This window comes from Veillonellales bacterium (genome assembly GCA_039680175.1).
Classification (GTDB): Bacteria; Bacillota; Negativicutes; order JAAYSF01; family JAAYSF01; genus JBDKTO01.
Window position 1 is genome coordinate 1 of sequence record JBDKTO010000089.1, and the last position, 100,352, is coordinate 100,352.

The window sequence follows — 100,352 nt, forward strand, 5'->3', positions numbered from 1 at the left end:
TCTACCGTCATTTTAGTATGATAAGATGCTATACATGTTTTTATTGTCATATTTACCTCGATATGGCAATGTAACACAATCTTATTGTGTTACATCATTGCAGTTATTGTGCATTTTAGCGTAAAAATGATTAATTAATTAACTTTAATTTGGTTAAACTAGCTATTATTTCCATGGATAAATAACCTTAATTAAGTTACTTTTACATGAAATTACAAAATTCTTTTAAAGCAAGGAGGAACGTGACTTATTTAAGCGTATTTTATACTATAAAGATAGAAAATTTTATAGTAACACAATAAGATTGTGTTACTATCCCCCGAGGAAGGATTCTATTTCCGTTATTAAAAAATAGTCGCGTTTATCGTTTACCTGGTGTATTGACATCATGATTAAGCATTATGTTGATAAAATAAATCAAGTGCAATAAAAGTATGCCTAAATGTTCACCTGGTAAACATGTAGGCATACTTTTATTGCACTTGGCTAAGAGCATTATTAATGTGAGCACAATGTTCCGAATTTAGACAGAAGAATCGTCGCCACGTCTGCTCAATAATGGATTACATTGGCAGCAAGTTGTATTTGTTTTACCACTTCAGCGCCGGCTTCGGATACAAAAAAATTATAGGTCGATGCCGGAACCAGCGATTTTATTGCCTCAATCTGGCCATCACGGATATATTGTCGTACCCTGGAAGCACTTATTGGTGTATCGCCAAACTGCTTGCGCGGCAGCACAATGCAAGTCATTTTTGATTTTTCCAGCTCTCTTTGCATAATTGTATTATAGATATTTGTCACGCGGCTGAAAGGCTCGTCTCCCACATAGCGTTTTGTAATACCCAAGGCAGGAGCAATCTTATTTTTAAATATTTCAATATCCAGCTTTGCGTGGGCTTCTATTACCGAATCCGCATCTTTGATGAAATAGGAGGGAAAAGTGGCGTGGGAAATTATATAATTTCCGGTTTCATGCAGCACTACATTTTTCAAGTGGGCTGCTCCCTTTTTCACCAGTTCATACCGGACCTGAAACGGCACGAGGGAGACATCTTCGGACACGACGAACACATGCAGAACATCGTTCTCGGCGGCGGCTGTTTCCAGTAAATATTGATGTCCCAGGGTAAATGGATTGGCATTGATGACTACGGCTGCAACGGAATGACCCGGCACGTTCTCCTGAGCTAAGCTGCGGAGATACTGCTTAAATCCGCTAGCCCTATTTTCCATAAACACGACCATGCCTTCCACTTTGGCGATCTCATAAAAACCAATATCGGCAAAAAATTTAGCTTTATCACATTTTGTATATAGAAAAACTCTTGTATTGCCATTTTGGTACTGAACATTTAACAGGTGGGTCATAACTTTATTCAGCAGGCCCTCCCCCTGATACCGCGAATCCACCGCCAAACAGCGTAATGTATTCTTAAAAAATGAGCCGGTCGCTACTAATTGATCACCATCAAATATCCCCATAGTATATTCTAAATTTTCGTCCTTTTGTATCCCTTCCTGCAGCAAAAGGTCATTCACTTGCTGCAGACGTCTTTTGTCACTCTTATAGATGCGGGATTCTTCATATTCGCCATATTCACTCAAAACGGTATACCCCCTGTATTTTTATTTTCTCAGAGCGCTCTCATCAATCCCGAAATATTCATCGCACATTGCCTGAATTTTATTTTTCATCGCTTCAATACTATGAGCTCTTGACCGTGCACAGGCAAATGCCGGTTGGTCACAAAGAAAACAGCGGCGCTCATTTCTCTGCATAGCCTGCCGGCTGCATTGCTTTCCGGTTTTATCGATAATATCAAAGTCATATAATCTTCCCAGCGGGTGGTTTTCCTCAATATCCAATGTTATCTGCTTAGTCGCTGCCGCAGTTGCTGCCAGTGTGCCGAAAAACTCGGGACCGCTGTCTTTATACTGCACTTCTTCAAATAACAGCACCTGTTTTCGTTTGCCCAATTCGGATCGCAAGGCTTGTAAGCCTTCATCAAAAATTCGCTTAATGAGGTAATTAAATTTGATTTCTCCGGGAATATTTAATTTGAACGATATTAATGTTGTTTTATATTGCTGCAATAACCTTTTCTGCAATGCCGCCCGCTCATCTCTGGCTTTTAAAATATCGTCTAACGTTTGGCATGTTCCCTGATCGATTGCCTTCATTAGTTCGCCTCCCCGTCTGACTGCGATTTCTCTATCTAGCTATATCATAGCATCTAACACCCCCAGATAGCAAAATACACAAAATAGATTGCCGCTGGGAACAGTCTACTTTGTGTATCTGCACGGATTATCTGAGACGATCAGATAGCCGGTTATCCTTATTCTTCTTCTTTAATTTTTCTGACTACGTCAATGATTGTTCCGTCCCGATATTCAATCAAGGCGACGACTTTGTCTTCGAACTCGATTTTTTCCGGCACGCCCACCAAGGAATAGGCTTCGTTTTTCAGATCTTCGATTGTCCGGACAGGAAGTTTCGCTTTTGTCAAAGATTCCAATAAATCCGGCCGCCTTGGATTTACCGCAATGCCTACTTCGGTAACGACAACATCAATACTTTCGCCGGGAGTCGTAACGCTGGTTACGCTTTCCCGAATCGTCGGAATTCTGCCCCGCAATAACGGCGCAACAATGATGGAACATTTTGCTCCCGCCGCGGTATCTACATGTCCACCCGGCGCTCCGCGCAAAATACCGTCGGAACCGACAACGACATTGACATTAAAATTGGTATCGACTTCAAGCGCGCCAAGGATAACAAAATCAAGCTTATTGACAAATGCTCCTTTATTAAACGGATTTGCATACTGAGAAGTAGAGATCTCAAAATGACGCGGATTGGAATTAACCGATTCAATGGAAGTCGTGTCAAAATCCTGAGCATCCACAATAGTTCGAATCAGGCCGTCATTTAAAAGATCGATCATCGGTTTGGTGATGCCGCCAATCGCAAAGCCCATCTTGATATTTTTTTCCTGCATATAAGGTTTCAAAAACCGGGTAACTGCCAATGAGGGACCGCCGCCGCCGGTTTGGAATGAAAATCCATCTTTAAAATATGGCGTGTTTACCAGTACTTTGGTAGCGGTTTCCGCAATGATCAATTCCCGCGGATCTTCCGTAAACCTTAATAAAGCATTGGCTATTTTTTTCGGATCGCCAATTTCATCGACAACAACGACATAATCAACGTCTACTTGTTCAATACTGGGGGGAAAATTCGGATAGTCTACTAAGCAATCGGTAATTACCACCACTTTATCGGCGTATTTGGCGTCTACCATTGAGTAAGAAAGAACTCCGCAGTTTGCTTTTCCGCCTTTGCCCCGTGCGTTTCCGCAGGCATCGGAGGAGGGAGCGCCAATGAACGCAACATCAATATGAATATCGCCTGATTCAATAGCACGCACTCTTCCGCCATGGGAACGAATGAGCGCTGCTTTTTTTAAGCGTCCTTTTGAGATTGTCTCGCCGATCCGGCCCCTGACGCCGCTGGTGGAAATGCCGGTAATCACTCCATTTTCAATATACTTGACAATCGGATTGTGCGCATCTCCCAGCGAGCTGGCGCATATCGTAATATCTTTAATACCCAGGGAAGCTATCGTTTCTACAACCATATTGACAATATAGTCTCCATCGCGGAAGTGATGATGAAAAGAAATCGTCATTCCATCTTCTAAACCGCATTTTTGAATAGCCTCTTTCAATGTCGGTACCACTTTATCTTGAGCAGGATCAATATATGTCCTGACTGTAGGGCTGGCTTTTTTATATTCTTTGCCAGTACGATAATACTGACCCTGAAATGCTTCGACGCCATTGACTAGATATTCGTCGGGTATATCCCTGCCCACTTTATTAATCATTATAAGTCCCCCTCGTAAATGCCGGACGCCTTTGCCAGTGTTATTGTCCGTTTTGCTCCTTCAAGCATTGCCACATCCACCATTTGTCCGTCCACAGTAAATACGCCTATACCATCCTCTGAATTTGCTTTTAAAGCGCGGATATATTTTTCCGCTTTTTCAATTTCCTCTGGCGTTGGTGCGAAAACTTGATGCACAATGGGGATTTGTTTCGGACTGATAATAGATTTCCCATCAAAGCCCATTTGTTTAATCAGCTTTACTTCTTTTGTAAAGCCTTCCATATTATCAAGATCCGTATATACCGTATCAAAACACATAATTCCCGCTGCTCTGGCAGCAATAACCAGCTGGGCTCTAGCCCCGAGCATTTCAATTCCTTCCGCTGAACGCGTTGTATGCATCGTCCGCATATAGTCGCCTGCTCCAATGGCAATTCCCATCAGCCGTTCACTGCATTTGGCTATGTTATAGGCGTTGATTACACCCAGTGGAGTTTCCACCGCCGCCATCATCAATGTTTTCCCTACTGGAACATTAAATTCTTTTTCTGCCTTTTCAATCTCTTTTTCCACCACCAGGATATCTTCCGGCGTTTCCGTCTTCGGTAAGCGCAGCGTATCCGCTCCCGCGGCAACCGCGGCTCTGACATCTTCTTTGGCATGAGGAGTATCCCAGCCATTAATACGAACCACACGTTCTATCCCTCGGTAATCAATCGTCTTCAATGCATTATACAGGGATATTCTGGCAGAATCCTTTTGATTTTCCGCCACGGCGTCCTCTAAATCAAATATAATGGAATCGGGTTTATATACATAAGCATCTTTTATTAAGCTGGCTCGCTGTGCATTCAGAAACATCATCGTGCGGCGTAATCTGTTTTTCATTACATTTTCCTCCCCCACGGCAAATTTTCAACAATCTCCGCGGCACGAAAAACGGCACATTCCACTCTCGCTTTAATAGTACAGTCCAGCGCTCCCTTATCGACAACACTGATTTTGGCATTTTCAACGTCTAATCGCTTCAGGGTTTCTAAAACCACGGTTTTGATTTGCTTGCCGTACTGTCCCATCACATTGCTGCTGAGAGTCAGTTCAATACCGTTACTGCCGGGTTCGATTGCAATTTGCGCATCACTTGATTCCAAAGTTCCCGCGATTGCGCTTTTTTTTAGTATCATTTTGTACTCCACCTTCTTTTTTTATGATGTTTAAATGCTAACCCCGTCAAGATTGAACAAGGCTGACACTTTTTTAATACGCTTTAAACAAACTATACATATCACCAAAACCCTAGTATTTTCCACCAGATGCTGCCAATTCCCACCCAAATGACCAAATGAGTAATGGATGTCAGAAAACCTAATTTCCACCAGGTTCCCTGATCAACATAGCCAGCGCCAAAATACAAAGGTGCCGGTCCGGTACTATAATGAGTCAATCCGGCGCACAGACTGGAAAGATAGCCGAGCGACAGAGCCGCCAAAAGACTTGGAACACCCGCCGTAACCGCGACTGCGATGAAGGCGGCATACATGGCGCTTACATGAGCCGACAAGCTGGCAAAGCCGTAATGGGAATACATGTAAGCAACAAGTAAAATGGCCAGAGCATAAAATCCGCTGATCCCGCTAATCTCGGTGCTCACTCCCGTGGCAAACCAGGCGATAAAACCGACCTTAACCAAAGACCCCGCCAATCCGAGTACGATGCTGGCCCAAACGAAAGTATCCCAGGCCGTTTTTTCTGTGGCTACATCATTCCAGTCCAATACCTCCGTAATCAGCAGAACACAAATGGCCGCTAAGGCGATAATCACCGTATCAAGTCCAGTGTACTGGGATGTTGACCAAAAAACAAGCGATAAAATAAAGACAACCAGCATGACCTTTTCCGCAAAGGAGGGTGACCCCATTTTTCTAAGTTCTTCTGATGCCATCACACGAGCCTCCGGCGTTTGCTTCAATTCCGGCGGGTATACGGCATACAGAATGAGAGGAATCACGATTAGGGACAACAGAGCCGGTACAATAGCGCCCATGAGCCAAGTGCCCCAGGATATTTTCACATTCAAGGTCGTACTTGCCAATTCGGCAACCATTGGATTAGCTGCCATCGCTGTCATAAAAGTCGCGGAAGTAACGGCATTGCATTGAAAAACGGACTGGATCAAAAAGGCACCGATCTTGCGCGATGTTTCTCCCGGCTCTGATTTAAAGGTTGAACAGAGACTCCTAACGATAGGAAAAAGTACACTGCCGGCTCGCGCCGTGTTAGACGGGACGGCAGGCGCCATGATCAAATCACTTAATGACAGAGCATACGCCAGTTTTATTGTTTTGTCACCGAAAGCTTTTGTAAGTAAAAAGGCGATGCGCCGGCCCAGCCCGGTTTTAATAAAGCCGCGGGCATAAATAAAGGCCGATACGATTAACCATGTATTGGAGTTACTGAAATACCCCAAAGCCTCCTTAGCCGAAACAATGTTAGTCAAAACAACTGCCACAAAACTGATGAGCGCGATCGCACCGGTGCTCATCGGCTGAGCAACAAAAGCAATGATCGTGCCTAGGAAAATAGCGAACAGATGCCAAGCCTGCGGCTTAAGTCCAATGGGAGTCGGCACAAACCATACGGCCAAAACAATGCCGACAATCAACAAGGAATAAAACCGCCGATGACTCATTCCCAAGATATCCTTCTTTTTTACTGTACTGATATCGGACATATCTACATTCTCCCCTCCAAAATTTTCTCCCCAATGTCTCCAGTGATCACTGATTAACGAAGCGCGAATATATGTTGCGGTATTTTAGGAAGTACTCCAATAAGAACATAAAAGTAAAACGTATTTGAAATATTAAATAATTTTTGTATATTCAGCATTGTTTCGTTCTTATTATTGTTATATCATGAAGAGGTAAATAGGTCTAATACTATAATATATATATATTGTATATGATTTATCCTATAGTAATGGATGAAATTGAATAGGAGGGAACGGCCTTGGATTTTCGCCAATTGCATTATATGCTTAAAGTAGCCGAAGAAAAAAGTTTTTCTAAGGCGGCAAAAAAATTGTATATATCTCAGCCGTCTCTCAGTCAATACATCTCCAATGTTGAACAACAGCTGGGCGTTCGTTTATTTGACAGAACAACGAATCCCCTTACGCTGACTTATGCAGGAGAATTATACGAAGAGACAGCCAAAAATATATTGTATTTAAAAGATCAATTATTATCGCAAATGGACGATATCGCCAATCTCCAGCGCGGCCATATTACGATCGGAATTTCTCCTTTTCGCAGCACCTACTTTTTACCGACCATTCTCCCGTTATTTAAAAAAAACTACCCCGGTATTGACGTCAGCCTTGCAGAGGGCACCATGGCCGAGCTGCTAGAGCTGGCAATCAACGGGGCTACTGATTTTTCGATCATGACCTTGCCGATTCCCGGAGAGTTGATGTCATATGATCCGATTATGACCGAAGAAATATTCGTCGCACTTCCGCCCAATCACTATTTGTGTCAGCAGCTGCCGCACACGCATGGCAGCTCTTCCGCAAGGCCCAAATTGAATCTTGGGATGCTGCGGGATGAGCCCTTTATTATCTTAAAGCAAGGCCAGCGAATGAATCAAGTTGCTCTGGAGTTGTGTAAAAGAGCTTGCTTCAAGCCAAAAATTATTCTTGAAACAAAAAACATTGAAGCGGCACATGCTTTGGTTGCAGCGGGAATGGGAATTACTTTTATACCGGATACACTGGTTGGTTTCGGCAATATGACCGAACGGCCTGTTTATTTTTCTCTGGAAGATCTTCAGCCTACGCGGACAATTGTCATTGCCTATCGAAAGGGCAGATATCTTTCCAAAGCAGCCAGAAAATTTATTGCAATGACAAAAGCCGTCATGACGCCGACACGTTGACGACTCTTTTGTCTTTTTGCCGACCGGTTTCATTGATGACAAAGGCTGCCACTCTCTCGGCCCCCGCTTCAACAACCTGCGGAATCCGATATGATGCAAGTAAGATTGTAAAACAAAAAGCACCTTGTCGGTAACAAGATGCTTTTTGTACGAGCATTACTTATTATTTTGTTGCTGCCACATTGGGCCAAAACCAGGGCCACCGCGCATCATTCCGGGGCCCTTATTCATCATACCGGGACCGGGAAAACCTTGGTCAATCCGTTCCTTCATCCAGGCGATACGCTGGTCAGCCTGCTCTTGGGTCAGGTTGCCGAATTCGACTTGTTTTTGAATGACTTGCTTTTTGACTTCAAACATTTGTTTTCTGAGGTCGGTCATTTGATTAAAGAGGGGAGCCAGCTCCTGCTTTTGCTCATCGGTTAGATTCGCCTGGTTGCAGGCGAAGGAGGGCACGTTAGTCGGAGTTGCGGCAAACACCATGGAAGCGGCAAAGGCGAGCACCAATAAACCGACAACCGCGACGAGAAGAGATTTTTTCATATGGTATACCTCCTTATATTGATTAATCAGTTGGATTTTCCCAACTGATTTTAGTTTAATCAATAACTAAGGCGAAAGTATGGAGAAAGTGTAACAAAAGTGTGAATTCGTTATTTATTCTATCTTCGGAATAGCTTTTGCCATTATACTATGGGAAAACGAATCGTCACAATGGTACCTTGACCGATCTGGCTGGTGACTGTCACCGCAGCTTGATGCAGGTCTATAATTTGCTTGGCGATAGCTAATCCCAGACCGGTGCCGCTGTCGTCCCGGCAATGAGATTTATTCACTTTATAAAAACGCTCCCAGATGTAGGGCAAATCTTCGGATGGAATCCCGACACCGGTGTCGGCAACTTGCACCGATACGGTGTCACCATCAATAAAGGTCGTGATAGTGACTTTTCCGCCGGATGGTGTGTATTTTATGGCATTATCCAAGAGAATTAATAGAAGCTGGATAATCCGATCGCCATTAGCCTGAATAGCAGGAAGTGGCCCTTTGGTATTGGCCAATAGATGAATTCCTTTCTGTTCTGCTTGTTGTTTGAGTATATGCACTACGCTGTCGGCTACCGCCTCCAATGGTATCTTTTCTTTGTCGGCGGTGACCTTAGCCGACTGTAGCCGACTGAGATCCAGCAAATCATTAATCAGTCGTTCCATTCGCACCGCTTCGTCACGCATTAGGCAATAGTATTTTTTTATTTGCGTGGTTTCGTTAATCGTTCCGTCCAGCAGTGCCTCGTTATAACCCCGGATAATGGTCAGCGGCGTCCTGAGTTCATGGGATACATTGGCCACGAAATCGCGACGCAGTTTTTCCATTTTATTCAGTTCGACAATATAGATTGACAAATCCCGGGCAAGTGAATTGAGCGCCAGCCCAAGACGGCCTACTTCGTCGCTGGTTTCTACTTTGACTAAAGTATTATAATCACCATGCGCCATGGCACCAGCCGTTTCCTGCATGGATTTAAGCGGGCGCACAATGTTGCAAGTGAGATAATTGACTACCAAGAGCGCTAACAGGACGGCCAGGAGACCCGCTCCGCCGATATAATAGTAAAGGTGCTGCAGAAAGGCGTCAATGCCAGCTATCGGCGCATGCAGCAACACCGCCCCTCCCACCTGACCGTTTGCCAAAGTGACGGGGACGGCTACGACTAGCATCTTTTCACCGTAATACGGGTTGTTGAAAGTCTTGGTCCATACCTTGCCGTCAAATACCGGGTCCAGTTCCTTGATAATAGAGTACATACCGCCCTGGATCTGAGATCCCATACCCGGGTGTCCGGAACTGCCCGGTCCGAATCTGCCGTTCATCGGCCAGCCAGGACCCCTACCCATGCCGGACATATTAATCACGTGGCGGGAGGCGTCCAGTACCCATATTCGTGCGCCTAAGTAGCTGTCAGCGTTAGTCAGAAAAGTATCCAGGCCGGTCAAACTGCCAGTTTCGTCATAAAAATTTTTTAGGTTGTCGGCCAGCTCCGTCCCCTTGGCAATAAGTTCTTGTTGCTTGGCCGCTAATGTTTGTTCTTTGATGAGGGCCGATACCCCTAGTAGGACGCCACCTAATAGGACGGTAATCACCAGCATAAAGCTGAATAATAGTTTAAGTTGCAAGGAATGTTTCATGATCGTACCTCGAAACGGTATCCTACACCCCATACCGTTTGAATATTCCAAGGTGAAGTATCTTTTATTCCCAGCTTTTGCCGGAGGCGTTTAATATGGCTGTCCACCGTGCGGGTTTCACCGCAGTAGGTGTATCCCCATACTTTTTCCAGCAACATTTCTCGAGAGAAAGTTCGCTTGGGATGAGAAGCTAGACACCATAACAGTTCCATTTCCTTCGATGTTAGTGGAATAGTTTGACCAAAGGTAGTAATGGTATGTTCATTAATATTGATTTCCAGGTTGGTAAAGCGTAAAATATCGGCTTTGATAAATTCGGTGTCAGGTACTCGTCGCAGCACGGCATTAACCCGGGCTACTACCTCACGGGGGTTAAAGGGTTTAGTTATATAATCATCCGCCCCTAACTCCAGTCCCATAATCCGATCATCATCTTCAGCACGGGCTGTCAGCATGATGATCGGCACACGGGAAAACTTCCTGATTTGTCGGCAAACTTCGATACCATCCAGTATCGGCATCATAATATCCAAAATAACCATATTAGGTTTTGTCTGCTCCGCTTTACGAATGGCATCCGCACCGTCCGCCGCTTCCACAATAGTAAAACCTTCTTTGACAAAATACATAGCTAATATTTCTCGGATTTGTATATCATCATCGACAATTAATATCGTCTGTTCCCGTACCATAATGCCTCCTTGATAGCGATTATTATCCTCATTATACTGGGAAACAGGCATAAAAAGTATGCATCAAATGTAACAAAAGTGTGAAATCTATTTCTTCATACGCTGTGCGGATTGATTTATATTAAAAAGCCTGAGAGTTAATCTCAGACTTTTTATATTAATTCATATTTATTGTATATACTTGCATAATTTCATTATGCCTAAACTCACACACGTTTATATATCCAAATTTCTTACTTTTTGAGCATTATCTTCAATAAATTTCCGGCGAGGTTCCACTTTATCTCCCATGAGAACGGAAAATATTTCATCAGCATCCATGGCATCATCCATGGAGACCTGAAGAATCGTACGCCCTTCCGGGTTCATGGTTGTTTCCCATAGCTGTTCCGGATTCATTTCCCCCAAGCCTTTGTAACGCTGTACCGCAATATTCTCCCGACCAATTCGATTGAGCAGCTCGTCCATCTCCGCATCACTGTAGAGATACCATTGCTCCCGGCCTTTTTTAATCAAATACAGCGGCGGCTGGGCGATATAAACCCGGCCTTTTTCCAACAGAGGCTGCATATAGCGGTAAAAGAAAGTCAGCAGTAAAGTACGAATATGAGCGCCGTCGACATCTGCATCGGTCATAATGATAATTTTGCCATAACGGCTTTTTTCTATGTCAAATTCTTCCGCAATTCCGCTGCCAAAAGCGGTAATCATAGCCCTGATTTCTGCGTTATTCAGTATTTTATCCAAACGAGCCTTTTCTACATTAAGAATTTTTCCTCTTAGGGGCAGAATAGCCTGGAACCGCCGATCCCTGCCCTGTTTGGCCGAACCGCCGGCGGAATCACCCTCTACCAGATAAATTTCCGTCTGCATCGGGTCTTTAATCGAGCAGTCGGCCAGCTTCCCCGGCAATGAACTGATTTCCAGAGCACTTTTCCGACGGGTCAGTTCCCGGGCCTTGCGGGCTGCTTCCCGGGCTCTTGAGGCCATAATGGTTTTTTCAATAATTTTTTTGGTAACAGCCGGGTTTTCATCAAAAAATTCATTTAAACCATCGGAAACAATGCTGTCGACAATGCCCCTGACTTCACTGTTGCCCAGTTTGGTTTTTGTTTGGCCTTCAAACTGGGGTTCCTGTATTTTTAAGCTCATGACACCGGCTAATCCTTCCCGGATATCTTCGCCGCTTAAATTCTCATCGCCTTCCTTCAGCATGTTCAGCTTACGGGCAAAATCGTTTACCGACCTGGTCAGGCCAGTCTTAAACCCGCTGAGATGAGTACCGCCTTCCTGAGTATTAATATTATTGACAAAAGTATATAAATTTTCCACATAACTGTCGTTATACTGCAGGGCAATTTCCACCATGGTTGTATCTTTGAAGCCTGTCAAATAAATCGGTTCAGGATGAATCACGTCTTTATTTTTATTCATATGCTGAACGAAAGAAACGATACCGCCTTCGTAATGATACATTTCCGTAACATTGGTCCGCTCGTCCGTCAGAGTAATATTCAATCCTTTATTTAAAAACGACAACTCCCGCAGCCTGTGTTTTAAGGTATCAAAACTATATACCGTTTCTTCAAAAATCTCCGGGTCAGGTTTAAAGGTAACCTTTGTACCGGTGGAATCGGTAGTGCCGATCACCGACAAAGGTTTTACCGTGTTGCCCCGCTCAAAGGTAATAGAATACAGTTTACCATCCCGTTGAACTTCTACTTCCATATAGGTGCTTAACGCATTAACAACCGACACGCCTACCCCATGCAAACCGCCGGAAACTTTATAGCCTTCTCCGCCGAATTTACCGCCGGCATGGAGAATGGTTAAGACGACTTCTACCGCCGGTTTTCCGGTTTCATGCATATCCACCGGAATACCCCGACCATTGTCCATAACGATAATGCTGTTGTCCTGACGGATGATGACATCCACTTTATTGCAATAACCGGCCAATGCCTCATCAATGCTATTGTCAACTACTTCATAGACCAAATGATGCAAACCTCTGGCCGAGGTACTGCCAATATACATTCCCGGTCGTTTGCGTACCGCTTCCAATCCTTCCAAAACCTGAATCTGTCCGGCACCATAATGGCCGTTCACCGTAATATCTTCATTGCTATCCATTTTTACCCCCCAATATTTCTATCGTCTTCCTCTTCTGTTTCATGCTCTAAAAAACAGCCGGCTCGTTTTTTTAATGTAAGGGAAGATATGGCTGATAAATAAACCATGTTATCCGTGATAATAAAACTTTTCGGCTCCTCGGCCGAAACATTTATCACCTTTTTTTTATCCCGCATATTTTGAATGAAATTTTTATTGATGACGGAGCGCACCGACTTTAAATCATTAATGGAAATGATATTCGCTAAAGGAATAACGATATCAGCTCCCAGGTGTAAAAACATGTTTTTTCCTCCTGAACTTTTCCAGAGTTGTCGTTACCATTTCCGCGGTAACAGCTTCCGGTTTCAACCCTGTGGTTAGCATCACCAGTGTTAAAATTTGCAGCTTGTCTTCCCTTTCTTTATGGATATCCCGCAATAAAGCTGTCAGCAGCATTTCTTTTCCTAAAGAATATTCCTGGGGGCTGCACTTCATATATTGACCTAGCTCCTGATAGGTAAGCCAAGGCACTTCCGTTAATAAATGGGAAACCTTAATAATCACCTGTTCTTTCCGTTCCCGCTGACACACGGCGCAGTACTGTTCTTCCGGTGGGCAAAGAGCGGCGCAATGTATGCATGGATGCCACTGTCGCTGCTGCTTTGCTTTCTTTAGCTTCAGATCTTTTTTTACAATCTGAAATATTTTTTTTCGCAGCTGTTCATCCTGCATTTTCTCGACAAGACTATAAGCAGCGCTGACCTCTGTTTCTTCCAGTCTCAACGAACGAAGCTGCTGCTGAATTGACGGCTCCGGCTCATTAGGTTCTTGATTCTGGCTATTTTTTAAATATCCTGCTTGAAAGCGGATATCTTCAATGAGTTTCTCGCCAATAAAGTGATTAATTTTACTTAAAATTTCTGCCTTCATCATGGAAAGATGATGACCCCAAACCGGACTGGAAACAGCAATCAGCAATACTCCCCGCTGCACCATCACCGGAGCGGCATGGGTCGAAATTTTTTCGCCCACTATCTCCTGCCAATGCTGAATCGCCGATTCGGCATTGTATTTTTTTTGCAGCCCAAGCTTTTTAATCGTCAGCGGCAATATATCCCGCAGACTATACACAATGACCACTCCTGTCGGATTCGGTTACCTTGCCTTGCAGCACTTGATAATAACGGCCTGTTTGTTTTTCCGGAAAATATTTTGTCTCAGTGGCCGTAATAAAAGTCTGCACCCGTTCCCGGATAAAGGAAAGCAAGTGCTCGCGCCGCATAGAATCCAATTCGCTCATTACATCATCCAGCAGTAAAACCGGATATTCACCGGTTTCGGATTTTATAAATTCCAATTCAGCCAGTTTGAGCGCCAGAACACCTGTCCGCTGCTGCCCCTGAGAGCCGAAATTGCGCAAATTGATACCGTTCACTGTCAACTGCAGATCATCCCGGTGGGGTCCGACACCGGTACTGCCGCGAAAGATATCATGCTCCCGCAATATGGGCAGTTGATGACAATACCAGGCTATCATATCATCAGCCGGTGACTGATCCACCCCCTGTACAAGATAGGTAACAGCCAAATTCTCCTGGTGATTGGTGATCTTTCGATGCATCAAATTGGCCAGCATCGATAGCTTTTTCACTGCCAGCCGGCGTTTGTCAACGATCCATCCGGCTGCCGCCGCAAACTGTTCGTCCCATGTATCCAGGAGTTCCGGCTTGGCTTTATGTTCCCGGATTTTCTTCAATAAATGATTACGCTGAGAAAGAATTCGATTGTACTGCAGCAATTGATGATAATAGGCCGGGCTTGCCTGAGAAATTTCAGTATCAAGAAATTTTCGCCGCCCTGCCGGTATTCCTTTAATTAACAGCAAATCCTCCGGCGAAAATAGCACAGCATTAAAAGCGCCAATCAAATCCCGGGATTTTACCGGGTGACTATTCAATAGTATTTCCTTATTCTGGTTTTGTATTAGTTTAAAAGCTAAATGATTCGCGATATCCAAGCGGGAAAATTCAATTTGTATTCCACCAGCTGCCTGATTCCAGCGAATCAGCTCTCCTTCCAGATTCGTGCGGTGAGAGCGGCCCATAGCGCCAAAATAGATGGCTTCCAGAATATTAGTCTTTCCCTGGGCATTCGGGCCGATAAATATATTAATATGATGATTAAAATTTAATGTTAGATCTATGTAATTGCGGTAATTATGCAATACCAGTTTTTTTACCTGCATAGAAATACCTTTAAACGGCTTTTACTTTCCATATTCCCACCCCTTTGATTTCCACCACGTCATCAGGATGAATTTTTTTTCGGCGTTCTTTGACAAGTGTTCCGTTTAACCGGATAAGACTGTCTGCCAGCATGATTTTAACCTGTCCGCCGGTCTCGGCAATACCGGCCCACTTTAACAATTGATCCAATTGAATCGTTGGCGTGGTAATTTCTATTTTCTCCATGCAACAAACTCCTTTACTTAGTTGGTCCGCACCGGAGTAATGATATAAATATAATCCTCATCTTCCGATGATTGAATACTCGCCGCACTTAAGGAAGTATTCAGTGAAAAAATCAGTTGTTCGGCAGCGATATTTTTCAGAATATCGGTAATATATTTGGCGTTAAAGGCAATTTTCAGCTCATTTCCTTCGATTTGCGCCGCCACTGTTTCACAGGCTTTACCGACTTCAGGGTTATTAGAGGTAATAATGACAGAATTTTCTTTAAAGTACAGACGAATAATATTATAATCACCGTCACGGGCTAATAAAGAAGCTCTTTCTACTGCATCAAGAAAATCATGGGTATTTAATTTAACAGTTGTGGCGAAATTAGGCGGGATGACTTTAGTATAGTCAGGAAACTGACCTTCAATTAATCTGGAGATCATGTATACATTATCAAAAGCAAAAGCGACCTGATTTCTCAGCCAGTGGATTTGAACGTCCAGAGGAACCTCGGAAACCATTACTCTTGCCAGCTCATTCATAATTTTAGCCGGAATAATCATTTTCACGCTGGCTGAATTGTTTTCAATAATATCTTTTTTGAGAGCCAAACGGTGGGTATTGGTAGCTACCATTATAATATTTTCCTGATTAATTTCCAATAAACCGCCGGTGAAAATAGGTCTTGATTCATCAGCGGCACAGGCAAAGACGGTTTTTTTAATCAGTTCCTTCAATACATTGTCTTTGACTGTTACGACTTGCTCACTTGTTTGTTTTTGCAAAACCGGGAATTCTTCGGCTGGCATGCTTAAAAGATTAAATTGAGCGGCGTTTGCAGTTATTTTAATGGTTCTGTCTTCTGTAGAGGACGAGATGTTAATTGTATCCCCGGGAAGACGACGAACCATTTCTTGAAAATATTTTCCAGATAATACAACATTTCCCGGTTCTTCGACGATTGCGTCAATGGTACAGCTCATGCCTATTTCATAATCAGTGGCTTGTAATTCCAGTGAGTTATCAGCTGCAGCCAGATAAATACCAGTTAAAATAGGTAATTGTGTTTTTGTTGATACTGCTTTTTGAACAGTTTGAACAGCGGTATTCAGCTGTTCTTTTTTGCAGGTGATTTTCATGTTGTAACCTCCAATTTGGATTTACATTGTTCAGGGATATGAATTTTTGTATATTATTACGGTTTAGGACATAATCTATAAAAATAGTCGTAATAGTAGTAGGCGCTGTGAATATGTGAATAAGCGGAAGAAGTAAAGGAGCGAAGGTTAATTGCAATGTGTATAACTTGTGTATAATGCTAACTGTAGTTATCCACATATTCACAAGAAAAACCAGTTATCAAGTTATGAACAAAGTATCTACAGGGATGTTCCGGGGATATAAACAGAGTTATACACTTTCAATTTTTTTTATGAGTTCGTTAATAGTGTTATTTAATTTATTGTCTTCTTTTCGTTCCCGGCTGATTTTATCATGGGCGTGGATAACGGTAGTGTGGTCCCGGCCGCCAAACATTTCTCCAATTCGCGGCAAGGAAGTGTCAGTCAGCTCACGGCACAAATACATGGCGATTTGCCGGGGAAAAGCCACATTGCGGGTGCGTTTTTTCGCTAATAATTCATCAATCTTTATTTTAAAGTGTGAGCCAACTATTTCCTGAATAAGTTCCATGGTGATTTGTTTTGGCCGGCCATTGGGGAAAATATCTTTGAGGGCTTCGGTTGCCAAATCAATATCAATGCTTTGTTTCGTTAAGGAAGCATAAGCCATGACCCGGATCAAGGCGCCTTCCAGTTCACGAATATTATTATCAATCCGGCTGGCGATAAACACCATAACATCGTTGGGGACATTTAAGTTTTCAAGCATAGCTTTTTTTCGTAAAATCGCAATTCTGGTTTCTAGATCAGGTGGTTGAATGTCGGTAATTAAGCCCCATTCAAACCGGGAACGCAGCCGGTCTTCCAGAGTTTGAATTTCCCGGGGAGGACGGTCGCTGGAAATAATGATTTGTTTATTGGCTTCATGCAAGGTGTTAAAGGTGTGGAAAAATTCTTCCTGGGTATGTTCTTTTTTTGATAAAAATTGAATATCGTCGACCAATAAAACATCAATATTACGATATTTTTGCCGAAAACTTTCCGGATTGCCATCGCGAATAGAGTTGATCAGTTCATTGGTAAATTTTTCGCTGGAAATATATAAAACTTTAATTTTAGGATGATTTTGTAATATTCGATGACCAATGGCGTGCATGAGATGGGTTTTTCCCAGACCTACGCCGCCGTAAATAAAAAAGGGATTGTATACCTGAGCCGGCGCTTCGGCAACGGCCAGGGAAGCAGCATGGGCAAAGCGGTTGGAATTACCAATGACAAAGGTTTCAAAGACATATTTCGGATTTAATACCGCCATTGGTTCATCTGTTGACAGTGTTGCTGCTCCCATTGTTTGAGCTTGTTGGGTTTCATTTTCCCAGAGAGGCTGGGAAATCGGCAGCGGGGCCGGTTGATCGGCAGTCGGAGAATTTTTTGCCGGCTGGGTGGTATCGGTCAATTCGGGAGCTATTTTAGTTGTTTTGCTGGGAGTGGTCTCATCGGTTAAATTCATATTTGTAATTTTTAATTGGATTGGCCGTTTAATAATTTGTCTTGCCGTATCGGTAATAAGGTCAAAGTAGCGGTTTTCTATCCATTCTTTCATGATTTGTTTTGGTGTGCCGATTTCTAAAACCGTTTCGGATAAGGATAAAATAACAGTTGGTTTAATCCAGGTATCAAATACCAATTTTGATAATTCTTGCTCTAAATCCCGTAGTATTTGTTCCCATAGGGCCGCTAATTGCAGGTTTTCCATATATTCAGTCCTTTCGTTAGGAAAATATCAACAAAATGTAATAACAAGTGACATAAGTTATACACATTATTATCCACAACCTGTGTATAACTATATAAAATAGGAATAAATTAACGAAAAAAAAATACAATAGCGAATTACGTATGGTTTCAGCTTTGTATTTTCTAAAGTCGTAAAGTTATTCACTGCTGTGGATAAAACTGTATATAACTTCAAAAGAATGTGAGTAACCAAATGTTTTATGTAGATAAATTCGCAATTGTGGAAAGAATGTGGATATCTTTCATGTTTTATATTAGCAAAACATGGCCAAGTTATCAACAGTTTTTTAGTAAGAATGAAGCAGGCAAAAAAAATAGCTTTGGATATCGGTAAAGGATCGGCGTTATTTCCTTGACACTGGCAATTGACTAGTCTATAATTTTTAATAGTTAAGATTGTAATATTTTAACCTGGGTGTTTCCGCGTTTTGATGAGGGAGGTGTATTATAAATGAAACGTACTTATCAACCTAACACTTTATGGAAGAAAAGAACACATGGCTTTCGTGAGCGTATGAAAACTAAAGGGGGCCGTCTTGTACTGAAAAAGAGACGTGCTAGAGGCCGTAAAAAGTTATCCGCATAATAGGCCGCCCATCAGTGGCCTATTTTTTGCATAAACGGAAAATAGTTTGACTTTTCGGTTTGTGTAGCGGCAGGATGATGTATATATGAAATATAAGTTATTAAAACAAAATGTATTGCGTAACAATAAACACTTTCAGGCAGTATACCGGACAGGAAAATCTTATGCGAACCGAATGATGGTGGTATATGTTTTACCTCAGGCTGGCAGTGGACGGCGAATTGGTTTTACCGCCGGCAAGCGTTTGGGAAAAGCGGTTGTCCGCAATCGGGTAAAACGCCTGATGCGCGAGGTTTACCGGCTGAATCAGGCTCGTCTCACGAATGAGGGGGTTGATTTAGTGCTGGTAGGCCGTCAGGCCATGGTGAAAGCTGATTTACCGGCGGTAACCAGGGCTTTTTTGGATTTATGCGGTAAAGCTCGAATTTTATTAAAAAAGTAGGTATGGCTGTGAAACAGATGCTTATTTTGCTCATCAAATTTTATCGGATATTTATTTCTCCTTTAAAGCCGCCTACTTGCCGCTTTATTCCGACTTGTTCGGAATATGCAATATTGGCTATCGAAAAATATGGGGTTTTGCGGGGAGGAATATTGGCTGTAAAGCGGATTTTGAAGTGCCACCCCTTTCATCCTGGCGGATATGACCCTATTTGAATAAATAATATATTGTTGTAATTAAGGATGTGAGATTTTGGTCGATTATGGTATCGGTATACTTCAGGATATTTTGACCTTCTTTTATCATTTGACGGAAATAGTTGGTTTGGCGAATTATGGTTTGGCAATTGTTTTAATGACGATTGTAATCAAGATGGCTTTATACCCGTTAACGGCAAAACAAGTTCGATCGATGAAAGGTTTGCAGATTCTGCAGCCGAAAATGAAGGAACTGCAGGAAAAATATAAAGACAAACCGGAAAAATTGAAAAAAGAAATGGCTGTTTTATATCAGGAGGCAGGTGTGAACCCTTTGGCCGGGTGCTTGCCTCTATTGGTACAGATGCCGATTCTGATTGGAATTTTTTATGCCATTCGTGATTTTAGTTATGTAAACATTCCTACTTTTTTGTGGGTAAAGGATTTGTCGCAAGCAGATCCGACCTATATTCTTCCCGTGTTATCGGCCGCGTCAACTTATTGGATGCAGAAACAGACTTCTACTGAGATGACGCAGCAAAATAAAATGATGCTGATTTTTATGCCGTTGTTTATCGGTTACATCAGTACGACTTTCCCTGCAGGTTTGGTTGTATATTGGGTGATGAGCAATATTATTCAGATTGCTCAACAGTGGTGGATGTACCGTGAACCGGCTGTGAATAAAGGGGAGGCTAATTGATACCATGACTTCTGTGGAAATGACCGGTAAAACCATCGAAGAGGCGGTAGAACTAGCTCTGACAGAGCTTGGCGTTGGAGCGGATCGTGTTGACTATGAAGTTGTAGAGGAGCCTAATAAAGGGTTATTCGGCTTTATCGGCTGTAAGCCGGCTAAAGTCAGAGTAACGGTGAAGCCAATAGATTCGGTCGCTGTCGCCAGCGAGTTTTTACAGCAGATTTTTGAACAGATGAAGTTAACGGTAAAGATTGAAATCAGTAAGGATTCGGATGGGGTTAAATTTGATTTAAGCGGTGCTGATTTAGGAATCTTGATTGGCAAACACGGTCAGACTCTGGATGCGCTGCAATATTTAACGAATTTAGCGGCCAATCGGGATTCGGAGGAAAGAGTCCGCATTGTTTTGGATGTGGAAGATTACCGCAAACGTCGAACGGAAACGTTAAACCGGTTGGCGTACCGGCTGGCGGAAAAAGTAAAACGGTATGGCGATAAGATTGTGCTTGAGCCGATGAGTCCCCATGAACGGAAGATTATTCATATGGCGCTGCAGGATGACCATCGGGTTATGACCTATAGCGAAGGGGACGAGCCGTATCGTAAAGTAGTGATTGCTTTAAAGCGATAAATTCGCTTGTAACGGATTTGTGTAGTTTTGTTTATTTTGGCGTATGCTAAAACCCAGTAATAATATTTATTATTACTGGGTTTTGCCGCAGTTTCGGGCAGTCATTTGATTGTTACAGAACAGGAAGTGAATCAGGTGTTTGAGGAAGATACTATCAGTGCGATAGCTACGGCACCGGGAGAGGGCGGAATTGGCATTGTCCGGGTAAGCGGCCCTCAGGCGTTAGTTGTCGCCGACAGATTGTTTCGCGGGGTTAAAGGGAAGAAAGTGCAAGATATTGGATCGTACCAAGCGGCTTATGGACATATTGTTGATCCTCAGTCGGAAGCGTTCATTGATGAGGTGCTGCTTTTGGTGATGCGTTCTCCCCGGTCCTATACCCGGGAGGACGTGGTGGAAATACATTGCCATGGCGGGTCCGTACCCTTAAAAAATATTTTAAGGTTGACGCTGCTGACCGGTGCCCGACTGGCCGATCCGGGTGAGTTTACCAAGCGGGCTTTTTTAAATGGACGTCTTGATTTGACGCAGGCGGAAGCTGTTATGGATGTCATCCGGGCGAAAACGGATTCTTCGCTGCGTATGGCTATGGGTCAATTGTCAGGCCGGTTATCCGCTGCGATTCACCGATTGCGCCATGAGATTTTAGGCATGGTTGCCCATTTGGAAGCAGCGATTGATTTTCCGGAGGAAGATATTGAGGAATTGACGGCTGCTGAGACTGCCCGACAGGCAGCTGCTGTTTTAACCGATCTGGAGCGGTTGCTGGCAACCGCACAGACAGGCCGTATTTTGCGAGACGGTTTGGAAACGGTGATTATTGGCAAACCGAATGTGGGAAAATCCAGTTTGTTAAATGCATTGCTGGGGGAAGAGCGGGCCATTGTTACTGATGTTCCGGGAACGACCCGGGATGTAATTGAAGAATATGTGAATATCCGCGGTGTACCCCTTAAGATCGTCGATACGGCTGGAATCAGGGAAACGGCTGATGTAGTAGAACAGCTGGGTGTGAAACGGGCCCGGCAGTTTGTTGCCAAAGCGGATCTGGTTTTGCTGCTCCTGGATGCGTCTCAGGCGTTATCAGTAGAAGATAAGGAGATATTAACTTTATTAAAGGGACGTCAGGCGGTGGTGCTGATTAATAAAAGTGATCTGCCTCAGGTTCTTGACTTGGCAACTGTTTCCGCTTTGGTGCCAAATCAGCAAATACTGTGGATTTCTGTTACGGCAGGCACGGGGCTGGATCAGCTGGAGCAGTGTATTGTGGATATGGTTTATGGGGGCCGGCTGCAGCAGGGAGAAGGAGGGTTTGTGAATAATCTGCGTCAGGCTGATTTACTGAGTCAGGCGCGGCAACATTTGCAGGATGTCCTAGCAGCGATTGATGCTGGTATGCCGCCGGACTGCATTGTTATTGATTTACGCGATGCCTGGGACAAGCTGGGGGAGATCACCGGCGATACTGTAGGCGAAGATATGATTCAGCAGATTTTTACCCGGTTTTGTATTGGTAAGTAGGGAGATGAATGGTTGTGTTTGTAGTAGGAACCTATGATGTGATTGTAATCGGCGCCGGCCATGCAGGCTGTGAGGCGGCTTTGGCTGCAGCCCGGCTGGGCTGTAAGACACTGCTGACAACATTAAATATGGATAATATCGCCATGATGCCTTGTAATCCGGCTGTCGGCGGACCGGCGAAGGGCCATTTGGTAAGAGAAATCGACGCCTTGGGCGGCGAGATGGGAATCAATACCGATAAAACGTGTCTGCAAATGCGAATGCTCAATACGGCAAAGGGTCCTGCGGTTCATTCCCTGCGGGCTCAGGCGGATAAAAAGGTCTATCAGGCTGCTATGAAAGAAACGGTGGAACGGCAGGATAATCTGGCGGTAAAGCAGCTGCTGGTAGACAATATTTTAGTGGAAAATGGTGCGGTAACCGGCATTCAGATTGAAACCGGGGAAGTATATCGCAGCCAGTGTGTAATTTTGGCTACTGGAACATATTTAGGGGGCAAGATCATTATCGGCGAAGTGGCTTATACCGGCGGGCCCAATGGACAGCGGGCCGCATCAAAGCTTACTTCTTCGCTGCAGCAATTGGGCATCCGGCTGATGCGGTTTAAGACAGGAACGCCGGCCCGGGTTGACCGGCGTTCCCTGGATTTCGCCAGGATGATTATTCAACCGGGCGATGAGGAGATTCATAATTTTTCTTTTATGAGTGATATCGCGACTCGGGCTCAGGTCCCCTGCTGGCTGACATATACCAATGAAAAAACGCATGAAATTATTCGGGCAAATTTGCACCGGGCACCCATGTACACCGGGGTGATTGAAGGAGTGGGACCGAGGTATTGTCCCTCCATTGAGTCGAAAATTGTCCGCTTTGCCGAAAAAACGGCTCATCAGTTGTTCCTGGAGCCGGAAGGATTGCATACTCAGGAGATGTATGTCCAGGGAATGTCCACCAGTCTGCCCATTGATGTTCAGTATGAATTTCTGCGGACAATTGCCGGATTGGAAAATGTGCAGATTATGCGTCCTGGCTATGCGATTGAATACGACTGCATTGATCCTACCCAGCTTTTCCCTTCCTTGGAATTCAAGCAGATTTCCGGCTTATTTTCCGCCGGTCAGTCTAATGGGACTTCCGGTTATGAGGAAGCGGCGGCTCAGGGGATTATTGCCGGCATTAATGCGGCTTTGACGGTATTGGGCCGGGAGCCGTTTGTCTTGTCCCGTTCCGATGCATACATTGGCGTTCTGATTGATGATTTGGTCACAAAAGGAACGAATGAGCCTTATCGGATCATGACATCCCGGGCGGAATACCGGCTGATTTTGCGGCAGGATAATGCGGATCTGCGGCTGACGGAAAAGGGATGGCAGTTGGGACTGGTATCGGCGGAACGCTATCGGCGATTTACCGCCAAGCGGGAAGCCATTGAAAAGGTGCTGGCTGGATTAAGAAATACACCGGTTCTTCCCAGCGGGGAAGTTCAGGAAAAACTGGCATCTCTGGGATCAACGGAATTACGGACAGGCAGTACGCTGTATGATCTTCTGCGCCGGACGGAACTGAATTATAGTAAGTTAAAGGAACAATTTTCATTGCCTGATATACCGCCCTTTGTTCGGGAGCAGGTGGAAATTGCTATAAAATACGAGGGATATATTAAAAAGCAATTTGAGCAGGTGGAACGGGCGGCAAAATTGGAGATGAAACAGCTTCCCGCTGCTATGGATTATAGCCGGATCACCGGCTTGGGCTTGGAGGCGCGGGAGAAGCTGGCAAAGATTCGTCCTTTATCGGTAGGTCAGGCTGCCCGTATTTCCGGCGTATCACCGGCGGATATTGCCATTTTAATGGTGCATTTGGAGCAGCAGCGGCGCAGGGGGGAAGATGGATGAATTTTGCGGCAGAAATGAAGCAGGCGGCAATTCAATACGGTATGGTTCTCACGGCGGCTCAGCAGCAAGCTTTTGCCTCCTATTTTGAGCTGCTGGTGGAATGGAATGGGAAAATGAATTTGACAGCCATTACAGCACCCAAGGAAGTTGCGGTTAAACATATGATTGATTCTTTGTCTTGTTATCACGAAAAATATTTTCCAACTGACTGTAAGGTGATTGATGTGGGGACAGGAGCCGGATTTCCCGGTCTGCCTCTTAAAATTTTTCGTCCGGACATTACATTGACTTTATTGGATTCCCTCAATAAACGGCTGCTATTTTTACAGGCAGTTGTGGATCGTTTGCAGCTGTCTCAGGTTCGACTGCTTCATAGCCGGGCTGAAGATGCCGCCAGGGAAAAATTTCTGCGAGAACAATATCAGATTGCGGTTTCCCGGGCTGTTGCCAGATTGAACGTTCTTTGCGAGTTATGTCTGCCTTTTGTGGCGCCGGGCGGTTATTTTATTGCTTTAAAGGGTGCCCGTTTTCGGGAAGAAGTGGCGGAGGCGAAGGGGGCAATAGCCTTATTGGGCGGTGAGGTCGCAGACGTTTATCCTGTCAAGCTGCCGGAGACGGAGGATGTTCGCGCCGTTATTTATATTAAAAAACAACGAAATTCACCGCTACAGTATCCTCGAAAAGCGGGAATTCCCGAAAAAAAACCATTATAATTTCCATTTATTGGAGGAATTTATCGATTCGATGCCGAACATTTATAATATAAAAATTTGTGTAACCATTATTTTTTGCCAAGTGCTATGCGTCATAAACCGGAAAGGCGCCAGCGGTTTTGCTTATAAATTTTGCGCCAGATTACCGGGTATGGTATAGTTATGTGTGCAGGTGAATTTTTTGATTGTGATTTTGGGTTAAGGCGGTGTTCGGATGAAGAATATAGCCAGATTATTAGGCTTTGGCGAGGAGAAGGTCGAGAAACTTCATTTGCCGGAAACGGAGGCTGTTGCTGCTGGTATTGGTGAGACTGCGGCAGATGCAGCTGTTGAGGAGGCTATGGCTGACAGCGAGATACAGTATATAGTCATTGATTCTATTGTGCCAAATCCTTTTCAGCCTCGCAAGACTTTTAATGAGGAATCCCTGCAGGAATTGTCGTTATCCATTCAACAGTATGGTGTGATTCAGCCGCTGCTGGTACGGCAAACGACGGCAGGCTTTGAACTGGTTGCCGGTGAACGGCGGCTGCGGGCATCGAAGCTGGCCGGATTAAATGAAGTTCCTGTAATTGTAAAAGAACTAACTGATAAAGAAATGGCCGAACTAGCTATGATTGAAAATTTGCAGCGGGAAGATCTCCATTACCTGGAGGAAGCGGAAGGATTTCAGAAGTTAATTGCGAATTTTGGTTTTACTCAGGAAGAATTGGCTCATCGGGTTGGCAAAAATCAATCCACTATCGCCAATAAGCTGCGGCTGTTAAAATTGGCGCCGCAGGTTCGGGACATCCTTGCGGCTGAAAATCTGACTGAGCGCCATGCCCGTTCGCTGTTGAAACTTGAGGATACAAAGCTTCAGCTGGAGGTTTTACATACGGTTCGGGAAAAAGGACTCAATGTCCGGGAGACAGAGGGATTGATTGAGGATATTGTTACGAATATTTCCCGGGAAATCGAAAAGGAAAATACTCCGCGGCAAAATGTGGTTAAGGTTATTAAAGATGTACGAATTTTTTTAAATAGTATTAATAAAGTAGTGGCGGAAATGAAAAAAGCAGGATTGAGGATAAAAGTCAGGCAGGAACAAGATGATCAATTTATTACGCTTACGATGAAGATTCCCAAACGAAAGTAGCTAATGTTTGTATTTTCTGATTGAAAAAATGGGGTTGACTGGTTTTAAAGAGCAAGCAGAAGAAAACATAGTTGTAAAATGGCTGATAGTAAAAGGGGCTGCCCTTTGTCTCTTGAGACGAAGGGCAGCCCTTTTCCAGTGCAAAATCACCTGGTTGAGCAGGCAATAATACTGCAAAAAGCTCGCAAGGTGCTATACTGAGCTATGAGCTATGAGCTATGAGCTATGAGCTATGACTCGCTTTCCATCAAGATCTTAGCTTTCGTAATGGCTTCAATCCCATTAGCGGCATAGGCGTTAGCACCGGCCTGAGCGGCGTATTCAGCAGTTAGTACGGCCCCGCCTACCAAAATACGGGCTTTGCAGCCGCTTGTTTTTAGTTGATTAATGGTGATGTCAATTTGCGGCATAGTGGTGGTCATTAAAGCGCAGAGACCGATAATGTCTGCCTGACAGCGGGTTGCTGCCTTTACGATGTTTTCCGGTGTGACATCTTTGCCCAAGTCAATGACTTCAAAGCCGCTGTTTTCCAACAGAGCGGCTACGATGTTTTTTCCTAAGTCATGAATATCTCCTTTTACTGTGGCCAACACAACTTTACCGGCGGTAGCGTTTTTTTGCGCTGGTAAAATTTCTTTAATAGTTTGGAAAGCGGCTCGCATGGTTTCGGCAGACAGCAGGACTTGGGGAAGGTAGCAGCGGCCGGCGCCAAAGGCTTGACCGATTTCATTCATCGCGGCGGTCAGACCTTTTTGGGTGATGTCGTTGGCGGGATAACCCTGTTTTAATGCTTGTTTTATTAAAGGAATGACGGCTGCCTTTTCGCCTTGTATGACAGTTTCCCGGATTTCGGCTAGAATATCTTTGTTCGTTCTTTTTTTCCCTGTGCTCGGCTGGAGAGGGGCGCCGGCGGCAGCAAAGGATAAACTGTAATTCCGGCCATTGATATCATAGCCTAAGAGAACGGCTGCAGCGGATAGCACATCCTGCATTAGCTGGTTATAGGGATTGAGGATAGGGGCATCCAGACCGGAAGCCAGTGCCATGGCGCAAAAAGTGCTGTTAATAATTTCCCGGCGGGGGAGGCCATAGGAGATATTGCTTAATCCCATTGTCGCCGGATAACCGAAATATTTCCGGTAAAGTTTTAAAGTCTCCAGTGTTTCGGCTGCGGCTGTATTGTCGGCGGCTACGGTCAGCACTAGGGCATCCAGGATAAAATCCTGGGGCCGCAAACCGGCTGACAGGGCAGCATGGATAATCTGCCGCATGACAGCAACCCGTTCACCTGCCGTGGCGGGGATGCCGCTTGGGGAGACAGGCAGGCATAATATGGCGGCGCCATATTTTTTTGCCAGCGGCAGAAAGTTGGTCAATCGCTCCGGTTCAGCACTGACTGAGTTGATGAGCGCCCGGCCGGGATAGGCTCTTAAGCCTGCTTCCAGGGCTGCCGGATCGCTTGTATCAATGGAGAGTGGTGCATCCACCAGCATGGATAATTCCTCGATAGCCTGTTTCATGGCGGCCGCCTGGTCAATTCCCGGCACACCCATGTTTACATCCAGGATCGAGGCACCGGCTTTTATTTGTGCCAGGGCTTCTTTTTTTACGGCAATAAGCTGCCGGGATTGAATGTCGGCGGACAAAGCTTTTCGTCCGGTGGGATTGATGCGTTCACCGATGATGGTCTTGGGCAGTCCGGGACCGATGGATACTGTTTTGCTGCGGCTGGTTAGAGCAGTATGCTTTGTGAGGGTGATGGGTTGCTGTGGCCGTGATATTGTTCCGTTCAGAGCGTGATGCATTGCGTTGATATGCTGCGGTGTTGTGCCGCAGCAGCCGCCAATATAGCTTGCGCCGGCATTTGCCAGTTTAGGTGCCCAGACGGCCAGATCGGCGGGGGTCATGGGGAATTCGGTTTGGCCGTTAATGAGCCGTGGCATTCCGGCATTTGGCTGAACACTAATCGGGCGGTGGCAGGATTGGGTCAGAGTCGAAACAATAGGCAGCAGCTGAGCCGGGCCTAAAGAGCAATTGGCGCCGATAATGTCTGCTCCCATTGCTTCCAGGATGATAGCTGCGGTTTCGGGATCGGTTCCGGTTACAGTTCGGCCATCCTCGCCAAAGGATAATTGGCAAATTACCGGAGTATCGGATATGGATTTTGCTGCCAGCAGAGCAGCACGCATTTCTTGAATATCAATGATGGTTTCAATAATAATAAAATCAACACCGGCTTTGGTCAGTGCGGTAATTTGTTCTGTGTAGACTTCGACCGCCAGATCAAAGGCTAAATCACCAAGGGGAGATATAAACCGGCCGGTTGGTCCGACGGAACCGGCTATCTTTGTATTTCTTCCGGCAGCAGCACGGGCTGCTTTTACTCCGGCGGCAGTAAGCAGCGGGACTTTGTTGGCAAGTCCGTAGTGGTTTAATTTGATCCGGTTGGCACCGAAGGTATTTGTTTCAATAATGTCGGCGCCATTTTCAATATATTGCCGGTGGATATTGGTTACGGCGGCGGGGTTGTCAATATTCAGGGTTTCCGGGCAGGCTCCCGGCTGCAGGCCGGCTTGCTGCAGCATTGTGCCCATGGCACCGTCAAAAATTGTAATCATCGTTCTGTGAACTCCTTTCGGGCGAAACAATTAGTTTTATTGCAGTTGCTGCAGTTGTTATCGCTAGTATAGCAAGATAATAGGTGAGTCTCATCTGCCGGTTTTAGGCCGATGATTGCTGTAACGGATTTACGGGGCAGCAGCATGCAGCGTTCGGTTGTAGTAATGCCTATTGTTTGTTGTTGGGCCAGTGATAAGATATAAGGCTGAACGGTAATATTCCAATCGCCATAACCGGGACTAAAGCGGCGCAGTGTCGTAAGTCCCTGACCGGCTGCTTGCCGAGTAATAAGTTTGTTTAATTGGTCGGCGGCACTTTCTACGGCTACAGTGCCTGCGGCATCAAGCAAGAGACCGGCGGTATATTCTCCGTTGCTGAAATTTTGTGTAACTTGTTGTTCCAGCGCCGGACCGATAGTAACCGCCAGAATAGCAACGGCGGTAGCCGATGCCAGGTGGGAACAGATACTGGCTCCCGTTAATTTTAAAGGGGAATCCGCCAGGATCATTCCGGTTGCGGCATCATAATCGTAATTTTGCCAGCAGCCTTTTGGTTGTGACAGAATATGACCTTGATTGCAGGCTTCCGACAATAATGATTCAGGGAAATAATTGGGTTTTTTTGTCAATCCAGCATAGCGCAGCAGTTCCGCTCTGTTGATTCCCGTCAGCCGGGCGTTAAATATTGCCATGGTTACTCCTCCGTTACTATAGGTAAGCAAATTATAGCATTATTTCGTTCTGATGTTAATGATATCTTAAATTGGCAGGAATATTAAAAACGGGTGTGGAATGTTTAGTTTTAGTTATGTAGGAATACGAGGTGGAACTTTTGGTAAAAGTAATTGCAATTGCCAATCAAAAAGGTGGTGTAGGTAAAACAACCACAGCGGTAAATCTAAGTTCATGTCTGGCGGAACTAGGGAAAAAGGTATTGCTGGTCGATATCGATCCTCAGGGGAACTCGACCAGCGGTTTTGGCATTGATAAAGCGAAAATCAAGCGGTGCGTCTATGATACTCTGGTCAATGATGTTCCGGCAGAGTCGGTTAAACTGACTACCGCTATTGATCAGCTTGAGTTATTGCCGGCAACGATTCAACTGGCTGGTGCCGAAATTGAATTGGTGTCGATTATGTCCCGGGAGACCAAGTTAAAGCGGGCATTGGATAAAATCAAATATAATTATGATTTTGTCATCATTGACTGTCCGCCGTCTTTAGGGCTGCTGACGATTAACTCGTTAACAGCGGCAAATTCCGTATTGGTTCCCATTCAATGTGAATTTTATGCTCTGGAAGGATTGTCTCAACTCATGAAAACGGTATCGTTGGTGCAAAGAAACCTAAATCCGGCCCTTACTTTGGAAGGGGTTGTACTGACAATGTTTGATGCCAGGACGAATCTTTCCATTCAAGTGGTGGATGAGGTAAAAAATCATTTCCGTCATAAGGTATATCAAACCATTATTCCCCGTAATGTACGGTTAAGTGAAGCTCCCAGTCACGGACAGCCGGTAATAAAATACGATCCAAAATCGAAGGGGGCGGAAGTATATTTTGATTTAGCGAGAGAGGTGATTGGTGATGAATAAACAGGCACGAGGCCTGGGGAGAGGACTGGAAGCCTTATTTTCCACCGCGGCTGCGGCAGAAGAGGATCAGGATCAGGTCAGCGGAATCTCTGTTCAGGAAATCGTCCCCAATCAGTTTCAACCACGGCGTGTGTTTGATGAAGAAGCCTTGGCTGAGCTAACCCAATCAATTCAACAATACGGCGTTTTGCAGCCAATCGTGGTTCGCCGGACACTAAAAGGTTATGAACTGGTTGCCGGAGAAAGACGCTGGCGGGCCTCTCAGAAGGCAGGGTTGTCGGTTATTCCGGCTGTTGTTCGTGAATATACCGATTCTGAGATGACGGAGATTGCCCTGATTGAAAATTTACAACGGGAAGACTTGAATCCCCTCGAAGAAGCGGCGGCTTATAAAATGCTGATGGAAAAATTCGGTCTTACTCAGGAGGAAGTCGCCCGTAAAATTGGTCGCAGTCGCTCCTTAATTGCCAATACCCTTCGGCTGTTGAAACTGCATCCTGTTGTACAAGAATATGTTTCACGTGGAACATTATCCATGGGGCAGGTGCGGCCGCTGTTGGCCCTGGGAAACCCGGAACTTCAGCTTGAAGCGGCAGAAATGATTATAGAGGAAGATTTATCGTCACGGGATGCGGAAGAATTAGTAAAACGTATCGGTAAAACGAAACGAAAGCCTAGAACAGAGATTGTTGAAAAAGACAGAGAAATTTTTGTAGTGGAAGCTGAAGATCGGTTAAAGCTGATATTAGGGACTCAGGTAAAAATTAAACCGGGGAAATTGAAGAGTAAAATTGAAATTGAATTTTATTCTGCCGATGATTTGGATCGAATCATTGAAGTTCTTTCCGCTCAACAGACTGCTGTTGCGACCCGGCCGCGGGGACCGATGGTTGTCTGAAAAAGTTTCACGTGAAACATTGCTGGTTGAACCGAGGTGAAATTTTATGCGCTGGGAAAAAGATTTGTTAGGCCGGCGCCAAGTACCGGACGATGTCTACTATGGGATTCATACCTTACGGGCCGTAGAAAATTTTCCCTTATCAGGGCAGAGGGTGAATCCTCGTTTGATTGCCGCCATAGCTCTCATCAAGAAAACTGCGGCAGAAGTGAACCGGGATTTAGGCTATTTGCCGGAAAATGTTGCTAACGCCATTATTCAGGCTGCGGATGAAATAGCAGCCGGAAAGTGGTCGGAGCAATTTGTAACCGATGCGCTGCAGGGCGGTGCCGGTACATCAACCAATATGAATGTAAATGAAGTCGTAGCCAATCGGGCTATTGAAATTCTAGGCGGCAAGCGGGGAGAGTATGAATTGGTGCATCCACTGAATCATGTCAATTTGCACCAATCGACAAATGATGTTTATCCCACTGCCTTGCGGTTGGCCGCTATTTGGCTGCTGGAACCGCTAAACAGCGGCTGTGCGGCGCTGCAGCAGGCACTGCAGGATAAAGAAGCGGAATTTTCCGGAATTATTAAGGTCGGGCGAACCGAAATGCAGGATGCGGTGCCGATTACGCTGGGGCAGGAATTCAGTGCTTATGCCGGGTGCATTGGCCGGGATCGCTGGCGGCTGTATAAAGTGGAGGAGCGTCTCAGACAGGTGAATCTGGGAGGAACTGCGGTAGGAACAGGTTTAAATGCTCCGAAAAAATATATCTATATGGTCAATGACCGGCTGCGCAATTATGCCAAGGTGGGATTGGCCCGGGCGGAAAACATGATTGATGTCACGCAAAATACCGACGTATTTGTCGAGGTATCCGGTTTGTTAAAAGCACTGGCAGTCAATCTGGCTAAAATTGCCAATGATTTGCGGCTTTTGTCCTCCGGGCCCCGGGCCGGGTTTGGCGAGATACGCTTACCGGAGCGCCAGGCGGGTTCGTCGATTATGCCGGGAAAAGTGAATCCTATTATTCCTGAGGCAGTAAATCAGGCCTCATTCCAGATTATGGCTTCTGATTTGGCAATAACCCTGGCGGCCCAGGCCGGACAATTGGAACTGAATGCATTTTTGCCATTGATTGCCCATCATTTGCTGGGAAGTTTAGAATTACTAGTGAATAGTATAGACATGTTTACTAAGTATTGCATAAAGGATATTGGGGCGCAGTCGGAGCAATGCCGGCTATCACTGGAAAATAGCTTGGTTGCGGTTACGGCACTAACGCCTCATATTGGCTATGATGCAGCTACGCAGATTGCCCGGGATGCTGTTGTTAGCGGCAAGACGGTTCGTCAGGTCGTCGAAGCTAAAAGAATTTTAACGCCTCAGCAATTGGACGGAATATTAGATCCGCAAAATATGACTCGGCCGGGGAAATAGCCGCGGAGGAATGATAGCCGTAAGGAGGGATAAAGGATGCAAGATACACCGAAAGGCGGCAGATTGCATATTGCAATTTTTGGCCGGCGAAACGCCGGAAAGTCCAGCCTGATAAATGCTTTGACCAGTCAGGATATAGCTTTAGTATCCGACGTACCGGGGACAACAACCGATCCGGTATACAAGGCGATGGAAATACTGCCCGTCGGTCCGGTGATGATCATTGATACTGCCGGCATTGATGATGTGGGTGAACTGGGAACGCTGCGGATTGAGCGAACGATGCAGGTATTGCATAAGGCAGACGAGGCGCTTCTGGTTATTGATCCGGCAGCCGGTATTACTTCTTATGAGAGAAAGTTGATTGCCGATATTCGCCACCGGAACGTACCTCTTATTGGCCTTGTCAATAAAAGTGATATTGTGTCAATTAACGAGGAAACAGTAAGAAAATGGCAGCAAGCGACCGGACTGGACTTGTTATTGGTGAGTGCTAAAACGAAACAGGGAATAGAGGAAGTTAAGCAGCAGATTATTGCTAAAGCGCCGGACAATTGGGATGGTCCGCCGATTATCGGTGATCTGATCAATGCCGGTGATACGGTGGTGCTGGTCGTACCGATTGATCTGGCAGCGCCGAAAGGGCGGCTGATATTGCCTCAGGTTCAGACGATCCGTGATGTTCTGGACCATGATGCTTACAGTATTGTAGTAAAAGAACGGGAGCTGAAGGAAGCCCTGGATCAGTTAAGGCAGCTGCCGAAACTGGTTGTTACCGACTCTCAGGAATTTTTAAAAGTGGCAGCCGATACACCGCCAGAGGTACAGCTTACTTCTTTTTCCATTCTGTTTGCCCGTCATAAAGGCGATCTGGAAACACTGGTGGCCGGGGCCAGGGCCATTGATAGCTTGAAACCGGGAGATCGGGTGCTGATTGCCGAGGGCTGTACTCATCATCGTCAGGCAGACGACATCGGACAAGTAAAGATTCCCCGGTGGCTGCGGCAAATGGTGGGAGGAGAACTGGAGTTTGAATGGGTGTCGGGAGGAACATTTCCGCCGGACTTGCAGCAATACCAACTAATTGTTCATTGCGGCGCTTGCATGCTGAACCGCCGGGAAATGCTATACCGGTTATCCCAGGCCCGACTGATGAAAGTGCCGATTGTAAATTACGGGGTATTAATTGCTTATGTCCATGGCATCTTGCATCGGGCTTTAATGCCGTTTCCTTTGGCGCAGATGATTTTGGAAGAGTGATGGATAATGGAGAAGAAAGCGGGATTTCCGGAAGGGATGATATAGGATGAAGGGGACATTGGTTAATGTGGTAACGATATTAGTGGGATCCTCCGCCGGACTGCTGCTGAAAAGTGGAATTCCTTCAAAATATCAGGATATTCTTATGCAGGGCATGGCGCTTTCGGTTGGTTTAATTGGTTTACAAATGGCATTAAAGACACAAAATATACTGATTGTCATTATAAGTATGGGTTTGGGCGCCGTTATCGGCGAAGCGCTGAATATTGACCGGTGGCTCAACCGGCTGGGGGAATGCCTGACAAGTCGGCTGGGGGGAAGGTATGGTGATGTGGGGCAGGGGTTTATTACTGCTACTTTGGTGTTTTGTATCGGCGCAATGGCTATTGTTGGCTCGATACAGGACGGATTAACCGGTGATGCCGGCACACTTTATGCCAAATCCATAATTGACGGAATTGCAGCGGCAGTATTTGCTTCCGGTATGGGAATCGGAGTAGCTTTTTCCAGCTTATCCGTTCTGGTGTATCAGGGGGGGATTACTTTATTGGCCGGAGCGCTGGGGCCGGTTCTAAGTGATAGGGCTATTGTTGAGATGACAGCAGTCGGCGGGCTGCTGATTGTTGCCATCAGCTTGCTAATGTTAAAGATTCATACCATCAAAGTTGCTAATTTATTGCCGGCTATTCCGCTGGCAGCCGTAATCGCCATTTTTTGGCCGGCATGATAAGGAAAATGCTGGAGAGAGAAAGGTAGGATACCATGAATTATTTGGTTCAATTCTCAGCTTTAGTTATGGCCAACTTGCAGTATGTGTTATTGGCAATGACGGCTATGATTTTTTTGGCACTTATTATTTTTATTCATATTAATATTAAGCTGTCCCGAATGAATCGCCGCTATCGCAAAATGATGCAGGGCATGGAAGGAGCGAATTTGGAGCGATTGTTAACAGATCATATTGAAGAAGTTCGACAGGCTATGGTCAAAATTGATTCGGCGGCGGCGGCATATAATGCTATCGTAAAAACGCTGCAGCATTGTGTGCAAAAAATGGGAATTGTTCGCTTTAATGCTTTTGAAGATACCGGCAGCGATTTAAGTTATGCGATTGCCTTACTGGATTCGGCTGACAACGGGATCGTTTTGTCCAGCATTTTTGGCAGAAATGAGTCCCGATCTTACGCCAAGCCCGTCATCAACGGTCAGTCTTCTTATTTTTTGACGGAAGAAGAAAAGCAGGCACTACAGCAGGCAATGGGAAAAAAATCTTTTTCTTAGCAGGAATTTTAGCAAGGGGGGCCGAATAAAGAAATAGATTAACATTTTTTCCCAAAGGAGGGATCGTTATTGGTATCAAAATTGCAAAGGCCGGATCGAAGAGAATATACGCTAATAATTGTTCCGCACCGAGGGCAGGCTGTACGCAGTATTCGAATTCCAATTCGAATGGTTAAAATTGGGTTAGCGGCTTTATGTGCGGTGCTTTTTATTGTGGCAGGAACATTTGTAAATTATCAGCACACTGTCAGTGCGGCAAATTCCGAGAAGGCCGAACTGGAACGATTGCGGCAGGTTAATGACGATCAGGGGCAGCAACTGGAGGAGCTGGGACAAGCCACGGCAGCCCTCCAGCAGGATATGAATCGGCTGGATGCCCTGGATAATGAAATCAGGCGGCTCGTAAACAGTGACGAAGCCAGCGGGGCTTCCCGGGGCGGGATTGTGCGGTCGAACAGCGGACTGTACCACGGCCAGGGCGGGCCGATGGTAACGCCGAGCGTGCAGGATCTTACCAAGCTGGTTCGGGAATTGCAGCAGGGAGTGCAGGCTCGCGAGGCGAGTCTTACTTCATTGCGGGATGCAGTGGCGGCACAACAGGTTCGTTTGGCGGCGACGCCTTCGATTTGGCCGGCAGGAGGGGATGTAACTTCCCGGTTCGGTTGGCGGAGTTCGCCCTGGGGCAGGGGCAGTGACTGGCATCCGGGCATTGATATTGCCAACAGTGCAGGTACGCCGATCGTTGCAACGGCAGACGGGATTGTGACAGAAAGCGGTTGGAATAGCGGCGGCTACGGCAATATGGTTCAAATTGATCATGGTAACGGCATTGTTACTATTTATGGACATACTTCGCAAGTGTTGGTCAGTCGGGGGATGCAAGTAAAAAAAGGGGAAGTAATCGCCTATATGGGCAGCACTGGGCTGAGCACCGGTTCTCATGTTCACTATGAAGTGCGGGTGAACGGCACGGCGGTGAATCCAGCCAGCTTTCTGTAGCTGTTGTTCTAATGACGAGATTTATCGGAAAGGCGTGGAAGGTATGTTTGGTAGAAAGCAGGATGCGGGTTTTAGCGAGAATGTAGCAACGATAATCGGCAGGGAGACTGAGTTCAAAGGCACGCTTACAGCTAAAGGATCCATTCGGGTTGAGGGGCAGCTGGAAGGGGAAGTGGTATCTTCCGGTCATTTGGTTATTGGCGAAACAGGTATGGTGAAAGCAAATATCCAGGCTCAAGCGGCTATTTTTGCCGGAACGGTTATCGGCAATGTAACAGCATCAGGGCAATTGGAGCTTTTGCCGACCGCTAAATTATACGGGGATATTACCGTGGGTTCGTTGGTAATTGGCGAAGGGGCGTTGTTTAAAGGCGCTTGCGTAATGCGTCAGGAAAATCAGCAACAGGCCGACTAGCTTATTTTTGTTCGCGTAAAATGGATACATTCCTCCGGTTTTGGCAATGATAAGGCCGGAGGTGTAATATATGCAAGGAATTATCGCAGTGGAAAGAAATCTGAGCAAATTGATGGAGGCCTTGGAAACGGAAGGCTATGATGTTGTGGATTTGGATCACGTAAACATGGATACGGTGGATGCTGTTATTGTCAGCGGGGCTGATATCAATCTGATGAACATGCAGGATATCCATACGAACGTGCCGGTTATTCATGCGGCAGGGAAGTCGTCAGATGAAATACTGGAAGAACTTGAGCGGCTGTAATAAACAAAGCCAGGACTCGACGGCAGAGTCCTGGCTTTGTTTATTCCTTATCGTGTACAAGCCATGAGCTAACAAATTCCTCAGGAACGTAATCCGAAGCAAAGGCCATGGGCAATGGTATCTGCCATTTTGATGACAAGACTTAAGCGGGTGCTTTGCAGCACCAGGTGTTCCATAAAACCGCCGACATTGACAATTCCGGTGATATAAGCATTGCCCACCGGCGGCAGATTCTTATTTACAGCGGCCCCCGGCTTTACCGGGCCGCGGCCTAAGGAAACGCAGCCGATGTTTTCCAATTTTCCCAGGCAGGCATCAACGGCTAAAATAAAGGGCTGCACAGGAGAAGAGCGGATCTCTTCCAGGGCATGGGATAAATTTGTGGCATGTACCGGTTGATCCAGGGTCCCATAGACTTTAAAGTCTACATTTAAAGTCTGCAGTTTGCTGCCGGTTAAAGGGCCTAAGGCATCGCCGGTAGAGCGGTCAGTGCCAATGCACAGTACGATGATGTCCTGACCGGCTGCTGCCGCTTCCTGTGACAGCGTTCGTACATGGAAAGCAATGTCATACAGGGTATGGGGCCGGTCAATATTGAATTTTAATTCAGGCAGAGACTTGGGGAAGGAAAGTAAATTATTCAGCATACAGCGCTCCTAATGATTACATAGTATTAACAGTATGGATGAATTGGGATAATTTTATTCAATTATATTGGAATAAATTACATAATTAGGGAATAAAAGCAGCGGAAATGTATGTATACCGAAAAACAATTCAAAACATAAATCAGCTTGATCCACAAGATTTTATCAGTCAGCCTGCCATTACAGTAGCGGAATTACGGGATAGGCTTAACACTTCCCGCAAAGGGGCACTGCCGCTTTTAGGGGCCTTATATTGCATAAATATGCGGGACGGGCTGGAGGGTTTTACCGCTAAAGCCAAAAGATACGGGATTTTTCAGAATAAATTTTATTTTAATATTCATATTGACAGCATAAGTTTTCGTTTTTATAATAAGAGTTGGTTACAGTAATGTATAATTACAATAGACAAACGTTTTAGTAAAAAGCAGTACCAATTGATTGTAGTGGTTGAGGCAAGATAAGGAGAGTGCCTAGGGTTCCGCGCTCATTTGCTAGCGGACTGGACCAAGCGGCACAAGTGCAGTGTGGCACGCACTACACCGTGGGTATAAAAGACCCTGCGGAAGGTCCTGGAATCTGTTTCCGGTTCTTCCACAGAGTCTTTTGTTTTCTTTTTCACATGATTACATTCTAGAAAAAATGAAGAGGTGGAAAGTATGTGCAGAATTGGTGCGATTAAAAGCAAGGTGCCTTTTCACCCGTCAAAGGCGCTGTATCTCATGCTGCCGCAGCAGGAGGGACATGATAATTCCGGATTTGCTATGACGATGCAGGATTTGGCGGGAAGATTTACTCCCTATAAAGACAAACCGCTGCTGTCTCTGGCCTGTACGCAAAAAGGAGCGAAATTGGTCGAGGATTACATGGAGACAAACAATTTCCTGCCGGTACATGAATGGATACCCAAAGTGAAGCAGCAGCCGGGGCTGGACATTAAGGCAATGCCTTATTATATCTTTCGCAATTATGATTATCCTGAGCATTACGGTAATGCAACCAAGGCCGCAAAAGAAGAACTGCTGCTGAATACAAGATTGGCGCTTAGGGCGATCCTGGGAAAAAACGAGGAAGGATATGCATATTCTTTCTGGCCGGATGTTCTTACACTCAAGGAAATTGGTGATCCCAGGGATATTGCAACCTACTTTCACCTTTGGGATGACAACGGCGATATGATGGCCAGGAATATAGTCGTACAATGCCGCCAGAATACCAATTATGACATTGTCCGCTATGCCGCCCATCCGTTCTTTTTACAGGGATATACGCTATGCGCCAATGGAGAAAACACTTTTTACACGAAAAACAAGGAATATCAAAAATCGCTGCACCGGGGTTATATCGGCTTTGAATCCGATTCCCAGAACTTTCTTTATACCTTACATTACGTACTCCATGAATTAAAATGGCCGATTAAATATTACAAGCACATTATTACACCGCTTCCGTTTGAGGAAATCAAGAGTCGTCCCGATTGTGCCGAGCTGACAGCGATTCGTCAGTCCCTGGGTCACTTGGAGATTAACGGACCTAATACGATTATCGCGATGCTGCCTGACGGCAACATCATGACTTGCTGCGATTCGAAAAAATTGCGGCCGGTGGTAGTGGGCGGCGATGACACTACGATGGCCATTTCCTCTGAGGTTTGTGGTATTAATACGATATTGCCGGATCGCAGCCGAGAAAATGATATCTATCCCAATGAACGGGAAATAGTCGTTATTAACGACAGATTGGAGGTAGAGCGATGGAAACAGTAAAAATGCAGGATATGACGGTGACCGATTTACCGTGGAAGATAGAGTATCAGCCTGACCGATGTACCATGTGCGGAAGTTGTGTGGCTGCCTGCAGTTTTGATGCCATAGAGGCGGCGATGGAACGCCGTTCCATTACCGTTTCTACCGGCTACCAGCCGTCGCCTACCCAAAAGCATATGGCGACACCGGTCATCAAGCAAAAAAGCCGTCTGGGAAATGTTTGCGTCGGCTGCGGCATGTGTGAAAAAGTTTGTCCCAATAAGGCGATCCGGCCGGTTCGCAATACGGATTCACGCTATAATTTACTGGCCCGAAACGGCGGCAATACAATTAAACGGGGCGGACGGACGAATCTAAATGCCGACCGTACCCTGGACCGCATCATTGTCGGCCGGATATCCCAAATGACCGACCCTTCCTTGGATTCGGTTCGTCACACCTTTGATATTTTGGCTCCCTTTGGCCGGGTTCTGCCGCCGAATGAGCTGCCTTTCGCCAGCGATGGACACAGCTTAAAGCTAACCCATGCCACGCCCCCGGTTAAGTGGATTTATCCGGTGATTTTCAGCGATATGTCTATCGGCGCTTTATCCACCAGAGCCTGGGAGGCCATTGCTTTAGCCACCGCTTATTTGAACGAAAAGCATAATTTGCCGATTCGCATGTGTTCCGGCGAGGGCGGTATGCCGGTAAAACTGCTGGAATCCGAACAACTTAAGTATATGATTATCCAAATTGCTTCCGGCCATTTCGGTTGGAACCGGATTATCAAGGCCATGCCCCGCATGAAGGTGGATCCGGCCGGAATATTAATCAAGATCGGCCAGGGCGCTAAACCGGGTGACGGCGGACTGCTGCCGGCAGCCAAGGTAGCTGAGCATGTCCAGGCTATCCGGGGTGTTCCTAAGGCCGATTTAATGTCACCGCCGAATCACCAGGGGTTATATTCTATTGAAGAATCGGTGCAAAAAATGTTTATGTCTATGAATGCCGCTTTTAAATTCCGGGTGCCCGTAGCGATTAAATGCGCCGCATCAGCTACTTCGGTTTCGGTATATAATAATTTACTCCGTGATCCTTATAAAATTTGCGGCGGCTTTTTCATTGACGGTATTCAGGGCGGTACGGGAGCAGCCAATGAAATATCCCTTGACCATACAGGTCATCCTGTGGTTTCCAAGGCCAGGGAATGCTATTTGGCCGCAGTCAAGCAGGGTCGTCAGGGGCAAATTCCGCTGTGGGCCGGCGGCGGTATCGGTATGACCGGCAATGCGGCGGCAGATGCTTTTAAAATTATCTGCCTGGGTGCCAACGGGGTGTTCATTGGCAAACTGCTAATTCAGCTTTGCGGCTGTATCGGCAACGAACATGGCCGGTGCAATTCCTGTTCTACCGGCAAATGTCCGACCGGTATTTGTACTCAGGATCCACGGCTGGTGAAACGGCTGGATGTAGATAAAGCGGCACAGAATATTGTGGAATACATGCTGGCGCTGGATAGTGAAATGCGCAAGCTGATGGCGCCTATCGGCAATAGTTCGCTGCCGGTTGGCCGTTCGGATGCCTTGGTTACCACAGATAAAGCAATCGCCGACAAACTGGGTATCCAGTATGTATGCTAAGGGGGAATGGGCAAATGTTTACGATAAGCACCATTGACGGTAATAACCGGATGTCGACCCAGGACCTGCTGCAGGCGATCAACAACGCTCTGGCGGCTGGGGAGACCGAATTTCGCATCGAGGGTTCAGGACAGCATGATATTGGCGGCCCTCTGTGGCATCCTGAAGGTAAAAATTTGAAGTTTTATGTAACCAATCCCGGTCAGCGGGTCGGTTCCATGTGCTTGGAAAATACGGAAATCATTGTCGAGGGTTCAGCTCCTGCCGATGTAGGCTGGCTGAATGCAGGCGGTAAAATCGTCGTCAAGGGGGATGGCGGTGATACCACAGCCCACTGTGCTGCCGCTGGGACGATTTATGTCGGCGGCCGGGCCGGGACCCGGTCCGGTTCGCTGATGAAGCATGATCCTTTGTATGATCCGCCTGAATTCTGGGTTTTGAAGAACTGCGGCAGTTTTTCCTTTGAATTTATGTCCGGCGGTATTGCGGTAGTCTGCGGCTATGATTGCGAGGATTTTGAGTCGGTATTGGGTGACCGGTCTTGTGTCGGGATGGTCGGCGGAACGCTGTATTATCGGGGTGAGGCCAGTGGAATCTCAAAAAAGGATGCAAAAATTCTTTCTTTAGACGAAGCTGATATTGCGTATATTGAAAGTCATATGGATGATTTTCTGGAATCCATTGAACAGCCTGAATTGCGGCAGGAACTGACACAATGGAGTGAGTGGCATAAAGTTGTGCCCCTTACTTATGAAGAGCGGCCGAAGAAAGCCAATACCGATATTTTATCTTTCCGTACGGAAAAGTGGGTACCGGGAGGAATTTTCAGCGATGTAGTCAAAGATGATCTGGGAGTAATCGGCCTAGTTGCTTCCGGCAAATACCGACAGCGTGTTCCCGTATGGGAAAACGCTAAATATGCGGCGCCGTGTGAATTTAACTGTCCGGCGGGTATTCCCTCCCAGCAGCGGTTCAATCTGCTGCGGGAAGGAAAGATCGGGGAAGCCTACCGCCTTGTTTTAGAATATACTCCCTTTCCCGGTTCCGTATGCGGTGCCGTCTGCCCAAACCTATGCATGGAAGAATGTTCCCGTAAAAGCATGGATGAACCGGCTCAGATCGGTCTGTTAGGACGATATTCCGATGCTATTGTCCTGCCGGCGCCAACGGCGCGGACGGATAAAAAAATTGCAGTGATTGGCGGCGGGGCTGCCGGCCTAACGGCGGCGTGGGAACTGAGCCGCAAAGGACACCAAGTTACGGTTTATGAAGCAAATGATAAAATGGGCGGTAAGATGGAGCAGGTTATTCCCCGTTCCCGGCTGCCTCAGGCTACCCTGCGCAAGGAATTGCAGCGGATTGAAAATATGGGAGTTACTTTTAAACCCGGCACAAAGGTGGATGGAACCATGTTCCGGGAACTCCGGGAGAGTTATGATGCCGTGGTAGTAGCTGCCGGCAGCCATACTTCCCGGGTTATCAACTGGCCGGGCCACCAGCGGCTTGTTAAAGGTTTGGAATTCCTTAAAGCGGTGAACCGGGGCGAAAAACCATCGGTGGGGAAACGGGTAGTAGTCATCGGCTGCGGCAACTCCGGCATGGATGTGGCAGTCGGTGCCTACCAAATGGGGGCGGAGCAGGTTACCTGTATTGATGTGCAGAAACCCGCCGCATTTCCCAAGGAGATTGCCCATGTGGAAGAAATGGGCGGCAAGCTTTTATGGCCGGTTATGACCACGGAAGTTACGGCTGAAGGGGTGGTGACCCAAAGCGGAGAAATCATTCCGGCCGACACGGTCATTATCAGCATTGGCGAAATGCCGGATTTGGCTTTTCTGCCGGCGGATGTTGTCTTGCAGCGAGGCTGTCTCGTTCCCGATTCGGATTATCGTATTGCCGAAGGTGTGTACACCGCCGGCGACACCGTTAAGCCCGGCCGGCTGGTAGATGCCATTGCTGCCGGACGCAAAGCAGCGCTGGCCATTCATGCCGACTTGACAGGAGAAGCTTGTCAACAGCAAGGCAAAGCTAAAATAGCAGCCGAACGGCTGAGTACGGCCTATTTTAAGAAATGTCACAACTGTGATGTTCCCAAAGCCCGGGAGGATTACAACCGCTGTATCAGCTGCGGTACCTGCCGCGATTGTCATATGTGCTATAAATCCTGTCCGGAAAACGCTATCTCCCGTCAGATTAAAGCCGACGGAAGTTTCGAGTATGTTTCCGATCCGGAGAAGTGCATTGGCTGCGGCATTTGCGCCGGCATCTGCCCCTGCGGCATTTGGACGATGGTTCCCAATGGGGAACCAATAGCTGTGGGATGACATAACTGGAAAAGTCCTCTTGTGTAAAGTATTGACAGAAAGCCTGTTGTTTCCGATAATAGGCTATAGATAAGACAAATTCAGCTGAAATACAGTCTCAATGAAGAGGGGCTGTCGCATTATAGAAAGATTCCACTATATATTGTGGTTGTATTTAAACAAAAATCACAATATGCGGTAGAAAAAATCTTAGTGCGATAGCCTCCTTTTCTTGATGAAAAATTTATAAAGATTTACACTAAAATCAGGGTATGCTAATATAATGAAATAAGGAACAAGGGACGGGTAAAACCCGGCAGCGGGTAGGCAGTATCTGCGGGATTTTTTGTGCTCGCAGGTGTTTTTTGCGTGATGCGCCTAACGGGGGGAACGTTTGTGAAAGGGGTGTAGCCTTGAATCAGGCTAATAACATAGTAAAGCAGCGCACCGCACGCCTATCTGTTATGTCCAACACACTGTTGGTGCTTGCCAAGCTGGCGGTAGGAATGTATACGGGAGCTGTCAGTATTATTTCCGAAGCCGCTCACTCGGCAGTTGATCTGATTGCGGCGTTGGTTGCTTTTTATGCGGTAAAAAAATCCGGTCGGCCGCCGGATAAAAATCATGATTACGGGCACGGAAAGATAGAGAATCTCTCAGGCGCCATTGAGGCTGTTCTTATTGTTTTGGCAGCAATCTGGATTGTGTATGAGGCGGCAGAAAAATTCACGGCGGCAAAACTGCCGGATTATCTGGGGGCCGGGCTCGGAGTAATGCTGGGGTCGATTGCGATTAATTATTGGGTATCCGGTAAACTGATGGCGGTAGCCCGGGTAACTGGATCTCACGCTTTGGAGGCAGACGGACTGCATCTTAGGGCTGATATTTGGACTTCGGTAGGCGTATTATTCGGCCTGGGAATTATAAAATTGACAGGCTGGGCCTGGATTGATCCGGCGATTGCCATCGTAGTGGCGATGGTGGTATTTAAAGCTGGATATGGTATGAGTAAGAAGAGTTTGTACGAATTAACCGATATTAGTTTGCCGGAAGAAGAGGAAAATATAATTTCCGATATTGTGAACAGCCACAGCGAAGTCATTTCCTTTCATCAGCTGCGGACTCGCCGCTCGGGAAGCTACCGGTTGATTGATATGCATGTTATTTTGGATAAAAATATGCATCTGGATAAGGCTCATGCAGTCTGCGACCAACTGGAAGCGGAAATCGGGCAGCAACTAGGTTCCTGCGATGTCGTGATTCACCTGGAACCCTGTGATTACCACAAAGAGCTGGGTTACTGCCCCCTGTCGCCGGAGAAGAATCAAAAAAATTGAAAGCCGACTTGACACAGTAACCGTCAAGCCGGCTTCTATTAATGTGCTGTTGGCTATGAGCCAAGTGCCAAGTGCCAAGCGCCCCATCCCCCCTACTCGATTTCTTTATTTACTTCGGTAAATAACTCGGCACCGGATTCGGCGATTAATTCGTCCAAGACTTCGTTTTCTTTTTGATGGATCGGTGGTTTAAAGCCATCGGTGTTAGTGGCGGAAGGGCTAGGCGGGTTAGGATGAGCTGAAGGGGCGGGGCTGAAGCAGGAAGTGTTGGAACGGCAGAGTTCCAGTACACGCCGGAGTATTTCCAGTTCTACGATTTGTTCAGCAGTGTGGAAAGACGTGTCGGCGGCGGCAGAGCGGTTGGACAGAAGACGATAAAGGTCTACTGGGGCGCAGGTAACGCTGAGGAAATCACTGCTAAAGGAAATTTTGCAGCATAGCAGTTCCAGCAAAATATCAATCAGGGCGCCGGCATGATCAAACCGGTCTACCGCCCTTTGAAAAATTTCGATCGGCACATCGGGGGTCCGGTGAATTTCTTCCGCTGCTCCGACTAAGAGACGATAAGAAGATACCAGGGAGGAAAAGTTAGGGACGATCGCAATGACGTCCGCTAAAATAGTGTTGATAATCGACAAAGTGAGGGCCATAGCTTCACCTCCGCTATACTACCAGCAGTATATGCACAGGCGGTACATTTGGTTATCAGGCCGTGTTCATAAAAGAGGACTTTGGCGAGCAAAGTATAATTATAATCATATTAACGGAGACCGGAGAGGGGGGAGATCAGGAGTGATCAATCTACTGACGCCGGATTTTTGGCTGGCGGCAGGCAACAGGATGCTGCGCGTTATTTTAATCATAGCGGGAGCCGGGCTTACCCTGCGCTTTTTCCGGCTGATTGTCAGCAAAATGCTGATTCCCAATGTGAGCAGTACGGCCTTTTATTTGGAGGAAAAGCGGGCCCGGACATTAAGCCGGTTGCTGCAGAGCATGATTCGTTATGGAATTTACTTTGTTGCGATTGTCATGATTTTGCAGGAATTTCATGTGGATACAACATCAATCGTTGCCGGTGCCGGAATTTTGGGCCTGGCAGTTGGTGTAGGCGCCCAAAATCTCATTCGGGATGTTATTACCGGCTTTTTTATTATTTTGGAAGATCAATATGCAGTCGGCGACTATATTGCCTGCGGGGATATGGCGGGAACGGTAGAGGAGATCGGTTTTCGGGTTACTAAGCTGCGGGATGCCAACGGAATCCTGCATATTATTCCCCATGGCGGAATTTCCCGCGTCAGCAACTATACCCGTGGTCATATGCAGGCGGTGATCAATGTACCGGTAGCCTATGAGGCCGATATCGGCCAGGTGCTGAAACTCCTTAAGCAGGCGTGCGGCGAGATTGGCAAAACCTTGCCGGAAGTGTTGGAAACGCCGGAGGTGCTGGGAGTTGTCGATTTTCATTCCGGTGAAATCGTAGTGCGGATTATTGCGAAAACGGCGCCTTTAAAACAGGTAAAGGTGGAAACGGCACTGCGGCAGAAGATTAAGCTGCTGTTTGATGATAATCACATTCCAGCCCCGGCGGAATCTATTGCCAGAATGGGCGGATAGGAGGAAATATGGAGTTTGTTCGTTATGAAGTTGGCGATATTGTGAAGATGAAAAAAAGTCATCCCTGTGGTTCCGATCGCTGGGAGATCCTGCGCACCGGCATTGATTTTGGCCTGAAGTGTCAGGGCTGCGGCCGCCGGGTCATGGTGCCCCGGCCAAAATTTGAAAAAGCGGTTAAGGCTATTGTCGGCAAAGTAGGACAGGAATAGCTGCGGCCGACACAGCGTCCTTCGTTGGCGGAAGCCCATTGAAATTAACCGGGGGATGCTCTACAATAAGAAAAGACATAAAGCGATTCGGGGGAAATACCATAAAGTAAGGTGGAATCAAACCATGAGTACGAATTTGGAAGTGGGCATAGTCGGATTGCCCAATGTGGGTAAAAGTACGTTGTTTAATGCTATTACCAAGGCCGGTGCCGAAGCGGCCAACTATCCTTTTTGCACCATTGAACCCAATATCGGGGTGGTTGAGGTGCCGGATGAGCGCCTTTGGAAACTAACGGAAATGTACAAGCCGAAAAAAACAACTCCGGCGGCCATGCGATTTGTCGATATTGCCGGTTTGGTCAAGGGGGCTTCTCAGGGAGAGGGTTTGGGCAATAAATTTTTGGCTCATATCCGACAGGTTGATGCGGTGGCTCAGGTTGTGCGCTGCTTTCAGGATGAGGATATTACTCATGTGGAAGGCGGACTGGATCCCTTGCGGGATATAGAGATTATCAATACCGAGCTGTGTCTAGCCGATCTGGAAACACTGGAAAAGCGGCTGGACCGCTGCCGGAAACTGCTAAAGACGAATGATAAAAAAATTCCGGCCGAACTGGCAGTGCTGGAGCGGATACAGGAAGTCCTGCAGCAGGCTCAGCCGGCTCGGCGGGTGGAGATTAGCGAAGTGGAGCAGGAGTTTATCACCGACCTCAACCTTATGACCTTAAAGCCGGTTTTATTTGTGGCCAATATCGGCGAGGACGAAGTCGCCAATCCGGAGACCAATCCTTATGTAAAAAAGGTGCAGGAATATGCCGCTCAAGAAGGAGCGGAGGTCATCGCCGTTTCCGCCAAAGTCGAGTCGGAAATCGCTGAATTGCCGGAAGAGGATGCCCGGGAATTTCTGACCGAACTAGGACTGTCAGAATCTGGGCTGGACAAGTTGATCCGGGCCAGCTACAAGCTTCTCGGCTTGATGAATTTCTTTACCGCCGGCGAGGATGAAGTGCGGGCCTGGACTATTAAACGGGGAACGAAGGCACCTCGGGCTGCCGGAAAAATCCACACCGATATTGAGCGCGGTTTTATCCGGGCCGAGATCGTGTCCTATAATGAGTTGATGGCTGCCGGCAGTCACAATGCCGCCAGAGAAAAAGGACAGGTTCGGCTGGAAGGCAAAGAATATATTATGCAGGACGGAGATGTAACCTATTTCCGGTTTAATGTATAACGACAAATAGATTGTTCAGCAGGAGGCTTGGCGCAGGTCAGGTCTTTTTCTCTACCCAAAATAACTGTCTTCTTGTATAATTATGGATAGGGCAGCAACCGGGGAGGAAGAATAGTATGGCACGAAAAATAAAAAAGATGCCGGGACGTCCTTTGGCTTTAAACGGGGAAGAACGCAAGGAAAAACAGGATGAACGGCTGGCCCGATATTACAAAGAGCACCAGCAAAACCAGGCGGCAGAACAAGAACTCAGTAAACTGAGTCACTTTGTGTATGAACCGGTTGACTATGAATTGCTGCTTGTCAGGAAAGTACGTCCTGAACCGCCGGTTCCGGATTTCAGCTATCTGCTGACAGAGGCGCAGTTGAAGATTTCCAATCAATATTTCCAGCCCATTGCAATGCATCTTGGGGTATTAGTGGCAATTGTTCTTGTTTCTCTTTTAAATCTTAAGGAATATTCTCTCGTTTTGGCGGTAGTTGGGGTGATCTGCGTTTGTTATTCCTTTCAGCGGCTTCTGAAAAATCGCGAGCAAAGTATGACAAAAGCTTTAATGGTAGCCAGAAATGAAATTAATACCAAATTGCAGGAATTTAAGGAAACCAATCAGCGGGAAAAGGACCAATTTGAAAAGGAGGAAGACGACCGAATCAACAAACTTCAGGAATTGCTGAATGGCGAGCGATCTGCTGTTATCAGGAAGATGGAAGAAGTGCTAAGCGGTATGCGGTTCCCTTTTCTTTGTCAATGTACAACGCATTTATATGATTTGGAAAATCCGGTGATTTTTATTGCCCTGCCGCCGGTTTCCATTATTCCCACTACAGTCAGCGATATTATTGCCAGCGGCGAGGTGGAATACGAAGATAAGGCACCAGTCAGCATCAATAAACAATATGCGGAGGTTGTAACGGGAATCGGCGTTCAGATCGCTTTAGCGATTCACGCCAGCCTGCCGACCTTAAACAGTCTGTTCCTTTGCGGTTTTTCTCCGGCAGAACAGGACAATGAATTTTTTTACAGCGTCACGGTGCCCAAAGAGGCGGCGGCCGAAGCCGCACAGTACCACAGTGCCATGCAATATTTGAACAAACTGGGCGTACAGATGAAACTGACAAGCAATCTGGAATTTACTCCGGTTAAACCGGATTTTCCTGAGTGGTGGGATAACGTGCGGCTGACGCAGGTTCATTCCTTCGATTCGGTTTGTATTAATACGGCCCTGAACGGAGCGCTTTTTAGAACAGGAATTTCTTCAGATGTGTAGAATAGTAGAATAATTGAATAGAATTATCAGATAGTAAGAGCAAAGGAGCGATAGAACATGATTAAACGTGCGGGAACTATAACGGAACAAATCCGGCCTCAAATGTTTGGCGGCAAAGGTGAGGTAAAATTTATTCATTTGCTGGAAAACGAAGAATTTCAGGGTAAGGGCAGAGTATTTGCCCACACAATTATTAAACCAGGCTGTTCCATCGGCAGCCACACCCACAAGGGGGATATCGAAGCCTACTATTGTTTAAAAGGCGAAGGCATATATTGGGATAATGGCGGAGAAACCGTGCTGAAACCGGGAGATTTAGCCTTTACAGATAACGGCCAAAGTCATTCCGTCGAGAATAAGGGGACGGAAGATCTGGAACTGATTGCTTTAGTGCTGTTTTGTTAAGAGTTTATCATTCCATAGCGCAGCGGATATCCGTTGCGCTAATTTTAACTTCATAGGTTTTATTGGTTATGAACCTTGAGCGGTTGCTGCCACCGACATTAATCTAGGGAAAAGTATGCTATTGATATGCCAGACGGGTTTCTATCTAGCAATTTCAGCTTGGGACTATGTACCGCAGGCCAAAGACACGCAGGATTTTCTGGACAGAAAGTGAATGGAGCACCCTAAGAGTTTTTTGGGAGGAAAGCCATATATGGCATATTACAATGCGATTCTCTATTATTTTACCGGCACAGGCAATTCTTATCGTGTTGCTTGCTGGTTGGGAGAAGAATTAGCCAATCAAGGCAGTGCTGCCCAATTACTGCCGATTGACAGAAGGGAAAACATTTGCTGGGACGGCGATTTGTTGGGCCTTGTTTTTCCTACCCATGGCTTTACCGCTCCTTGGCAGGTGATCCGTTTTGTCTTAGGACTGCCCCGCAGTAAAAAAGGTCATGCTTTTGTGGCGGTAACTCGGGCCGGAACCAGGCTGTGGGAGAGGAACCTACCGGGTATGGAAGGGTCGGCAGGGTATCTAATTGCCCTGCTTCTGTTTTACAAAGGGTATTCGGTGCGGGGCGTAACCGGTCTGGATATGCCGTCTAATTGGCTGACTTTTCACTCCGGTATCAATCCGGTGAATGCTGCCGCCATTATAGACAGGACAAGACCGAAGACAAGAAATTTTGCTTTGCGTATTACGGCTGGAAAACGTTATTATAACGGTAGATTGCCTTTATTTCTGGGACTTATTTTATGGAAAATTTCTCTTGCCTATTTGGTCTTGGGACGATTTTTTCTAGCTAAACTAGCTTTCGCTTCAGCTCAATGTGACGGCTGCGGGGTATGTGCCGCCGGCTGTCCGGCAAATGCGATCAAGCTGAGGGGCCGAACAAGGCTCCGACCTTATTGGACTTTTGCCTGTGAAAGCTGTATGCGCTGTATGGCTTATTGCCCGAAACAGGCGGTACAAAGCAGCCATTCCCTCTTCTTTATCCTTTATATGTTGACTACTGTACCGGCAGCAGCCTATTTGTTGCAGCTGGCGGCGGATAAAATGGTCTGGTTGCCTAGCTGGATGGAAGAACTGCTGCAATATGGATATATTCTTTTGTCTATCTATCTGGTTTATCAAATATTTAATGCAATGCTCTATGTTCCGCTTCTGAATAAAATGTTTGCTTATACAACATTAACCCGTATCTACCGCCGCTACCACGCCCCGGGAGTTGGATTGGGACAAATAGTAAAACCGCGAATTCTTGCCGGTCGACTGCAGAATAAGAATAAGCTCACAGAAAATGAAAGCAAGCATAGCTTAAAATAGTAATTGGTGATTGTTTTTGCAAAGCAATTTTCTTGCATTGTTTTCGTCAACAGTGCTATAATATATAGGTCGAGGCACTATATTAGTTTTTCAAAGCTATTTTGTGACCTTCCCTGCTCCCTTAAGGGAGCCATAAGTCCAAAGGAGGAGGTGATTTCGTGAGAAAATACGAAGTCATGTTTATCATCAAGCCGGCCGAAGAAGAGGCTCTTAATACGGTTATTACCAAATTCGAGAACCTGATAAAAGATAACGGCGGCGAAGTTGAAAAAATTGACCGTTGGGGTAAAAAACGCTTGGCCTATGAGATCAAAGATTTTGCCGAGGGTTATTATTGTCTCATCTATTTCAGCGCTGAACCAAAAGCAGTTTTTGAACTTGAGCGTGTAATGAAGATTACAGATGAGATTCTTAAACATATGGTCATTAAAGAAGAAGAATAGGCCAGGGGGAATTTACCATGAATAAGGTTATATTAGTCGGTAATCTTGCTCGTGATCCGGAAGTTCGCTATACGCAGACCGGTAAAGCGGTCGCTTCCTTTACTATCGCCGTTAATCGTTTTGGCGGCGGGCAGGGTCAGAATCAAGCCGATTTTATTCCCATTGTAGCATGGGAAAAACTGGCCGAAGTTTGTGGCAATAATCTTACCAAAGGACGCCGTGTCCTTGTCGAAGGCCGACTGCAGATTCGCAGCTACGATGCCGCGGACGGACAAAAGCGACGCGTAGCCGAAGTCATTGCTCAAAATATTGAGTTTTTGGGCGGCAGACCGGCAAGCGGGGGCGACGGCAATACGAGTACGAGTACTCCGCCAAGCGGCGCGAATTCCTTTGGCAGTGAGGTCTTCCCTGAAGAAGAAATACCATTTTAAAGGGAGGTAACTATTGGTGAGACGCGAAAGAGGAAGAAAGCCAAAGAAAAAAGTTTGCAGCTTCTGCGTTGATAAAGTAGAAGGTATTGATTATAAAGATGTTCCTAAACTGCGCCGTTATACGACTGAACGCGGCAAAATTCTGCCCCGTCGTATTTCCGGCAACTGCGCTAAACATCAACGGCAGTTAACGCTTGCTATTAAACGGGCTCGGATGATCGCCTTGCTGCCGTTTACAGCAGAATAAAAAGATTCGAGGAGCAAGAATGTGCTTGAGTGCATTCTTGCTTTTTTGTTCATTCGGGCAGATAAACCGGCAAGTAATGACATCATTTTTTGGCCAAAGGCTAAGCACCAATTACTAAGAAAGAAAACCGCTTTATTTTTAGGCAAAACAAAAGAGAGAGCCTTTTCCGATCCGCTCTCTCTTTTGCCACCATCCATTGGCTGCAGCACCACCTGCAACCAATCGCCCCTCTATTATCATACAGCAAGGAGAGCGGGAATGCAAGTTTTGTCCGAAAATTGGTTAGGATACAAGCAGGAAACGGTCGGACTGCTTACGAATATTACAAAGATAACTGTAAGGGGGGGTGGCCGGTGTTTTCTCATGAGTCGGACATCTTGCGGAAATTGCGATTGATTGAAGGGCTCAAGGCGGAATTGGTGACAAACGTCGGCCAGCTTTATCAGGCGATGGCTCAAAACAGCGAGGGGGCGATTCGGGAGGGAATCGCCGGAATTATAGTGCTTTGCTATGTCCTGGCCCGCAGACTGGGCATTGATTTTGCATCGCTGGACGAAGAAGTTTTAACCCGGGCCGGTCAATATATAAAACGAGAACACGAAGCGGAGCAGTGGTTTGGTGATTTCAGCGAATATCAGCGCCATCTTCGCCGTAAGGAGTGAATTCATGCAGCAGACTCGCGTAAGACCTATGGTTGAAGGTGGTGTATTATCCGCCGTTGCTCTGATTTTTGCTTTAATCAGCGCTTATTTGCCGATTGTCGGCCCGTTTGTCAACCTGATCTGGCCGGTGCCGATTATTTTACTGGGTGTGCGCCACGGCTATAAATGGAGTATGCTGGCAACGGCAGTAGCAGGCGTGCTGATTGCTATTCTTATGCATCCCCTGCACGCCGTATCAGTGGTGGTAGGATTTGGCCTGATTGGTATTGTCTTAGGTCATGCGTTTCGAGCCGATTACAGCCCGGGGAAAACTTTGTTATGGGGCACGCTGGCTTCGCTGATTTCCAAAGTGGCGGTATTGGCCATAGGCGCCGTGGTGATGGGGATCAATCCTCTTAATATGCAGACCGATGCGATGAGCAGCGCGGTGGATCAGGCGCTGGGAATGTACCGCAGCATGGGTATGAGCGAAGAAAATTTGCAGCAAATGTCGGGCAGCATGCAGGCTATGATTAACTTGGTAAAAATTATTCTGCCGGCCGGATTTGGTATGGCGGCAGTTCTGGATACCTATTTAAACTTTGTAATTGCCAAAGCCGTGCTGAAGAAGCTTGGACATCAGGTTGCACCTTTTCCCCCGTTTAGGCGGTGGAACCTGCCTCCCTTTCTTGCCTATATTTTTATTCTGTCAATTGTGGGCATGTATTGGGGTAAGGTCAAGGAGATTGATATGCTGTATAAAGCAGCGATGAATTTCCAGGTGATCACCAGCATGTTCCTTTTGCTGCAAGGGTTGGCGCTATTTTACTTTCTTGCCGATAAATACAAATTGTCAAGGTTCGTGCGGGGTATTATACTGGTCTTATTACTTACCAACGGCTTTTTAACCCAGGGAGTAATTTTTGCCGGCGGCTTTGATATGGCGGTGGATTATCGCCGTTTGCGCAGACTGCGTTCTGAATAGGAGGGTATATTATGCCTCAGGGGCCGTCTTTTTGGTTTGACACCCGAATTTATCTGGCTGTAGCAGCAGCGCTGCTGCTGGTGATCGTGTTTTATAATAAATATGTCGCGGTATTGGGCGCAATTTTGCTGGTCGTGCTGTATCTCTACGGACGCGAACGGCATATTGAGCAGCAGAAGGCGATGAATGCCTATTTAAACAGCATGGCCCATAATGTAGAGTCGGTGACCACTTATGCGCTGAAAAATTTACCGCTGGCAATGGCCTTGGTGGATGAAGCCGGCCGGCTTCAGTGGGGGAACAGCATTTTATTTGACTGGACGGACAATCAGGTGAAGGCCGGGCAATCGCTGCTGACAGCTTGGCCCGAATTACCCCTTAAAGCGATGTGGGGCCAGTCGGGCCAACAGGTGGTTTCTGTTGCCAGCCGGTATTATCAGATACTCCACAAGCCTTTGGAACCCAGCAGTGAAGATAATTTGCTGATGCTTTATATCAGTGATATTACCGACAGCGAAATTGAACGGGCTGTTTGCGAAGCGGCTATGCCGGTGCTGGCCTATATCCAGATTGATAACTTTGATGATGTCCTCCAGGGGCTGGCGGAAAATCAGCGCAGCGATGTTCTGCTGGAAGTCAATAAGCTGCTGTCCGGGTGGGCGGTGGAGTCAGATGGATTTTTGAAAAAATATACGGAAGATACTTATATTGCCCTTTTCAGCAGCAATGCATTGAAGGGGGTAATGCATGATCGGTTTGAAATATTGGATCGGATCCGGGCGGTTCGGGCCGGAAATAAAATTCCGGTCACTTTGAGTATGGGGGTTGTGGCCGATGAATCCTCCTATGCCGCCATGGGGGAACGGGCTCAGGCCGGACTTGATCTGGCTCTGGGCCGGGGCGGTGATCAGGCTGTGGTTCATGTCGGTGGCAAGGTGGAATTTTATGGCGGCAAGGCCAAGGCAGTGGAAAAAAATACCCGGGTGAAAGCCCGACTGGTATCTCAGGCTATCCGGGAGAGTATGGAAACCGCAGAGATGATTCTGATTATGGGTCATGTCAACGAGGATTTTGATAGTCTGGGAGCCGCTATTGGTGTAGCAAAAATGGCCCGCTACCTGGGGAAAACAGCGTATATTGTTGTCAGTCAGGTTAATTTGACGGTCAATAAGCTGTCGGAGCTATTTGCGGATTATACCGAATATCAGGATATATTTTTGACTCCGCTGCAGGCGGCCGGCCTGATAACAGATCAAACGCTGCTGTTTGTAGTGGATACGCACAGGGAGAAACTAGTGGCTGCGCCTGAGCTTTTAGTTAAGGCGGAACGGGTCATTGTCATTGATCATCACCGACGCAGCGAGGGCTTTATCAATAATCCCCTGCTGGTATATCTGGAACCGTCGGCTTCTTCCACCAGCGAACTGGTAACGGAACTGCTCATGTATTTTGACGATCGGCTGGATATGACTCGGCTGGACGCTACCGCGCTGTATGCCGGCATTGTCGTGGATACTAAGAATTTTGCCGTACAGGCAGGAGTGCGTACTTTTGATGCTGCCGCCTATTTAAGGCGGGCCGGGGCTGACCCGGCACTGGTAAGACATTTGTTCCGGGTTGATTTTGACACAATGAAAGCCCAGGCGGAAGTCCTTAGCCACACCGAACTGCTACCGGGGGGCGTAATAATTGGTCTTTGTTCTCATAACGTCAAAAATATCCAGATCGTAGCCGCGCAGACGGCGGATATGCTGCTGCTTATCGAAGGAACACGACTGAGTTTTGTATTGTTTCCCTTAGAGGATGGAGTCGGAGTCAGCGCCCGTTCTCAGGGCGAGATCAATGTACAGGTGATTATGGAGCAAATGGGCGGCGGCGGTCATCAAACAGTGGCCGGGGCGCAAGTAAAAAATGCTACCTTGGGTCAAGTCAGAGAGAAACTGCTGGAACTGGTTGTTAATTATATAGGGGAGAGTGACCATCATGAAAGTAATCTTACAGCAAGAAGTTAAAAAATTAGGTAAAAAAGGCGATATTATCGAGGTTTCGGAGGGGTACGCCCGCAATTATTTATTGCCACAAAAGCTGGTGATCCCGGCTACCAACTCCAATATGAATACAGTTAAGCAGCAGAAGGCTTCCGAGGCTCGCAAACAGCAGCGCCTATTGGATGAGGCCAAAATGCTGGCAGCCCAAATGGGCAAAGTCGAAGTATCCATTCCGGTGAAGATTGGCGAAGGCGGTAAGCTGTTCGGTTCCGTAACCGGTAAGGATATTGCCGAAGCGCTCCAGACTCAGCATAAACTGGAAGTTGATAAGCGGAAAATTGAACTCAAAGATGCGATTAAAGCACTGGGATCCTATCCGGTAGTGATTAAAGTTCATCCAGAGGTTAGTGCGACGATTCAGGTACACATTACTGCTAAGAGCTAAGTAGAAAGAGGAACAAGGAATGAAAGATTTTTTTAATAAAATACTTCGGGGGACACTGCCAGTATTAAAAATTGATGAAGATGATCAGCTGAAGCGGCAAGTGGCAGCGATGTACAGCCTGTATTCCGGGATTATCGGACCGGAAAAGCTGGTATTGAAAGCCGGCAAAATGGAGGCTCTCACATTAATAAAATCGGAAAGACTGCCGGAACGGGTGCTGGCGTTGCAAAAATTGGTATTTGAGGACCCTACACTGGAGGAGCTGCCGGGGAAAGCCGACATTCCGGCCATATTGACTGCTATTGAGGATGAACTGGCGGATATGATGGCCCGCCGGGTTGTGGAAGAGAACATTGAAAAAAAAATTAATGACAAGATGGATGAGCGTCATCAGGAATATGTGAAAGAACTAAAAATGCAAGTGCTGAAAGAGGAAGACAACAATGTGGAGAACCCACAGACACTAAAGAAGTATGCTATGCTGGAAGTAATGGATCAGAGAAAGCTGACTAAATCGGTGATGGAACTCTTGCGTCCGGCGTCATTAGGTGAGATCGTGGGGCAGGAACGGGCGGTGGAAGCACTGCAAGCCAAGCTGGCCTCACCGTATCCACAGCATTTGCTTTTATATGGGCCGCCGGGGGTGGGGAAAACCACTGCGGCCAGACTGGTACTGGAAGCGGCAAAAAAGTTGAAATTTACTCCCTTTGCCGGGGATGCCCCTTTTGTGGAAGTGGACGGAACGACATTGCGCTGGGATCCCCGGGATATGACCAACCCGCTTCTGGGGTCGGTGCATGACCCTATTTATCAGGGGGCCAAACGTGATTTGGCGGAAACCGGCGTGCCGGAACCGAAACCCGGTCTGGCTACCGATGCTCATGGCGGTATTTTATTTATTGATGAAATCGGTGAAATGGAAAGTATGCTGCAAAATAAGCTGCTGAAAGTACTGGAGGACAAGCGGGTATTTTTTGATTCGGTTTATTACGATCCTAGTGATCCCAATGTGCCGAAGTATATTCAAAAGCTGTTTGAGGACGGAGCACCGGCGGACTTTATCCTCATCGGTGCTACTACCCGGGAATCACAGGATATCAATCCGGCCATCCGATCCCGCTGTGCCGAAATTTACTTTGAACCGCTTACACCCAAATATATTGAGGAGATTGTATACAACGCTGCCGTTAAACTAAAGGTAGAGATGGAACCGGATGTGCCCCAGCTGATCAGTGAATACACCATTGAAGGCCGTAAGGCCATCAATATTCTGGCTGACGCCTATGGCATTGCCTTATACCGGGCCGGAGAAAACACGGATAAAATTACCATTACCCTGCCTGATGTGTACCGGGTATTTCAGGTCAGCCGGCTGACTCCCTATGTCAGTCACAAGGCTTCTGCCACCTGGGAGGTCGGTAAAGTTTTCGGTCTGGGCGTTGCCGGGTATCTGGGCTCGGTATTGGAAATTGAAGCGGTGGCCTTTCCTGCCGCTACCCCGGGCAAAGGCGGAATCCGCTTTAATGACACGGCCGGCAGTATGGCCAAAGATTCGGTGTTTAATGCGGCGGCAGTTGTCCGCAAAGTAACGGGACAGGACTTGGCCAACTATGATTTGCATATCAATGTCATCGGCGGCGGTAGAATTGATGGGCCATCGGCCGGTACCGCCATTGTGGCAGCCATTGTTTCTGCTGTTACCGGCAAGCCGATTTGCCAGGAGATTGCCGTTACCGGTGAAATTTCCATTCAAGGCAAAGTCAAAGCCGTAGGCGGGGTGTTTGAAAAAGCCTACGGGGCCAAGCAGGCGGGTATTGTCACGATGATTATTCCGCAGGAAAATGAACAGGATATCCCTGCCGGGCACTTGGGCCTTGCCATTCGTCCGGTGGCAACAGTGGAAGAAGCCCTGAATATTTTGTTTACCGCTGGGGTAAAAGTGAGCGCGTAGGAGGTTTTTTCCTTGTTAGATAGAGTACCACCGCAAAACGTCGAGGCGGAACAGGCCGTTCTCGGCGCCATGCTGATAGAGCGTGAGGCCATCTCTAAGGTGGCCGAATTTTTACGTCCGGAAGATTTTTATCGGGAAGCCCACCGGTTGATTTATAAAACGGCTCTGGAATTGTTCAATCGCAACGACGCCGTGGACATGGTTACCATCATTGAGCATCTTCGTAAAGTGGATAAACTGGAAGTGGCAGGCGGTATTGCTTATGTCACTTCTCTGGCTAACAGTGTGCCAACGGCGGCTAACGTCCTCTACCATGCCAGGATCGTGGAAGAAAAATCCTTGCTCCGGCAGCTCATTAACGCTGCTACCAATATTGCCGGAATGGGGTATGAAGACAGCGAAGAAGTAGCCGATATTCTTGATCATGCCGAAAAAATGATTCTGGATGTGTCAAACCGTAAATTGGGTCAGGAATTCACCCCCATTAAAAACATTATTTTTGAAGCCTTCGACCGTATCCAGGGATTATATGAATCTAAAGGCGGCATTACCGGGTTGCCGTCCGGCTTTGTCGATTTAGATAAGCTGACTTCCGGCCTGCAGCCTTCCGACCTTATTTTGATTGCTGCCCGGCCCAGTATGGGGAAGACCGCCTTTGTGCTGAACATTGCCGAGCACGTGGCGGTCCATGAAAAGCAGGCGGTAGCCTTTTTTAGTTTGGAAATGTCCAAAGAGCAGTTGGTGCAGCGGATGTTATGCGCCGAGGCGCCAATTGATTCCCAGCGGCTGCGGATTGGCGATTTGGAAGGGAAAGACTGGCAGAAACTGGTTGGCGCAGCGGACCGGCTGTCGGCCGCGCCGATTTTTATCGACGACACCCCCGGTATTACCGTGCTGGAAATGCGGGCGAAAGCCCGGCGGCTGAAGATTGAGCATGATTTAAAGTTGATCATCATTGACTATCTGCAGCTGATGCAGGGAAGCATCAGGGGCGGTCGCACCAGCGAAAACCGGCAGCAGGAAATCTCGGAAATTTCCCGTTCCCTTAAAGGTCTGGCCAGGGAACTTCATGTTCCGGTCATCGCTTTGTCCCAGCTCAGCCGCAGCGTTGAGTCCCGTCAGGTGAAAAAGCCGATGTTAAGTGACCTCAGAGAATCCGGCTCGTTGGAGCAGGACGCTGACATTGTGATTTTTTTGTACCGGGAAGATTACTACGATCCGGATACTGAAAAGAAAAATATCACCGATGTCATTATTGCCAAGCACCGCAATGGCCCGGTGGATACGATTCAACTCTTTTTCCACAAGCAGTTTACCAAATTTGTTGACTTGTCCAAACGGCCGGAGTAAACAAAAAGGGATAAGAAAAAAATGAGACGGGGTTGATTCCATGAAAGTAGCAGTTGTAGATGGGCAAGGCGGCGGTATTGGAAAACTCATTACAGAAAGGCTGCAAAAAGAAATCGGTGAAAAAATAGAAGTTTTTGCTTTTGGAACAAACGCTTTGGCCACTGCGGTTATGCTTAAGGCCGGCGCTAATGAGGGTGCGACTGGCGAGAACGCAATTGTTCAAAACATGGCTAAAATGGATATTATTGTGGGACCGGTTGGCATAGTAGTTGCCCATTCCATGCTGGGGGAATTGACGCCGGCGATGGCGGAAGCCATTGGTAAAAGTGACGCCCGAAAAATGCTGTTGCCAATTAACCGCTGCGGTATCCTGGTTATTGGAACCGGGGGCGAGTCATTACCGCATTTAGTGGATAGCTTAGTCAAAGAAATTAAAGAAATGTGAAGCAAAATTAGATCACATACAATCGCCGAAAAGCTGTGCCCCATTTAGGAAAGGAGCAGAAGGCGTGACGTATATATACACACCTTTTGTCTGGCCGTTTGTAGCAACAGTCATTATGAACCTGTTGATGATTGTGTATGTTTTAAAAAATCCAGACAGAAAAGGTGTCGTTGCTTTTAGCCTTACTATGGTGTTTTGTTCGCTGTGGTGTGTGGAAACCGTGATGGTATATAGTGCCACCAGTTTGGAGATAAAAAATTTCTGGGCTAAAGCGGGGTTTCCTACCCATAGCTTCGGGGCGTTGGCCTGGCTGATTATGATTTTGCAAATGACCGATCAGCCATATTGGGCAAATCGGAAAAGGGTTGTGGTGCTTAGTATTATTCCTACAATCACCATGCTGCTGGCCTGGACGAATGATCTTCACGGCTTGGTGTGGCAGCAGGCGGCGATTAATAGTGACGGAACCTTTACCCGAATCTGGGGCTGGTGGTTTTGGGTGCATTCCGTTTACTCGGACGGGATGAGCTTTTTTTCCGTTTTCCTTGCCGCTTGGTTTTGGCGGAGCAAGGCACCGCTTTACGGCAGGCAATTTGGGTGCCTGACTTTTTCCGTATTGTTTGTTATGGTCGTCAATGCCTTGTATATCCTGGGGATCTGGCGAGGTATCGATCCGACTACCGTGGCTTGGGGAATAGCCAGCTTGTTTGTTACCAGGGCTTTGTTTCGCAACAAACTGTTTGACCTTGTACCCATTGCCCGGAACCGGATTATGGAAAGTGTGGCAGACGGCATTGTGGTGTTGGATGGGGAAAACCGGATTGTTGATATGAATCCTGCCGCCCAGGTAATATTTGACTGTAACGTGGCGGAAAATATCGGTCGTTATGCGGTTGAATTTTTTGAGCAGCAGCCGGTGCTGCAGGAACTGATTATCGCTGAAGGGACGTATGCCGAATTTCAATCCATGCGGTTTCAACAAGAACGTTACTATGAAATTTTCTGCTCACCGCTGAAGAATGAGCGGGGGATTTTTTTGGGAAAACTTTTAAACATTCGTGATATTACAGGCAAAAAATTAGCGGAGCAGGAACTTTTACAAAAGCAGCAGGAAATAGCGAGACAGGAAGAAAGAGAGCGAATGGCGCGGGATCTTCACGATAATCTGGGACAAATACTGGGGTTTGTCAATGTTCAGGCCCGGGCCATTAGGGAGTATTTAAGCCAAGATCAACTGGACATTGCAGTCCGGTGTCTGGATCGTTTAACCGAAGTGGCACAGGAAGCGCACAAAACCGTGCGGAAGACGATTTTATCCATGCAAGGCGATATGATACCCCAAGTGGCGGGAGCAGCTGATTTTTTTCAGGCGGTAGACCGGCAGGTTAATTTATTTGTACAAGGCTTCGGCCTTGCTGCCGAAATTGATTATGCCGGGGCGCAAAACTTTGTACTGCATGATTCCAGGATGTACGGACAAATCCTAAACATTTTAAAGGAAGCAATGAATAATATTGTTAAGCACTCTCAGGCCAGGTCCATGAAAATTGTATTTAGGGAAAAAGACAATACCTTGCGCTTGTCTGTTACGGATAACGGCTGTGGCTTTGATACCAAGTTTGCCGGATTGGCTTATGCGAATCGTTACGGGCTGCTGTTTATGAAAGAGCGGGCAGCAGAGTTGGGAGGCTGCTGCCAGATCCGTTCCACAGTGGGACAAGGGACAACCGTATTACTGCAAATCCCTACGCAGCCGAAAAGAGCCATTCGGCAAGAGTTCTCTGCGTTGTTATGAATAAAAGAAAAGTGCCCTGCTGCGTATTATAACAGCAGGGCACTTTGTGTCAGAGGAAAAGATTAATATTCATTAAACATGGTTTGAATCTCTTCGAGATTATCTGTTTTGGTTAGTGCCAGCATTAACAGAATACGTGCTTTTTGCGGATTCAGGGTATCGGCCATTAAGAAATGTTCCTTATCCCATTTTGGCACGGAATTGATCACTGTGCCATTGCCGGTACGGGAACTGCGGACGATGACGACTCCCTGCTTTTGGGCATCGATCAATCCGGCTTCCGCGGCATCGTGAATACTTCCGTTGCCTGTTCCGGCATAAATAATACCTTTGGCTCCGGCAGCCACTGCAGCGTCGACTAAGGCGCGATTTTCACCGGAATGACTATAAATAATTTCAACATCCGGCAGTTGGGTAAGACCGGTTATATCAAAAACGGACTGACTGGTATGCAGCCGGGTGGTGTTCCGGTAAAAATAGGGTTTCCCATTGTTGATATAGCCGAGACAGCCAAGTTCTGGTGCTTTAAAGGTATCTACATGGGTTGTATTGGTCTTGGTGGCATCTCTGGCACTGTTGATTTCATCATTCATGGCGATCAGCACGCCTTTGCCCCAAGCATCTTTGCTGGCTGCCAGGCGGACTGCGTTTAATAGATTCACCGGTCCGTCGGCACTGATTGCAGTGGCAGGACGCATAGCGCCGACAAGGACAACCGGTTTGTCACTTTTTACTACTAGATTTAGGAAATAAGCGGTTTCTTCCAGTGTATCGGTACCGTGAGTGATCACAATACCGTCAACATCGTCACTGGTCAGTAACTCATTTACTCTCTTGGCAATTTTCAGCCAAATCTCGTCAGTCATATTGTTGCTGCTGATGCTGCAAACTTGTTCGCCGCTGACGTTGGCGTATTGCTTCATTTGCGGAACAGCATTCATCAAAACATCAATACCCAGAGCGCCGGCTTTGTAGCCTGTCATTTGCGTATTGGAGGCGGCGCTGCCGGCAATCGTACCGCCTGTGGCCAAAATCTTGACGTTTGGTAAAGGAGTGGGAGCTTCTTCTGCCAATGCAACTTGAAAGCTGCAGAGAAGCAGGCAAATTACAGCAAGTGTGGCTAAAAAACTTTTTTTCATTCTTCAATCTCCCTTCGGTTATTCTGATGATATCTATTACTAAGTTTATCATAAAATAGTAAGAAAATACAGTGAATTAGAGAATGTGCGTATTGTTCCTCGCACCGAGGAAATATGAATAAATGTTTGCAATATTTACAGGGAAAATTTACGCGTTGTCGAAAATATAAAATGAAAAGGAACAGAGAGAATGGCAGCTGAAAGAATCAAAAATAAGCTTGCACGGTGGAGTGGGATGAGCGGCCGGGACGGATTGCCTGACCGTTTGTTGCCAAAGCGGGCTGAAAGCAGGGATAGACGTGTATATTTCGCTGTACGATATGGGTTTGTTTATTCTTTTTACAGTTATCGTCATTGCCGGCTGCTATTTGATTGCTGTTTTGCGCCGGCTTTTTGGCTTGTTGGGGACCGTCCGGGATTTTTTTGATGCTCATAATGGGGATATTGGCGAGATGCTTTCCGTACTGCCGAAAACACTGGCAACTGTTAATGAACTGGCGTTCAGCGTGAAAAATGCAATTGGGCAAACAAGCAGCGCTCTCGCTCCACTGCAGGATGATTTTATTAATACTGTTGCTGAGTTGCGTCAAGGGTTGGAACCTTTTCTCTTCTATGTCAAAGTCATCGGGAAAGTTTTTCGGCGGCTATTTTCAAAATAACAAAAAACATTCGACATGATATTACAAAGTTAGACAAAAGATTCATAGTATAATGTATACAAATAGTGCTTTTATTATAGTAGAGGAGAGTGATAAAATGATTTGGATTGGCGCTGTAATTGTGATTTTAGCTTTTGTTGCAATTATTAAACGCTGTGAAACAAGGCTGGCTCTATTTGTCGCCGGCTTGGCCATGGCCGCTATTGCCGGGAAGCCTTTAGCGGCGATTGACGCTTTTGCCAAAGCGATGGTGAATGCGGGACTTGTCACAACGATTTGTACGGTTATGGGTTTTTCGTATGTCATGAAACTTACCGGCTGTGACAGTCATCTGGTACAGTGTTTAACCGGTTTACTAAAAAAAGTCAAAATTTTCTTAATTCCAGGAGCGGTTTTGCTGACTTGGGTTTTGAATATCGCTTTACCGAGTACCGCCGGCTGTGCCGCTGCCGTGGGTGCTGTGTTGATTCCCACATTGATTAAAGCGGGGGTTCACCCGGCTATGGCGGCTGCCTGTGTCATGTCAGGTACTTTCGGCAGTACGCTGAGTCCGGGCCTCAGCCATAATCCCTTTGTTGCCAAACTGGCCAATGTGGATGTTATGACAGTTATCGCCGGCCATACTCCGGCGGTGCTGGCGGCACTGGCTGTTGCGGTGCCGGTGCTGACCATTGTCTGTTATGTGCGGAAAGAAGGTCCCAGTGAGGAGCGGGCTGCTGCAGCCGGCGGCGGGGAACAAATTTTTAAAGTAAACCCGATTAAAGCCTTGGTTCCGATTCTTCCACTTGTCTTGCTGGTAGTAGGCAGCAAGCAGGTTGCTTTAATTCCTACAGTTACTGTTCCTCAGGCGATGATTCTGGGAGCTATCGTTGGCTTTGTCGTAAATATGGGGGATGCGCAGGAAATTAGTAAAAATTTCTTTAAAGGCATGGGGGATTCCTACGGCTCTATTATGGGTATCATTATTGCTGCAGCTGTCTTTACTCAGGGAATGGACACTATCGGTCTTACCGGCGCTTTGATTGAAAAGATGAAGGAATCCCAGGATATTGCCAGATATGCGGCAGCTTTTGGCCCCTACTTTTTAGCCATAGTCAGTGGGTCGGGTGATGCGGCAGCCCTGGCTTTCAATGGGGCAGTGACGCCCCATGCCGCGCAATTCGGCTTTACAATCACCGATATGGGATCACTGGCGACGATATCCGGAGCATTGGGACGGACGATGTCGCCGGTAGCAGGCGGTGCTATTGTTTGTGCGACATTAGCCGGTGTAAATCCAATGGAAATCGCAAAACGGACGGCCCCAGGCATGATCCTTGCTATTATTACCGTTTTGTTTGTTTTTTCCGCTAAACAAATTTAGCGCAGCTACTTGACTTGTGGCTATGGATACAGTAAAATTTAACTAATTTCATATTTAACACAATGAACAGGAAGCTGAATGAAAGGTATTCAGAGAATCGGCGGTTGGTGCGAGCCGTAGACCGGACAGTAAAGTTCCGCCTGGGAGTGACTGATGAAGAATCAGAAGGGGATTCGCCCGATAGCGCGATTAAAGTTGGCCGTAAGGCAACATGGGTGGCAACGCGGGAATGGTTCTCGTCCCTATAGGGACGGGAACTTTTTGTTTTGCGACTACCACTATGCTTTTCGGCTCAAACTGGGTGGCAACGCGGGTAAAAAGCTCGCCCCAATATTTGGGGCGGGTTTTTGTTTTGATCAGGCCGAGCCGCAGAATTTTTTCCAGAGTAAACAAAATAGGGGGTAAAATAGGATGAAAATATTAGTTTCAGAGCAAATCGCTGTCAAGGGAATCGAGAAATTGACACAGGAAGGGGCGACGGTTGATGTCAAGCCGGGAATGGGCCGGCAGGAACTGCTGGATATCATCGGCGCCTATGATGCGCTGATTGTTCGCAGCAATACCAAAGTCAATGAAGAACTGTACCAAAAAGCCAGCCTGTTGAAGGTAGTTGGCCGGGCCGGCAACGGAGTCGATAACATTGATATGGAGGGGGCGACAAAACGGGGGATTATCGTTGTCAATACCCCGGAATCCAACGTTGTGTCGGCATGCGAGCTGACAATCGGTCTGCTGATTGCCTCGTGCCGCAACATTCCCCGGCTTTATAACCGACTGCAGGGCAGTAGAGAGTGGAACCGTTCCGGCCTAAAAGGAATGGAGCTTCAAGGTAAAACGGTAGGCATTGTAGGCTTGGGACGGATCGGGTCTTTAGTGGCCACCCGGTTAAAATCTTTTGGAATGCATATTATCGCCTATGATCCGTATATTAGTGACAGCCGGTTTAAAAATCTGGGCGTTGATAAAAAAGAGAAACTGGAAGATTTGATGCGGGAATGTGATATTTTGACGATACATACTCCCAAGACGGAAGAAACTTATGGAATGATTGGGAAGGAACAATTTAAAGCTGCGAAAAAGGGACTTCGGGTCGTAAATTGTGCCCGGGCCGGACTAATCAACGAAGAAGCGCTGGTAGAAGCGTTGAAGAAGAAGATTGTCGCCAGTGTGGGGCTTGACGTTCCCGAAGGAGAACCGGAAGCGACTTCGCCGTTGCTGGATTTTGACAATGTGGTTGTAACGCCTCATGCCGGTGCCGATACGGTAGAGGCGCAGAATAATGTGGGGATTACCATTGCCAAGGAAGTTGTCGCCGCTCTGCGGGGAGAAATGGTCCCGAACGCCGTGAATTTGCCAACGCTGCACCACGGTGAGCTGGAAAATGTGAAAACGCATTTAAACTTAGGGGAAACACTGGGCAAGCTGTATTATCAGCTGGAAAAAGACGCGGTGGAGAAAGTAGAAATTTTGTACCGGGGCGAGGCTGCGGAGCTGGAAACGTCGGTGATTTCTCTGGCTATATTGAAAGGATTATTTGAACCGGTGCTGAAGGAACAGGTGAATTATGTAAATGCCAGCTTTATTGCGGAAAGCCGGGGCGTTGTCGTAACGGAAAGCAAGGAGTCGGTGGTAGATAATTATCTGACGCTGATTACTATCAAGGTCATATCGAAGAATAAAGAATTTACCATTAGCGGTACGATTTTCGGTAAGAGCGAGATCCGAATCGTTGAAATTAATGGTTATGAATTTGACGTAAGTCCGGCACCATATATGCTGATAGCGGAAAATACGGATAAACCGGGCGTTATCGGCCAGCTGGGGACCTTGTTCGGCGTTGGCAAAGTCAATATCGCCACTATGCAGGTGGGGCGTAAGATCAGCGATAAACGGGCCATGATGGTGCTGACCGTTGATTCGGAAATTTCGAAGGAAACGCTGGAATTCCTGAGCGGTGTGGAAGGAATTATCAAAGTTCGCTTTGTAAAATTGTAGAGAGATAAGTAAAAAGAAGGGCAGCAGAGTATAAAATAGTATACACTGCTGCCCTTTAATAAAATAAGGGAGTATTCGCGGCAATCATCCCTCAACGCTGCTTCAGGACGTTGTGGGTTTTTACGATTATGGCAATGACTGCCGCGAGATATACTTAGCCTTGGGAATTAATATAGATTACGGACAATGGTTTTTTTAGTGAGTTGAACAGCTGCTCTCTTTTATATTCCCGAGGTTGCTGCAAAAATTAGCCGTATACCCACCAGGAATAAGGTGATGGCTAGTATGAGCATAATTGAGCGGGACTTTACTTTTAAGGACAAGCGCGCACCAAATTGTGCTCCGAGAACAGCGCCGAAACCAATCAGTAACGCCGGTTTAATTAAAATGTTATTGAGCATAAAGTGGGAGACCACGCCGAAAAGACTGGAAGCGGCGAGGACAAAGTGAGAAGTTGCAGTGGCAATATGGGGCGGAAAAGCAAGGAGATATACCATAGCCGGGACGTGGATAATTCCGCCGCCGATACCCATGATGCTGGAGATAAAGCCGACCAGCAGGCTTATAAAGACACCAAAGGTACGATTATAATGGAAGGTATTTTTGTCAAAAGTGGCTCCTTCTGCTTTTTTTGCCGGCTTAAAGTAGGTAAGAATTGCCATGATCATTAACAAGATGCCGAAGGCGATACGAAAACTGGAGCCGGTAAAATATACGGCAAGATAGCTGCCGATAAAGGCACCGGGAAGGGTTGCCAGGCTGAACCGGATGGCCGCATCGTAGTAGACTCTTTTTTGCCGTATATAAGCAATCGAGCCAGACATTGCGTTAAAGAAAACTACGACTAATGAGGTACCGATGGCATGCTGGGGAGTCCAGTGAAAAATCATAAGAAAGATAGGGACCAGAATGATGCCGCCGCCAATGCCGACTAATGTGCCGAAAGTGCCGACGGAAAAACCCAGTACAAATAGGGCTAAAGCAGATTCCATTAATAAGACCTCCTGATAATAATCTGTCAACGCTCTCTATTTGTAGTATAAAGCAAAAGTATATATATTAAAAATATGGGTTAACTATGATAAAATAGTTACAAACTATAGCATTGCAGGTGGGAAAATGGATCTACGTCAGTTAGAGTATTTTCAGATTGTAGGACGGCTGAATAGCATAACAAAAGCGGCTGAGCAATTTCATATTGCTCAGCCGTCGGTCACGGTGGCGATTCAGAAATTGGAAGAAGAACTTGGTGTCAAGCTGTTAGACCGGAGCCAAAGGCAAATTACCCTCACGATAGAGGGAAAAATTTTTCTTCAGCGGGTTGACGATATCCTGAATCGGCTGCAAGACTCGATTCGGGAGATGAACGACTACCGGCTGCTTTACAAAGGCTCGATAAAAATCGGCATCACACCCATTATTGGCGCTTTCATTTTTCCGAACGTGTTTGCGCGATTCCGCGAACGCTACCCTGATTTCAAGCTGACTTTTGTCGAGGAGGGATCTCTGTCCATCCGCCGGCAGCTGGAACAGGGAAAGCTGGATATAGGAATTTTAATCATTTCCAATATATCCTCCCGGCTGGCGACTTTGCCGATCACGACCGGGCAGATCCACGTTTGTTTGTCCAGTCGCCATCCCTTAGGCAGTTTTTCCCGCATACCTTTTACAGAACTCAGGGAGTATCCCTTCGTTTTATTTAAAGAAGATACCTACATGCGGCAAATTATTTTAGAAGAATGTGCTAAAAACCAGTTTGAACCGAATATTATTTTTTCTTCCCGGCAGATCGAAACTATTTTAGGGCTGGTGGAACAGGGAGTCGGCATCGCTTTTCTCCTTGATGCCATCGTCAAGAAGCATGCCGCTATTTTAAGCCGGCCCCTGGTCAATCCGCTTTTGATTCAGGCCGGTGTTGCCTGGAATAAGGACCGGTATCTGTCCAATGCTGCCAAAGCCTTTATCGATTTTGCTGCCGAACAGTATTCGGCAAGCAGGTCTTCGTTATAAACCAATTGAGGAGCCGATTGGCGATATTTATACGGGAGAAAATTATCGAAGAATTCTTTGTAAAAGAAAAGATAAAAATTACAGCAGAAAACAGAAAAAATAAGGGGAAATAGAGGGTTCCTGCCAGGGGGACAGCGAATTGTAATAGGAGAAAATGGTGGGAGGTGATTGTTGTGAAGGCTCAGGATATTATGGAAAAAGAAGTAGTTTCCGTGAATCAGCAGGCAACGGTTCGGGAGATTGCCCAAGTACTTCTGGATCATAAAATTTCCGGAGTACCTGTGGTGGATGATGCCGGGGACCTTGTCGGAATTGTGACCGAGGGGGATCTTTTACATAAGGAAATGAGTCCCCGCATTCCTCATTTTGTCAATATTCTAGGGGCGATTATTTATTATAATGGCGTGCGGCGCTATGATGAGGATTTTAAAAAACTAATGGCCGGGCAGGCTTGTGAAATGATGACTAAAAAGGTCATTACGGTTGATGAAGACGCAGATATTGATGCCGTAGTGAAGCTTATGATTGAACACGGAATTAAGCGGATACCTGTTGTCAAGGACAATAAAGTTTTGGGAATTGTCAGCCGCCGAGATATTATAAGGGCGCTGCTCCATTGACAAAGGGAGACGGAACATTCGTGTTGACAGCTTAAACCGCGGGAAAATTCTTGCACAAAAAGACAGCAAAAGAAGCGTACGAGTACGCTTCTTTTGCTGTTCGCACAATTAAAATTCATTATTTGTCAAGGAATACTTTGTCGTTGCCGTTTGCCTGGGGCGGAGTAAATATGCTGAAGACCTGCAGGTCTTCATTGCCGGTTACACGAGTGGCATGGTATAAGCCGCGGGGATTAACGTGGATATCGCCGGCTTTAACCGGAACCCATTCGCCGCCGATATACATTTCTCCCTGGCCTTTGTATACGAAAACGATTTCTTCACAGGATTGATGGAAGTGTCTGCCAATCAGCGGACCGTGGTTTTGTACCAGGACGACTTCGGAACGCGGTGATTTATATACGGAATCACCCCGGGTGGCAGCGCCTGCTTTCAGAGGATGCTCGGCATAGAAGTTGTCAAGATTGATGAGCAGACCTTGTTTCGCACTGGCGTCCAGCAGGGTGGGAGCGCCGATAACTCCGTTAAAGTCCTGACTCATAAAGACTTTGTCGTTGCCGTTTGCCTGGGGCTGGGTAAAGAAGCCGATGACTTCCATTGGTTCGTCACCGGTTACCCGGGTGGCGTGGACTACGCCACGGGGATTGATGTGGATATCGCCGGCTTTAACCGGTATCCATTTTCCCCCGATATACATTTCACCCTCGCCTTTATATACAAACACAATTTCATCGGCTGTGGCATGATAATGCAGGCCAATCAGCGGACCTTTATTCGTTACAAGGCTAATTTGGACGCGCGGGGATTTGAAAATTTCATCACCCCGGGCCGGCTGGCCTTCTTGTATGGGATGGTTGGCGAAGAAGTCATCCAGACTGATGAGCAATCCTTTGTCAAAAGCAGTATCCAGCAGTGCCTGATCGCCTACAACCGGTCCGGGAGCGGCCATCGCCGATACGGTAAAGAGAAACATGAACACCAGTCCTAATAAGACAATTCTTTTCATAAGTACCCTCCTTAGTTAAATTGAGTCTGTGCGAACAAAATGGGAAATTATTACATTCTTATAATTTCCACAAAAGTAAAAAGATCCCTTCTGGTCGGCGATTATTTGAATTTATATTTCACAATATGGCATTACTAGAAGCAGTCAATTCCTAGCTTCAGAAGGATTGACAAAAAATAAAAAAGCTATATCCTATAATATAGAAGACTTATTCTCAGGGCGGGGTGAAAATCCCCATCGGCGGTAGCTCAGGTTTCCTGGGGAGCCCGCAAGCGCTCTTTGCTTTGAAGAGGACAGCAGATCTGGTGAAAAGCCAGAGCCGACGGTTATAGTCCGGATGAAAGAGGATAAGACAGATGCAGCTATATTTTCTATGTCTTTGAAAGCACATGCCCTTTTGCAGCTGTCTGTTTCTGCGCCCTGATTCTGGTAAGTCGCTATAAAATCAGGAGGCGTATACCATGAATCAGAATCTATTAATTCAGTTTGGCAATCCTCATGAACGGGTGGAAAAAGCGTTGGACGCACTGCGCAGTGGTCACGGAGTGCTGGTCACCGATGATGAACAACGGGAAAATGAGGGGGATATCTTTTTTTCAGCTGAGTTCCTGACGAATGAGCAGATGGCCCTGCTCATCCGGGAGGGCAGCGGTATTGTCTGTTTGTGTCTGCCGGAAGAAAGAGTTAAGGCATTACAATTGCCGATGATGGTGGAACATAACACCAGCAGTTTTCAAACTCCCTTTACCATTTCTATTGAAGCGGCACAGGGAGTTACGACAGGGGTGTCAGCCGCTGATCGCGTAATGACTGTCAAAGCGGCAACGACAGGAGCGGCTCGGCCCGAAAATCTGCGGCATCCCGGGCATGTTTTTCCCTTACGGGCTAAACCGGATGGCGTGCTGGAACGGCCGGGACACACAGAAGCGAACGTTGATTTAATGCGCCTTGCCGGACTAAAGCCCTATGGTGTGCTTTGCGAGCTTACAAACCATGATGGCACGATGGCCCGGCTGCCGGAAATCGCCGCCTTTGCCCAAAAGCACGATATGCCGGTGGTTACCGTGGAAGATTTGATCCAGTATCGGCGGGAAAAAAACCGGCAGCAATGTGCCGGTTGAGTTAAAACGTAAGATATCAGCCGGCATTACGAATGAGGGGCCGGTTGTAAACGAACAAAAAGAGGCTGTCGCCAGCGATCTATTTATATCGCTAGGACGACAGCCTCTTTGACTGCGGTGAGAAAGCTTTTTAGCGCTGTTATACTTCCGTGCAGAGAGGTTTTTCGACGGAAGTCTTTTCCGGGACAATGGAAATATCCGGCTGTACCATCAGCCAGGCAACAATGCCGATGGCTGAGGAAGCAGAGGTGACCAGCAGAGCCGTCTGCCAGCTATAATGGGTAGCCAGCCAGGCGGTGGTTATAGGAGCTACTACACCACCCACGTTACCGCAGAAGTTCATCCAGCCGGCAACGGAGCCGGAATAAACGCCGCCTAAATCAATGCAGGCCGGCCAGGCGGTGGCAAAGGTAAAGCCTAGAGAGCCCAGAGAAAGGCTTAGCCAGAGTACGTTCATCCAGGGGGTGGAGGCTAAGGATGCCACATACATGAAGCAGGCGCAGCCAGCTAAACCGGTAATGGCGAACCAGGAACGGCATTTGTTTTTGGCAATTCCTTTTGTTACCAATTTGTCACTGGCGATGGCGGCGAGGCCATTGACGGCAAAAAGGGCCATCCAGGGTATCGAGGCGCCAATTCCCATTTGTGCCAAGGAAAAATGCTGGGCTTCCATGAGGTACAAAGGCAGCCAGGCCAGATATACATACATAATATAAGCGGTAATAAAGTACTGAACCCCGATGGCCCAGAACTGGCGTGATTTTAAAAATTGTTTCCAGGGAGCGATTTTAGCGGAACTGCCCAGAGAGTCATTGCCGCCGATAATATAGGCTTTTTCAGCTTCGTTGGCCTGGCGGCTTTCCGATGGATGGTTTTTGGCAAAGGTATACCAGATGACTGCCAGAATCAGCCCGACAAATCCCAGAATATAAAATACCGATCTCCAACCCAAGGTCATAGTGAGCAAGACGGTAAAAGCCGATCCCAGCATCGGGCCGACAAAGGAACCGCCGCTCATAAAGGAAGAAGCCTTGGCTTTTTCGGTGTTATGAAACCAGCGGGAAATAAATACGCTGAGTGCCGGGAACAGGGGGCCTTCACCGACTCCTACCAGAGTTCGCACAAAGGCAAAGGCCAGGAAGCTTTGGCACATTCCGGTAAACACAGTAAAAACAGACATGCACAGCGCGGTAATGGCAACAACTAACCGGTGCTTAAAGCATTCGGCCAGCATGCCGCCGGGAATCTGCATCAGCGCATAGCCGGTAAAAAATAGTGTCTGCAATAGCCCGATATCCACCTTGGTAAAAGAAAATTCCTGCATAAGAGAAGGAGTTGCCGCCGATAAAATAACCCGGTCCATATAGGCGGCAAAACTAATAATAAACATCACTAACGCCAATACCCAGCGAAAACGGGAAGCTTTCATGGTAAAACCTCTTTTCAATTTTCAAAGTAAAAATAAAGCCCCTATTGACACAAGTGTCAATAGGGGCGATGATATCGCGGTACCACCCTACCTTGGGGCTCAAACCTCAGCCGGACAAGATAACGCGGCTGACTCCCGTAACGAGGGATTTCGCTTTTGCTTACTCAGAATCTTTTCAGCAAAAGAATTCCTGGGGGAGTTTCGCAAATACACCTGCACCGGTTTTCACCAGCCACCGGCTCTCTGAAGGGAAGGTAGAGTTTGCTTTATCCCAGTCATCATTTTTCAGCTATATTCTGTTTGTATCACTACAGGCCTGCAGGGCGAGTGTAACTTTGTTATATTGTTACACGGATTATTTGTTTTGTCAAGGGGAGAAATAAGGTTTGTAACGGCTGTGTAAAATAGAATTAACGTTTATTTTACACAAAAGTACATAAAAATTAAAGGAATTACTAAAAAATTCGCGAAATCCTAAAAGAAAAAATTCAGCGGAGCATAATGCTCCGCTGAACGGAATCTATAGCTTTCATGTTTCGCTGTGATGGGTCTGGGCTGTTTTGCAGAGCTGCAAGATTGCAAGCTATCAATTTAAATTTATGTATTGATAGAAGGGACGGATTGGATATGGCGATTTTAAATGTTACTTTGGATACCGTTGATGTAGGGAAGTACCGTAAGCGATTAAAATTGGCGGGGTTCCTTTCGGCCAATTATTTTTCCACCAACGGGTTTGATTTGCGGGAAATGAGGCGGCTGGCTCTTGCCGGTAAAATGGACGCCCGAAGATGTGTGATTGGCAAATCCATCCGCTGGTATTACTGTGAAGATCAGGCGGAGCTCGCTCATATACGCGGTCAGCTATAGACAAATGCAGAGATTATTCCGGGCAGGCAGGTAAGATGCTTGCCTGTTTTTTTACGTTGATTTCATGCCACACTTTACCAAAAGTTAATCTGCCGATAACATAAAGCTAAAATGTCTCCGCTATAATGGAAATAGGTAATTGATAAAAAATTATGGAGGCGATAGCGTGGTGCGAAAAAACAAAGTGCTCGGCTTAACTGTGGCGGTGCTGGTTTTGGTGGCAGTTGTTCTGACAGCGGCTGCTCCTCAGCAGCAGGTTGCAACCGCCGGTGTGGAAAACGGTCATTACGGCAGAAAAGCAAAGTATGTATTTTATTTTATCGGGGACGGCATGGCCATGCCGCAGATCACTTCTACTGAGATATATAAAGGAACTGTGGACAGCAGCGATAGGATGAACCGGGAAAAACTGAACTTTACCCGTTTTCCTTATCAGGGAATGCAAACTACTTATGCAGCCAACACTTTTATTACCGAGTCGGCTGCTGCCGGAACGGCATTAGCTACCGGGCATAAAACCAATAATGATGTGTTGGGCATGGATGCCGGTAAAACAGTCCCGTTTAAGACGATGGCTGAAATGGCAAAGGAACAGGGGATGAAGATCGGTATTGTCACCAGCGTTTCCCTGGATCACGCGACCCCGGCCGCTTTTTACGCGCATGAGCCTACCCGCAAAAATTATTACGAAATTGAGCTGGCTATGGCCGACAGCGGCTTTGATTATTTTGCCGGCGGCGGACTGTTAGCGCCTAACGGCAAGAAAAACGACAAGCAGAATGCACTGGAGATTGCCCAGGGAAAAGGCTACAAAGTTGCCAATACCAAAGAAGATATTCTGGGATTAAAGGCAGCTGACGGTAAGGTGATTGCCATTAATCCCGTGCTTGCTGCGGAATCGGCGCTGCAATATGAAGTTGACCGGACCGATCAGTTGTCGCTGGCTGATTTTACACAAAAGGGAATTGAACTGTTAGACAATCCCAATGGCTTTTTCATGATGGTGGAAGGCGGGAAAGTTGACTGGGCCTGTCACGCCAATGATGCCGCTACCACGGTTCATGATATGGTCGCCTTTGAAAATGCGATTGGCGAAGCGCTTACGTTTTATGCCAAACATCCTAACGAGACGCTGATTGTCGTTACCGGCGACCATGAAACCGGCGGGATGACCATTGGCTTTGCCGGAACTCAGTATGACACCTTCTTTAGTAAAATCGACAATCAAATTTTGTCGTTTGAAGAATTTGACAAAGCAATTAAAGATTATCGGGACAATGTAGGCTCTGCCGGAGCCAGCCTGAATGACTGGCTGCCGGTTTTGACGGAAAAATTCGGTTTGTATGACCTGAGCGATTACGAAAAGACCCGCCTCCAGGATGCTCTTGCCGCCAGTATGATTGATCCGAAGAAACGGGCCAGAGACGAGCAGTCGTACCTTCTCTACGGCGGTTATGAACCATTCTCGGTAACAGTTACCCATATTTTGAATCAAAAAGCGGGTATCGGCTGGACTACTTATGCTCATACCGGAGTTGCAGTGCCGGTATTTGCCCAGGGAGCAGGCGGCGACATGTTCCAGGGGTATTACGACAATACCGATACGGCAAAAAAAATCATGAGTATTATGGGGCTGCAATACCAGTAAGTTAAGCCGTATCGAATCCATAAAGCGAAGAGATGGAGCGGGAGCCGGTCCCGTTCTATCTCTATTTTTACTATATTGGGAAAGGGTGGGGACATATGCTTGCGCAGCAAAAACGAAACAAAGTTTTCGTATGGTTTATCACCTTACTGTGTTTTATTCTTTACTTCATTCCCACCGGGTTCCCTGATCCGGAGGACGGCTATGTGCGCAGCAAGGCCAAAGTTCTTACTGTGGACAATGAACAGGTTCATCAGCGCGGCGTCGTCAAGACAGGGGTTCAGGGGGTGACATTGGAAGTCGAAGACGGAAAGTTTAGCGGAGAGACAATTGAGACCACGAATACTCTGCTGGGGAAGCTGGAAATGGATAAAATATTTCAGCCGGGGGATAAGGCGCTGGTCGTCATCAAGGATGAAAACGGCCAGGCCGGTGCGGCCAATCTGCTGGACCACTACCGCCTGGATGCAGAAGGCTGGCTGTTTGCCTTGTTCGCCCTGGTGCTGTTTTGGTATGCCCGGTGGACCGGAGCGAAAGCGCTGTTGTCCTTTGTTTTTACCGTTCTGCTATTGTGGAAAGGGCTGTGGCCTTTGATCCTGAAAGGCTGGGATCCGATCTTCCTTTCTTTCCTGATGGTAGGCGGCATTGTCGGCTGCGTTATATTTTTGGTTGCCGGTTTCAGCCGCAAGGGAGCGGCCGCCTTTTTAGGAACGATCAGCGGGGCGGCATCAGCCTGTATACTGGCTGTCGTATTTGGCAAATTGCTGAAAGTTCACGGGGCAGTGGTGCCTTACGCTGAAACATTGCTTCACGTAGGTTTTAGTCAGCTTGATTTGACCAGGATATTTTTTGCCGGTATCTTTCTGGCTTCTTCCGGCGCCATGATGGATGTGGCGATGGATATTGCCGTAGCCGTAGCTGAATTGGTGAAAAAAAAGCCGGGTATGAGCCGGCGGGAAGTGATTGCTTCCGGCATGAATGTGGGGCGGGCTGTGGTCGGAACCATGACGACAACGCTGCTGTTGGCTTATTCCGGCTCCTTTACGGCGCTGATGATGGTATTTATCGCCCAGGGAACACCGGCAGTCAATGTTCTCAATCTTACTTATATTGCGGCGGAAATCCTCCATACCTTGGTAGGCAGCTTCGGCGTGGTGCTGGTTGCTCCTTTTACCGCGCTGCTGTCAGGCTGGCTGCTGACAGGGACAGAGGAGCAATGAGAGTTCATTCGTTGTTAGCGCTGGGCCGCGGGCTTATTTGGGCGGGTGCTCCTGTCTGTCATCGCGAGTCGGCAGCCGTCGCAATGGATCGGTGCATCCGTACAGGAAACTTGCTTCGCTGCCGCTGGCAATGACAAAATTAGGGTTTGCGCCAAGTTTACCGGCGTTTTTTTCGGTTTATTATGTCATAAACTCCGAACATTATGGAGACAAACAACAAAAACATTCGAAATTTTTATTGACACTGTGGCGAAAAGGATGCTATGATAAACAAGGGAAAATACGAATAAATTCCTCGCTAAACTCAAATAAGGGCAACGATTGCCGATTTGAGTTATTTTTGTGACATCGGGCAGAATAATGGCTGGGCATACGGCTGAGCACTGTCCCGGTACAGCATTTCAATATTTTAGAAGCAAAGGAGCGATAATCATGATTGAACGCTATACATACCCGGAAATGGGGCGTATTTGGACTGATGAAAATGAATTTCAAACCATGCTGGATATTGAGATTTATGCCTGCGAGGCGATGGCAAAGCTGGGAGAAATTCCGGCTGAGGCTGTAAAGGTTATCCGGGAAAAGGCGAAGTTCAAAGTTGAACGGATTCGGGAAATCGAACAAGTAACCCATCACGATATTTTGGCCTTTTTGCAGGCTGTAGCTGAGAATGTCGGTGATGAGTCGAAATATATTCATAAAGGATTGACCTCCAGTGATGTCAAAGACACGGCTTTGGGGGCGATGATGAAACAGGCTTGCACCATTATTATTGATGATTTGGAAAAATTTAAAAGCATACTGAAACGTCGGGCGGCGGAGCATAAATATACGGTTATGATTGGTCGAACTCATGGCATTCATGCCGAACCCATGACACTGGGACTAAAATTTGCCCTCTGGCTGGATGAAACGGAACGGAATATTGAACGGATGAAGCGGGCCAGGGAAACTGTTTCTATCGGCAAATTATCCGGTGCAGTAGGTACGTATGCCAATATTGATCCGAGGATTGAGAGCTATGTTTGTGAAAAAATGGGCATTAAGGCTGCCAAACTGGCGACGCAGGTCATTCAGCGGGATCGTCATGCCGAGTTAATGACTACGCTGGCAGTGGTTGCCAGTTCACTGGAGAAGTTTGCCACAGAAGTCCGCAATCTGCAGCGCACCGATATCCGGGAAGTGGAAGAATACTTTGCTCCCGGACAGAAAGGTTCGTCGGCAATGCCTCACAAACGGAATCCGATTACCTGCGAACGGATCGCCGGCTTGGCCCGGCTGGTTCGCGGCAATGCCATGGCATCTTTGGAAAATGTGGCTTTGTGGCATGAAAGGGATATTACCCATTCTTCCGTGGAACGGGTTATTTTACCGGACAGTACGATTTTGGTGGATTATGCGCTGCGCAAGTTTACTAATATTATTGATAAGCTGCTGGTGTATCCGGAAGCGATGAAAGCGAATATGGCGAAAACCGGCGGCCTGATTTTCAGTCAGCGGCTGTTGCTGGCGCTGGTAGACAAGGGAGTCATTCGGGAAACGGCGTATCGCTGGGTACAACGTAATGCCATGGCGAAATGGCTGGAAGGTGCCGATTTTAAGACCAACGTTATTAAGGACGAAGATATTAAACAATATTTATCTCCGGCGGAGATTGAAGCGTGTTTTGAATACTCCTATTATCTTCGGCATATTGATACCATTATGGCAAGATTTGGTCTGTAAGCATAGACTGAAGAGCGGCGGGCCGGGGAAAGAAACTGGCCGAAGCGCATAAAGAAAGGGTGAGGAGTATGTCAGCAGTAGTAGTGATTGGGACCCAATGGGGCGATGAGGGAAAAGGGAAGGTTGTTGATTATTTAGCGGAAAAAGCGGATGTGGTCGTGCGTTACGGCGGTGGCAATAACGCCGGTCATACCGTTGTCTTGAATGGGAGTGCTTTTAAACTTCAACTGCTGCCTTCGGGTATTTTATATAAAGGCAAGATTTGCATTATCGGCAATGGCGTGGTCATTGATCCGGCCGGCTTGCTGAAAGAATTAAAGGGAATGCGGGATAAGGGAATTGATACCAGCGGTCTGAGAATTTCCAATCGGGCCCATGTAATTATGCCCTACCATAAACTGCTGGACGAAGTGGAAGAAGGCAGCCGCGGCGATCAGAAAATTGGCACAACCAAACGGGGAATTGGGCCTTGTTATATGGATAAAAATGCCCGGATCGGCATCCGCGTTGTCGATTTGATGGACGAAGCAGAATTCAGTGCGAAACTGAAACGGAATCTGGCAGCAAAAAATCAGCTATTAAAAGCCGTTTACGGCGTAGAAAAACCGTTTGATTATGAAGCAATGAAAACCGAATATCTTGATTATGCAAATCAGCTACGTCCCTTTGTAACGGATACATCGGCTGCTTTAAATCATATTCTGGCCGAGGGGAAAAAGGTGCTGTTTGAGGGAGCTCAGGCGACTCAGTTGGATTTAGATCATGGCACGTATCCCTATGTTACGTCCTCCCATCCCATTGCCGGCGGTGCCTGTGTCGGTGCCGGAGTCGGGCCGACGAAAATTGACAAAGTCGTGGGTGTTGTGAAAGCTTACAGCACCCGGGTAGGCGAGGGCCCATTCCCCAGTGAGCTGTTTGATGAGGTAGGGGCTACAATCCGGGATGAAGGCCATGAATATGGGACAGTAACCGGACGGCCCCGCCGCTGCGGCTGGCTGGACGCCTGTGTAGTCCGCTATGCCGGCTATATTAATGGGCTTGATTATTTGGCTATTACCCGCCTGGATATTCTGGATAAATTACCGACCGTAAAGATTTGCGTCGGTTATCAATATAAAGGCAACATTCTGAGCGAATTTCCGGCCAGTCTGAAGGTGCTGGGAGAAGTTAAACCGGTGTATGAAGAACTGCCCGGCTGGCAGTCGGATATCAGCGGCGCCCGGACTTATGCGGAGCTGCCGGAGAATGCCCGTCGTTATGTAGAACGTCTGAGCAAAGCGGCCGGTATTCCCCTTGGCATTATTTCTGTCGGACCGGATCGGGAACAAACGATTATTTTGCACGAGATGTTCTAGTTTCGAGGTGAATTACTTCACAAGGACATGAGAAACGGCAAAAAAAGTAGTTGACAATAATTTTGCATTGCGTTATAATCATATCTTGTGAAGCGCATGATCCACTAGCTCAGTTGGTAGAGCACCTGACTTTTAATCAGGGTGTCGTTGGTTCGAATCCAACGTGGATCACCATTTCGGCCCGTTGGTCAAGCGGTTAAGACACCGCCCTTTCACGGCGATATCGTGGGTTCGATTCCCGCACGGGTCACCATTTCGGGCGATTAGCTCAGCTGGGAGAGCGCCTGCCTTACAAGCAGGATGTCGGCAGTTCGATCCTGTCATCGCCCACCATTTTATTATAATAATACGGCCCGGTAGTTTAGTTGGTTAGAATGCCGCCCTGTCACGGCGGAGGTCATGGGTTCGAGTCCCATTCGGGTCGCCATTTTTTTGTCAGCGCGCAAGAATCTATTTGCCGCGGTAGCTCAGTCGGTAGAGCAGAGGACTGAAAATCCTCGTGTCGGCAGTTCGATTCTGCCCTGCGGCACCATGCTTGCAACAATAAACCTCCACATCGCAAGATGTGGAGGTTTTTACAATTAGAGATTTTAGAAATCAAGCTCACCCGGGGAAGATTGGCTTTTGTTTGGTAAAGAACAAGTCAGTAAAGACGATACTACTGACCCGGAATTGAAACAAATGTATGATGTGTTTAAAAACTTGATGCAAAATCCTGACCCCAATTTGCGCGGCTGGGCGATTGTGCAGTTTCGCAAATCTTTTGGCGAGTATTGGGTAGCGGAAGAGAAGGAACAATAAAAAATAGAGGGAAAAGGGAACTCCTGCCAATTTTTGTTTAAATTTGGTAGGAGTTTTTGTGTAATGATGGGGAATTATAAGAAGAAAAAGGGTGGTACGATGGCAATAGGAAAGGCAATAGCAGAAATAGGATGGAATTTAGACAACAGTTATGCCCGTCTGCCGAAATCATTATTTAGTAGTCTCAGCCCAACTCCTGTGCGATCGCCAAAATTAGTAGTTTTTAATTCCCCCTTGGCAAAATTCCTCGGATTGAAGGCTGAAGAGCTGTTAAGTCAAGACGGTGCCGAGGTGCTTGCTGGCAATCGTCTTCCTCAAGGTTCGTTGCCGCTTGCTCAGGCGTATGCGGGACATCAGTTTGGCCATTTTACTATGTTAGGCGACGGCCGAGCGCTGTTACTTGGCGAGCAGATTACTCCCCAGGGTGAACGGTTTGATATTCAGCTTAAGGGTTCGGGTAAAACGCCATATTCCCGCAGGGGTGACGGTCGTGCCGCCCTTGGACCGATGCTGCGCGAATATATCATCAGCGAAGCAATGCATGCGCTTGGGATTGCTACCACTCGCAGTCTGGCGGTGGTAACGACCGGTGAACCGGTTGTTCGCGAAACGGAGCAGCCGGGCGCAATTCTGACTCGTGTGGCTGCCAGCCATCTGCGGGTGGCCACTTTTCAATACGTTGCAGCAGGGGGCACTGTTGAGGAGCTTAGAGAATTGGCTGTCTATACGATAAAACGTCATTTCCCGGAAATTGAAAGTGACGAGAATCCATATTTTTCGCTGCTTAAGGCGGTCATAAGGCGTCAGGCAGTGCTGATTGCTAAATGGCAGCTGGCAGGATTTATCCATGGAGTTATGAACACCGACAATATGGCTCTTAGTGGAGAAACTATTGATTATGGTCCCTGTGCTTTTATGGACGTGTATGATCCGGCGACGGTATTCAGTTCAATTGACCTTCAAGGCCGGTATGCCTATGGCAATCAACCGTTAATTGCCGGGTGGAATCTTGCGCGATTTGCGGAAACCCTATTGCCGCTTCTTCACGCCGATTATGAACCAGCTGTTGAAATGGCTCAGGCTGCGTTTGAAGATTTTAGTGCGCTATATCATCAGAATTGGCTGGCAGGAATGAGAGCAAAGTTAGGAATATGGAATGAGGAGGTACAAGACGAATCCCTTATTGCCGATCTCCTAAGTATGATGCAGAAATATCGCAGCGATTATACCAATACTTTCCGTTCATTAACGCTTGACATTTCCGATAATGCGGTTTTGTTTAGCGCTGCGGAATATACGCAGTGGCATCAGCGGTGGCAGGTAAGATTACGCCGACAACAGGAAACGAAAGAGGACACGCTCCAATTGATGAGGCAAAGCAATCCCGCCGTAATCCCTCGCAACTACCGGGTGGAGTCAGCCCTTGAAGCCGCAGTGCAGCAGGGAGATTACAGCCTAATGGAGCGGCTGCTTGCCGTCCTTTCCAATCCTTACGCCTACTCCCGGGAACAAATAGAATACGCCGCACTGCCTGAGCCGTCAGCCTGCCCATACAAAACATTTTGCGGTACTTGACAGATATTGCGCATGCTATTTTTGCGGTCAGGCAGCAGTGCCGCTGGTATAATTCGGGCAACAAGTTAAAGGACTTTGGAAAATATTCCAAAGTCCTTTAACTTGTTGTAAATGGCGGTTTCGGCAAGTCCGCTTTTCCCTGAGCCTTCCATAAGCCGCTTAGGGGGATCGTTCCCCCCTAAGCCGAAGTGCGTGCCTCATACAATATCAGGCCAGAGAGTTTGTCAAAACAATGGAGGTCACTGTCCATTAATGCTGAATAATTACACAAAATTTTGTGATGAAATTTAGTTAAAGCAACAATGAATTTTAATGGTGCGAGTGGTATGCTTTAGGCTGAGGAAAGTTAGGGAGGAACTAACAAGAATCAGCAGTAGCTGCAATAAAATAAGGGGGAGATTCTGTGAGCAAGAAAAAAGCGTGGATAGGACTGTTCCTAGTATTAGCAATGGTTCTAAGTTTGGCTGGTTGTGGTGGAAAGGATAAAGCCACCAGTTCGGCCGCGGCTGAGAAGAAGCAGGCTGACGTTGTAGTTATCGGTGCTGGAATGGCTGGTATGTCAGCAGCGATTGAGGCCGCTCAGCAGGGGTCAAAAGTAATTTTATTGGAAAAAGAGGGCGTTCTAGGTGGCAGTACAAATCATGCTGAAGGCATGTTCGGATCTGAAAGTCCCCTTCAAAAAGAGCGAGGCATCACGGTCAACGAAGAAGCATTATTAAAGGAAGAATTTCAATTTTCTAACTTCAAAGTGGATGCCAATCTGTGGAAAAACGTTATGCGCCATTCAGGCGAAGATATTCAATGGCTCATGGATATGGGAGTAAAGTTTGAGGATGTACTGAGTACGGGTGCCGGCAACAAAACATGGCACATTTACGAGGGATTCGGTAAGAGTGTAATTAATAAACATATGAAACCGACAGCTGAAAAACTTGGCGTGGAAATTCTGGTTAATACACCCGCTAAAGAGCTTATAATGAATAATGGACAGGTAGCTGGTGTTAAAGCAACTACGAAAGATAAAAAAGAATTGGTGATTAATGCCAAAGCGGTTATTATAGCAACAGGCGGGTTCGGCAATAATGAAGAAATGGTTAAAGAACTCACACACTATGATAAGACACAATATGCTGACAGAGGTGCGCCGGGGCATGACGGTGACGGTATAAAAATGGCCAAAGCAGCAGGTGCGCTTACCGGTGAACGTGCTATAGTCATGAATTTAGGTAATTCAATAGAGGGGACTGCCCTTGATTCGCAACTGAGTGTTGCCGCTGGTCAGGAACCGTCTCTCTGGGTAAATCAAGATGCAAAACGCTTCGTCAATGAAGATGTAATCTGGTATTATACCCGTGGCAGCAATGCGATAATGACACAGCAAAAAGCGTTTACTGTTTTAGACAGCGACGAAATTTCGAGACTGGAAGCGCAAGGCTCAACTGTTGGCTGGGGCATGTATAATTCACCCGGCACAAAATTAACGAAACTTAAAGCCGAACTAAAGGATGCACTTGACAATGGTAATCCTAATGTATTTACCGCCAATACTTTGGAAGAGCTTGCAACCAAAATGGGAATTGATCCGGCAACTTTTGTTAAAACAGTTAACGATTACAATTCTTTCTGCGCAAATGGCAAAGACAGCGAGTACTACAAGGATGCCAAGTATCTTCATCCGGTAAAAACCGGTCCGTTTTATGGTTTCCACGTAAAAGCTTGTAATCTTACTTCGTGCGGTGGTATAAGAGTAAATATTAATAATGAAGCATTAAATGCAGATTATCAACCGATAAAAGGACTTTATGTTGCAGGCATGGATTGTGACGGCTTTACCGGTGACACGTACGGCTTAACTCTTCCTGGTTCAGCTCAAGGAATTGCCTGCTTTACAGGAAGAAACAGCGGGAAAAACGCCGCTCTGTATGTTAGGCAGCAATAGGTTTATTCCTTAAAACTTAGCAAGGGTTAAAAGGGCAATCTCTATCTGACAATATTTTGAGATTGCCCCTTTAATCTAATAAGGGGACGGTGTGGCCTGCTACATGCTTTCAATGGGATAGATTTTCTGAACAAAGGGGTCAGAGAGAAAGGATAAATAATTGATGTCTACGACGAGAAGGATAACTATAATCGGAATGTTAGTCGCGCAGGCTTTAGTCCTTCAGTTTATTGAGCGGTTGATTCCAAATCCCATCCCAGTTCCAGGCATAAAACTTGGTTTGGCCAATATTGTTACCTTGTTTTCGCTGGTAGTCTTTGATTTTAAAGCGACCTTAAGTATAATATTATTGCGCGTCGTTCTGGGTTCGTTGCTTCTGGGGACGTTTTTAGGCGCGGGCCTTTTTATGAGTCTCGCAGGAGCAGTTGCAGCAGGCTGTATAATGGCGCTCCTATTACGCTTTCTCCCCGATATAAGTTTAATAGGCGTAAGTATTGCTGGTTCCGTAGCGCACTGTACGGGGCAACTTATTATAGCAGCGCTGCTTATTAATCATTCTGGCATTTTTTATTATCTACCGATAATGCTGCTTCTTTCAGTACCTACGGGTTTTGTTACCGGGCTTTTTTCAACAAAGGTTATTAAGTATTTTAAATCAAATAATATTATGGGTTCATCTTTGCTTAGGTTTGATATGAAACAAAAAAGCGTAAACCGTTCTTCGCATAATTCGCTTTACTGAAAGTGTGTGATTAAATGAAAAAATATAGCACAGTAGTAATTGCCGGAATAGTAATAGCAGTGGCCATTTTAGGTTTTGCCGGTCTCAAATTTTTTCAAGCTCATAATAACAGTGATCATATGAGAGCGGTAATTAAACAGGATGATAAAATTGTTGAACGCATCGATCTTGATTCTGTTGTAGAACCAAGAAGAATAGACATTTCCAGCGGAACCCATCACAATATTATTCGTGTAGAGAAAGGCAGAATAAGATTTGAAACGGCAGATTGTCCTGATCAAATATGCGTGAATACCGGATGGTTGACAAACAAGGGAAATCTGGCAGTATGTATGCCTAATAAAGTTTTAATATATATAGAAAATGATTGATCTGAAGGGATCGCCCCGGTTACGTTTTCGGTTCATTTTGCTGAAATCCGGTTATTTTGCAGGATAAACCGTATTTAAGTAGAATTAAATAATAAGAATTTTAAAAATGCTTCTATGGAATTTATAGAAGCATTTTTATATACGGAAGGAATGCTATGAATAAAGTACCGCAGTGTCTGTGTGTGTTGGGGAAAGTAAGAAAATATGGCGTAAAGGCGCTTATTTCTTATATTCAGCAAAACTTTAGAAAAAAATTCATACTTATGGACGGACAGGGTACAGAAATCTTTGCATCAAGTGAATTTATTAAAAATAAGGATACTATTTTACAGATAAAAAAGGGACAATGGTATGATGAAGAACAAAAAAAATTTGTCTATCGAGCGGAGAAAAGAGGGGTAAGTTTATTTTTGGTATTACATCCGGTAGTAAAAGGCGATCTGCCTAACGTAAATTCGTTGTTGGAAGATATACGATTATCAATGGCTTTTTATTTAAATACAATGCTGGAAGCGCAGGTGCGCTGTTCAGAAATTGAAAATGATTTAATGGAGAGTCTGTTTGGAAAAAAACGTGGGAAAGGAGATGACTTTTTACTGTCGGGTCATTTTAATTTATATATCGATAAACCATATGTTATCCAGTTGATTCATGTGGAAAATACAGATGATCCGGTTATAATAAATAAAGTAATTGAGCTTGTGGTCGAATATACAGGAAAAATAAGAGTGCCTTCTATGCGTCCTATATATTGGCGAAATAATCTCGTGCACATTATACCGGCTTATTATAAGAATGAGACCTTTGAATTGAGGCAGGAATGGCCTGATGCTAGAATTTCAGAGGTTTTTCGCAAATTAGCCAAACAAAAATTAAATGTAATCGTTTCTCTTGCTATGGGACAGATCCATTTTCTGGATGATCTTTATAAAAGCTATCATGAAGCACTTATAACACTAACATTTTGCCGAGTAAGGGGAGAGGCTGGCTGTGTGCAGCGCTTTTATGATTTAGGCTTTTTTCGGTATATTTTTTTGCAAGATATAAAGGTAAATAAAAATTATGTAATGGATAAGTTGGGTGCAATTATTAATTATGATAATGAAAATAATACAAATTTGTTGCAGACGCTGAATATTTTGATAGATAACGCATTTAGCTGGAAAGAGACAGCCGCAAGATGTAATGTTCATGTAAATACCATTCACTATCGAGTCGAGCGCATTGAGAAAGTGCTGCAGCTAAAGCTGCAGGATACCCAAAATATTTTTGAGTTGTATGTTGCGTTAAAGTTATGGGATCTATTAAATGCATTAGAATTGATTGATGATTATTATGTTGGCACAATAGGGGATGTAAATTGCCATGGTAGATAATTTGGGGTGTTTGTTTAATGAAGAATGACAATACAGCTGAAATGAATTTTTTGGAGCAATTATTGGATGATGGAATTATGCGTATTGCCTATGATTTCGAGACGGAGATAGGGAGAAATGTTCTTTTAGCAGATAACAATGGAGAAATATTTTATTCTTTAAAAAACATTACTGATGAAGCGGCTCGTATTTTAGTTCGCCAAATCCCGGCAATTAAGGAAACAGAATATTATTTTTGTAAAACAAGAAAAATGCTGTTTTATCAATTGGGCGAAAAAGAACACCGGTTAATTGTAGGGATACAAAATGTGCGGCAAGAAGATATTGCAATTTTAATTGATAAAGTTCGTTTACGCAGATTAGCGTTAAAAACATATTTAGATATGCAAGAACAAATACAAAAACAAGCCAGAGCTTTTGGGAGAAATCGAGTAGAAGCGCTGGTGAAAAGCAGCGCCAATATCTATGATATCATTGGTTTCCATAATATTGATTTAAAGACTGACCGGTATTATGAAATTTTATTGATAAAAACCGACAAGACGGAAAATATTACCGATACAGTTACTGCTATCGGAGATTTTTACACACAAAAGGAAGGTGAAGAAAATTTTCCGCCGATTCTGTGGAATGATATCATTATGATTATATCGCCGATGAATAGTATAGACAGCAAAACGGTGGCCGATATAGAAAGAACGGCTGCGCTTTGCCAAAGAAAATTGGCAGAGCAATCAGGCGTTGAACTTAGCTGTGGGATAGGCCGATTCTATATGTTAAATAATTTGCATAAATCCTATATTGAAGCCAAAATTGCTTTAATATTTCCTAACATTATGGGGAAATTCGGTAGGGTGCAATCCTTTGATAAGCTTGGCGTTTTTAGCATGATTTTTTCGCAAGAGATCGATTTGTTAAAGGAATATGTCTTAAAAGTATTAGAACCCATATTGAGTTATGACCAGGAAGTGAATATGCAGCTGGTTGATACACTGCGAATATTGTTACGCAACAACTTTAATTGGGCTAAAACAGCCAAGGATATGTTTGCTCATGTCAATACGATTTATTATCGGTATGATAAAATTGAAAAAATGTTAAATTTTGATTTGTCCAAAGGCAAAGATCGCAATGAAGCGTTTGCCGCACTTACGGTGTGGGATGTATTAAATAAGATAGGTTTTATCGGAGAAGACTTCTTTCGTTAAAACGTCATTCCATTGAAAGTTTGTCGTGGAGTTTTTTCGCTAGAGTACAAATAGTACATCTGTGTTTGAGTGCGGCCCAGACAGTTCCTAGAGTAACAAGAATAGCTCCCAACCATACAAAAGACATCAGAGGTTTGCGACTTATTTCCGTTTCAAGTTTTTCGGGTTTGTTTATAGACTCTAGGCTGCGCAGGGTGATTTCTGCCTCGCCGTCTTTAATGTTAAGCGATGTTAAGGCGATTTCGTAGTTAAAAACGGTAACCGGCACGCGAAACAGCTGCCCTTTTTGCGGGATAAGTTCAGGTGTGACTTCCTGTACGATACCGTCTTTCGTCACTTCGAGTATGGCAGCGGCTTTAATATCGCCCTCAGGACCACTATTCATAGTAAAGCGAATAAACTTTATTTCTAGACCTTCCGGGGTAATTTTTTCGTCCTTGTGCAGTTGGTATTTCTGTACATCATTAGACTGCAATGCCGGCGTTAGATAGAGATCGGCCGTAAGCCCCCGATAAATGCCGGGTTCATGAACAGCCGGCTCGCCGGCTGCGCTTAGCTTAGTGTGAGGAAGCAGTACGGTGTTGAGCGGAGTATCTAAGGCAAACTCGTGATAAAAGGTATTGCCGGCTGCATCGCTTTGTTTGCCCATATAGGTTACTCCCTGCCCCAAGACTTCTTGTCGCTGGCCGGGTTCAAAGCTGGTCGTAACAGACTGGGAAGCCAAAGAGGAAAAGATAATGCCGACTAAGGCAATGGACAAGCCTAAATGGGCTACTCCTGCCGGCCAAGGCAGTATTTTGTTATGGAGCGCTGTCAGTGTTGCTGCAGCTGTTGCTGCAGCTGCTCCTACAGTTATCATTGCAAACAGGTTGTCGATGCCGGCTATAAACGTTAGGATAACAGCGATAAAGGCAATTCCGCCTAGCCACCAGTATTTTTGTAAGTGTAAGGCGGAGTTGTCACCCCATGGCAGTAAAGTTCCCTCAGCCAGTAAAACAACCATGGCGGCAGTCAGCGGTAATGCAGCCGTGTTGTAAAAGGCGGTGTCGATACTAGCGGGATGGCCCCAGAAACCGGTAACAAGCGGTGTGGACATGCCAATAAACACAATTAGACTAATAACTGCCAGGATTATAGCCGTAGCACACAGACAGAATTCCCTGCTCTTAACATGTACATATAGCGGCTCATTTGGCATTTTAGACCAATACCAGACTAAAATTACCAGCCCGCTTACAGCCGTGAGCAATAGTATACTTCCCAGTAAACCACCCATCCCTTCATTACTAAAGGAGTGGGTGGAGAAGTTATCCAGTACGCCGCTCCGAGTGAGATAAGTTCCGTATAAAATTAGCACAAAATTGCTAATAGCGGCAAGATAAGCATATTTTACTGCCGTATTACGCACCCGGGCCAATAGTAATAAGTGAAGCAACGCCCCGGTGACAAGCCAAGGTACCAGGGAAGAATTCTCTACCGGATCCCAGGCCCAATATCCGCCCCAGCCCAAGACTTTGTAGGCCCAATATCCGCCCATAAAGATGCCTGCGCCAAGTGATGACCAGGCAAACAGTGTCCAAGGAAGTGATTGGGCAATTACTTCTTTATGATGGCCAGTGAATAGGCCATGAATTGACAAAGCGAATGGTACAGCCAGAGCCGCATATCCTAAGAAGACAAAGGGCGGGTGGATGACCATCCAGGGATCCTGCAGCAGCGGATTCATGCCCATGCCGTCAGCCTCCAGTCCGGGCATGGGGCGAAAAGGGCTTTTACACACCAGGACAACTAATAATAAGAGCTGTAAAGCACAGAACGCTGCCATCGCCGCCGGTGCCTTTTTTCGGCTGAGAAACAGTCCGAAAACAGTATGAAACAAAGCCCACAACAAAAATGATCCTTCTTGTCCAGCCCAAAAGGCGGAAATTTTGTAAGCGAAGGCTTGTTTATGCGCTGAATAACTAAATACATATTCGTAACGGAAGTTATCGCTTAGCAAGAAATATAACAAATAGCCGGAAGCTATAAGAATGGCACAAGCTGCTGTCCGGTAAAATAAGATAGCCGTTTCTTCCGTTGAAGCAGGCGAACGATAAGCTTTACAATAGAAAATAGTTGCTATTCCTGTAGTAAGTAAAGCAAGAATGAGAGCCATGTAGGCCAGCATTACCGGTTCACGCTCCTTTGATATTTGGATGGGCACTTAATAAGCAGCTTATCAGCGGCAAATTGATTGTTTTGATATCGGCCAATGGCAACAATACTGGCAGTGTGCTCCAGGCCTTCAGGCTTCGTGCCAGTATAAACGATTAAGGCTTCTTCGCCGGCATCATCGCGCAGACGAAAGCGAAGTTGGTTGCTCTCAGGCAAATAGGCTATATTATCTGCTGATAAGGTACCTTTAACTTGAACCGTTCCTTTAGTGGTTCTGGCTTCAGCAAAGGAAACATACGGCGAGAGGGAATGGGTATAAGTAACGGCGCAGAAAATCAAAAAGGAGAAAATTATAAATAAGCTAATAGTATGCTGTTTTGTCATAATCTGCCGCCACCTTCCGGGCTGTCCTTTTGCGCAAGATCACGCCGGCGCGTTCGCTCAATGTAGTAGATGAAAAGTTGTCGAAATAGGGCACTGGCAACCAGCAATGCGGCAATAAGTGTATACAGCATGACCGGATCCATAGCGATCTTCGCGGCACTATTAATGACCGGTGACGGATGGAGTGAGAAATAATAACGAGGGATAACAAAAACTAGAAATGGCATGACAACAATTGCTAACAGGGAGTAAGCGGATGAAATTTTAGCTCTTTGCTCGGTATCGTCAATTGCCGTGCGCAAAGCGAAACTAGCGCCGTAGATAAGCAGCAGGATAAAGATGGTTGTTTGTCTGGGATCCCAATTCCAGTATGCACCCCAGGTTATTTTGGCAAATAATGCGCCGCTGATTGTTGCCAGCAGGCAGAAAAAGAAGCCTAATCCGGCGGCAGTGGCACTTTTTCGATCATATTCCATTTGATGGGTGTTTAGATAGCGCAGAGCCCATAATGCCGATAGCACGAACGCCATGACGGAAACCCAAGCCGCCGGAATGTGAAAAAAGACAATACGTACCTTTTCCCCTAAGCCTTCTGCGGGCGGCACGATGAAAAAAACGGCGTAGATCACACCGACTGCTGCTAATATTGTGATTATATTACTCATGCGGTGGTTCAACATATAACCTCCTAGTCGTACCATAGATAATCAAATAATAGTGATGCAGCAGCAATAACAGTTGCATCATAACCAGCCAAAAAAAAGCACTCATTCCAACCGGGAATCGTGTCGGCTAAGATTTGTCCTGTCGCAGCAATGGCGGTAAGAAACTGCGGCAGCAGGAGCGGAAATGTGATTACGGTGAAAAGGGAACCTTTAGCGTTAGTACAGGACACCATAAATGCGGTCAAGGTTGCCACTGCCGCTACGCCAACAGTACCGAAAAATAATACATAAACCAGCTGACTCCATAAATGAACTTCAATATTGAGGAAAATAAGAAAGAGTGGGATAAGCAGTGCCGTCACCAATTGTAACAAAAGAATATTAAATAACAGCTTTCCTGCTAATACGGCTTGGCCATTCGCGTACAGGCGCAGTGTAAATAATGTTCCTGCCTCCTGCTCATAAACAAAGGTTCTTGCTAGTCCTGCCATAGCACAAAAGAAGAGAATTATCCATAACAGCATGGCCGCAATGGAGGAAGAAATAGCAGCTCCGGCAAGTGTCATACTAATGCCGGACAGCGTGACCAGTGTGAACATAGTCAGTGTGCCAAGGGCGTAACGGGTACGAAATTCACAGAGAAGATCCTTATATAATATAGCCCAAGCTGAATTAGGCCAGGTTAATTTTTTGGTGTGCATAGTTAGCTTCCTCCGCCTCATTTGTGGCAAGAATGATGGAAGTGCTGCGGGTTAGAGCCTTATGGATAAGGTCGGCAACCAATTTTTTACCGGCAGTATCCAGGTTGGAAGACGGTTCGTCCAAGAGCCAAAGTGGAGGATTTAGGACTAATAGCAGAGCAAATTTTAGACGTTGGCGCATGCCTGTGGAATAATTTATAACGGGTTCATGTGCCTGACCAGATAGTCCTACTCGCTGCAAAGAGGCCATAATAAATTCAGGCAGAGCAGCCATTCCGGAAGCTTTGGCTATGAAGTCGATGTTTTCGTAGCCTGTTAGGGACTTATAAAATACCAGTTCTGGCGAAACAAAACCGATGTACTTTGCTCGTTCGCAGGGGCTAATCAGCCGGTTAGCGTTACAACGCAGATTAATTTTTCCAGAGCTTGTCTTGACCAGTCCGCTTATAATTTTTAGCAAGGTTGATTTGCCAGAGCCGTTTGGTCCTGTGACTGTCAGACATTCCCCGGGCAATAGTTTTTTAGATATATTACGGAAAAGACATTTATTTTCGTAATACTTAGTTACATCAACTAATTCTACGGTTACGCTATGTTCCATAGGCCAGCCCCGCTTTATTAAACGATAGGCCCGGCGGATTGCCCGGGCCTATCGCATGTTGGATTTTACGTTAGATTAATAGGCACCTTTTTTAAAACTAGGCGGCAAATTACGCATCCAGGAGAATCCGTGGCATTGGGAACACATAACCTTAGATTCCCGATGCATACTGTGGCATTTATTACAGTCTTGTTCGCCTTGATGTGAATCATGTGGATTGGAATGATCTGCCTCAAAGTTTGTTTTGGCAATAACATCCGTCATATTATGACATTTTAAACACATTTCTTTAGGAAACTCTCTTTTTTTCATGGGGTCTTCATAATCGCCGGTAATTTGTTTGAAGCCCTCTTCAGCCTGCTGGTCAAAAGAGGGAGTGTGGCAATCGTGACAGTTTACTCCCGCTTTGGCATGAGCGTTTGCCAGATAAGTACTATTTTTCCATGAGTCATAATATGATTGCATATTGTGACAATTAGCACAGAATTCCGGTTTGTCACTCATTTTTTGAGCGGCCATAGCGCCAGCAATTGCGATTAGGAGAAGAACCAATAAAATAATAAGTATTTTTTTTCGGGACAAATTCCCCAAAATACTTCGAGCTTGGTTTGACTGTTGATGCATTGTATCATTCTCCTTTCATCAAAATAGTTCAGTTTGCTCATATTAGTTTCCTAACTATTTTAATATACATAATGTACTTTATATTGTCTTTGTCATTTTGCACAGTAATTTTTAAGAATTATTATACAAACCGCTATAATAGTAGGTGCTGCTGAAGGCGGACTAGTTGCTGGCTGCGGCGGTAATAAAGGAGGAGGCCGCAGAAATATTACAAAACAAAAGCAGCTTGGGAAGCCGCAGCTTCTCCCCTTGCCGACAAAGATAGCAGAGAACCGTCATAACAATGGATAACAGATAATACGTAAAAATTCCGACTTATAATACAATATAAAGCACTAATAGATTATGCGAAAATTTGTATAAATGCAAAATGACGAACAAAATAGAACATGATACCATAAACTTGGAAATTATATTAAGGAGGAGTTACGATGAAGAAACAAGTTGCAATATTGGTATCAATGGCTGTTTTGTCAATGGCGAGTTCTGTGTATGCCGCTCCAGCAGATAATAACGTAGAAGCAGAAATTGCTGCATTAAAAGACCGAATTTTAGTTTTAGAAAAACAGGTAGCGGAAAATAAGACGACAGCTACAAAAGAAGCTGTGGCCAAGCCAGATCCCAATCAAATAAAAATAACGGGGGATGTACGTGTTCGCTATGAATACGCAAAAGATAGGCCTGAATCGCCGGAATCATATAACCGTGTACGGTTAAATATGTTTAAACCACTTACCGATAAGCTGTTTTTTAGCGGTCGGATTGAATCAGAAAATCATGCCGGCGGCGATAGCGATATTTCTGTAACGCAAGCATTTATTGGCGGTAAAGGACTGGGGGCAGATGCATTCATTGCAGGACGTATTCCTCTGTATCTCGGGCAAGGGCTAATCAATGGGATTGGCGCGGAAGGCAATGTGACGACAGGTGCTGATGGAATGGCGTACCTAAAGAAGTTTGGTGATTTTAAGGTGACTGCAGCCGGTGGTAAAGCGGGAAATATCTCATATCCAACTGGAGCCGCAGGACAGATAAGTGTAAATCTGCTGGCAGGAAATATAGAGTATCTCGGTTTGAAAAACACCAGCATTACCGTAGCGTATTTACAAGATAAACATCAAGACTATATTGATACGTATGCTGCTGGCTTTAAGTATACCGGGTTAAAGGATTACGGCATAAAATACGAATATGGTAAAAATAAATCCGAAATAGCCAAAGCTCTCTCCGGCAGCGACGGCGCTGCAGCCTATGTAGCAAGTGTGAAATACCGTGGTGCCAAGCTTAATAAGCCAGGATCATATGGTGCATGGATTGGATATCGCAATGCGGATGCCGGCTTCGATGTGCTTTCCATGGGAGATTCCGACGCTCCTGAGGTTTTGAAAAATTTTGATGGGACTAATCCATTAAATGCGTATAACATGTCAAATATTAAGGGCTTTGAATACGGATTAGAATATACAGTATTTCAAAATGCCACAATGACATTACAATATGGTGATCATAAAAGAAAAACAGATAATAAGAATGCCGAAAATTTTATGGCCGCAATGGAATATCATTTCTAAATTTAAATAACGAGAAATTCACATTCTTCCGAATGTGAATTTCATTCTATATTTGAATAAAGGAGAAAAGTGCGATGAGATCAAAAGCAATGGATATTTTTAAAGAAGCCGCAGCAACGATCTATAATTCAGAAGTTGCCGCCTGGAAAGAAAAAGGCGGTAAGGTGGCAGGATATTTTTATCCGGCAGTACCGGAGGAAATATTAACAGCCGCCGGTGTTCTTGCGTTTGGTATCCGGGGAACAGGAAGCAGGGGAACGGAAATGGCAGATGCTCATTTTCGTCAATTAAACTGCGGCTATACGCGATCCACTTTCGACCAGATTTTGCAGGGTGAATATAACTTCTTAGACGGCGCAGTTGTATTTAATCAATGTGATCATTTGCGGAGAATTTATGATAATTGGCTTACCATACCCAATAACCCTTGTTATGCATTTATTTATTTACCGAAAAAATGCGATGCTCTTGCCCGGGAGTTTTTTGAAAAAGAAATTATTCAATTCAAGAAGAAAACAGAAGAAAAATTCGGTGTAGTGATTACAGATGACAGGCTTAAAGAAGCCATTGCCGTACACAATGAAACACGGCGGCTGCAGCGTAAAATCTATGACCTCAAAAAGCTGCCGGTTCCGCCGCTCAGTGGTGCTGATACAATGGCAATCATGCTGGCGGCTACGGCGATGCCAAGAACTCGTTATAACGAATTAGTAAAAGAATTGCTGAGCGAATTATCTAAGCAACCGGATAACCCATCTGCCGGCAAAAAACGGCTGCTTTATATTGGAAGTCATACAGATGATATTAAATTTATGGAAACTTTGGAAAGCCAGGGCGCTATGATTGTGGTAGACGACACTAGTTTTGGCTATAAAGCGACCGAAGGTGAAATCTCGACAAACGGCGATCCGCTGCAAGCAATTATTGATTACTATTTTTATACGCGAGCGGTTACTCAGCGTCAGTACGGCACTGTCGATAAACGACTGGAGCGCATAACAGAAATTATAAAAATATTCCGAATTGATGGTGTTATTACAGCTCGGTTAGCAGAATGTGACCAAATTGCATTTGAACAATTTATTTTAAAGGATTTCCTTAAAAAGTCCAATATTCCCAGCTTGGATTTGGAAGTAGAATATATTTTAGATAGTGTCGGGCAATTAAAAACCCGTGTTCAAGCTTTCTTGGAAACTATGGAGGAGGTATGAGGCAATGGCAGAAATGAGAAAAGATTTGCAAAGGGTTCATGAATATCATGAAAGATTGACTGGATTAATAAAAATGCTTGAATCTGCACCAGCCGAACAGCAAAATCCTGTACTGATTAATCTTTTGAAATTGGTACTTAGTTATAATGAAAACATTATTGATGCAGCTGAGCAGCATAAGCCCCTGGCATGCACCTGGTACGGAAATGCCTGCGAAATTCTTGCCGGAATGGGGATTGCCTATTATAATCCCGTATTTGATCTGATGATGCATCTTGATTTTACAGATTATAAAGATGCAAAAGAATGCGATCGTTTTCCGCTTGACGATAAGATGTGTTCCCTTGTCCGTTATGCGGTGTATTCTGTTTATAATCAATTACATCCAAAACCGGATTGCTTTATTGCGATGATGGAGCCATGTGATGGGCAAATTATGCTGCATCAGGCCTTTCAGCAAAATGAAGAATGGAAAAATGTACCGAACTTTGCGATTGACCCGAGTTATGGACATACCGATAAGGATTTTCAATATGTTGCTAAACAGCTTAAAGAAATGATTGCATTCTTAGAAAAAACAACGGGGGCGAAATACGAATTTGAAAAAGTTCGTGCTCTGGTTGAAGAAACCAACCGGCAATATGAAGTCTGGGCACAAGTCAATGAACTGAAACAAGCTCGTCCCTGTCCAATCGGCTCTTTTATTACGGATGATGTGTTCTGGGCTCTGACACAACATTTGCCGGCTGGTGATCCGCGGGCAACAGCGCTGATGACTGCTGTTCGTGATATGTTAAAAGGTGCGGTAGCCGCGGGCAAAGGTGCACTGGAACATGAACAAATCCGTGTTTTATGGCCGGACTTATCACCGCTTTGGGGACAAAAGTTAGGTAAATGGTTAGAAGATGAATGGAATGGTGTTTTTGTTATGTCTTTCCAGGGATATACACCCTATGAAAAAATTGACACCTCCACGGAAGAAAGTATGTTGTTTGGCTTAGCACGGCGTGCTGTTGCTGAAGTGCCGATGATTCGTCAGGGACGCGGCTGGGTTGATGTTATGATTGATGATGTAACGGATATAATTAATACCTATAGTATTAACTGCGTAATTGACGGCGGGCATATGGGGCATAAGGATCAGTCGGGCTCTAAGTATTTCCTGCGGAAAGTATGCCGCGATATGGATGTACCTCTTTTGGGGCTGACAACCAGTTTATTTGATGAACGCTATACTCCACTTGACCAACTGAAAAAGGACATTTCCAATTTCTTAAGTGCCGCCGGTTTTAAACGGGCAAAAGATATGTAACGAGGAGGATATACATGTTTGTTGCAGGGTGTGATATTGGTTCTACAACCGGTAAGGTCGTTATATTAAAAGATGATCAAATGATAGCATGGTCTATTGCTCGTACTGCCCATGGACCAGAAGCCACTGCCCAGCAAGTCATGAAAGAGGCTTTAACGCAAGCAGGGCTTGATTCGATGGATGCCCTTTCCTATATTATCGGTACAGGCTATGGCAGAAGTAATGTTTCCTATGTTCAAGATGATATATCGGAAATTTCCTGTCATGCCAAAGGAGCGCATTGGCTTCATCCTGCAGTAAGAACAATTGTAGACATAGGCGGCCAGGATTGTAAGGTTATTTCTTTAAATGAATCAGGCAAAGTCGTTGATTTTTCGATGAATGATAAATGTGCGGCGGGAACAGGACGCTTTTTTGAATCTATGTGCAGGGTATTGGATTGCTCTTTGGATGACCTGGCCAACTATTCGCTGCAATCGATATCGCCAAAAACAATATCAAAACAATGCAGCGTGTTTGCTGAATCAGAAGTAATCACATTGGTGAATAATAATGTCAAAATTTCTGATATCGCAGCGGGTATTCATGATTCTATAGCCAGAAGAATCCATGCAATGGTTTATAAAATTGGTATTGTAGAGGACGTTGTGCTAACAGGCGGCTGTGCCAGAAATCAAGCATTAATTCGAAGTTTGGAACAGCAGCTGCATAGTAAAATTGTCCAGCTTAAGGAAAACCCACAGCTTGCCGGCGCGTTAGGAGCGGCGCTTTTTGCTAGAGATAGGGCTATGAGTCCGAAATAAGGCGGTGTATGATGAGGCAATTTAAAGCGTACGAGACACAAATAGACAGCTTACTATCAGCCGAGTGTTTTCAGAAATTAGCTTTAGCCAATGCGAGAACGTCTTATTTTTTACAAAAAGGCAAAGGAGCGGGAATTGTGCTAAAAGGTGATATGAAGATTGAACTTGGCGGCTGTCAGTCAACATTTTCGATCCTTTTGCCGAGTGCTATTCATGACAGCGGTGTTTTTCTCTGCGGAGAAGATATTGATACAGCAGAACAATCTTTACCTTTTGGGCAGATAGTTAAAGTGTCCGGAGAAAACGTTAATGAAGAAATGTATTATCAATTGGGACAAGTACTCCACGGATTAATGCAGGCAGACGGATATATGGTAAAAAAAAGCAATCAAGCTTTTTTATGTCGAATCAGTAAACAGGCAGCGAAAGAAGGATTATCTTTTGCTGCCTTAGGAGAGATATTAATTCGACGCATTAAAGAAAGATTTGCTCAGGTAGAAAATGTACAAGTTTTCTATATTACTTCTCCTTCCGCCCAATTTCATAAATGGCAAGCTATCGCCGAAGAAATTTCCCAAGCTTTGAAAAAAGTCAAGGAAGCTGTATGGCAAAACCGTGGAATCAATGTTAATGAGTGTTTTAAGCTAGGACATTGCGGAAAGTGCTCGTCCAAAGATGTATGTGATAAAGCACGTGAAATTGGCCTTGAAATAGTAAATAAAATGAAGCCGGCATGATGAGTTGCGGAATAAATCATTATTGGATACAAAATAGAAAGAAGGATTTAAGGTGGAACGGAAAATAATAGCCGTTTGCGGTAAGGGTGGTGTTGGGAAAACAGCCTTTACATCTATGATGACCAAAGTTCTGGCAGAACAGAAAGCCACGGGGAAGCTTTTGGTAATCGATGCGGATCCGGCACTTGGCTTGCCCTTCGCGCTGGGCGTTACAACAGATTTGACGATTGGTAAAGTGCGCGAAGAAATAATAAAAGCAGCTCAAGATGGCGAAACGGACAAAGACGCACTTGCAGAAAAAATGGATTATATGATTTTTAATGCGTTAGTGGAACAAGCGAGCTTTTCCTTTTTGGCAATGGGCTGTATGGACAGAAAAGGCTGCTTTTGCGCCTTAAACGATCTTTTACGCGATGCAATTGCACAACTTTCTATTACCTTCGATACGATTTTGATTGACGGTGAAGCTGGGTTAGAGCAAATCAATCGTCAGGTTGTAGATAAAGTGAATACATTAATTATTGTCACAGATACATCTTATCGAGGTATGGAGACAGTTAAACATATTAAACAACTGGTAGATAACGGGTATGTTCCTGCGTGTGATCAAATCGGTGTTATTTTCAATCGAAGCAGAGATGAAGTTAGTTCTTTGGAAACTATGGCACAAGAAATAGGCGTACCGGTATTTGGTGTTATTCCGTACGATACTTTAGTTGAGAAACATGATCTTGCGGGCAAACCATTGCTGGAATTACCGGATGATTCTGTGGCGTTGCAGGCTGTAACAGAGATTGTGAAAAGAATAAAATAATTGTAAGCATACTATTGGATAGTAGGTCATTCAAAAGGACTTATCTCACAGGGTAAGTTCTTTTATATTAGTTTCGTTTATAAGGTGTAAATAATTAAAAATTAGACATGGGGGTGGCCTAATATGGATAGAAGTATTATTAAATCGCTAATGGATGTTTTGCCTTTAGTAAAAGACTTATTGCAGGAGGACATTGGAATCTCCATGACCGATAGGACGAAATTTATAGCTAATTTCCCCAACGAAAAGATACCGATGAACTTAAAAATAGGAGATCTGATTCCGGCGGGAGATCCATACTTAAAAGCAATGGAACAAAAAAAGATTATAACGGGTATTCCGCCAAAAGAATACTTCGGAATTACATTTAAAGGCATATGCTACCCTCTCATTGACGATAGCGGGGAAGTTTTTGGCGCTGTTGGCGTGGCGAAAAGTTTGGAACGGGAATCGGCGATAAAGGATGCCACGGACAATCTTTTTCAGTCCATACAGCAAACAAATGCCAGTGCGGAAGAAATTTCCTCCGGAGCACAAAAGCTGGTAAATACCATCCAAAAGGTTGTAAAAGTAACGAGCTCTACCGACAAGCAGTTAAAAGATACGGATTCTATTTTGGCAGCTATCCAAAATATAGCGTCTCAGTCAAATTTATTAGGTTTAAATGCCGCGATTGAGGCGGCAAGAGCGGGTGAAATGGGACGAGGTTTTAGTGTGGTTGCTGATGAAATGAGAAAGCTGGCACAGCTCAGCAGCGAATCAGCCCAAAAAGTATCTCAAATGCTAATTCAAATAAGGAAGTCTATTACTGATATTGAATCTGAAATTGATGAATCCAACTCCATTGCTAATCGGCAAGCGGCGGCTACTAAAAAGATTACGGTGACAATGGATGAAATAACAAGTACATCTGAAAAGCTATCAAGCATGTCGGAGCTGACTTAGAAAAATGATGTTCTTTTTTTAAATCTACGGATGATTTGGATTCCTTAAATAGAATGAGGCGGGTACATATGGAAAAAAGAGATACCTTATGGGATGTATTCCAGAAAAAAACCTGAGCAGGCGAAGCTTTCTTAAGACGTGTGTTGCGATTACCGGTATTTTAGGTTTAGCGCCGACCATGATTCCGGCTGTGGTGGAAGCTGCCGAAACAAAGCCGCTGCCGCCGGTGATCTGGCTCCACGGTCATGAGTGCACCGGGTGCGACGAAGCTTTTCTTCGTTCCCAGACCCCCTTGGCATCCGACGTTGTCTTGAACATGATTTCCCTGGAAAGTATGGAAGTTA

General features: G+C 45.9%; 98 protein-coding genes, 5 tRNA genes, 1 riboswitch and 1 other annotated feature. Of the genes, 72 read left to right on the forward strand and 31 right to left on the reverse strand.

Features of this window, described 5'->3' with window-relative positions; genetic code table 11:
- Positions 1-552 precede the first annotated feature (552 nt).
- The 6 genes from citC to ABFC84_14755 all read right to left on the reverse strand — a co-directional run bounded on the left by citC (position 553) and on the right by ABFC84_14755 (position 6,626).
- A complete protein-coding gene (citC, locus tag ABFC84_14730) occupies positions 553-1,608 on the reverse strand; it encodes a [citrate (pro-3S)-lyase] ligase (GenBank protein ID MEN6413995.1) in 1,056 nt (351 codons plus the stop codon).
- A 21-nt stretch (positions 1,609-1,629) separates the two neighbouring features.
- Positions 1,630-2,184 (reverse strand): citrate lyase holo-[acyl-carrier protein] synthase, encoded by a 555-nt coding sequence (gene citX, locus ABFC84_14735; protein MEN6413996.1) that lies wholly within the window; start codon positions 2,182-2,184, stop codon positions 1,630-1,632.
- A 158-nt stretch (positions 2,185-2,342) separates the two neighbouring features.
- Positions 2,343-3,893, reverse strand: coding sequence for a citrate lyase subunit alpha (citF, locus tag ABFC84_14740; protein ID MEN6413997.1), 1,551 nt, complete (start codon positions 3,891-3,893; stop codon positions 2,343-2,345).
- Positions 3,893-4,783, reverse strand: a complete 891-nt coding sequence (locus ABFC84_14745; protein MEN6413998.1) for an aldolase/citrate lyase family protein — start codon at positions 4,781-4,783, stop codon at positions 3,893-3,895. Before ABFC84_14745 ends, citF begins: the two co-directional genes overlap by 1 nt.
- Complete coding sequence (gene citD / locus ABFC84_14750; protein ID MEN6413999.1) at positions 4,783-5,079, reverse strand: citrate lyase acyl carrier protein; 297 nt, start codon at positions 5,077-5,079, stop codon at positions 4,783-4,785. Before citD ends, ABFC84_14745 begins: the two co-directional genes overlap by 1 nt.
- Before the next feature lie 101 nt (positions 5,080-5,180).
- Positions 5,181-6,626: a DASS family sodium-coupled anion symporter gene (locus ABFC84_14755; protein ID MEN6414000.1), complete on the reverse strand. Its 1,446-nt coding sequence runs from the start codon at positions 6,624-6,626 to the stop codon at positions 5,181-5,183.
- Positions 6,627-6,919: 293 nt separating this feature from the next.
- Here ABFC84_14755 and ABFC84_14760 point away from each other — a divergent pair, with 293 nt between their 5' ends.
- Positions 6,920-7,831, forward strand: coding sequence for a LysR family transcriptional regulator (locus ABFC84_14760; GenBank protein ID MEN6414001.1), 912 nt, complete (start codon positions 6,920-6,922; stop codon positions 7,829-7,831).
- A gap of 156 nt (positions 7,832-7,987) precedes the next feature.
- Here ABFC84_14760 and ABFC84_14765 read toward each other — a convergent pair whose 3' ends face one another.
- From ABFC84_14765 to dnaA, 10 genes are all read right to left on the reverse strand, one after another.
- A complete protein-coding gene (locus tag ABFC84_14765) occupies positions 7,988-8,374 on the reverse strand; it encodes a DUF2680 domain-containing protein (protein MEN6414002.1) in 387 nt (128 codons plus the stop codon).
- 143 nt (positions 8,375-8,517) lie between these two features.
- The gene (locus tag ABFC84_14770) at positions 8,518-10,017 is read right to left on the reverse strand and encodes an ATP-binding protein (protein MEN6414003.1); all 1,500 of its coding nucleotides are present in this window, start codon (positions 10,015-10,017) and stop codon (positions 8,518-8,520) included.
- Positions 10,014-10,709, reverse strand: a complete 696-nt coding sequence (locus ABFC84_14775) for a response regulator transcription factor (protein MEN6414004.1) — start codon at positions 10,707-10,709, stop codon at positions 10,014-10,016. The genes ABFC84_14770 and ABFC84_14775 overlap by 4 nt, the downstream gene beginning before the upstream one ends.
- Positions 10,710-10,925: 216 nt before the next feature.
- Positions 10,926-12,842, reverse strand: coding sequence for a DNA topoisomerase (ATP-hydrolyzing) subunit B (gene gyrB, locus ABFC84_14780; protein MEN6414005.1), 1,917 nt, complete (start codon positions 12,840-12,842; stop codon positions 10,926-10,928).
- 2 nt (positions 12,843-12,844) lie between these two features.
- Complete coding sequence (locus tag ABFC84_14785; GenBank protein MEN6414006.1) at positions 12,845-13,126, reverse strand: DUF370 domain-containing protein; 282 nt, start codon at positions 13,124-13,126, stop codon at positions 12,845-12,847.
- Positions 13,104-13,955 (reverse strand): DUF721 domain-containing protein, encoded by an 852-nt coding sequence (locus ABFC84_14790; protein ID MEN6414007.1) that lies wholly within the window; start codon positions 13,953-13,955, stop codon positions 13,104-13,106. Before ABFC84_14790 ends, ABFC84_14785 begins: the two co-directional genes overlap by 23 nt.
- On the reverse strand, positions 13,948-15,069 hold the full coding sequence (gene recF / locus ABFC84_14795) for a DNA replication/repair protein RecF (protein MEN6414008.1): 1,122 nt from the start codon (positions 15,067-15,069) through the stop codon (positions 13,948-13,950). The genes ABFC84_14790 and recF overlap by 8 nt, the downstream gene beginning before the upstream one ends.
- A gap of 10 nt (positions 15,070-15,079) precedes the next feature.
- Positions 15,080-15,295: an RNA-binding S4 domain-containing protein gene (locus ABFC84_14800; protein ID MEN6414009.1), complete on the reverse strand. Its 216-nt coding sequence runs from the start codon at positions 15,293-15,295 to the stop codon at positions 15,080-15,082.
- 17 nt (positions 15,296-15,312) lie between these two features.
- Positions 15,313-16,422 carry a DNA polymerase III subunit beta gene (gene dnaN / locus ABFC84_14805; protein ID MEN6414010.1) on the reverse strand — a complete coding sequence of 370 codons (1,110 nt, stop codon included), beginning with the start codon at positions 16,420-16,422 and terminating at the stop codon, positions 15,313-15,315.
- Between the two features lie 271 nt (positions 16,423-16,693).
- Positions 16,694-18,160: a chromosomal replication initiator protein DnaA gene (gene dnaA, locus ABFC84_14810; GenBank protein ID MEN6414011.1), complete on the reverse strand. Its 1,467-nt coding sequence runs from the start codon at positions 18,158-18,160 to the stop codon at positions 16,694-16,696.
- A 492-nt stretch (positions 18,161-18,652) separates the two neighbouring features.
- Between dnaA and rpmH the strand changes: the two genes are divergently transcribed.
- From rpmH to noc, 9 genes are all read left to right on the forward strand, one after another.
- Positions 18,653-18,787: a 50S ribosomal protein L34 gene (gene rpmH, locus ABFC84_14815; GenBank protein ID MEN6414012.1), complete on the forward strand. Its 135-nt coding sequence runs from the start codon at positions 18,653-18,655 to the stop codon at positions 18,785-18,787.
- A gap of 85 nt (positions 18,788-18,872) precedes the next feature.
- Entirely contained in the window at positions 18,873-19,229 is a 357-nt protein-coding gene (gene rnpA / locus ABFC84_14820; GenBank protein MEN6414013.1) for a ribonuclease P protein component, read from the forward strand.
- A gap of 8 nt (positions 19,230-19,237) precedes the next feature.
- On the forward strand, positions 19,238-19,444 hold the full coding sequence (yidD, locus tag ABFC84_14825; protein ID MEN6414014.1) for a membrane protein insertion efficiency factor YidD: 207 nt from the start codon (positions 19,238-19,240) through the stop codon (positions 19,442-19,444).
- Positions 19,445-19,481: 37 nt separating this feature from the next.
- Positions 19,482-20,129 (forward strand): YidC/Oxa1 family membrane protein insertase, encoded by a 648-nt coding sequence (locus ABFC84_14830; protein ID MEN6414015.1) that lies wholly within the window; start codon positions 19,482-19,484, stop codon positions 20,127-20,129.
- 4 nt (positions 20,130-20,133) lie between these two features.
- Positions 20,134-20,757 carry an RNA-binding cell elongation regulator Jag/EloR gene (gene jag / locus ABFC84_14835; protein ID MEN6414016.1) on the forward strand — a complete coding sequence of 208 codons (624 nt, stop codon included), beginning with the start codon at positions 20,134-20,136 and terminating at the stop codon, positions 20,755-20,757.
- Between the two features lie 105 nt (positions 20,758-20,862).
- Positions 20,863-22,278, forward strand: coding sequence for a tRNA uridine-5-carboxymethylaminomethyl(34) synthesis GTPase MnmE (gene mnmE / locus ABFC84_14840; GenBank protein ID MEN6414017.1), 1,416 nt, complete (start codon positions 20,863-20,865; stop codon positions 22,276-22,278).
- 14 nt (positions 22,279-22,292) lie between these two features.
- Positions 22,293-24,173 carry a tRNA uridine-5-carboxymethylaminomethyl(34) synthesis enzyme MnmG gene (mnmG, locus tag ABFC84_14845; protein MEN6414018.1) on the forward strand — a complete coding sequence of 627 codons (1,881 nt, stop codon included), beginning with the start codon at positions 22,293-22,295 and terminating at the stop codon, positions 24,171-24,173.
- Entirely contained in the window at positions 24,170-24,886 is a 717-nt protein-coding gene (rsmG, locus tag ABFC84_14850; GenBank protein ID MEN6414019.1) for a 16S rRNA (guanine(527)-N(7))-methyltransferase RsmG, read from the forward strand. Before mnmG ends, rsmG begins: the two co-directional genes overlap by 4 nt.
- A 214-nt stretch (positions 24,887-25,100) precedes the next feature.
- Complete coding sequence (gene noc / locus ABFC84_14855) at positions 25,101-26,024, forward strand: nucleoid occlusion protein (GenBank protein MEN6414020.1); 924 nt, start codon at positions 25,101-25,103, stop codon at positions 26,022-26,024.
- A 230-nt stretch (positions 26,025-26,254) separates the two neighbouring features.
- Here noc and ABFC84_14860 read toward each other — a convergent pair whose 3' ends face one another.
- A complete protein-coding gene (locus tag ABFC84_14860) occupies positions 26,255-28,639 on the reverse strand; it encodes a homocysteine S-methyltransferase family protein (protein MEN6414021.1) in 2,385 nt (794 codons plus the stop codon).
- The gene (locus ABFC84_14865) at positions 28,639-29,334 is read right to left on the reverse strand and encodes a methionine synthase (GenBank protein MEN6414022.1); all 696 of its coding nucleotides are present in this window, start codon (positions 29,332-29,334) and stop codon (positions 28,639-28,641) included. Before ABFC84_14865 ends, ABFC84_14860 begins: the two co-directional genes overlap by 1 nt.
- A 140-nt stretch (positions 29,335-29,474) precedes the next feature.
- On the opposite strand from ABFC84_14865, the gene ABFC84_14870 reads away from it, so the two are divergent.
- From ABFC84_14870 to ABFC84_14910, 9 genes are all read left to right on the forward strand, one after another.
- Positions 29,475-30,236: an AAA family ATPase gene (locus tag ABFC84_14870; GenBank protein ID MEN6414023.1), complete on the forward strand. Its 762-nt coding sequence runs from the start codon at positions 29,475-29,477 to the stop codon at positions 30,234-30,236.
- A complete protein-coding gene (locus ABFC84_14875) occupies positions 30,229-31,134 on the forward strand; it encodes a ParB/RepB/Spo0J family partition protein (protein ID MEN6414024.1) in 906 nt (301 codons plus the stop codon). Before ABFC84_14870 ends, ABFC84_14875 begins: the two co-directional genes overlap by 8 nt.
- 46 nt (positions 31,135-31,180) lie before the next feature.
- The gene (locus ABFC84_14880; GenBank protein MEN6414025.1) at positions 31,181-32,563 is read left to right on the forward strand and encodes an aspartate ammonia-lyase; all 1,383 of its coding nucleotides are present in this window, start codon (positions 31,181-31,183) and stop codon (positions 32,561-32,563) included.
- A 36-nt stretch (positions 32,564-32,599) separates the two neighbouring features.
- Positions 32,600-33,823, forward strand: coding sequence for a [FeFe] hydrogenase H-cluster maturation GTPase HydF (gene hydF, locus ABFC84_14885; protein ID MEN6414026.1), 1,224 nt, complete (start codon positions 32,600-32,602; stop codon positions 33,821-33,823).
- A 46-nt stretch (positions 33,824-33,869) separates the two neighbouring features.
- Entirely contained in the window at positions 33,870-34,550 is a 681-nt protein-coding gene (locus tag ABFC84_14890; GenBank protein MEN6414027.1) for a DUF554 domain-containing protein, read from the forward strand.
- A 35-nt stretch (positions 34,551-34,585) separates the two neighbouring features.
- Positions 34,586-35,104: a DUF4446 family protein gene (locus tag ABFC84_14895; GenBank protein ID MEN6414028.1), complete on the forward strand. Its 519-nt coding sequence runs from the start codon at positions 34,586-34,588 to the stop codon at positions 35,102-35,104.
- Positions 35,105-35,173: 69 nt separating this feature from the next.
- Positions 35,174-36,103, forward strand: coding sequence for a M23 family metallopeptidase (locus ABFC84_14900; GenBank protein ID MEN6414029.1), 930 nt, complete (start codon positions 35,174-35,176; stop codon positions 36,101-36,103).
- 43 nt (positions 36,104-36,146) lie between these two features.
- Positions 36,147-36,518, forward strand: a complete 372-nt coding sequence (locus ABFC84_14905) for a polymer-forming cytoskeletal protein (GenBank protein ID MEN6414030.1) — start codon at positions 36,147-36,149, stop codon at positions 36,516-36,518.
- Between the two features lie 70 nt (positions 36,519-36,588).
- Complete coding sequence (locus ABFC84_14910) at positions 36,589-36,825, forward strand: YkuS family protein (protein MEN6414031.1); 237 nt, start codon at positions 36,589-36,591, stop codon at positions 36,823-36,825.
- An 80-nt stretch (positions 36,826-36,905) separates the two neighbouring features.
- Here ABFC84_14910 and yyaC read toward each other — a convergent pair whose 3' ends face one another.
- On the reverse strand, positions 36,906-37,472 hold the full coding sequence (gene yyaC, locus ABFC84_14915; GenBank protein ID MEN6414032.1) for a spore protease YyaC: 567 nt from the start codon (positions 37,470-37,472) through the stop codon (positions 36,906-36,908).
- A 659-nt stretch (positions 37,473-38,131) separates the two neighbouring features.
- Between yyaC and ABFC84_14920 the strand changes: the two genes are divergently transcribed.
- The 4 genes from ABFC84_14920 (at position 38,132) to ABFC84_14935 (ending at position 44,500) form a co-directional block, all read left to right on the forward strand.
- Positions 38,132-39,238: a hypothetical protein gene (locus tag ABFC84_14920; protein ID MEN6414033.1), complete on the forward strand. Its 1,107-nt coding sequence runs from the start codon at positions 38,132-38,134 to the stop codon at positions 39,236-39,238.
- Entirely contained in the window at positions 39,226-40,860 is a 1,635-nt protein-coding gene (locus tag ABFC84_14925; GenBank protein MEN6414034.1) for a glutamate synthase-related protein, read from the forward strand. The genes ABFC84_14920 and ABFC84_14925 overlap by 13 nt, the downstream gene beginning before the upstream one ends.
- Before the next feature lie 14 nt (positions 40,861-40,874).
- The gene (locus ABFC84_14930) at positions 40,875-43,184 is read left to right on the forward strand and encodes an FAD-dependent oxidoreductase (protein MEN6414035.1); all 2,310 of its coding nucleotides are present in this window, start codon (positions 40,875-40,877) and stop codon (positions 43,182-43,184) included.
- A gap of 392 nt (positions 43,185-43,576) precedes the next feature.
- The gene (locus ABFC84_14935) at positions 43,577-44,500 is read left to right on the forward strand and encodes a cation diffusion facilitator family transporter (GenBank protein ID MEN6414036.1); all 924 of its coding nucleotides are present in this window, start codon (positions 43,577-43,579) and stop codon (positions 44,498-44,500) included.
- Positions 44,501-44,592: 92 nt separating this feature from the next.
- On the opposite strand, the gene ABFC84_14940 is transcribed toward ABFC84_14935, so the two are convergent.
- On the reverse strand, positions 44,593-45,150 hold the full coding sequence (locus tag ABFC84_14940; protein ID MEN6414037.1) for a hypothetical protein: 558 nt from the start codon (positions 45,148-45,150) through the stop codon (positions 44,593-44,595).
- A gap of 142 nt (positions 45,151-45,292) precedes the next feature.
- On the opposite strand from ABFC84_14940, the gene ABFC84_14945 reads away from it, so the two are divergent.
- From ABFC84_14945 to ABFC84_15025, 17 genes are all read left to right on the forward strand, one after another.
- Complete coding sequence (locus ABFC84_14945; GenBank protein ID MEN6414038.1) at positions 45,293-46,117, forward strand: mechanosensitive ion channel family protein; 825 nt, start codon at positions 45,293-45,295, stop codon at positions 46,115-46,117.
- Between the two features lie 8 nt (positions 46,118-46,125).
- The gene (locus ABFC84_14950) at positions 46,126-46,326 is read left to right on the forward strand and encodes a DUF951 domain-containing protein (GenBank protein ID MEN6414039.1); all 201 of its coding nucleotides are present in this window, start codon (positions 46,126-46,128) and stop codon (positions 46,324-46,326) included.
- A gap of 124 nt (positions 46,327-46,450) precedes the next feature.
- Complete coding sequence (ychF, locus tag ABFC84_14955) at positions 46,451-47,557, forward strand: redox-regulated ATPase YchF (protein ID MEN6414040.1); 1,107 nt, start codon at positions 46,451-46,453, stop codon at positions 47,555-47,557.
- Between the two features lie 116 nt (positions 47,558-47,673).
- The gene (locus ABFC84_14960) at positions 47,674-48,825 is read left to right on the forward strand and encodes a hypothetical protein (protein MEN6414041.1); all 1,152 of its coding nucleotides are present in this window, start codon (positions 47,674-47,676) and stop codon (positions 48,823-48,825) included.
- A gap of 57 nt (positions 48,826-48,882) precedes the next feature.
- Entirely contained in the window at positions 48,883-49,230 is a 348-nt protein-coding gene (locus ABFC84_14965; GenBank protein ID MEN6414042.1) for a cupin domain-containing protein, read from the forward strand.
- A 253-nt stretch (positions 49,231-49,483) separates the two neighbouring features.
- Complete coding sequence (locus tag ABFC84_14970) at positions 49,484-50,599, forward strand: EFR1 family ferrodoxin (GenBank protein MEN6414043.1); 1,116 nt, start codon at positions 49,484-49,486, stop codon at positions 50,597-50,599.
- A 158-nt stretch (positions 50,600-50,757) separates the two neighbouring features.
- On the forward strand, positions 50,758-51,042 hold the full coding sequence (rpsF, locus tag ABFC84_14975; GenBank protein ID MEN6414044.1) for a 30S ribosomal protein S6: 285 nt from the start codon (positions 50,758-50,760) through the stop codon (positions 51,040-51,042).
- Between the two features lie 17 nt (positions 51,043-51,059).
- Entirely contained in the window at positions 51,060-51,473 is a 414-nt protein-coding gene (locus ABFC84_14980) for a single-stranded DNA-binding protein (GenBank protein ID MEN6414045.1), read from the forward strand.
- Between the two features lie 16 nt (positions 51,474-51,489).
- Positions 51,490-51,720 (forward strand): 30S ribosomal protein S18, encoded by a 231-nt coding sequence (rpsR, locus tag ABFC84_14985; protein MEN6414046.1) that lies wholly within the window; start codon positions 51,490-51,492, stop codon positions 51,718-51,720.
- Positions 51,721-52,073: 353 nt separating this feature from the next.
- A complete protein-coding gene (locus ABFC84_14990; protein ID MEN6414047.1) occupies positions 52,074-52,382 on the forward strand; it encodes a MazG-like family protein in 309 nt (102 codons plus the stop codon).
- A gap of 4 nt (positions 52,383-52,386) precedes the next feature.
- The gene (locus ABFC84_14995; protein ID MEN6414048.1) at positions 52,387-53,346 is read left to right on the forward strand and encodes a YybS family protein; all 960 of its coding nucleotides are present in this window, start codon (positions 52,387-52,389) and stop codon (positions 53,344-53,346) included.
- 11 nt (positions 53,347-53,357) lie between these two features.
- Complete coding sequence (locus ABFC84_15000) at positions 53,358-55,358, forward strand: DHH family phosphoesterase (GenBank protein MEN6414049.1); 2,001 nt, start codon at positions 53,358-53,360, stop codon at positions 55,356-55,358.
- Positions 55,330-55,779, forward strand: a complete 450-nt coding sequence (gene rplI / locus ABFC84_15005; GenBank protein ID MEN6414050.1) for a 50S ribosomal protein L9 — start codon at positions 55,330-55,332, stop codon at positions 55,777-55,779. The genes ABFC84_15000 and rplI overlap by 29 nt, the downstream gene beginning before the upstream one ends.
- 19 nt (positions 55,780-55,798) lie before the next feature.
- On the forward strand, positions 55,799-57,730 hold the full coding sequence (gene lonC / locus ABFC84_15010; protein MEN6414051.1) for a Lon family ATP-dependent protease: 1,932 nt from the start codon (positions 55,799-55,801) through the stop codon (positions 57,728-57,730).
- Positions 57,731-57,742: 12 nt separating this feature from the next.
- On the forward strand, positions 57,743-59,080 hold the full coding sequence (gene dnaB / locus ABFC84_15015) for a replicative DNA helicase (protein MEN6414052.1): 1,338 nt from the start codon (positions 57,743-57,745) through the stop codon (positions 59,078-59,080).
- A gap of 40 nt (positions 59,081-59,120) precedes the next feature.
- On the forward strand, positions 59,121-59,525 hold the full coding sequence (locus ABFC84_15020; protein MEN6414053.1) for a DUF3842 family protein: 405 nt from the start codon (positions 59,121-59,123) through the stop codon (positions 59,523-59,525).
- A gap of 64 nt (positions 59,526-59,589) precedes the next feature.
- A complete protein-coding gene (locus tag ABFC84_15025) occupies positions 59,590-61,320 on the forward strand; it encodes a histidine kinase N-terminal 7TM domain-containing protein (GenBank protein MEN6414054.1) in 1,731 nt (576 codons plus the stop codon).
- Positions 61,321-61,382: 62 nt separating this feature from the next.
- On the opposite strand, the gene ABFC84_15030 is transcribed toward ABFC84_15025, so the two are convergent.
- Entirely contained in the window at positions 61,383-62,459 is a 1,077-nt protein-coding gene (locus ABFC84_15030; protein ID MEN6414055.1) for a type II asparaginase, read from the reverse strand.
- 299 nt (positions 62,460-62,758) lie between these two features.
- Here ABFC84_15030 and ABFC84_15035 point away from each other — a divergent pair, with 299 nt between their 5' ends.
- Both ABFC84_15035 and dcuC read left to right on the forward strand, forming a co-directional pair.
- Positions 62,759-63,118 (forward strand): hypothetical protein, encoded by a 360-nt coding sequence (locus ABFC84_15035; GenBank protein MEN6414056.1) that lies wholly within the window; start codon positions 62,759-62,761, stop codon positions 63,116-63,118.
- Positions 63,119-63,215: 97 nt separating this feature from the next.
- Positions 63,216-64,481 (forward strand): C4-dicarboxylate transporter DcuC, encoded by a 1,266-nt coding sequence (gene dcuC, locus ABFC84_15040; protein MEN6414057.1) that lies wholly within the window; start codon positions 63,216-63,218, stop codon positions 64,479-64,481.
- A 189-nt stretch (positions 64,482-64,670) separates the two neighbouring features.
- On the opposite strand, the gene ABFC84_15045 is transcribed toward dcuC, so the two are convergent.
- Positions 64,671-64,874 carry a hypothetical protein gene (locus ABFC84_15045; GenBank protein ID MEN6414058.1) on the reverse strand — a complete coding sequence of 68 codons (204 nt, stop codon included), beginning with the start codon at positions 64,872-64,874 and terminating at the stop codon, positions 64,671-64,673.
- 18 nt (positions 64,875-64,892) lie between these two features.
- On the opposite strand from ABFC84_15045, the gene serA reads away from it, so the two are divergent.
- On the forward strand, positions 64,893-66,476 hold the full coding sequence (gene serA / locus ABFC84_15050) for a phosphoglycerate dehydrogenase (protein ID MEN6414059.1): 1,584 nt from the start codon (positions 64,893-64,895) through the stop codon (positions 66,474-66,476).
- Positions 66,477-66,697: 221 nt separating this feature from the next.
- Here the strand turns inward: serA and ABFC84_15055 are convergent, their stop codons facing one another.
- Positions 66,698-67,468 carry a sulfite exporter TauE/SafE family protein gene (locus ABFC84_15055; GenBank protein ID MEN6414060.1) on the reverse strand — a complete coding sequence of 257 codons (771 nt, stop codon included), beginning with the start codon at positions 67,466-67,468 and terminating at the stop codon, positions 66,698-66,700.
- A gap of 127 nt (positions 67,469-67,595) precedes the next feature.
- Between ABFC84_15055 and ABFC84_15060 the strand changes: the two genes are divergently transcribed.
- Positions 67,596-68,486: a LysR family transcriptional regulator gene (locus ABFC84_15060; protein MEN6414061.1), complete on the forward strand. Its 891-nt coding sequence runs from the start codon at positions 67,596-67,598 to the stop codon at positions 68,484-68,486.
- Positions 68,487-68,659: 173 nt separating this feature from the next.
- The gene (locus tag ABFC84_15065) at positions 68,660-69,106 is read left to right on the forward strand and encodes a CBS domain-containing protein (protein MEN6414062.1); all 447 of its coding nucleotides are present in this window, start codon (positions 68,660-68,662) and stop codon (positions 69,104-69,106) included.
- Between the two features lie 118 nt (positions 69,107-69,224).
- Here the strand turns inward: ABFC84_15065 and ABFC84_15070 are convergent, their stop codons facing one another.
- Entirely contained in the window at positions 69,225-70,112 is an 888-nt protein-coding gene (locus ABFC84_15070) for a cupin domain-containing protein (protein MEN6414063.1), read from the reverse strand.
- 206 nt (positions 70,113-70,318) lie between these two features.
- Positions 70,319-70,465, forward strand: a riboswitch (FMN riboswitch).
- A gap of 108 nt (positions 70,466-70,573) precedes the next feature.
- Between ABFC84_15070 and ribB the strand changes: the two genes are divergently transcribed.
- Positions 70,574-71,233: a 3,4-dihydroxy-2-butanone-4-phosphate synthase gene (gene ribB / locus ABFC84_15075; protein ID MEN6414064.1), complete on the forward strand. Its 660-nt coding sequence runs from the start codon at positions 70,574-70,576 to the stop codon at positions 71,231-71,233.
- 139 nt (positions 71,234-71,372) lie between these two features.
- On the opposite strand, the gene ABFC84_15080 is transcribed toward ribB, so the two are convergent.
- Positions 71,373-72,662, reverse strand: a complete 1,290-nt coding sequence (locus ABFC84_15080) for an MFS transporter (protein ID MEN6414065.1) — start codon at positions 72,660-72,662, stop codon at positions 71,373-71,375.
- A 58-nt stretch (positions 72,663-72,720) separates the two neighbouring features.
- Positions 72,721-72,950: a binding site (T-box leader), on the reverse strand.
- Between the two features lie 339 nt (positions 72,951-73,289).
- Here ABFC84_15080 and ABFC84_15085 point away from each other — a divergent pair.
- From ABFC84_15085 to ABFC84_15170, 18 genes are all read left to right on the forward strand, one after another.
- On the forward strand, positions 73,290-73,529 hold the full coding sequence (locus ABFC84_15085; GenBank protein ID MEN6414066.1) for a hypothetical protein: 240 nt from the start codon (positions 73,290-73,292) through the stop codon (positions 73,527-73,529).
- Between the two features lie 166 nt (positions 73,530-73,695).
- Positions 73,696-75,177, forward strand: a complete 1,482-nt coding sequence (locus ABFC84_15090; GenBank protein ID MEN6414067.1) for an alkaline phosphatase — start codon at positions 73,696-73,698, stop codon at positions 75,175-75,177.
- Positions 75,178-75,272: 95 nt separating this feature from the next.
- On the forward strand, positions 75,273-76,394 hold the full coding sequence (locus tag ABFC84_15095; protein MEN6414068.1) for a YibE/F family protein: 1,122 nt from the start codon (positions 75,273-75,275) through the stop codon (positions 76,392-76,394).
- Positions 76,391-76,528 (forward strand): hypothetical protein, encoded by a 138-nt coding sequence (locus ABFC84_15100; GenBank protein MEN6414069.1) that lies wholly within the window; start codon positions 76,391-76,393, stop codon positions 76,526-76,528. Before ABFC84_15095 ends, ABFC84_15100 begins: the two co-directional genes overlap by 4 nt.
- 298 nt (positions 76,529-76,826) lie before the next feature.
- Entirely contained in the window at positions 76,827-78,119 is a 1,293-nt protein-coding gene (purB, locus tag ABFC84_15105) for an adenylosuccinate lyase (GenBank protein ID MEN6414070.1), read from the forward strand.
- 68 nt (positions 78,120-78,187) lie between these two features.
- On the forward strand, positions 78,188-79,474 hold the full coding sequence (locus ABFC84_15110; protein ID MEN6414071.1) for an adenylosuccinate synthase: 1,287 nt from the start codon (positions 78,188-78,190) through the stop codon (positions 79,472-79,474).
- 98 nt (positions 79,475-79,572) lie between these two features.
- Positions 79,573-79,648 (forward strand) — tRNA-Lys (locus ABFC84_15115).
- Between the two features lie 4 nt (positions 79,649-79,652).
- Positions 79,653-79,727: transfer RNA gene (locus ABFC84_15120), tRNA-Glu, on the forward strand.
- Positions 79,728-79,731: 4 nt separating this feature from the next.
- Positions 79,732-79,807, forward strand: a tRNA-Val gene (locus ABFC84_15125).
- A 17-nt stretch (positions 79,808-79,824) separates the two neighbouring features.
- Positions 79,825-79,901 (forward strand) — tRNA-Asp (locus tag ABFC84_15130).
- Between the two features lie 29 nt (positions 79,902-79,930).
- Positions 79,931-80,006, forward strand: a tRNA-Phe gene (locus ABFC84_15135).
- A 92-nt stretch (positions 80,007-80,098) separates the two neighbouring features.
- Positions 80,099-80,275: a hypothetical protein gene (locus tag ABFC84_15140; protein ID MEN6414072.1), complete on the forward strand. Its 177-nt coding sequence runs from the start codon at positions 80,099-80,101 to the stop codon at positions 80,273-80,275.
- A gap of 63 nt (positions 80,276-80,338) precedes the next feature.
- Positions 80,339-81,850: a protein adenylyltransferase SelO gene (locus ABFC84_15145; GenBank protein ID MEN6414073.1), complete on the forward strand. Its 1,512-nt coding sequence runs from the start codon at positions 80,339-80,341 to the stop codon at positions 81,848-81,850.
- A gap of 403 nt (positions 81,851-82,253) precedes the next feature.
- Complete coding sequence (locus ABFC84_15150; protein ID MEN6414074.1) at positions 82,254-83,789, forward strand: FAD-dependent oxidoreductase; 1,536 nt, start codon at positions 82,254-82,256, stop codon at positions 83,787-83,789.
- A 196-nt stretch (positions 83,790-83,985) separates the two neighbouring features.
- Positions 83,986-84,531: a Gx transporter family protein gene (locus ABFC84_15155; GenBank protein MEN6414075.1), complete on the forward strand. Its 546-nt coding sequence runs from the start codon at positions 83,986-83,988 to the stop codon at positions 84,529-84,531.
- Between the two features lie 14 nt (positions 84,532-84,545).
- On the forward strand, positions 84,546-84,902 hold the full coding sequence (locus ABFC84_15160) for a NusG domain II-containing protein (protein ID MEN6414076.1): 357 nt from the start codon (positions 84,546-84,548) through the stop codon (positions 84,900-84,902).
- A 155-nt stretch (positions 84,903-85,057) separates the two neighbouring features.
- Positions 85,058-86,278: a helix-turn-helix domain-containing protein gene (locus ABFC84_15165; protein MEN6414077.1), complete on the forward strand. Its 1,221-nt coding sequence runs from the start codon at positions 85,058-85,060 to the stop codon at positions 86,276-86,278.
- Between the two features lie 17 nt (positions 86,279-86,295).
- A complete protein-coding gene (locus tag ABFC84_15170; protein ID MEN6414078.1) occupies positions 86,296-87,486 on the forward strand; it encodes a helix-turn-helix domain-containing protein in 1,191 nt (396 codons plus the stop codon).
- 4 nt (positions 87,487-87,490) lie between these two features.
- On the opposite strand, the gene ccsA is transcribed toward ABFC84_15170, so the two are convergent.
- From ccsA to ABFC84_15200, 6 genes are all read right to left on the reverse strand, one after another.
- On the reverse strand, positions 87,491-89,653 hold the full coding sequence (gene ccsA / locus ABFC84_15175; protein MEN6414079.1) for a cytochrome c biogenesis protein CcsA: 2,163 nt from the start codon (positions 89,651-89,653) through the stop codon (positions 87,491-87,493).
- Entirely contained in the window at positions 89,653-90,024 is a 372-nt protein-coding gene (locus ABFC84_15180; GenBank protein ID MEN6414080.1) for a cytochrome c maturation protein CcmE, read from the reverse strand. Before ABFC84_15180 ends, ccsA begins: the two co-directional genes overlap by 1 nt.
- Positions 90,021-90,701 carry a cytochrome c biogenesis protein gene (locus tag ABFC84_15185; GenBank protein MEN6414081.1) on the reverse strand — a complete coding sequence of 227 codons (681 nt, stop codon included), beginning with the start codon at positions 90,699-90,701 and terminating at the stop codon, positions 90,021-90,023. Before ABFC84_15185 ends, ABFC84_15180 begins: the two co-directional genes overlap by 4 nt.
- Before the next feature lie 11 nt (positions 90,702-90,712).
- The gene (locus ABFC84_15190) at positions 90,713-91,390 is read right to left on the reverse strand and encodes a heme exporter protein CcmB (GenBank protein MEN6414082.1); all 678 of its coding nucleotides are present in this window, start codon (positions 91,388-91,390) and stop codon (positions 90,713-90,715) included.
- Entirely contained in the window at positions 91,362-91,991 is a 630-nt protein-coding gene (gene ccmA / locus ABFC84_15195) for a heme ABC exporter ATP-binding protein CcmA (protein MEN6414083.1), read from the reverse strand. The genes ABFC84_15190 and ccmA overlap by 29 nt, the downstream gene beginning before the upstream one ends.
- Before the next feature lie 75 nt (positions 91,992-92,066).
- A complete protein-coding gene (locus tag ABFC84_15200) occupies positions 92,067-92,615 on the reverse strand; it encodes a cytochrome c3 family protein (protein MEN6414084.1) in 549 nt (182 codons plus the stop codon).
- 431 nt (positions 92,616-93,046) lie between these two features.
- On the opposite strand from ABFC84_15200, the gene ABFC84_15205 reads away from it, so the two are divergent.
- The 8 genes from ABFC84_15205 to ABFC84_15240 all read left to right on the forward strand — a co-directional run.
- Positions 93,047-94,186: a hypothetical protein gene (locus tag ABFC84_15205; protein ID MEN6414085.1), complete on the forward strand. Its 1,140-nt coding sequence runs from the start codon at positions 93,047-93,049 to the stop codon at positions 94,184-94,186.
- A gap of 74 nt (positions 94,187-94,260) precedes the next feature.
- Positions 94,261-95,397 carry a 2-hydroxyacyl-CoA dehydratase family protein gene (locus ABFC84_15210; protein ID MEN6414086.1) on the forward strand — a complete coding sequence of 379 codons (1,137 nt, stop codon included), beginning with the start codon at positions 94,261-94,263 and terminating at the stop codon, positions 95,395-95,397.
- Positions 95,398-95,401: 4 nt separating this feature from the next.
- The gene (locus ABFC84_15215; GenBank protein MEN6414087.1) at positions 95,402-96,709 is read left to right on the forward strand and encodes a 2-hydroxyacyl-CoA dehydratase family protein; all 1,308 of its coding nucleotides are present in this window, start codon (positions 95,402-95,404) and stop codon (positions 96,707-96,709) included.
- A 14-nt stretch (positions 96,710-96,723) separates the two neighbouring features.
- Positions 96,724-97,512 carry an acyl-CoA dehydratase activase gene (locus ABFC84_15220; GenBank protein ID MEN6414088.1) on the forward strand — a complete coding sequence of 263 codons (789 nt, stop codon included), beginning with the start codon at positions 96,724-96,726 and terminating at the stop codon, positions 97,510-97,512.
- Positions 97,513-97,523: 11 nt separating this feature from the next.
- Positions 97,524-98,249 (forward strand): hypothetical protein, encoded by a 726-nt coding sequence (locus tag ABFC84_15225; GenBank protein ID MEN6414089.1) that lies wholly within the window; start codon positions 97,524-97,526, stop codon positions 98,247-98,249.
- Between the two features lie 52 nt (positions 98,250-98,301).
- Positions 98,302-99,063, forward strand: coding sequence for an AAA family ATPase (locus ABFC84_15230; GenBank protein ID MEN6414090.1), 762 nt, complete (start codon positions 98,302-98,304; stop codon positions 99,061-99,063).
- Between the two features lie 123 nt (positions 99,064-99,186).
- Positions 99,187-100,008 carry a methyl-accepting chemotaxis protein gene (locus tag ABFC84_15235; protein MEN6414091.1) on the forward strand — a complete coding sequence of 274 codons (822 nt, stop codon included), beginning with the start codon at positions 99,187-99,189 and terminating at the stop codon, positions 100,006-100,008.
- 88 nt (positions 100,009-100,096) lie between these two features.
- A partial coding sequence (locus ABFC84_15240) for a twin-arginine translocation signal domain-containing protein (GenBank protein MEN6414092.1) occupies positions 100,097-100,352 on the forward strand: 256 nt, incomplete at its 3' end.

What these genes read in the sequence shown, in the direction of transcription:
- citX (MEN6413996.1), bottom strand. Translation starts at nt 2,184, where the DNA reads ATGAAGGCAATCGATCAGGGAACATGCCAAACGTTAGACGATATTTTA.
- citF (MEN6413997.1), bottom strand. Translation starts at nt 3,893, where the DNA reads ATGATTAATAAAGTGGGCAGGGATATACCCGACGAATATCTAGTCAAT.
- ABFC84_14745 (MEN6413998.1), bottom strand. Translation starts at nt 4,783, where the DNA reads ATGAAAAACAGATTACGCCGCACGATGATGTTTCTGAATGCACAGCGA.
- citD (MEN6413999.1), bottom strand. Translation starts at nt 5,079, where the DNA reads ATGATACTAAAAAAAAGCGCAATCGCGGGAACTTTGGAATCAAGTGAT.
- ABFC84_14755 (MEN6414000.1), bottom strand. Translation starts at nt 6,626, where the DNA reads ATGTCCGATATCAGTACAGTAAAAAAGAAGGATATCTTGGGAATGAGT.
- ABFC84_14765 (MEN6414002.1), bottom strand. Translation starts at nt 8,374, where the DNA reads ATGAAAAAATCTCTTCTCGTCGCGGTTGTCGGTTTATTGGTGCTCGCC.
- ABFC84_14770 (MEN6414003.1), bottom strand. Translation starts at nt 10,017, where the DNA reads ATGAAACATTCCTTGCAACTTAAACTATTATTCAGCTTTATGCTGGTG.
- ABFC84_14775 (MEN6414004.1), bottom strand. Translation starts at nt 10,709, where the DNA reads ATGGTACGGGAACAGACGATATTAATTGTCGATGATGATATACAAATC.
- gyrB (MEN6414005.1), bottom strand. Translation starts at nt 12,842, where the DNA reads ATGGATAGCAATGAAGATATTACGGTGAACGGCCATTATGGTGCCGGA.
- ABFC84_14785 (MEN6414006.1), bottom strand. Translation starts at nt 13,126, where the DNA reads ATGTTTTTACACCTGGGAGCTGATATCGTTATTCCTTTAGCGAATATC.
- recF (MEN6414008.1), bottom strand. Translation starts at nt 15,069, where the DNA reads ATGCAGGTAAAAAAACTGGTATTGCATAATTACCGCAATTACATAGAT.
- ABFC84_14800 (MEN6414009.1), bottom strand. Translation starts at nt 15,295, where the DNA reads ATGGAGAAAATAGAAATTACCACGCCAACGATTCAATTGGATCAATTG.
- dnaN (MEN6414010.1), bottom strand. Translation starts at nt 16,422, where the DNA reads ATGAAAATCACCTGCAAAAAAGAACAGCTGAATACCGCTGTTCAAACT.
- dnaA (MEN6414011.1), bottom strand. Translation starts at nt 18,160, where the DNA reads ATGGAAAACCTGCAATTAGCGGCCCTATGGGAACAAATACTACGGGAT.
- rpmH (MEN6414012.1), top strand. Translation starts at nt 18,653, where the DNA reads ATGAAACGTACTTATCAACCTAACACTTTATGGAAGAAAAGAACACAT.
- rnpA (MEN6414013.1), top strand. Translation starts at nt 18,873, where the DNA reads ATGAAATATAAGTTATTAAAACAAAATGTATTGCGTAACAATAAACAC.
- jag (MEN6414016.1), top strand. Translation starts at nt 20,134, where the DNA reads ATGACTTCTGTGGAAATGACCGGTAAAACCATCGAAGAGGCGGTAGAA.
- rsmG (MEN6414019.1), top strand. Translation starts at nt 24,170, where the DNA reads ATGAATTTTGCGGCAGAAATGAAGCAGGCGGCAATTCAATACGGTATG.
- noc (MEN6414020.1), top strand. Translation starts at nt 25,101, where the DNA reads ATGAAGAATATAGCCAGATTATTAGGCTTTGGCGAGGAGAAGGTCGAG.
- ABFC84_14865 (MEN6414022.1), bottom strand. Translation starts at nt 29,334, where the DNA reads ATGGCAATATTTAACGCCCGGCTGACGGGAATCAACAGAGCGGAACTG.
- ABFC84_14875 (MEN6414024.1), top strand. Translation starts at nt 30,229, where the DNA reads ATGAATAAACAGGCACGAGGCCTGGGGAGAGGACTGGAAGCCTTATTT.
- ABFC84_14880 (MEN6414025.1), top strand. Translation starts at nt 31,181, where the DNA reads ATGCGCTGGGAAAAAGATTTGTTAGGCCGGCGCCAAGTACCGGACGAT.
- hydF (MEN6414026.1), top strand. Translation starts at nt 32,600, where the DNA reads ATGCAAGATACACCGAAAGGCGGCAGATTGCATATTGCAATTTTTGGC.
- ABFC84_14890 (MEN6414027.1), top strand. Translation starts at nt 33,870, where the DNA reads ATGAAGGGGACATTGGTTAATGTGGTAACGATATTAGTGGGATCCTCC.
- ABFC84_14895 (MEN6414028.1), top strand. Translation starts at nt 34,586, where the DNA reads ATGAATTATTTGGTTCAATTCTCAGCTTTAGTTATGGCCAACTTGCAG.
- ABFC84_14905 (MEN6414030.1), top strand. Translation starts at nt 36,147, where the DNA reads ATGTTTGGTAGAAAGCAGGATGCGGGTTTTAGCGAGAATGTAGCAACG.
- ABFC84_14910 (MEN6414031.1), top strand. Translation starts at nt 36,589, where the DNA reads ATGCAAGGAATTATCGCAGTGGAAAGAAATCTGAGCAAATTGATGGAG.
- yyaC (MEN6414032.1), bottom strand. Translation starts at nt 37,472, where the DNA reads ATGCTGAATAATTTACTTTCCTTCCCCAAGTCTCTGCCTGAATTAAAA.
- ABFC84_14920 (MEN6414033.1), top strand. Translation starts at nt 38,132, where the DNA reads ATGTGCAGAATTGGTGCGATTAAAAGCAAGGTGCCTTTTCACCCGTCA.
- ABFC84_14925 (MEN6414034.1), top strand. Translation starts at nt 39,226, where the DNA reads ATGGAAACAGTAAAAATGCAGGATATGACGGTGACCGATTTACCGTGG.
- ABFC84_14930 (MEN6414035.1), top strand. Translation starts at nt 40,875, where the DNA reads ATGTTTACGATAAGCACCATTGACGGTAATAACCGGATGTCGACCCAG.
- ABFC84_14940 (MEN6414037.1), bottom strand. Translation starts at nt 45,150, where the DNA reads ATGGCCCTCACTTTGTCGATTATCAACACTATTTTAGCGGACGTCATT.
- ABFC84_14950 (MEN6414039.1), top strand. Translation starts at nt 46,126, where the DNA reads ATGGAGTTTGTTCGTTATGAAGTTGGCGATATTGTGAAGATGAAAAAA.
- ychF (MEN6414040.1), top strand. Translation starts at nt 46,451, where the DNA reads ATGAGTACGAATTTGGAAGTGGGCATAGTCGGATTGCCCAATGTGGGT.
- ABFC84_14960 (MEN6414041.1), top strand. Translation starts at nt 47,674, where the DNA reads ATGGCACGAAAAATAAAAAAGATGCCGGGACGTCCTTTGGCTTTAAAC.
- ABFC84_14965 (MEN6414042.1), top strand. Translation starts at nt 48,883, where the DNA reads ATGATTAAACGTGCGGGAACTATAACGGAACAAATCCGGCCTCAAATG.
- ABFC84_14970 (MEN6414043.1), top strand. Translation starts at nt 49,484, where the DNA reads ATGGCATATTACAATGCGATTCTCTATTATTTTACCGGCACAGGCAAT.
- ABFC84_14980 (MEN6414045.1), top strand. Translation starts at nt 51,060, where the DNA reads ATGAATAAGGTTATATTAGTCGGTAATCTTGCTCGTGATCCGGAAGTT.
- ABFC84_14995 (MEN6414048.1), top strand. Translation starts at nt 52,387, where the DNA reads ATGCAGCAGACTCGCGTAAGACCTATGGTTGAAGGTGGTGTATTATCC.
- ABFC84_15000 (MEN6414049.1), top strand. Translation starts at nt 53,358, where the DNA reads ATGCCTCAGGGGCCGTCTTTTTGGTTTGACACCCGAATTTATCTGGCT.
- rplI (MEN6414050.1), top strand. Translation starts at nt 55,330, where the DNA reads ATGAAAGTAATCTTACAGCAAGAAGTTAAAAAATTAGGTAAAAAAGGC.
- lonC (MEN6414051.1), top strand. Translation starts at nt 55,799, where the DNA reads ATGAAAGATTTTTTTAATAAAATACTTCGGGGGACACTGCCAGTATTA.
- ABFC84_15020 (MEN6414053.1), top strand. Translation starts at nt 59,121, where the DNA reads ATGAAAGTAGCAGTTGTAGATGGGCAAGGCGGCGGTATTGGAAAACTC.
- ABFC84_15030 (MEN6414055.1), bottom strand. Translation starts at nt 62,459, where the DNA reads ATGAAAAAAAGTTTTTTAGCCACACTTGCTGTAATTTGCCTGCTTCTC.
- dcuC (MEN6414057.1), top strand. Translation starts at nt 63,216, where the DNA reads ATGATTTGGATTGGCGCTGTAATTGTGATTTTAGCTTTTGTTGCAATT.
- serA (MEN6414059.1), top strand. Translation starts at nt 64,893, where the DNA reads ATGAAAATATTAGTTTCAGAGCAAATCGCTGTCAAGGGAATCGAGAAA.
- ABFC84_15055 (MEN6414060.1), bottom strand. Translation starts at nt 67,468, where the DNA reads ATGGAATCTGCTTTAGCCCTATTTGTACTGGGTTTTTCCGTCGGCACT.
- ABFC84_15060 (MEN6414061.1), top strand. Translation starts at nt 67,596, where the DNA reads ATGGATCTACGTCAGTTAGAGTATTTTCAGATTGTAGGACGGCTGAAT.
- ABFC84_15070 (MEN6414063.1), bottom strand. Translation starts at nt 70,112, where the DNA reads ATGAAAAGAATTGTCTTATTAGGACTGGTGTTCATGTTTCTCTTTACC.
- ribB (MEN6414064.1), top strand. Translation starts at nt 70,574, where the DNA reads ATGAATCAGAATCTATTAATTCAGTTTGGCAATCCTCATGAACGGGTG.
- ABFC84_15080 (MEN6414065.1), bottom strand. Translation starts at nt 72,662, where the DNA reads ATGAAAGCTTCCCGTTTTCGCTGGGTATTGGCGTTAGTGATGTTTATT.
- ABFC84_15085 (MEN6414066.1), top strand. Translation starts at nt 73,290, where the DNA reads ATGGCGATTTTAAATGTTACTTTGGATACCGTTGATGTAGGGAAGTAC.
- ABFC84_15095 (MEN6414068.1), top strand. Translation starts at nt 75,273, where the DNA reads ATGCTTGCGCAGCAAAAACGAAACAAAGTTTTCGTATGGTTTATCACC.
- ABFC84_15100 (MEN6414069.1), top strand. Translation starts at nt 76,391, where the DNA reads ATGAGAGTTCATTCGTTGTTAGCGCTGGGCCGCGGGCTTATTTGGGCG.
- purB (MEN6414070.1), top strand. Translation starts at nt 76,827, where the DNA reads ATGATTGAACGCTATACATACCCGGAAATGGGGCGTATTTGGACTGAT.
- ABFC84_15110 (MEN6414071.1), top strand. Translation starts at nt 78,188, where the DNA reads ATGTCAGCAGTAGTAGTGATTGGGACCCAATGGGGCGATGAGGGAAAA.
- ABFC84_15145 (MEN6414073.1), top strand. Translation starts at nt 80,339, where the DNA reads ATGATGGGGAATTATAAGAAGAAAAAGGGTGGTACGATGGCAATAGGA.
- ABFC84_15155 (MEN6414075.1), top strand. Translation starts at nt 83,986, where the DNA reads ATGTTAGTCGCGCAGGCTTTAGTCCTTCAGTTTATTGAGCGGTTGATT.
- ABFC84_15160 (MEN6414076.1), top strand. Translation starts at nt 84,546, where the DNA reads ATGAAAAAATATAGCACAGTAGTAATTGCCGGAATAGTAATAGCAGTG.
- ABFC84_15165 (MEN6414077.1), top strand. Translation starts at nt 85,058, where the DNA reads ATGAATAAAGTACCGCAGTGTCTGTGTGTGTTGGGGAAAGTAAGAAAA.
- ABFC84_15170 (MEN6414078.1), top strand. Translation starts at nt 86,296, where the DNA reads ATGAAGAATGACAATACAGCTGAAATGAATTTTTTGGAGCAATTATTG.
- ccsA (MEN6414079.1), bottom strand. Translation starts at nt 89,653, where the DNA reads ATGCTGGCCTACATGGCTCTCATTCTTGCTTTACTTACTACAGGAATA.
- ABFC84_15180 (MEN6414080.1), bottom strand. Translation starts at nt 90,024, where the DNA reads ATGACAAAACAGCATACTATTAGCTTATTTATAATTTTCTCCTTTTTG.
- ABFC84_15190 (MEN6414082.1), bottom strand. Translation starts at nt 91,390, where the DNA reads ATGCACACCAAAAAATTAACCTGGCCTAATTCAGCTTGGGCTATATTA.
- ccmA (MEN6414083.1), bottom strand. Translation starts at nt 91,991, where the DNA reads ATGGAACATAGCGTAACCGTAGAATTAGTTGATGTAACTAAGTATTAC.
- ABFC84_15200 (MEN6414084.1), bottom strand. Translation starts at nt 92,615, where the DNA reads ATGCATCAACAGTCAAACCAAGCTCGAAGTATTTTGGGGAATTTGTCC.
- ABFC84_15205 (MEN6414085.1), top strand. Translation starts at nt 93,047, where the DNA reads ATGAAGAAACAAGTTGCAATATTGGTATCAATGGCTGTTTTGTCAATG.
- ABFC84_15210 (MEN6414086.1), top strand. Translation starts at nt 94,261, where the DNA reads ATGAGATCAAAAGCAATGGATATTTTTAAAGAAGCCGCAGCAACGATC.
- ABFC84_15215 (MEN6414087.1), top strand. Translation starts at nt 95,402, where the DNA reads ATGGCAGAAATGAGAAAAGATTTGCAAAGGGTTCATGAATATCATGAA.
- ABFC84_15220 (MEN6414088.1), top strand. Translation starts at nt 96,724, where the DNA reads ATGTTTGTTGCAGGGTGTGATATTGGTTCTACAACCGGTAAGGTCGTT.
- ABFC84_15225 (MEN6414089.1), top strand. Translation starts at nt 97,524, where the DNA reads ATGAGGCAATTTAAAGCGTACGAGACACAAATAGACAGCTTACTATCA.
- ABFC84_15235 (MEN6414091.1), top strand. Translation starts at nt 99,187, where the DNA reads ATGGATAGAAGTATTATTAAATCGCTAATGGATGTTTTGCCTTTAGTA.